The following is a 112888-nucleotide window of genomic DNA, read 5'->3' as shown; positions in this document are numbered from 1 at the left end:
GCAGGAGCAGGCCGGCCGGGTGATGGCCGCCGCGGAGTCCGGCGCCGCCCAGCACGATCCGATGGCGCTGCGAGATCGGCTGATCATCGAACTGCTCTATGCCACCGGAATCCGGGTCAGCGAACTGTGCGGACTCGATATCGACGACGTCGACCGGGAGCGTCGGCTTGTACGGGTCCTGGGCAAGGGCAACCGGGAGCGGTCCGCGCCGTTCGGCGTCCCCGCCGACCATGCGGTCGGTGAGTGGCTGCGCTACGGCCGACCGACCCTGGCCACCCCCGACTCCGGCCGCGCCCTGCTGCTGGGCCGCCGCGGCCGCCGGCTCGATCAACGCCAAGCCCGGACGGTGGTGCACGCGGTGGTGTCCGCTGTCCCGGGTACCGCGGATATGGGCCCGCACGGCCTCCGGCACACCGCGGCCACCCATCTCCTCGAGGGTGGCGCGGACCTGCGGGTGGTGCAGGAACTGCTGGGACATGCCAGCCTCGCGACCACCCAGCTCTACACCCACGTCTCCGTCGAGCGACTGAGGAAAGCCCATGATCAGGCGCATCCCAGAGCTTGAGACGCGGCGTGGAGCCGGGCCCGGGCCGCCTCGGAGACCGCACCGCACCGTGTTCCGCTCCGTGTGGAAAGCGACGAGGCACTGCAGCCGGTGATCGTGGCATGGCAGCGGGCGCGCGATCCGGTCGGCACGGACTCGCTCTCGCACCGGGTCGCGGGATGGCCTCGCCCTCCGTGCTCGCGGGGACACAGTCCGACCGTCGCCACCGTGCCGGGTCTCGGTATCGGTGTCCGTGGCATGCCGAACCGAGTTGAGCGAGCGGTGGTCGTTCCTGGCCCGACCACAGTTTTCGATGGTCGTCTGCGGATCCGGGCGCGGGTCGGGATACGCGATCCGGCGGGAGCCTTCCTGCGCAGGGTTGCTCTCGAGGCGCTCGATTCGCGTAGCGGGCCGCACGTATCGGCGCAGCCGTAGGGTCGGCCGATCCGCACCGGCCGACTCGATGACCAGGGTCGGTGACCGATGCGGCGGGCACGGCGTTGCCGAGTCCGTAAAACGGAGGCGCGCCGAGCAGGGCGGGGGCACGAGTGGATCGGTGGTCGGGCGGTCGTATCGTGGTGTTCACGCTGTTCAGCGGATTCGTCCAGGGTGGCCGGTGCATCGGGAGGTAAGCGTGCAGACCAGGACCAGCGCGATGGCCGGATGAGTCCGGCGCCCGAGGATCCTTCGGAGCCGATCGGCGGCACAGCCCGGACGGATGAGCCGACGCCGATCGACTACCGGTTCACGCTCGCCAACGAACGCACCTTCCTGTCCTGGATTCGTACCGCGCTCGGGTTGCTGGCCGGTGGAGTGGCGGTGCATGCCGTGGTGCAGGAGCAGTGGAATACGGATTTCCGGACTGCGCTGGCCGTCAGCTGTCTGCTGCTGTCGTTGGTGGTCGCCGCGGGTGCGTACTGGCATTGGCGGCGTATCCGCGCGGCGATGGATCAGGGCCGGCCGCTGCCCGGCACCGTGCTCGTTCCGGTGCTGTCCGCCGGGACCGCGTTCGTGGCGATTCTCGCCTGCGTCGCCGTGCTGCTGCACTGAAGGCGCCGTGACCGACACCACCGAGATGAGACTGGCCGCGGAACGGACGGCGTTGTCCTGGCGGCGCACCTGCCTGGGGTGCGTTGCCATCGCCCTGTTGCTGCTTCGTACCGTGATGGAAGAAGGCTGGGATGCGGCCGCTCTGATTCCAGGTGTCGCGTGTCTGGTGCTGCTGACGGTGGCTGCGCTGGGATACCGCCGCAATCTCCTGCTGCACCGCGGCGCGGTCGGTTCGGCGACCACCACCATCCGCTGCGTGACGGCTGCCGTGGTGCTCACGGCCCTCGTCACCACCGGATACGTGGTGGCGCGGCCCGGACCGCCGGGTGCGGAATCTCGGTGGACAGCTCCGGAAACCGGCGTCTATGTTGCGGCCATGCCGACCGGAAAGCCCGAAATGGACGACGTGTCGCCCGTCCGAGACCGGCTCCGCGCCGCACTCACCACCGCGATGAAGGCCCGCGACCGGCAGACGACCGCGCTGCTCCGCGCGACGCTGGCAGCTGTCGACAACGCCGAAGCCGTCGGTATCGGTGCGCAACGCGCCGGGGCCGTCGAGGCCGCGTCGATCGGGCCGGGTTCCGCCGAGGTGCCGCGCAGGGAACTCGGCGAGGCCGAGATCATCGAGATCGTGCGCTCCGAGATCGCCGACCGGTTGTCCGCCGCCGGTGCGTACGAGGCCGCGGGCCGTTCCGATCGAGCCGGCACCCTGCACGCCGAGGCCGCGATCCTCGCGACCTTCGTCTGATCGCGATCCGGCAGCCGCTTCCGCGGTTCGTTCGGTCCGCTTACCGGGGCGTACCTGCTGCTACCGGTTTCAGCCTGATCGGTGTCATTCGCAGCAGGCCCAGCGGGTCGAGATATTCGCGTCCCGCATGGGCGGTCGTCTCACGGCGCAGACCCCAGTGCAGGCAGGCCGGGGCGGCGCATCCGGCGTGGCCGGTGCTCAGTTCGCCGATCTCGGTGTCCCGGGAAACCCGGCTGCCGACCCGGACCGTCGCCACCACCGGTTCATAGGTGGTTCGGAGCCCCCCTTCGTGGACGATCGCCACCACCGGCTTGCCGGCGACTGTTCCCGCGAAGACGACCGTCCCCGGCCCGGCAGCGTAGACGGGCTGTCCCGGTGTGCCGGTGAGGTCGACGCCGCGATGTCCCGGCAGCCAATCCTGTGCGGGCGGATCGAACGGTCGCCCGACGGCGGGACGTGGTCGCAGCGGCCAGCCGAACCGGTCGTGCGGGGCGGCGATCGCGGATGCGGGCGCGATGAGGGCGGCCGCCGCAAGGACCGCGACCACCGCCGTGCGCACCGCTCCGGGCGGGTTCTGCCGAAACGCATGCGTACGGCATTCGCGCTGAGCGGCCCGGCCTGCCGGGCCGCTCTGGTCGTATCCGAGCCGGGCGGATCCCCTCCGCCCGCCCGGCCCGGGAGCAGGCATCAGGAAGCACGGCCCGGGCACCCGCACGGCGGCACCGGCCGCGGTGCGAGCCGGATGAGCTCGCGGACCAGATCGCGCACCAGCGGGATCAGCCCGCACGCGGTCGCCGATCCGGTGCTTCCAGAATTCGATCCGGCGCCGCAGCCGCGTGCCCGGCTCGAACCGGCCGGGGGCCGCTCGGCCACGGCCGTCGATGAGTCCGTCGCGGGACTGTCGAGCGTTATCGGTCCGCGGGATACGGCCCGGGCGTGCCGGCCCGCGGTGGTTTCGGATCGGCCGGATCGGCTTGCCCTGAGCGCGGATCGAGCAGATGGTGCAGGGGTTCGCGACCCGCTCGGCGCGGCCCCCGCCGGACGCTGTGCGCTGTTGTTCCCGGTAGCCCGGGCGGTCTGCAGGGCGATGTCCACAGCGATGGCGGACGGCCCAGTGGATACCGGCTCTGCTCCGGCCCTCGGCCGTGCGTGGATCGGGTCGCCGGGAGCGTCATGTCCGGCAGCCCGGCCGACGCCCGTGATCACGGTGGGCTCGCCGGTGTACGCGGCGGCCGTGGTGCCCGGGCCGAGGGGAAAGGCGATGAACACGGTGGTCAGTGCGGTACCGATCAGCATCTCCAGCCGACGATGGGCAACCGGGGCCTGTCGGCGTCCGGGTCGTAGCCGGTAGGCCCGGGCATGGTCGCACCGCCGGTGCTCGTCCAGGTGCGGCCGCCGGATCGGGTTCCGGGCGGGCGAGCGCCGGAGGGGTCGTTCGGGCGCGTGCCGTGCCGGCTCCGTCCCGGGTAGCGGTGTCGAGCCGGGACGGACGGTGGGAAACCGGGTGACCCGCGCAGGCCCCGGACGTTGTGTCCAACGCGCGGCATCGTGGTCGCTTGCCACCGGACCGGTATGGATGCCGCCCCGGGACGCCGCCGCCCGGTGGGTCATCCGGCGGTCGTATCGCCGAGCGCGGCGCCGAATATCGCTCGGGCCCGGGTCGCCCGAGGCCGCTTCCGGGCCCGGATGTGCGGCCGGTTCCACCGGAGTGGCCGCCCGCGCCGCTCGGTGTCGGCCCGTTGCCCGGTCCTCCGTTGCCGGGCCGGTGCCCGCGGATCCGGTGCCGGCGGTCGAGGGGCTCGCCGCCCGGGCTCCTGCCGCCTCGGGCCGGTGTCGCGCGACGGGGCACTGCCGGGTGCCACGGCCCTGATTCGTGCCCCGACGTTGCCGCGGCGGGTGTTCGCCGGTTTTCTCGGGCCAAGTGGGCCGAGGTCGTGTGCGGTGATCGCATCGCGGTCCCGCCGATCTGTCCCGGGTGGCGATATGGGGCCAGCTGCGGGGTGCCGGCGGGAGGACCGGTGGTGGCGGCGTGCTCGGATCGGTCCCGGTGCGGGGGGTGTCGCAGGTCATGGACTCAGCCTGCCTGCGCCGTCGTCGGACCGGAACCCGCGATTCCGGTGGCTGTGGATAACCGGACCTCTGTGAACAACCGGTGTTTCATCCGGCCCGCCGGAAGCGGTGTCGAGGGGTGATCCGACCGGGCGATTTCCAGTTCACGCAGCACACGCCGTAAACTGGCCGGGCGGTCCGTGTTCGCACCGACCGACTTCGCGCACCACCGTGCTTGTTCATCACGGCGCTGGTCCCATCGAGCTCCTGCGGAGCCGACGATCATCAGCGCATTCCGGAACAGGGGACGTCTCGGCTGGTCTCGATCCCAGGATCGGGTCCGAGCGTTCTGTGGTGCCAGGGCAGCAGGCCGCCGGCCCGCTGCGTCAACCGGCAACGAAAGAGAGATACGAGAGCCATGGCTGTCGTAACAATGAAGCAGCTGCTCGACAGCGGCGCGCATTTCGGGCACCAGACCCGTCGCTGGAACCCGAAGATGAAGCGGTTCATCTTCACCGACCGCAACGGCATCTACATCATCGATCTGCAGCAGACGCTGACCTACATCGACAAGGCCTACGAATTCGTCAAGGAGACCGTCGCCCACGGCGGTACGGTCCTGTTCGTCGGCACCAAGAAGCAGGCCCAGGAGTCCATCGCGGCCGAGGCCACCCGGGTCGGTATGCCGTATGTGAACCAGCGCTGGCTGGGTGGCATGCTCACCAACTTCTCCACCGTGCACAAGCGCCTGCAGCGCCTCAAGGAACTCGAGGCCATGGAGCAGACCGGTGGTTTCGAGGGTCGCACCAAGAAGGAAATCCTCATGCTCACGCGTGAGATGAACAAACTGGACCGCACCCTCGGTGGTATCCGGGATATGCAGAAGGTGCCTTCGGCCATCTGGGTCGTCGACACCAACAAGGAGCACATCGCCGTCGGCGAGGCGCGCAAGCTGAACATCCCGGTCATCGCGATCCTGGACACCAACTGCGATCCCGACCTGGTCGACTACCCGATTCCGGGCAACGACGACGCGATCCGCTCCGCCGCGCTGCTCACCAAGGTCGTGGCGTCCGCGGTCGCCGAGGGCGTGCAGGCCCGGGCCGGCCGCTCCGGCGGCGACGACAAGCCCGAGGCCGGCGCTGCGGAGCCGCTGCCGGAGTGGGAGCAGGAGCTGCTCGCACAGGCCGCGCCGAGCACCGAGGCTCCGGCAGAGGCTCCGGCCGAGGCAGCTGCAGAGGCTCCGGCCGAGGCCCCCGTCGAGGTTCCGGCGGAGACCCCGGCCGAGGCCTGAGTCGTCACCTCGCGTTCGGCGGGCGCGCACCGTGCAGTGCCATGGTGAGCGCCGCTGAGCGGAACTTTTCCACAGTGGTGGTCACGGCTCCCCGAGCCGTGACCACCACTGCCCGGTATCAGACTTTCTCGAAGGAGGCTCGCCCCCGATGGCGAACTACACCGCCGCTGACGTGAAGCGGCTGCGGGAGCTCACCGGCTCCGGAATGATGGACTGTAAGAACGCGCTGGTCGAGACCGAAGGCGATTTCGACAAGGCTGTGGAGCTGCTTCGCATCAAGGGCGCCAAGGATGTCGGCAAGCGGGCCGAGCGCACGACCGCGGAGGGCCTGGTCATCGCCAAGGACGGCGTGATGGTCGAGATCAACTCCGAAACCGACTTCGTCGCCAAGAACGCGGAGTTCCAGGCGCTGGCCGATAAGATCGCCGCCGCCGCCGCGGCCGCGAAACCGGCCGATGTGGACGCGCTCAAGGTGGTGGCCCTCGACGGTCAGACCGTCGACGAGGCGCTGCAGGCGCTGGCCGCCAAGATCGGCGAGAAGCTGGAACTGCGTCGTGTCGTCTCCCTCGACGGCCCGGTCGCGACCTACCTGCACAAGCGGGCGTCGGATCTGCCGCCGGCCGTCGGTGTGCTGGTCGAGTACACCGGTTCCGGTGACGCCGCCGCCGAGGCCGCCCGGGCCACCGCCATGCAGGTTGCCGCGCTCAAAGCGAAGTATGTCACCCGTGACGAGGTTCCCGCCGATATCGTCGAGAACGAGCGTCGTATCGCCGAGCAGACCGCTCGCGAGGAGGGCAAGCCGGAGGCCGCGCTCCCGAAGATCACCGAGGGCCGGGTCAACGGGTTCTTCAAGGACGTCGTCCTGCTGGAGCAGCCGTCGGTCACCGACAACAAGAAGACCGTGAAGGCGCTGCTGGACGAAGCCGGTGTCACCGTCACCAAGTTCGCCCGCTTCGAGGTCGGACAGGCCTGATCGGATTTTCACGAAAGCCCCCGTCGTCTCTGCCGCGACGGGGGTTTCGTTCTGAGATCGGCGTCCGAGCCGGTCCCGGAGCGGCCCCCTCGTCCCCGGGCGCCCGGGCGAGTAGGGCAGGATAGAGGCCGCTTTCTTTTCGCACGGTCCGTCGTGGAACTTCGCGCGCGGGCCCGGCCGGCGGAGGCAGCGGGTGACGCCGTTCGCGGCGGTCACCGTGCGCCCGCCGCCACCTCGAGTACGACCACCGTGAACACCGATCGCCGAAGGAGACGCCAGCCGATGACGCACCCGGGGACCGACCGCCCAGGATATCGCCGGGTACTGCTGAAGCTCGGCGGTGAGATGTTCGGCGGTGGCACGGTGGGCCTGGATCCCGATGTGGTGGAGACCGTGGCGGAGCAGATCGCCGAGGTGGTGGCCACCGGCGTGCAGGTCTCCGTGGTGATCGGCGGCGGGAACTTCTTCCGCGGCGCCGAACTCGAGGAGCGCGGTATGGAACGGGCCCGCTCCGATTACATGGGCATGCTCGGGACGGTCATGAACAGCCTCGCACTGCAGGATTTCCTGCAGAAGCAGGGCGTCGACACCCGGGTGCAGACCGCGATCACCATGGGGCAGGTGGCCGAACCCTATCTGCCGTTGCGGGCCAAGCGGCATCTGGAGAAGGGGCGTGTGGTGATCTTCGGCGCCGGGATGGGCATGCCGTACTTCTCGACCGACACCACCGCCGCGCAGCGGGCGCTCGAGATCGGCGCCGAAGTGGTGCTGATGGCCAAGGCCGTCGACGGTGTCTTCAACGCTGATCCGCGACTGGACCCCGACGCCACCATGTACCAGGAGATCACGCACAAAGAAGTGATCGAACGCGATCTGAAGGTCGCCGACGCGACGGCGTTCAGTTTGTGCATGGACAACCAGATGCCGATGCTGGTGTTCAATTTGTTGACCAAGGGCAATATCGCCCGGGCTGTGGCCGGTGAGAAGATCGGCACATTGGTTCGATCCTGATACCGCGGGCCCGCGGGTCATGACGATGACGACGCAGTGGAGGAAACGGTCGTGATTGAAGAAGCGCTCTTCGACGCCGAGGAGAAGATGGAGAAGGCCGTCTCGGTGGCGAAGGACGATCTCGGCAGAATCCGTACCGGGCGCGCGAATCCGGGGATGTTCTCCCGGGTCGTGGTCGACTACTACGGATCGCCGACCCCGATCACCCAGATGTCGAGTATCACCGTGCCGGAACCGCGGATGGTGGTGGTCAAGCCGTACGAGCAGGCGCAGCTGGGACCGATCGAGACCGCGATCCGCAACTCCGACCTGGGCGTGAACCCGACCAACAACGGCGACATCCTGCGGATCAGTATCCCGCAGCTCACCGAGGAGCGGCGCCGCGAACTGGTCAAACAGTCCAAGCAGAAGGGCGAGGACGCCAAAGTCGCCGTTCGCAACGTGCGCCGCAAGGCCATGGAGGAGCTGGGGCGTATCCAGAAGGACGGCGAAGCCGGCGAGGACGAGGTCGGGCGGGCCGAGAAGGAACTCGACAAGACCACCGCCAGATACGTCACCCAGATAGACGAACTGGTGAAGCACAAGGAATCCGAGCTGCTCGAGGTCTGATAGGTGGCCGGGCGAGGAAACCGCCGATTCGGCGGTGGTACCTTGCCAGGCGCGTCAGGTCTCGCGAACGCGCAGGATCGTCCGAGAGCGGCACGAGCGGTAGGTGGCGCGCGGAGCGCGGTGTCCGATATTTACTGACACCGGACCGGCAGTTCACCCGGCCCCCTGGTCGGCGAACTGCCGCACAATGGGTACAGCGGAGCGAGCTACGCCCGCTTCGGGTGGGAACGAACGGAACGACGACGAGTTGAGCGACGGGACAATCGTGGCCGAGAAAGCCGCCGCGACCGGTGCGGCCCGACCGCAGCCGCCGGCCGAGGGCATATCCGAACCGACACCGGCATCGACCGGCGCGCCCGAGGGCGCCGCGCCGCGGCGTTCCCGCGCCGGGCGGAACTTACCCGCGGCCCTGGCGGTCGGCCTGGCCCTCGGGGTGTCGCTGATCGCGATCCTGCTGTTCGTGCCCAAGGTGTTCATCGGCGTGGCCGGTGTGGCGGTGGGCATCGCCACCTGGGAGGTCGCCAAACGGCTGCGCGAGGCGGATGTCCTGGTACCCCGGACACCGCTGATCGTCGGCGGTCAGGCGGTGTTCTGGCTGGGCTGGCCGTTCGGGCCGGGCGGTGTGGCCGGTTCGTTCGCGGCGACGGCGCTGGTCTGCATGGTGTGGCGGCTGTTCGATCACGGCCTGCGTACTGCCCCGCGCAATTTCCTGCGCGATACCGCCATCGCTGTCTTCACGCTGGCGTGGATTCCGCTGCTGGCCTCGTTCGCGGTGCTGTTGCTGCTGGAGGATCCGGACGGCAACCTGCGGGTGCTGACCTTCATGATCCTGGTGGTGTGCTCCGATGTCGGCGGCTACGTCGCCGGGGTACTGTTCGGCCGCCATCCGATGGTGCCCTCGATCAGCCCGAAGAAGTCCTGGGAGGGCTTCTGCGGATCGCTGTTGTTCGCGATCATCGGCGGTCTGCTGACCGTCACCCTGCTGCTCGACGCCAATTCGATGATCGGTGTGGTCCTGGGTATCGGCCTGGTGGTCGTGGCGACCCTGGGCGATCTGATCGAATCGCAGATCAAACGCGAGTTGGGGATCAAGGATATGGGCACCATGCTGCCCGGCCACGGCGGGATCATGGACCGGCTCGATTCCATGCTGCCCTCGGCCTTCGTGTCCTGGCTGGTGCTCAGCACCCTGATCTGAGCCGAGCCCGGTGCGGTGAGCCGGTTCAGTCCCGGTGGACCGCGCGGCGCAGTTGGACGATCCGGACACCGCCTACCAGCGCCATCACCAGGGCTCCGGCGATCACCGACAGCAGGATCGTCACGCCCAACGGCAACGAGAACTTCCAGAACAGCATCTCGACCTCGGTGCTCTCGGAGTTCTGCAAGATGAAGATCAGCAGGATGATCCCGAGCAGCGCCGCCACGATCAGCGCGATCCATGTGTTGCCTACGCGGGACTTCCCGATTTCCTTGCGCCGACCGCGCCTGCCCGCTGGTTTGCGGCCGGGGGAGTCGGGGGCGGGTTCATTTCCGGCGGGCTCGCCCGGTACGCCCGGGGGAGGGCTGTTCTTCGGCAGTGCGCCCGTTTCGGGTGTTCGGTCATCGGAGGTCGCCATATGTCGATGATTGCCGACAGCTATCGGCTCCGCACGGATTTCCGGCCCGCCGGTCGGTCTCGATCCAGATGATGTATCCAGTGGTGGACGGCTCGGCACAGGTCACATTCGCCGAGATGCCACACTGGTAGCACTATGACCGTCTCCTTGCCCCTGGTTTTCGACGCTCCACGCCGTGGTATGCCGCCGCGCCATCTGGCCGACCTCGATGCCGACGGCCGTCGTGCCGCGATGGCCGAACTCGGACTGCCGAAATTCCGGGCCGACCAGATCGCCCGCCAGTACTACGCCAGGCTGCAGGCCGATCCGGCGGAGATGACCGATCTGCCCGCCGCGGTGCGGGAGAAGGTGGCCGAGTCGCTGTTCCCGCCGCTGCTCACCGCGCTGCGGCAGGTGGTCTGCGACAGCGGTGAGACGCGCAAGACGCTGTGGCGCGCCGGTGACGGCACCCTGCTGGAAAGCGTCCTCATGCGCTATCCCGACCGGGCCACCCTGTGCATCTCCAGCCAGGCCGGCTGCGGCATGGCCTGCCCGTTCTGCGCCACCGGACAGGGCGGCCTGAACCGCAATCTCTCCACCGCCGAGATAGTCGACCAGGTACGTGCCGCCGCCGCCGACCTCCGCGACGGGGCGGTATCCGGTGGACCCGGACGACTGTCGAATATCGTCTTCATGGGCATGGGGGAGCCGCTGGCGAACTACAAGCGGGTGGTGAACGCGGTCCGTCGTATCACCGCGCCTGCTCCGGACGGTCTCGGCATCTCCCAGCGCAACGTCGTGGTGTCCACCGTCGGCTTGGCACCGGCGATCCGCAAACTCGCCGACGAGGATCTCTCGGTGACGCTCGCGGTATCTCTGCACACCCCGGACGACGAACTGCGCGACACCCTGGTCCCGGTGAACAACCGCTGGCCGGTGGCCGAGGTCCTCGACGCCGCGCGGTACTACGCCGATAAATCCGGTCGCCGGGTGTCCATCGAATACGCGTTGATCCGCGATATCAACGATCAGCCGTGGCGGGCGGACATGCTGGGGGCGAAACTGCACAAGGCCCTCGGTGCCCGTGTGCACGTGAACGTGATTCCGCTCAACCCCACTCCGGGCAGTGAATGGGATGCCAGCCCGAAACCGGTCGAACGGGAGTTCGTCCGCCGGGTCGAGGCGCAGGGGGTGCCGTGCACGGTCCGCGATACCCGCGGCCAGGAGATCGCTGCGGCCTGTGGCCAGTTGGCGGCCGAGGGCTGAGCTGTACCTGTGGGCTCGTATCCGCACAGATGGATGTGGTGTGAGGAGAACGTCGTATGGCCGATCAGGTTGTCGCGATCGTCGGAGCCGGAATCGTGGGCCTGGCCATCGGCCGGGAGCTTGCCCACCGGCGCCCCGGAGACCGAATCGTGGTGCTGGAGAAGGAAGATCACGTCGCGGCACATCAGACCGGTCACAACTCTGGAGTGGTGCACGCCGGGATCTACTATCAGCCGGGAAGTCTGAAGGCCGTGCTGTGCGCACGGGGTCGGTCGTTGCTGCGGGACTACTGCACCGAGCGCGGGCTGCCCTACGAAGAATGCGGCAAACTCGTGGTCGCGGTGGACGACGAGGAAATACCGCGATTGAACGCGCTGGAGGCACGCGCGGGTGATAACGCCGTTCCGGAGCTGCGCAGGGTGAACCGGTCGGAGATCCGGGATATCGAGCCGTTCGCGGAGGGAATCGCCGCCCTGTATTCGCCGCGCACCGCCATCACCGATTTCCGCCGGGTGGCCGAGTCCTATGCCGCGGATCTGGTGGCGGCCGGTGGCGAGGTGTGGTTGTCGCGCAGCGTCGACGGGATCACGCGGACCGCGTCGGGGATCGAGGTCGTGATGGGCCAGGAGGTGCTGCGCGCGGACCGCGTGATCGTCTGTGCCGGACTGCACGCCGATACCGTCGCCGGTCTGGCGGGAGCCGAACCCGGTCCACGAATCGTCCCGTTCCGCGGCGAGTACATGAATGTGGTCGCCGCGAAAGCGGATATGGTGCGCGGCCTGGTGTATCCGGTGCCTGATCCGCGATACCCGTTCCTGGGCGTGCATTTCACGCGTCGTGTCTCCGGGGCGGTGGAAGTGGGGCCGAACGCGGTGCTGGCCTTCGCGCGGGAAGGCTATCGGCGCTCCCATCTCTCGGCGCGCGACTTCGCGGATACGCTGCGCTGGCCCGGGTTCCGGCGGATGGCGCGGCAGCACTGGCGCACCGGGGTCGAGGAGATATACGGCTCGCTGTCCGCGACGGCGTACATGCGCAAGGCGCAGCGCTACATTCCGGCGATCGGCGCCGCGGATGTGGTGCGCGGGGGCAGCGGCGTGCGGGCGCAGGCCCTCGACGCCGACGGCACTCTCGTGGACGATTTCCGGATCGACCGGCTCGGCGCGGTGACCGCCGTCCGCAACGCACCGTCGCCCGCGGCGACCTCCTCGCTCGCGATCGCCGAATACGTGGTCGATGTCATCGAGGACAAGGACACCACGGCCCGCTGACCAGCCGGGTGAGGAAGTGCGGGCTTATCCGCAGGGTGTTCGGTCTGCGCCGAGCAGGTACTCCGGATGGTCCAGGTTTTCGATCCGTCGGTCATGTCGGTCGATACTCGAATGGACGATTCGGCGCGACGGATTCCGGTCGCCGGTCAGGGAAAGAGCTCGATCGGATTCATGATGTCGGCCGCGAGGGTGAGCAGCATGTACGCGCCGCCGACGACCACCGCGACGTAGGTGAGTGGGAGCAGTTTCAGGTAGTCCACCGGGGCGCCCGGGGCCAGACCCTTCCAGCCGCGGATGGTGTTGCGGATCTTCTCGTACAGGACCACCGCGATATGGCCACCGTCCAGCGGTAGCAGCGGCAGGATGTTGAACGCGCCGAGGAAGAAGTTCAGGCTGGCCAAGACCAGGATGAACATATTCCAGTAGCCCCGTTCGGCGGTCTCGCCGCCGATCTTGCTGGCGCCGTACACGCTGACCGGGGTGTCCTGATCGCGCTCGCCCCCGGTCACCGCGTCCCACAGTGAGGCCACCTTCGCCGGCATCTGGGCCAGCGACTGGAAGGTTCGCACGAACATCTCGCCGGTGAACTCCGCCGAGGCGGGAATCGCGGCGAGTACGCCGTACTGGGTCGGTTCGTAGAACTCCTGGCCGACGCCGACGACGCTCACTTCGCGCCCGGGACCGCCGTCGCGGGGGTAACGCATCGTCCGCTCCGGGACGACCTCGACGTCCATCGTCTGCCCGTTGCGTTCGATGGTGTAGGTGAACGGGCCGTTCTGCTGCTGGGTCGAGGTCTGGAACTCGTCCCAGGTGTCGACTTCCTCGCCGTTGACTGCGGTCACCACATCGCCCCGCTGCAGGCCGGCGCGTTGCGCCGGGCCCTGACCGGTGCAGGGGCCGGTGGTGCGGTCGGGGTTCTGCGGTGCGATGCAGCTCATCGCGCCGAGCGTCGTCTCCGGCGGCTGGTTCAGGCTCGGCAGGCCCCACCCGACAGCCAGGACGGCGATCAGCAGGAAACCCAGCAGGAAGTTCATCGCGATCCCGCCGGACATCACCACCAGGCGTTTCCAGGCGGGCTGCCGATACATGGCGCGCTCGACCTCTTCGGGTTCGAGTTCATCGAGGGCGGTCATTCCGGCGATATCGCAGAAGCCGCCGAGCGGCAGCCATTTCACGCCGTACTCGGTTTCCCCGCGGCGGAACGAGAACATCTTGGGACCGAACCCGATGAAGTACCGGCGCACCTTCATCCCGGTGGCCTGGGCGGTCCACATATGCCCGCATTCGTGGAGCGCGATCGAAATCGTGATGCCGAGGGCGAACAGCACGAACCCCAACACGAACAGCATGTGGTCTACAGCCCTCCTGCGGTGCGCAGATCATTACTCCCGGCCCGCACGGAGACCGGAGCGGCCGCGAGCACGTGTCCACAGTAACCGCCCGCGTGCCGTGCCTCGACTATCCGCGACATGGATTACCGATGTACGAGGTTACGGGCACGGTCGCGCGCCCAAGCGTCGGCCGCGAGCACCTCGGCGAGTTCGCTGGGTTCGGCGCGCCACTGGTCGGCGTCGCGTACCGCCTGCGCCACCGTGCGCACGATCTCGGTGAAGCGGATCCGGCCGTCCAGGAAGGCCTGTACCGCGACCTCGTTGGCCGCGTTGTACACGGCGGTGACGCAGCCGCCCGCGACACCCGCCTCCCGGGCGAGTTCCACAGCGGGGAACACCGCATCGTCCACGGGCTCGAAGGTCCAGGTGGCGGCGGTGCCGAAATCGCACGCGGCGGCGGCTCCGGGGACCCGGTCCGGCCAGCCCAGCGCCAGCGCGATGGGCAATTTCATATCGGGCGGACTCGCCTGGGCCAGGGTGGAGCCGTCGGTGAAGGTCACCATGGAATGCACGATGGACTGCGGGTGCACGGTGACCTCGATGCGGTCGTAGGGGATGCCGAACAGCAGATGGGTCTCGATCAACTCGAGGCCCTTGTTCACCAGGGACGCCGAGTTCAGGGTGTTCATCGGCCCCATGGACCAGGTCGGATGTGTTTTCGCCTCGGCCGGGTTCACCCCGTCCAGCATCTCGGTGGTCCAGCCGCGGAACGGGCCGCCGGACGCGGTGAGAACGAGTTTGCCGACCTCCTCGGCCCGGCCGCCGCGCAGGCATTGCGCCAGCGCCGAATGCTCCGAATCGACCGGTACGAGCTGCCCCGGTCGTGCCGCGCGGGTGACCAGCGATCCGCCGGCCACCAGCGACTCCTTGTTCGCCAGCGCCAGGGTGGCTCCCGTTTCCAGGGCCGCCAGCGTCGGTTCCAGGCCCAGCGAGCCGACGAGTGCGTTGAGCACGACGTCGGCTTCGGTGCGACGGACCAATTCGGTCACCGCGCCGGCTCCCGTGAACGGCACGCCCAGTGCGGCCCCCGCGACCGGATCGGCGACGGCGACCCGGGTGGTGCCGGTGGCGGCCATCTGCGCGGCGAGCAGTTCGGTGTTCCCGCCGCCCGCGGCCAGGCCGACGACCTCGAATCTGTCCGGATTGGCAGCGATCACCTCGAGCGCCTGAGTGCCGATGGACCCGGTGCTGCCGAGTAGGAGGACTCTGCGGAGATCTGACACCCGCCCATTGTCGCCGACCGCGCCCCTGCTGGCTACGACGGGCGGTCGTATGCCACGATATCGGGCAGTATCCGTTCTCTCGAGGAGGAGCGATCGTGGCCGCCACGGAAGTCGAAACCACCAGCGACAAAGTCGTCACCAAGGTGGACCCCGCCGAGGTTCCGTCGGCGGCCTGGGGCTGGAGCGGCGAATCGCACACCACGTTCCGGGTCGCGGCGATCGTCGTTGCCCTGATCCTGTTGGGCATGCTCGTCGGCAACCACTCCGGCAAGGTGGAGGATCTCTACCTGATCGGATTCGCGGTGGCGCTCATCGGGATCGTGATCCGCGATGTGTTGCTGCGGCGCAAACCGCGGTAACCGGACCTTTCCGACAGCTGCCACGACGCCCGGTGAACGGCCGGGTTACGGCCCGGTGACGTGCCGGTGCCGGTCGCGACTGTTGCCGATGTCTCGACGGCGCCCCGGTCGGGCCGGACTAGACTCGGCACCGACCGGCCGGACCAGTACGAAAGTAGGCAGCCGAAAGTGACCAGCACAATCGGATTGGGGATGCCGACCGCACCCGCAGCGGTGCTCGCGCCGCGGCGCAGGACCCGTCAACTGATGGTGGGTGGTGTCGGTGTGGGCAGTGACCACCCGATCTCGGTGCAGTCGATGACGACGACCAGAACGCACGATGTGAACGCGACGTTGCAGCAGATCGCGGAGCTGACCGCGTCGGGCTGCGATATCGTCCGAGTGGCCTGCCCGCGGCAGGAGGACGCCGACGCGCTGCCGATTATTGCGAAGAAATCGCAGATCCCGGTGATCGCCGATATCCACTTCCAGCCCCGCTACATTTTCGCCGCGATCGACGCGGGCTGCGCGGCGGTCCGGGTGAACCCCGGCAATATCAAGGAATTCGACGGTCGGGTCGGCGAGGTCGCCAAGGCGGCCGGAGCCGCCGGCATCCCGATCCGCATCGGCGTGAACGCCGGCTCCCTGGACAAGCGGATGCTGGCCAAGTACGGGAAGGCGACCCCGGAGGCCCTCGTCGAATCGGCGCTGTGGGAGGCGAGCCTGTTCGAGGAGCACGGGTTCGGTGATATCAAGATCTCGGTCAAGCACAATGACCCGGTGGTCATGGTCGAGGCCTACCGGCAACTGGCCGCGCAGTCCGACTATCCGCTGCACCTCGGGGTCACCGAGGCGGGCCCGGCCTTCCAGGGCACCGTGAAATCCGCGGTCGCGTTCGGGGCGCTGCTGAGCGAGGGGATCGGCGACACCATCCGGGTATCGCTGTCCGCGCCGCCCGCCGAAGAGGTGAAGGTCGGCGATCAGATCCTGCAGTCGCTGAACCTGCGGCCCCGCAAACTCGAGATCGTGTCCTGTCCGTCGTGTGGCCGCGCCCAGGTTGACGTGTACACGCTCGCCAACGAGGTCACCGCCGGTCTGGACGGCCTGGAGGTGCCGCTGCGGGTCGCGGTCATGGGCTGCGTGGTCAACGGTCCGGGCGAGGCGCGGGAGGCCGATCTCGGCGTGGCGTCGGGCAACGGCAAGGGGCAGATCTTCGTCAAGGGCGAGGTCGTCAAAACAGTGCCCGAGGCGCAGATCGTGGAAACCCTCATCGAGGAGGCCATGCGGATCGCCGAGGAGATGGGTGCGGACGCCGGGACCGGGGAACCGGTCGTCAGCGTCGGCTGAGCGGCCCGCGCCACCGGCTCGCCGCCGCGGCGGGCCGGTGCGTGGTGGCCGGGGAACCAGGCGGTCGCGCACGCTTTCGGGATATCCATACCGCTTCGACGCGGTTCATGGCAGGCTGTTGTAGGTGCGGAGTCTGCTGGAGCCGACCCGGCGTGCGAAGTATGTTCCCGCGCGCCAGCTCGCCAAGCGGGACCTGGCGCAGGTACTCCGGGTGCTCGACGACGATCCGGTGGCCAGCTGCATGGTCGCCGCCCGGCTACAGGAATATGGTCTGGACAATCGGTTCGGCCAGGGTGAGCTGTGGAGTCGCGGCGGCCCGGCCGAATCGCTGTGCTTCTCCGGAGTGAATCTGATCCCGCTGCGCGGGGGCCGGGACGCGTTACGCGCGTTCGCGGACCGCGCCATCCGCTGGCCCCGTATGTGCTCCTCGGTGGTCGGCCGCCAAGAACTGGCGCTACCGCTGTGGGAGATGCTCGCCGACCACTGGGGCCCGGAACGGGAGCTGCGCGGCGCCCAGCCGCTGCTCGCCCTCACCGACACGGCTATTTCGGCGGCCGATCCCGAGGTGCGTCAGGTCCGGCCCGAGGAGCTGGACCGCTACCTCGCGGCGGCGATCGCGATGTTCATCGAAGAAGTCGGGATCGATCCCCGGGCCGGTGACGGGGGCCGCGGCTACCGGCGCCGGGTGTCCGGGCTGATCGAGGCGGGCCGGGCGTGGGCGCGGTTCGTCGACGGCGAGGTCGTGTTCAAGGCGGAGGTGGGCGCGATGTCCCGGCGAACGGGCCAGATCCAGGGCGTCTGGGTACGTCCGGAATACCGGGGACAAGGCTTCGGGACCACGGGAACCGCTGCCGTGGCGAACTCGGTGGTCGCCTCCGGTCGCACCGCGAGCCTGTACGTCAACGACTTCAACGAGATCGCCCGCAGCGCCTACCGCGCTGTCGGTTTCCAGCAGATCGCCACTTTCGCCACGATTCTGCTGGACTGACCCGGTCAGGATCCGGTGTGCCGCAGGTGATCACCGGGTCCGGTCGCCTACGATCAGGGCCGATGGCGATCCGTCCGGTACTCGTGATCGTGGTCGCGGCGCTGGTTTTCGCCGTGACCGGATGCGGCGCGGGCGCCGCCGGCCCGATCACCGCCGCGGACAGTTTTCTGAATGCCTTCACCGCCCGCGATATCGAGACGGCCGCCGGTCGGACGACCCGCCCCGAGAAGGCTTTCGCCGCACTCACTTCTGCGTGGGACGAATTGGACGCCGAGGAACTCCGCGCCGATACCGGCGCGGCGCGGATCAGCGGGGACACCGCCACCGTCGACTACACCTACGAATGGCGCCTGCACGGTGGTCGTATCTGGACCTACACCGGTCAGCTGCCGATGGTGCGCAGCGGTGGCGAGTGGACGGTGCGTTGGAGCGGTGCTGCTGTACACCCCCGGCTCGGTGATACCCAGACCATGTCGTTGTCGGTGCGGCCGGCCCCGCGGGCCCGGGTGAACGAACAATCCGGGAGCGACGTACTGGTCCCGGGGACCGTGTCGCGGGTGACCTTCGACGCCGCCGACAGTGGGGATCCGGAGCGGGTGGCGACCGCGGTATCGCGGGCGCTGACCGATATCGACGACCGGCTCACCCCGGAACGGATACTGGATTCCGCGCGCGCGGCCGACGGCGTGTACACGGTGACCGTGCTGACCGAGGCCGAGTTCGGCCGCGTGGGGGCCCTGCTCATCGGGCTACCCGGGGTCCGGGTGACCCAGGAATGGGATATGGCGCCCACCGACCGGAAGTTCGCCCCCGATCTGATGGCGCAGGTGCGGCAGACGGTGATCGACGAGGTCGACGGCCGGGCCGGCTGGCGGGTGGTGGCCCGCAACGCCAACGGTGCGGAAACCGGTGTCCTGCACGAGGTGGCGGCGCAGCCCGCACCGTCGTTCGCGCTGAGCGTGGATCGCCGGATCCAGAACGCGGCACAGCATGCGGTCGACGGCCGGCGGGAACAGACCATGATGGTGGCGATCCGGCCTTCGACCGGAGGGATTCTCGCCGTGGCGCAGAACGCCGCCGCGGATCGGGACGGACCGGTCGCGACCATCGGGCAGTACCCGCCCGGCTCGGTATTCAAAACGGTGACTGCGGCGGCCGCCCTGTCGTCGGGGATCGCGACACCGGACACAGTGATCGCCTGCCCCAGCGCGATCACCATCGGGGAGCGGATGATTCCGAATTACGACGGGTTCACCGTCGGCGATGTTCCCTTGACCACCGCGTACGCGCGGTCGTGCAATACATCGTTCGCTCAATTGGCCAGTACATTGCCGGATTCCGCGCTCTCGGACAGTGCGGCCGCATTCGGTATCGGACCGGACTACACGATTCCGGGCCTGCCGACCTTCTCCGGTTCGGTGCCGGCGGCGGAGGACCGTACTCAGCGCACCGAGGACGGGATCGGCCAGGGACGGGTGGTGGTGAGTGCGTTCGGTCTGGCGCTGATGGCCGCGACCGTGGCGTCCGGCCGCGCGCCGACGCCGTATCTGATCGCCGGGCGCGAGACGGTGGTCGACGGGCAGCGGCCCGCGGTGGACCCGGATGTGGTGCGCGGCCTGCGGATGATGATGCGGGCGGTGGTCGTCTCGGGCACGGCCGAGCGGATCGCCGATCAGGGGGAGGTGTTCGGCAAGACCGGCGAGGCCGAGGTGACGGGCGGCTCACATTCCTGGTTCGTCGGTTACCGGGGCGATATCGCCTTCGCGACGCTGTTGGTCGAAGGCGGTAGTTCCGATAATGCCGTGGCGGTGACCCGGGAAATGCTGGTGGCCCTGCCCGGCGGGTACTGATCCGCCCGGGCGGGCGCCGGTCACTGGCCGGCGGTGGCGGTGCCGGATCGAGTTGCGTAACGGTGACCGATCTCGGTGATATGGGTATCGGTTGTCACGGAATCGCTGACCCGGGCGGGCGCGACGACCGATACGGTGCGGTCGGTGACCGGAGCGGACGAGGCGGTGTCGGTTCCGAGGATCTCGACCACCCCGGTGCCGCCCAGAATCAATCCGGCGGTGATGAAAGCAACTGCGGAACGCTTCATTTCCGGCTCCCTCCGATTCAGAGGTTCGACAGATAGCGAGCTCGGACGGCTCCGGGGAGCCGGGCTCGACGGAAGAGTTGTCTGATGATTTGCTGCTCAGGTCAACCTAAGCCGGGAATGCGCGCCGAGACAAGATGGAAAGCTGGGGAAAATCGATGACGAGCAAATCGTGACCCGCGTCACCGCGATTCGTGATTATTTCGTTATGGCCCATTCAGATTTTGTGCAGGCTGGCAGCCAGATGATCCTGTAATGGCAGGCCGACGGCGCCCATCTGCAAGGTGTAGTCGATGACCCCGTTGTGCATGTGGATGGTGCGGCTCAGCGCCGTCACCGACTTGGCCGTCGTACTCAGGCCGATCGCGGTCGACTCCAATTCCAGCCGCAGTTCGTCGTCGCCGACGGTGAGTTTGCCCTCGCAGATCTCGGTGATCCCGGTGGCATGAGAGAGAATGAGCTCCACCCGGTCGGGGGCCGGGCAGCGCAGATAGCCGGTTTCCACGTGGAGCGGACGGTCGTCGTCGGCGTGCCGGGTGCGCTGCCGGTAGGTCAGGAAAGGCCGTCCGATATGCCCGAACGTGATCTCCTCGAGGTAGCCGAACGGCTCGATCGTGGGGTAATCGCCCTGCCCCGAGCCGCGCCAGGTGCCGAGCAATCCGGCCAGCGAGGCGATAGCGGGATGCGGGGCGGGTGTCTGCGGTTCGGCCACGGCCCACAAGAGTAGACCCTCGCACCGGGATCGGGTGTACCTCCCGGTCCGGCAGCGCGCCGATGTGGGGCTATTTGTTCTTGCGCCGGCCGAACGGCCAGAACGACCGGGTGCGGCGCCGGGGCAGTGCCGCGTAGACCATCGTCATCTCGGCGAACACCCCCGCTTCCCGTTCCCGGTCGGCGCCGAAATCGTCCCGGCCCAGGATCTGGGTTATCGACCCGGGCGCGATCGTCGCCAGCGCATCGAGCAGTGAGGCGTTGAGTGCGCCGAGCGAGATCCGGGTGGTGTCGGGGTCCTCGGCGCCCGGCCCGCCGTGTCCGAGCAACATATGGCCGATCGCGTGCAGCACGATGTGATCGGCATTGCGACCCGAGGCCGACGCGTCGTACACGACGATATCGTCGTGTTTGCGGGCGATCCAGAGACCGTTGCCGCTGCACCCCAGATCGGCGAGCGCCGACCGGTGGGCCGGCTGCAGAGAAATCGGCCGCTTCCGGTGCGCGGCCACCTCGGCGAGGTAGGCGTTGAGGTCCCACGGGCTGGGCAGGGGCACCGACCCAGCCGCATCGCCGAACCTGGCATCCATGCTTGTCATCGGCGGATACGTTACCGATCGCGCGACCGCTCGTCACTTCCGCGAATTCCGGCCCGCTGCTGGAGAACCGGACACGGCACGACGGGCCTGCTGGGCGGCTAGATATCGACCCCCGGGCCCAGGGGCCCGATATTGTGCTGTTTGTTCCACAACGCGGTGAGAGCCCACAGTACGACGCCGACGGCCAGCAGCACACCGGCGATGACGTACTGCGCCGGGTCGCGGTCGGTGAACGGTGTGGCCAGATAGCCGCACGACACCGCGCCCAGCACCGGTAGTGCCGTCGGGGTTCGGAAATGCTCGTGCCCGACCTCGTCGCGGCGTAACACCAGTACCGCGATATTGACGATGGTGAACACCACGAGCAGCAGGAGCGCGGTCGTGCCGCCCAGTTCGGGAACCTGGTCGACGAAGGTGAGCAGCCCGAAGGCCAGCAGGGTGCTGAACAGGATTGCGATATGCGGGGTGCGCCGGCTCTGGTTGACCCTGCCCAGGATCCGGGGGACCACCTTGTGCTTGGCCATCCCGTACAGCAGTCGGCTGGCCATGAGCATATTGATCAGCGCCGAGTTGGCGACGGCGAACATCGTGATGAAGGCGAAGATCTGCGTCGGGAAGCCGGGTGCGCCGATCTGCACTACCTGGAGCAGCGGGGTATCGCCTTCGGCGAGTTCGTCCGGGGGGACGAGCGCTACCGCCGTGATGGAGACCAGCACGTAGATGGCGCCGGTGACCAGCAGCCCGGTGAGCAGGATCTTCGGGAAGATACGGCTGGGCTCCTTGGTCTCCTCCGCCATGTTCACCGAGTCCTCGAAGCCGACCATGGCGAAGAAGGCCAGCGTCGTGGCCGCGATGACCCCGCCGAACGCGGTGCGGTCGCCGGTGTCGAATTCGACGATCCGCCCGAAATCGCCGTTACCGAAACCGAGTGCCCACAGGCCGATGCACACCACGATCAGCAGACCGGACAGTTCCACGCAGGTGAGCAGCACATTGGCCTTCACACTCTCCCCGACACCGCGCAGGTTGATCGCCGCCACCGCCGCCATGAAAGCCAGCGCCACGAGGGTGAGCAACAGTTCGCTGCCGTCGAATTCGAAGGCTTCGGCGAAATTCGCCGCGAACGCCTTGGCCGCGGTGGCGGCAGAGGTGATCCCGGAACTCATCACGGCGAACGTCACCATGAACGTGACGAAATGGATGCCGAACGCCTTGTGCGTGTAGAGCGCGGCCCCGGCGGCCTGCGGATACTTGGTGACGAGTTCCAGATAGCTGAGTCCGGTGATCATCGCCACCAGGAAAGCGACCAGGAACGGCACCCAGACCGCCCCGCCGACGTCGTCGGCGACGCGGCCGGTGAGCGCGTAGATCCCGGTGCCGAGGATATCGCCGATGATGAACAGCAACAGCAGCCACGGGCCCATGACCCGTTTCAGTTCGGGTTGCTGTGCCGGATCGGTGCGGTCGGTGACGTCTGCCAAGAGAACCCCTCATCTCCGCAGTGGCCGGACGAGCCGTGAATCGAACAGTCTCGCTCTATATACCCACTCGGTGGCGCCCGGACTCCTGGTTCACAGGCTGTTCACACGAAGTCAGCTCAGGGCTTCGGCGGCCTCGGCGATCACGACCGCGGAATCCCTGGGGCTCAGTGCCATTGCCCGGAGTTGGTCGAACATCACCCCGAAGCGTCTTATCTCGGAGTGCCCCTCCACGAGCGCGTCGCCGGAAATACCCTCGACGTAGACCAGTTCGGGATCGGTGGGGTCGGGGAAGTCGAGAATCGTGAAGGAGCCGGCCATCCCGGGGTGCGCGCCCGCGTCGAAAGGCAGGATCTGCAAGATCACGTTCTTGCGTTTGGTCGCCTCGCCGAGCCGGCGCAACTGGCCGCCCATCACCTCGGGGCCGCCGACCATCCGGCGGATGGCGGCCTCGTCGAGCACCACCCACAATTCCAGCGGCTCGTCCTTGCCCAGCACCGCGGCCCGGTCCATCCGCGCGCGGGCCCGGCGTTCCAGGTCGGAGGCTTCCAGTTTCGGCATGCACGTATCGATCACGGCGGTGGCGTACTGCTCGGTCTGCAGTAGCCCGGGAATGAAGGAGGTCTGATAGTGCCGGGCCGACAGGGCCACCGACTCGAAGTTGATGTACGCCGCGTACACCTCCGACAGGCTCGCCTCGTAGGGTCGCGACATGCCGGGTTTCTGCGCGTCGGAGAGGAGTTCGAGGGCCTCTTGCCGCCGGGTCTCCTCGACACCGTAGAGGTCCAGCATGGTCATCAGCGTGCGGCGCTGCGGCCGGGCCTGGGCCGTTTCGATCCGGTACAGCGTCGTCACGTTGATCCCGGTCCGGGCGCTGACGTCCTCTTTGCTCAGTCCGGCGTCCTCGCGCATCTCCAGCAGCAGCACCGAGAGCCGGCGCAGACCCGCCGTGAGGACGGTGCGTTTGCCTGCCATGTCATCCCTTTCGCTTCGCGCCCGGTACGGCCCGCCGACCACGGGTTCTCGTCCGCCACGCGTCCTGTCGAGCAACCATAGCCAGGAAGACTCGGGTGTGGCGAGCAGTGTCACCTGCCCGGGTTGTCAGGGGGCGATGTCGCGGCGCAGGACCTTCCCGGTCGCGTTGCGGGGCAACGGATGCGCGGTGATCGTCCAGCGTTCGGGGACTTTGAAGTACGCGAGCCGTTCGGCGGCGAAAGCGCGCAGTTCGTCGGCGCCGAGCGCGGCAGGGTCGTCGGTGACCACCACCGCCGCGACCCGCTGCCCGAGATCGTCGTCGGGAATACCGAGTACTGCCGCTTCCCGCACCGCGGGATGTTCGTCCAGCACGTTCTCTATCTCGGTGGGGTACACGTTCTCTCCACCGCGCAGGATGAGATCGGTACGGCGCCCGGCCATCCGGAGCCGTCCATCGGACAGCGCTCCGAAATCGCCGGTACGCAACCAGCGTTCGGCGTCGATGGCGGCCGCGGTGGCGGCCGCATCCTGCCAGTAGCCGAGCATGACGTACGAGCTGCGCACCCAGATCTCGCCTTCGGTCCCGTCGGGTACCGGGACGCCGTCGGGGTCGCGGATCTCGACCGATACGCCCAGGATCGGGCGTCCGACGGTGTCCGGGTCGGCCGCGAGTTCCGCGGGGGTCGCGACCGTTGCCGCAGTGCCACTTTCGGTGAGGCCGTAACTCGTGGTCAAGGCGACTCCGGCACCGGGCAGCCGAGTGCGCAGACGCTGTTGGAATGCCGGCGAGGACGGGGCGGCGTTCAGCGAGAGCGAGGTGAGCGACGACAGGTCATAGCCGGTCGGATCGTGCTCCAGGAGACGGGCGGCCAGTGTCGGCACCGCGCCCCAGTTGGTGACCCGTTCGTGCGCCATCAGCGCCAGCACCTGCTCGGCGTCGAACGCGCCGGTGTGCAGGACCACGGCCGCGCCGGTGGCCAGCCGGGGGATCACGAGATTGTGCAGGCTGGCGATATGGAAGAGGGGGGAGGTGAGCAGGAAGCGTTTATCGCTCGGCTCACGGTGCGGCCGACCGGCCAGGCCGGCGCCGAGCGCGTCGGTGTAGCGGTGGTAGTCGGTGACGGCGATCAGGTTCCGGTGGGTGTGCACCACACCTTTGGGACGGCCGGTGGTGCCGCTGGTGTAGAGGACGACGGCCGGATCGTCTTCGGAGACCGGTATCACCGGGGCGGTGCCGTGGTGGTCGGCGATCAGGCGCGGCAGGTCTTCGGTGGTGAGCACCGGCACTCCGGTCCCGGCCGCCAGGGCGGCTCGCTTCGCGTCGGCGATCACGACGACAGGCCCGGTGTCCCGGACGCCGTACTCGACCTCCGGTGCGGCCCACCAGGCGTTGTAGGCGACTGCCACCGCGCCCAGGCATTGCGCGGCCCAGAAGGCGATCACCCATTCGGGGCTGTTGGCGGCGAGGATGCCGATCCGGTCGCCGGCGCCGACTCCGTACCGGTCGGCCAGTGCCCGCGCCAGGGCCTGGGCGGCGGCCGCGTGCTCGGTGAACGAGATCCGCCGCTGCGCGGTGACGAGGTAGTCGCGCTCACCCCAGGCTCGTGAGGTGTCGAGCAGTTCGCGCAGCGAGTGGAGTCGGTGGCGCCGGACCGGGATCGGGGCGCCGAGCACGTCCTCGACCGACAGCTCGAACGGCCCGCCCGGGCCGGTGAGCTCGGAGGCCAGGCGGGCGGCGGTGGCCCGGGGGTCGGCAGTATCGCTCATGAGGTCCACATCCTTGTCGGCAGCTGTCCACAGAATCCTTACCGCATCGGTGGGGCGGTATCTCGGCCGCCGGGTCGGAGGGAACGACATGTGATGCGCCCCTGGCACGTCCGGGTGACTCGTCCGCGACGGGAAATGGACGGCGGTCCAGCAGCTCCGAGCTGCTGAGCAAACATATAGCAACCGACACTGTGGAATTGAGCGTGCATCTCGGGCCGAGGGTCTGTTCACGGTTCGGAGTTCGGCGCGGCCATCCGCCGGGCGGCGATACGGCGCCGTGACGGCGGGCGATGTGGCCGGGTCGGTTGTGTCGCAAGACCATAGGGCTGAGTATGGTGCCCGGAATGCGGTGCGGGAACATCTCGGCACGGTTGCGATGTGGTCGCGCAGGGTGCCGTCGGGCCTGGTCCGAGCGGTGCTGCGGGTATGGTTCGGGGCGGCGGAGATTCGGCCCGCCGACGGGAACGATCATGGCGGGTACGCGTTTTCGGCGGGACTGCGTTCAGTTCCGCGAAAAGGATCGTTAGGCTCGCGCACGACGCTGTTCGCAACATTGCGTACCGAAGTCTTGTGTTCTTGCATATGTAAGAGCATGATCCAGCTAGCCTTGTTGTGAACAACGATCCGATGTCCGGGATTACCGAATCGAGAGCCGATCATGTTGGTACAGAGTGTGATGGTGCCGGGTGAGTTCGAGGGGTGCAGATGAGCGCACCCACTCTGGGAGCCCTGCCGACTGCGCCACAACTGCTGTGCGCGTTCCAGGGGCGGCGGGTGGAGGAGCGTGTGCTCCTGCGTTTCGCGCACGCGCTCGTCGAGCTCCACAAGCGCCGCGCGCATCTGCGCGATATGGCGGCGATAGCGGAAATCGACAGTCGCAGAAGCGAACTCGTGGACGATATCAACGACTGGATCACTCGTAAGATGCCGCAGCACCGCAACGGCGCCTCCCTGCACACTGAAAGTCTCGGCGCGGTGATCGACCGGATGGCGCTCAGCTGGGTCGCGGCGAACCAGGCCATCGAGGCGGACGGCGTTCGTAGCGACCGGACGCATCGGCATTGGTATCACCTGGCCGAACTGGTCGACGGCTATACGGATTTGATCGCCGAGGTCGCAGTCGGCCGCCGGCGGCTACCGGTGCAGTAGGAGCGCGGCGGGTCGCCGCCGCGTTCAGTCCGCTGGACGGAAAACCCCCGGATGGGGGACAGGAAAGACCGCAGAATGTCGAATGGACTGGACCGAATCGGAACACCGCGGCGAATGCTCGGTTACCCAACGGTACGGGCCAATTGGAGGTAGTTTCTGCCATGAGGCAGGCGAATGGTTTCGGAGGCGCGGTGCAGACGCGCGACGACTTCGACGCGGAGGAGACACCGGTGCCGGGTATCGCCGCGCTGTCGAAGGTATACCGCGTGCGTGCCGAACTCGATACGATGCTCGGCGAGCTACGCCCCGGCGACCGAGTGCCCGCGGAACGCGAACTGGCGGGACGATTCGGCGTCGCCCGGGAGACGGTCCGCCACGCGCTACGGGATCTCGCGGTCGAGGGCCGTATCCGGCGGCAGGGCCGGGGTACCGTGCTGGCCCGCCCGAAAGTAGTCCGCCCACTGGCGCCCGAGCCCTCCGGCGAGGAAGGTTCCGGGGTGGTGCGCAGTCTGCTGTCCTGGGAGGACGGGGTAGCCGATACCGAGATCGCGCGTGATCTGGAACTGCCGCCGCATACCCCGATCATGACCCTGGAGCGGCTGCTGCACGCCGACGGCGAGCCCATCGCGCTGGAACGCATCGATCTGTCGCTGGACCGGTTCGGCTGGCTCCGGGCCGGTTTCGACCCGCTCGGCTCGCTATCGGCCACGATCGGTGATTCCGGTGTCGAATACAGCCATGCCACCGAGCGGATCGAAACCGTGCTCGCCGCACCCCGCGAGGCCGGGCTACTCCGTTGCCGGCCCGCGGTCCCGCTGTTCCGGGTGGTCCGCCGAGGTATGGACACCCAGGGCCGCCCGATCGAACGGGTCGCCGCCCTGTACCGCGGCGACCGGGTCGCCTTCGAGGTCAGCACCGGCGGCCGCGGTCGCTGAGCGTTCGCCGCGCGGCGAATGCCGAGACCCGTTCCCGGCGACCTCCCCGCCTGCGCCGACTACTCTGTACCCATGTCCGTGCGTACCCGTCAGCCGTTGCTCCCCGGAACTCCTACCCCGATCCGCGAGGTCCCTCGCGAGATAGAGCGGCCGGAGTACGTCTGGAAGAAAACGGCCCGGGAAGGCTCCGAACCGTGGGTGCAGACCCCGGAGACCATCGAGAAGATGCGGATCGCCGGGCGGATCGCCGCGCAGGCGCTGGCCGAGGCCGGTAAAGCGGTGGCGCCCGGCGTCACCACCGACGAACTCGACCGGATCGCCCACGAATACATGTGCGACCACGGCGCCTATCCCTCGACGCTGGGGTACAAGGGCTTCTCCAAATCCTGCTGCACCTCGCTCAACGAGGTGATCTGCCACGGCATCCCCGACAGCACCGTGGTCGAGGACGGTGACATCGTCAATATCGACGTCACCGCCTTCATCCACGGTGTGCACGGCGACACCAACGCCACCTTCCTGGCCGGTGCGGTCGACGAGGAGGTGAAGCTGCTCGTGGAACGCACCGAGGAAGCCACCAGGCGCGCCATCAAGGCCGTGCGCCCGGGGCGCGCGCTCAATGTGATCGGCCGGGTGATCGAGTCCTACGCGAACCGATTCGGCTACGGCGTGGTCCGTGATTTCACCGGCCACGGGGTCGGACCGACCTTCCACAGCGGCCTGGTGATCCTGCACTACGACCAGCCCGCGGTCGATTCGATCATCGAACCGGGGATGACGTTCACCATCGAACCCATGATCAACCTGGGCGGTATCGACTACGAGATCTGGGACGACGGCTGGACCGTGGTCACCAAGGACCGCAAATGGACGGCCCAGTTCGAACACACGCTGGTGGTCACCGAAACCGGGGCCGAGATCCTCACCCTGCCGTGAACCGGCCCGGCGGGGCGTTGCTTGTCGCCGGTACCACCTCCGATGCCGGTAAGAGCGTGCTGGTCGCCGGGATCTGCCGGATGCTGCGCCGGCGTGGGGTGCGGGTGGCGCCGTTCAAGGCGCAGAACATGTCGAACAACTCGGTGGTGACCCTGGACGGCGGCGAGATCGGCCGCGCTCAGGCCCTGCAGGCACAGGCCTGCGGGCTGGAGCCGAGCGTGCGCTTCAACCCGATTCTGCTGAAACCCGGCAGTGACCGGCGCTCCCAGCTGCTCGTGCGCGGCCGCGTCACCGACACCGTCGGCGCCGCAGACTATTTCACCCACCGCACCCGGCTGCGCGAGGTGGTGGCCACCGAGTTGGCCGCGCTGCGCGCCGAGTTCGACGTGGTGATCTGTGAGGGTGCGGGATCGCCGGCCGAGATCAACCTGCGCGCCACCGATCTGGCGAATATGGGATTGGCCCGGGCGGCCGAGCTACCGGTCCTGGTGGTCGGCGACATCGACCGGGGCGGGGTGCTCGCGCATCTGTTCGGCACCCTCGCCGTGCTCGAGCCCGCGGATCAGCGGCTGATCGCCGGATTCGTGATCAACAAGTTCCGCGGCGACGTCGCGCTGCTGCGTCCCGGTCTGGACCAGCTCAGCGCGCTCACCGGACGCCCCACCCTCGGTGTGCTCCCGTACCGCGACGATCTGTGGATCGACGCCGAGGATTCCCTGGGGACCGTCGCCGGCGCCCCGGTCGGGCGCCCGGCCGCGCCCGTCGGCGGCGAATGGCTCACCGTCGCCGCCGTGCGGCTGCCCCGCGTCTCCAATTCGACCGATGTGGAAGCGCTCGCCTGTGAACCCGGAGTCGCGGTGCGCTGGGCGGACGACCCGTCCGGGCTCGCGGACGCCGATCTGGTCGTCCTGCCCGGGAGCAAGGCCACCGTGGACGATCTGGGTTGGCTGCGCCGTACCGGCATCGCCGAGGCGCTGCATCGGCGGGCGGCGGCGGGCCGACCCGTGCTGGGGATCTGCGGCGGCTACCAGATGCTCGGCCGCCGCATCACCGATACCGTCGAATCCGGGGCCGGGGAGGTGGCGGGGCTCGGGCTGCTCGATATGGATATCGAGTTCGGGCGACAGAAGGTGCTGCGCCGGAGCACCGCGGTGGCCACGTCGGGCGCCGCGGGCCGCACCGCCGCCGGATACGAGATCCATCACGGACAGGTCCGCCGCACCGCCGAGACTCCGTGGCTGCATCTCACCGGGTGGACCGACGCGACGCCGGGAGCCGAGCCCGTCGTCGGTGCGCACGTGGCGGAGGGCGGCGTGCGGGACGCGATCTGGGGCACCCATCTGCACGGGCTCCTGGAATCGGATGAATTCCGCCGGTCCTGGCTCACCGAGGTCGCGCGGCAGGCCGGTCGCACCGGCTTCCTCGTCGCTCCGGGCACCCGGGTGGCCGCCGTGCGCGCCGCTCAACTCGATCTGCTCGCGGATCTCGTCGCCGAGCACCTCGATATCGCCGGGCTGGAGCGATTGCTCGCGACCGGCGTTCCCGCCGGGCTGCCGGTTGTTGCGTCCAGTCTCGAGGCACTGTCGGGCGCCGGCCGACCGGGTGACAGGTGAGGCGAGATCGCGGCGCGATGAACCGTGACGATCACCCCGGAGTTGCCGGGACGGCTCCCCGGCCGGTGGACACGCGGTGTAGCGTCAACCGGCATGGAATCTCGGCGCATCGCGGTCGGTGACCGGGACTGGACGGTGCGGGTGGACGGGCCGGTGAGCCAGCACACCGTGTTACTGCTACCCGATTCCGGTGATCCACCGGAGGTCTACGACCGGGTCTGCGCCCGGCTGCACAGTTCCGATCTGCGGACCATCGTGTTCGAAACGACCGACGGACTCGACACCCCGGGCGTGTACGCGGCCCTCGACGAGATCGGGGTGTCCTGGGCGAACGTGGCCGGACACGGCGCGGGCGCCAGCGTGGCGTGGCAGGTGTGCGCGACCGGCTTCGGCCGGTTCGTCAGCCTGGTCGTCGCCGATCGCGGGCATCCGGCGGTGCCCGACAGCGCCGGCGAGGTCCTGGACGCCGGCTGTCCGGCCGTGGAGCTGCCGACCACCGTGCTGGTGACCAAACGGCTGGCCCGCCCGATCGCCGACAGTTCCGGGCGGCACGTCTACGGCGAGTTCCGGGTGGTGGAGGTCGACGTCGACAATGTCGCCGCCGAGGCCGACCAGGAGTTCGCCACCGAGATCGTGCTGCGCACCAGTATGTGGTGAATCAGGATGCGGTGAATCGGGCCGACCGGCCCGCCAGCCAGTCCAGCCAGCTGTCCAATTCGTCGAATGCCTCGGTGCGCGGCGCCTCGGCCGACAGGAACACGTCGTGGCGGGCGCCGTCGATCGGCACGATGGTCGTGCGGTCGCCCAGGCAGCCCGCCCAGCGTTGGATCTGCGCGACATCGAGTACCGCGTCCGCGACATCCACGGCCGGTCCGTATTCGCGGGCGAATTTCGTGAGCTTGGACCGCAGCAGCAGGGCGGGCACCCCGATGTCCAGGCCCCGGTGCAGTCGCGCCTGACCCATCCTGATCGCGCGCAGCCAGCCCGCCCGCACCGGGAATCCGTCCCGCGGTTTCCAGTCCAGGTCGTAGTCCCATTCCCCGGACGCGCTGTGGTGCAGACTGTCGCCGTAGGCGCTGGATTTGCCGAGCGGCAGCGCCGACTTCGCCCGGAAACGGCCCACGGTGTTGATGAGCTGGGTGCCGACGGTGCGCACATACGGCGGACCCTGCAGATCGAACCAGGGACTGTTCAGGATCAGTCCGCTGATACCGGCCGCCGCCGCGCCCCCGGCGCGCTGTAGGCGGTCCAGCCACAGCGAGGTCACCAGACCGCCGGTCGAATGGCCCGCGACCAGCACGTTCGCGTCTGTGTCCGCGCCGATGGCGCGCAGCGACGCGTTCAGTTCCGCGTCGTAGAACGCCAGATCGCTGATGAAATGCGGGGTCTGCCCCGGCCGCAGCGAACGGCCGCATTTCCGCAGATCCAAGGCGTAGAAGCGGTGCCCGCGCGCGGCGAAGTGCTCGGCCAGGTGCTGCTGGAAGAAGTAGTCGGTGAATCCGTGCACATACAGCACCGCGTCGGCGGTGGATACCACGTCGGGATCGGGCAGGTGGCGGACCAGGGTGGCGGCGATATCGCCCTCGCCGTCGGGATCGCGGCCGAGTTCCAGCGTGCGGTATTCGTAGCCGCTACCGAGCACGTCCGGCTGCCAGGTAGCCGCATGTCCCAGCGCGCTGGTGCCGGCCGGGGATTCGTTCGTCACGAGGTCCAATCTAGGCGACCGCTGGTCCCGAACGGTACGGTCCGCGGGGGTACGGGAGAGGAAATTTACGTCACAATCGCCGCCCGGGCTGCGGTTTCCGCGCGTGTCGAGGTGCACAATTGGCAATAGTGAACGACGGGTAACCTACATTCGGCCGAGCCTGCCGGCTCGGCATCGTCACCCGTACAACAACTGCACACGCGCCCCGTGCCCCAGCGGGCGGCGTCCCCACCGGATGTACGCCCCGCGGATCAGGACAAGGAAGTCGAACACCCGTGCCGAACGCTGCCCAGACTGAAAAGACCGATGTAGTCCTCATCGGTGCCGGCATCATGAGCGCCACCCTCGGCGCGCTGCTGCGTCAGCTGCAGCCGGACTGGTCGATCTCGGTGTTCGAACGGCTGGACGCCGCCGCGGCCGAGAGCAGTGACCCGTGGAACAACGCCGGTACCGGGCATTCGGCGCTGTGTGAGCTCAACTACAGTCCGCGGAAACCGGACGGTTCGGTCGATATCGGCAAGGCCGTCGATATCAATGAGCGCTTCCAGGTGTCGCGCCAGTTCTGGGCCTACGCCGCGGAGAACGGGATCCTGGGCGATCCGTCCCGATTCGTCAACCCCATCCCGCACGTGAGCTTCGTGCACGGCGCCGACGATGTGGAATACCTGCGTAAACGGTACGAGGCGCTGTCGCGGCACCCGCTGTTCGCCGGGATGGAGTACATCGACAGCCCCGACGAATTCGCCCGGCGCCTGCCGCTGATGGCCCGCGGCCGTGATTTCTCCGATCCGATCGCGCTCAACTGGAGCGAAGGCGGCACGGATATCGATTTCGGTTCGCTGACCAAGGAACTGCTCGCCTATATCGGCGCCACCGGCGGTGAGATCGGCTTCGGCAACGAGGTCCGCAATCTGGCCAAACAGCGTGACGGGAGCTGGAAGGTCACGGTGCGTAATACGCGGACCGGCCGCAGTCGCACGCTGATCAGCAAATTCGTCTTCGTCGGCGCCGGGGGCGGGGCACTGCCGCTGTTGCAGAAGGCGGGGATCAAGGAGATCCGCGGTTTCGCCGGGTTCCCGGTGTCGGGTCAGTTCCTGCGGTGTACCAACCCCGGACTGATCGGCAAGCACGAGGCCAAGGTGTACGGCAAGGCCGCCGTCGGCGCGCCGCCGATGTCGGTGCCGCATCTGGACACCCGCGTCATCAAGGGCAAACCGGGTCTGCTGTTCGGCCCGTACGCCGGATGGACCCCGAAGTTCCTCAAGGACGGCAGCAACGCCGATCTGTTCAAGTCGATCAAACCGGGGAACCTGGTGCCGATGCTGGGCGTCGGCGTCACCGAGTTGAGCCTCGTCAAATACCTGGTCACCGAGCTGATGAAATCGCAGTCCGGCCGGGTCTACACCATGGAGGAGTTCATCCCGCGCGCCGAGGGCCGCGACTGGGAGCTCATCACCGCCGGGCAGCGGGTGCAGGTGATCCGCCGCAAGGGTGCGGGTGGTGTGCTCGAACTGGGTACTGCCGTCATCACCGCGCAGGACGGATCCATCGCGGGGTTGCTGGGCGCCTCGCCGGGCGCGTCCACCTGTGTGACCGCCATGCTGGACGTTCTGGAACGCTGCTTCCCGACCGAGTACGCGCAGTGGTCGCCCAAGCTGAAGGAAATGGTGCCGTCGCTGGGCGTCAAGCTGTCGGAGAACCAGCGGCTGTTCGCCGAGGTGTGGGACTGGACGGGTAAAGCGCTGCAGCTCAACCGGTCCGGTGCGCGCGCCGAGGTCGCCGCCGGGGTCTGAACGCGACCGTTGCGTCGACAACGGCCCGCGGGAACAGGATTCCCGCGGGCCGCGTCGCGTTGTCCGGCCGGAGACCGGCGGCTTCGGGCTTTCACGTGCATCCGGCGCCGAGGTGTGATAGCAAGGCGCGATGATGTCAACGGTTCTTCTCCGCCGGTCATGGGCGCAGGATCTCGATACCCCCACCCTGTACGAGTTGCTGAAACTTCGGGTCGAAGTATTCGTGGTCGAGCAGAAATGCGCGTACCCGGAATTGGACGGGCAGGACCTGCTGGCCGAGACCCGGCACCTGTGGCTGGACGACGAAGGCGAGGTCATCGCGACCCTGCGGCTGCTCGAGGAGCACGAGGACGGGGTGAAATCCTTCCGGATCGGCCGGTTGTGTACCGCGGTCGAGGCCCGCGGCCACGGATACACCACCCGGTTACTGCAGGCCGCCCTGGCCGAGACGGGTTCGCATACGGTCCGCTTGAACGCCCAGACCTATCTCATCGACCTGTACACCAAGCACGGATTCGAAGTCGCGGGCGAGGAGTTCATCGAGGACGGGGTCGCGCACGTACCCATGCGCCGGGGCTGACCGGTCGATCGCCCGGGCCGGTCGGCCGCGTGCGGCCGGTCCGGGCCGCCGGTAGGGGTGGCCGGGCCGGCTCGGGGCACGATTTAGAGTGGGTGCGTGTCCTCCACCGAGATCGCCCGGCCCGCGTCCCGCACGTTCCTCGCCGCCGAGGGCGGTGAGGCGGGATTCCCGTTCTCCGCGGTCGTCGGACAGGAGCGGCTGCAGCTGGCCCTGATCCTGTGCGCGGTCCATCCCGGAATCGGCGGGGTCCTGGTACGGGGCGAGAAGGGGACCGCGAAATCGACGGTGGTGCGGGCACTGGCCCGATTGCTGCCGCCGGTGGTGGACGAATCGGGGGCGCGCCCGGCCCGGCTGGTGGAGTTGCCGGTCGGCGCCACCGAAGACCGCGTGGTCGGCTCGCTGGATCTGGAGCGGGTGCTGCGCGACGGCGAACAAGCGTTCCGGCCCGGTCTCCTCGCGGCGGCGCATCACGGTGTCCTGTACGTGGACGAGGTGAACCTGCTGCACGACCATCTGGTGGACGTGCTGCTGGACGCGGCGGCGATGGGCCGGGTCCATATCGAACGTGACGGGGTCTCGCATTCGCATCCGGCCAAATTCGTCCTGGTCGGCACCATGAACCCGGAGGAGGGGGAGCTGCGGCCCCAGCTGCTCGACCGGTTCGGCCTGACCGTCGACGTGGCGGCCTCCCGTGAGGTGGACGTGCGGATGGCTGTCGTGCGCCGCCGTCTCGACTACGAGGCCGACCCGAACGGTTTCGCGGCCTCCTACGCCGGCGCGGACGCCGAGATCGCCGACCAAATCCTCACCGCGCGCGATCGGCTGCCCGGTGTCGCCCTCGACGATGTGGAACTGCGGCGTATCGCCGCGGTCTGCGCCTCCTTCGACGTGGACGGTATGCGCGCGGATCTGGTGGTCGCCCGGACCGCCACCGCGCACGCCGCCTGGTCCGGGCGTACCGCTGTCACCGAGGAGGACGTGCGGATCGCCGCCGAGCTGGCGCTGCCGCACCGTCGCCGTCGCGATCCGTTCGACGAACCCGGGATCACCTCCGAACAGCTCGACGACGCCATGCGCGACGCGGCCGATCAGGCCGACCGGCCGGAAGATCCGCGACCGGAGGACGATGGGCGCGACGACCCGGGTAGCGGAGCGGGCCCGGAACAACCGGACGACGATCCGGACGGCCCGGGTGGCGGCGCCGGCGCGCCGGAGTCCGACGACCCGGCCGCGGAGGGCGCTCCGAACCCCGAGGCGCCCGCGCCCAGCGGGCAGACGACGGCACCGTCCGCGGCGGCGGTCCGCCCGCCGCGCTGGGAGGTTCCGGGGGTGGGCGAAGGTGCGCCGGGTCGTCGTTCCCGGGCGCGGACCCGGCAGGGGCGGGTCGTGAGTGCGACCCGTGAACTCACCGGCGGACTGCATCTGCTCGGCACGCTGCGCGCCGCCGCGCCGCATCAGCACGCCCGCGGCCGCCGGGCCGGCGGACTGTTGCTCGCCCCGGACGATCTGCGCGGGGCGTATCGCGAAGGCCGCGAAGGCAACCTGGTGGTATTCGTAGTGGACACCTCCGGCTCCATGGCCGCCCGCGACCGGCTGTCCGCGGTGACCGGCGCGGTTCTCACCCTGCTGCGCGACGCCTACCAGCGACGGGACAAGGTCGCGGTGATCTCGGTGCGCGGGAGCGAGGCCGAACTGGTGCTGCCGCCCACTTCCTCGACCGATATCGCGGTCCGCCGTCTGGCGGGTCTGCGGACCGGTGGCAAGACTCCGCTCGCGGCGGGTCTGCACAAGGCGCGCGAGGTCGTGCGGCGGGAGCGGGTGCGCGACCCGCGGCGGCGGCCGATGCTGGTGCTGCTCACCGACGGCCGCGCCACCGGCGGCACCGACCCGGTCCTGCGCGCCCGGTCGAGTGCCGCTCAGCTCGCCCGGGAGGCGGTCACCTCGATCGTCGTCGACTGCGAGCGCGGCATGATCCGCCTCGGCTTGGCCGCCGAACTCGCCGGGGCGCTGCGCGGCACGGTCGTCCGGCTCACCGAGTTGACCGGATCCTCGGTGGCCGATCTGGTCCGCACCGGAACCACCGGGGGCAGCGCCCGGGCTGCCTGACCCGCACCCGAACGATCGCGAAACCCGAACGACACCGAGGAGATTCCATGCCCAAAGGGGTGCCCGACCATGTGCCGGCGGACGGTCTCACCACGCGGCAGCGGCGTAACCAGCCGGTGCTCGCCGTGCACACCGGCGCGGGCAAAGGCAAGTCCACCGCCGCGTTCGGGATGGCGTTGCGGGCCTGGAACCAGGGCTTCGACCTCGCGGTCTTCCAGTTCGTGAAAAGCGCCAAATGGAAGGTCGGGGAGGAAGCCGTGTTCCGCGAGCTCGGCCGCCTGCACGCCGAGACCGGCGCGGGCGCGCCGGTGCAGTGGCACAAGATGGGCGAAGGCTGGTCGTGGAGCCGGAAATCGGGCACCGAGACAGATCACGCCGAAGCCGCGCTGGCCGGATGGCGTGAGATCGCGCGCCGGCTGCGGGACGAGGAGCACCGGTTCTATGTGCTCGACGAGTTCACCTACCCGCTGAAATGGGGTTGGGTCGATGTGGACGAGGTTGTCGAAACCCTGCGTGACCGGCCCGGCAATCAGCATGTCGTGATCACCGGCCGGGACGCGCCCGCGGCCCTGATCGACACAGCCGATCTGGTCACCGAGATGACCAAGGTCCGGCACCCGATGGATGCCGGCCGCAAGGGACAGCGGGGTATCGAATGGTGAACCGCGCCAACAGCGGGCCGGGGCACACCGATTTCCCACACAGGGCCGCCAGCGACCCGGACACCGCGCGATGAGTACCGGCGTCCCGGGGGTGGTGCTCGCCGCACCGGCTTCCGGCAGCGGGAAGACCACAGTGGCGACCGGGCTGATCGGCGCGCTGCGCCGGGTGGGGCATCGAGTCACCCCGTTCAAGGTGGGGCCCGACTACATCGACCCGGGATACCACGGGCTCGCCGCCGGGCTCCCCGGCCGCAATCTCGATCCGGTACTGGTGGGCCGGGATCGGATCGCCCCGCTGTATCGGCACGGTTCTCGTGGCGGTGATATCGCGGTGGTCGAAGGGGTCATGGGCCTGTTCGACGGCCGCATCGACGAGCAGTCCGCGGATCCGGTCGCCGAAGGTTCCACCGCGCAGGTCGCGCACCTGCTCGGGCTCCCGGTGATCCTGGTCGTGGACGCACGCGGGCACAGCCAGAGCCTGGCCGCGCTGCTGCACGGATTCGCCACCTTCGACAGCGGAGTCCGGCTCGGCGGTGTGGTCCTGAACCGGGTCGGTAGCGCGCGGCACGAACAGGTGTTGCGCGCCGCCTGCGACCGGGTGGGGCTGCCGGTGCTCGGCGCCCTGCCCCGCCTGGCCGAACTCGAGGTCCCGTCCCGGCATCTGGGGCTGATCCCGGCGGTCGAGCACGGTGTCGCGGCCGTGCGCGCAGTGGAGGCTATGACCGAGCTGGCCGCACGCCATATCGACCTCCCCGCCGTCGCGGCGCTGGCGGCCGCGCCGCAGTCGGGGCCGCTGTGGGACGCGGACTCGGAGGTAGCCGTGGGCGAAGCGGTTCCGGACGGCCCGCCCCCGCTGATCGCGGTCGCGGGCGGGCCGGCTTTCACCTTCGGCTACGCCGAGCATCGGGAGCTGCTGACCGCGGCCGGCGCCCGCGTCGTCGTCGTCGATCCGCTGCACGACACCCTGCCCGCGGATACCGCCGGATTGGTCCTGCCGGGCGGCTTCCCCGAGGAACACGCGGACGCCTTGGCCGCCAATACCGCGTTGCGCGCCGCGGTCGCCGAACAGGCGCGACAGGGGCTGCCGGTGCACGCCGAATGCGCCGGACTGCTGTACCTCACCAGATCGCTGGACGGGCGCCCGATGGCGGGTGTGCTCGACGCGTCCGCCGAGTTCGGGCCGCGCCTGACGCTGGGCTACCGGGAGGCGGTCGCGCTGGCGGATTCGGTGCTCTGGCGGGCCGGGGAGCGCGTGTACGGTCACGAGTTCCACCGGACCCGGCTGTCCGAACCCGGTACCCACCCGGCCGCCTGGGGGTGGCGGTCGGACGGGGGACAGGTTCGTGAAGGAGCGTTGGCGCACAATGTGCACGCTTCCTATCTGCACACCCATCCCGCCGGAAACCCGGCCGCCGTGAGCCGTTTCGTCGCCGCGGCGCGCGCTCATCAGCGCAGCCGCGCCGCGGCACCGGTCCGGTGACCGGGTGGCGCCACCCGACTCCGGGCCGGTCCGTGCCACGGCCGCACCGCTGGTGACGGGTCGCCCGGACATGCTGGCCGTAGGCTTGGGCCTGCGCCCGGACCTGCCCGCCGACCGCATCCTCGCGGCCCTGGCTCAGGCCCTCCCCGGGCTGCGGATCGCCTGCCTGGCGACGCTCGACCGGCGGGCCGGAGAACCGGGCGCACAGCGCGCCGCCGTACTACTCGGGGTGCCGCTGCACGGTTTCGCCGCCGACCGGCTGGCGCAGATGCCGGTCCCGAATCCGTCGGACCGTGTGGTCGCGGCACTGGGGATTCCGGGCGTGGCCGAGGCCGCGGCGCTGCTGGCGGGAACCGGGCCGTTGATCGTGCCGCGGCGGGTGGTCGGGGGAGTGGTGATCGCCGCGGCGGCGGCCTGAGAGTCGCGGTCCGCTAGGGCGCCACCGACAGCAGATCCGCGAAACCCGTGGGGTCGTGGCGGCCGACGCTGGCGTGTTCGAACAGTCCCCAGCCTTCGGCGTCACCGCAGCGTGCGTGCGCGATATGGTCGGTGACGCCCCAGGGGGCGCGGCCTGCGACGGCCGGGTCGGTGAGGTCGTAGCGGTTGGCCCACGACCAGTCGCGGCCCTTCCACTGACCGTGCTGCCAATCGGGATCACCGCCGTATCCGCAGCCGATGTGCAGCGGTATCCCCGTGACGGTGCGGATATCGATCGTCAGTGGTTTGCCGTCGGAGGTACGCAGTTCCAGGCTCGCGGTTTCGGGATGCCGGGTGCCGGATCGGTAGCCGATGGTGATCCGCGGCCAGCCCAGTTGCTCCACCGAGCCGTCCGGGAACACTCGGACCGCGTCGTTGAGGGTGCGGTAACCGTCGGGGTTCTCCTGGATGATCACCACGACCGCGAAATCGTCGAAACGCAGCGGGACGTACAGCCACCAGAACCCGCCCGGTCCCTCGGTGGCGGACCGGCCGGCGGGTTCGGCCTCGCCGACCGGGCGGATTCCCCAGGACCGGTCCCGTGTCCCCGTCCAGACCTCCGGGTCGACCGTGATGTCCGTGCCGTCCACCGCGATCGTGCCCGCCCAGGAACCGACCTGCGCGAAGCGCGAGGCGTCGAGGGTCGGGCGGTTGCCGGCGAGCATGACATGCGGCTGCTCCTGAACCGCGGGGAAGGCGCCGGTCCAAGTGAGGTCGAGGCCCAGGTCGTCGTGGTCGCAGACGAGCCTGATCCGGCGGAGCGGTTCCACCACTTCGATCCGGTAGCCGCCGACCGCCATGTCCAGGCTCCGGTCGGCGAGCGCGTCGGAGAACCGCACCGAAGTGATCTCGTCGTCGCGGCGCAGCGCCGCATAGGCGTCGACGACCCCGAGGTTGGGATACACCCCGAATCCGGTGACGATCATGAGGGCGCCGTCGCGGTTGTGGGCATTGAAATAGCTGCGATCGTAGAAGTTGCGATCACTGGTCGCGGCTCGGGCGATGGGCAGCGGCGTCTGGTGGATCGGGTACTCGTCCAGCGGTCCCGGGGCCGACCCCGGTGTGTGGGCGGTGTTCTCGCTCATCTCAGTCCCATCCGTAGGTGCCGTCGAGCAGGGCCTCCAGGGTGGCGCGGTGCATGATGTAGTCGTCGCGCTCCGCCGGGGCGGTGTCCTCGCCCATATGGATCATGCGGCGCTTGATCCGGGCCATCACGATCGCGTGCCGCAGCGCGGCATAGGTCAGGTGGAAGTCCAGGTCCCGGACGGTGTGACCGCTGGCCTGCTCGTACTGGGCGACGACCTCGTCGCGGCGCAGGAAATCCGGGAGGCCCGGCATGCCGAATCCGGTGGCGATGTCCTGGAAGAACCGGTGTAGGAAGATCATCCAGGCCAGATCGAGCTCGCGCGGGCCCAACGCGGCCATCTCCCAGTCCAATACGGCGATCGGGGTGAATCCGTCGTAGATGATGTTGCCGGGCCGGGCATCACCCCAACTCAGCACATCGGGCCCCGGATCGTCGGGGAAGTTGCGGTCCAGCCAGTCGAAAGCGCGCTCGATCAGCGGGATCTCGAATCCATCGTCGGCCAGCGCCCATCGGTACCAGGCGCGGTTGGCGTCGATATGCCGGCGCAGCGCCGGCCCTGGACCGTCGAGTTCCGGAAACCGTTGCGCAGGTTCGGCGATGGTGTGGATTCGGGCGAGGATATCGAGGCTGTTGCGGGTGAGCTCGGCCCGCTCGGCGATCGTCGCGTCGTACAGCCAGCCGGCGAACACATAGGGTGGATTGTCGCCGGGGATCCGCCCGTCCACCCGGTCCATCACGAAGAACGGGGCACCGCAGGCCGCGCTCCCGGTTTCCAGCCAGCGCAGGCCGGGCACCGGGACATCGGTGCCGGTCGCGACCTCGGACATGATGCGGTACTGGAGCGGCAGATCGTAGTTCTCGAATACCGGGAACGCGCCCTCTTCCGGGATCATCCGCGCCACGAACGACCCTTCGGCCGGCTCTCCACCGGATTTCCAGTGCGCGTCGAACAAGACCGACGCGCTGGACAGTCCACCGGATTGGGGCCGGTGCAGTGCGGTGATCACCGGCTGTTCGTCGGCGCCGACTCGCGCCGCCAGCCAGTGGGTGAGCTGCCCGGCGAGGGCGTCCAGATCGCGCTCGCTCGTGGTGAGCTGCATATGTTCGGTGGGGTTCACTTCGTCGGGCATCATCGTCCTCCTGACGCCATCCGGCCTCGGCGCGGATCCGGCCCGTGCACCGCCCGGGCAGCGGTGGCGCGGCGCCCGGGCCGCCCGCGTGCCGGGAACTGTAACGCGTTTCAATACGGGGTGGAGGCGATTCGGCTGATCACCGCGCGGCCGGAAACCCGGTATCGCCACGCGGGCGCGGTGGGCCGACCATAATCCCCTGCGACGGCCGGTCCGCGGTGCGGCCGGGTCGGTGTCAGGAGGTGGGAAATGAGCGCGATACCGCGCCGACGGGACCTGGACAAGGCGGCAGGGGGCGCCGGAATTCCGGTCGGTGGCACCGGGGGCCGCTGGTGAACCACCTGCGTAATGGGATCGCCTGTGTGGTGGCGGCGGGCGTGCTACTGGTGCTGGGCGCGGCGATCCGGCCGCTGTTCGTCGACGACCCCGTGGCACCGGCCATCCTGTCCGCCACCGAAACGGGCTTCGTTCAGGATATGTCCGCCCACCACCATCAGGCGCTGGTCATGGTGCAGCGACTCGACCCCGGCGCCGACCCCGCGGTCCTGGGCGTGGCCCGCCAGATCGAGGACACTCAACTCTCCGAGATCGGCATGATGCTCGGCTGGTTGCGGATGGCGGGTGCGCCGGCGGCCGGTCCCGAGCCGATGCGCTGGATGCCCGAGCAGACCCACGAGCACCACGCCGCGCACGACCCGCACGCCGCGAGCATGCCGGGAATGGCCACCCAGGGCGACCTCGACGCGTTGTCGGCCGCCCGCGGTCGCGCCGCGGCCGTCCTGTTCCTCCGGCTCATGCAACGCCATCACGAGGGCGGGATCGCCATGGCCCGAGCTGCCGACGCGCTGCTCACGGGGGGCGTGGTGAAACAGGCGGCCCGGGAGATGATCAGCGAGCAGACGCAGGAGGCCGGGCTGATGGCGCTGCTACTGGCGCAACTGGAATCGAGTCCGCCCGGCTGAGTCGGAATGATCGTGACCCGGGCGCGGTTACTGGTGATCATGAGCGCTATCTCGTTGCCCGACTCGGTCAAGAAATACATCGACGAATCCCGGCTGTTCGTCACCGTCGCCACCATCGGATCGGACGGACATCCGCATCTGACCGTCACCTGGATCGACCGCGACGGCGACGAGTTGCTGTACTCCACCACCACCGACCGGGTCCAGGGCAAGAACCTGGCCCTCGATCCCCGTATCACGGTGATGATCAACCCGCCGGACAACCCGTACGCCTACGCGTCGATCCGGGGCACCGCCACCCTCACCCCGGACCCCGAAATGCTGGTCGGGAACCGGATGTCGCGCAAGTACACCGGCCAGGACTACGCCGACTTCAATCCGGCCTCCGTCGACGACGGTCCCCGGGTGGCCGTGCGGATCACGCCGACGAAGGTCTCCGGGCATTTGTGAACCCTCCATCATTCAGCGGAGTGCGGTTGCGGAGCTAACTGCGCAACCGCTTCTGTACGGTGTCCAGAAAATCTCTCAACGAATCGGTGCGAGTTTCGATCCGACCGTCTGTGCGCTCCAATTTGGCAATGAATCTTCTCATCAGTTCATCCATCGCTGATTCGAGGTCTTTCATGAGATCGCGCTGCGCCCGCGAGAAATTCGCTCGGTAGAGAACCGTACCGGCGGGGTAACGACTGTTGTGCTCGTCGGCCGTGACTTCATCCACATAATTTTCTATCCGAATGCTGCCCAGCTTCACCCACCGAATCGGCGATGGTAGACGAGGTAATGGTGGCAATCCGGTCCCGAGAACCCTGGAGAGTTGATCGTGGATACGAGAAATTTCGTTGCGGTAATCGCGTACGGAGTCCGTCGATATTCCGCTGAGTTGGTTTACCGACTCGTCCAGTAGCTTCTGTAGTTCGCGCTGGGTTTCACCTATTCTCTCGGTCGCGGTTCGAACCGCCTGCCTCCGATCCGGGCTTCGGTAGCCTCTCGTGAGGGGCGTCAATGCATTCTCGCCCCGCCGTAAGAAGTCTCGGCGTGCCTGCTGGCCGGCAGTATTCGCACGGTTCAACGATGTGGTGGCATTCGATCGGGCACTTGCCGTGGTTCTGTCGAGAATTCGAATATCCTTGATCATCGCGCGCCGACCATCGGGCTTCGGATTGGTGATATTTATATCATGCATAGCGAGGTAGGCGTCTTCGCCCGCCTTCACGTTGACCTTCGCCTTCTTACTCATCTTCGTACCCCCGTGCCTTTAACCCGACCAGCTGGATCTCGCCGATCCATCAGGAATGTTCCCCCAGATTCTGGTTGAATGTCATATCCCCGCCGGATGTATAAGCATCCCGGTCGGCCTTCACCTGGATCCGACCGGTTCCTGTGCTGGACTGAAACTTTCGAGCCCAAGTGATCAGATCCTCCGAGAAATCGGCATCCAGTGCGGCGACTTCGTCGATCGCGCGAGTGAACTCTCGAATCGAGCGGGAATCATGCGCGTTGTCGATGGCTTCGTCCAAGGCGGCGGTTTCCCGTCGATGCGATTCGAAAACGGCACGAATGCGTTGCCGGACCCGCGTCACCGCGGACCGCGCCGCATCCTCACTCAATCCGGCGATTACACCGGTGGCGGCCGTTGCCGCCACTATTTCCGCAGCCTGACCGATATCCATGCCTGTCCTTCCGCTGCTGTGCCGCAGGGTGATCCGCCACTCCCGTCGCCATGCCGAGGAGACTTCTTCTCGGGATCGACGGCAACGATCCAGATTTCGGATCCTCCCGATCGTGGTGACAACGATAGAGTCGGCGCCGCACGGCCTGCTATCCCGATTGCGCGGCGAACAGCCGAATTGCGCAGGTCGCATCACCGGAGGTGACTGTCGGACTAGCTGCCGGACAGCAGGGTTCGGGAAGGCGGAACTCCGTACCTCTGGCGGTAGGCTCTGGCGAAGCGCCCCAGATGAGTGAATCCCCACCGATATGCCACCTCGGTGACGCTGGCGCCGGACGGGTCGGCGGCGATGAGTTCCGCGTGCACCCGCTCCAGACGCACGTTGCGCAGGTACGCCATCGGCGATATGTCGAGGTGGGCCCGGAATGCTGCCTGCAAGGTGCGAATACCGACACCGGCTATTTCGGCGAGATCCGCTGCTGTGAACGGGGTCTGCGGTGCGGCCCGCATCGCCTCGACGACACGGTCGAGCACCGGAGGCCGACACGGCGGACCCGGGGCGAGCAGCTCGTCGTGGTAATTGTGATCCGCTGCCGCCAGCAGGTGGGTGATCATGCTGTGCCAGAGCGGCGTGCCGATGAGTTCTTGCCGCGTCAGCGGCTCCTCGTGCCCGATCTGCCCGGCGAGCATGCATGCCAGCTCCCGCAGAATTCGGCCGTAGCCCTGGGTCAAGTCCAGCGAGGGGGCGAGATCGATCGGCGAGCGAACGGGTCTTTGCAGGAGGCGCTCCAGTTCCCCCTCCAGTGCGTCGCGCCTTATCTTGATGCACAGGATGCGGCTGCGGGCACGCCAATGGCTCAGCCGCACATCGCCGGTCGGTCCGTACAACACGGCCTGCTGAGGAGTGGCGGTGACCTCGTTCCCCAGATTCTTGGAGGTCAGGTGGCCCGACAGCGGAATGTTGAGATGGTAGAACTTGTGAAGTTCGGCGAAGTCCATCGTGATATCTGCGTCGAACCGGCAGTTCCCCACCAGGATCGGCCCGAGCTGCATGGCGTCGATCGACATCATGAATTGCTCGGCTCCGCGAAGGACGCCCAGGCGCAGCGGATAGTACGTCCGGGCGCCCTGTTCGCCTGCCTCATCGAGGTCCAGCGTGCGGGTGCTGAATCTCCAAGGAAGTGACGGCGTGGCCGTCCCAGGTGAATATTCCATCCGACCGCCAGCATGCTGTTGGGGTTGTGCTGCGCTCCCCGCGCCGACGACTATTCTGCCACGACAACCGGCCTTGCCCGGAAGGCCTCCAATGACTGGAACAGGCCGTCGCACCGGATGATCCGGCCCAGTCGGTACCGAGATCGACCGTGACTCAGGCGGCCTGGGCTTCGTCCTGGGCGTGCTGGGCGCGGGCCACTTCCTGGGCGGTGTAGCGCAGCGTCAGCGCGATGAGCCCGACGAGCAGCCCGCCGATCGCCGCTACCAGCAGCGCAAGGGTGTAACCGTCGCCGAGAGCGGTGATCTCCGCGGCAGTCATATCGGCGGGTTTGCCGTCGGTCCCGCCCTCGGACAGGGTTCGGGAGGCGGCCAGCGGGGTGAGCACGCCGATGGCGATGGGCGTCCCCAGGTTCAAGAACATCTGGCCGATCGCCGACAGCGGGCCGATCTCGTCCGGTGGCACGCCGACCAGTACGCACAGCGGGATCAGCACCATCGCGATACCGATCCCGAAACCGATGACCAGGAACAACGGCAGCAGCGTGCTCCAGTAACCGACGTCGGCGTCCAGCGTCGAACCGTAACCCAGCCCGGCCACCAGCACCACCGCCGCGCCCACCAGCAGCCATCGGGGCGCGATGTGCAGAGCCAGCCGGGTCGCGACAGCACTGCCGACACCGACGCCGACGGTGAACGGAATGAACGACACCCCGGCCACCAGCGGGCTGTAGCCGACCACGTTCTGCACGAACAGGCCCGCGAAATAGGTGGTGGCGCCCAATATGCCGCTGGCGAGCAGGATCACCACGAAAGTGGAGACGCGGTCGCGGCTGTCGAACAGCGTCCACGGCAGCAGTGGGTTGTCCACCGAACGCTCCGCGAGAACGAAGACCGGCAGCAGCACCGCGCCTGCGATCAGCGTGCCGTAGACCAGCGGATCGCCCCAGCCGAGTTCCGGTCCCTCGGTGGCGCCCCACACGATCAGGGCGCAGGCCAGGGTTCCGAGGAACGCGCCGCGTATATCGAGCGTGAGACGGTGATGGTGGGTATCGCGGAGCGCGAACAGCGCGCCGACCACGATGAGCACGCCGATCGGCACATTGATCAGGAAGATCCACCGCCAGCTGGCCTCGGTGAGCGCTCCGCCGATCACCAGCCCGCCGACCGAGCCCAGCGCGACCATCGATCCGAAGATGGCGAAGGCCTGGTTGCGTACCTTCCCCGGGGCGAAGGTGCTGGCGACCAGGGCGAACGCGGTGGGGGCGGCGAGTGCGGCGCCGGTGCCCTGGAAGGCGCGCGCGGCGACGAGCATGCCCTCGCTCTGCGCCAGGCCGCACAGCATGGAGGCCAGCGTGAACAGGCCGACCCCGAGTACGAACATGCGGCGCCGCCCGAACGAATCGCCGATCCGCCCACCGAGCAGCATCAGGCCCGCGAACGGAAGTCCGTAGGCGGTGATGGTCCAGGCGCTGCCCGAACTGGACAGGCCCATTTCCTCCTGCAGCTTCGGCAGGGCCAGGATCACCACCGTGCCGTCCAGCACCACCATCAGCTGTAACCCGCTCAAAACGAGGATGGCGAGTCCGAAGGCCCGTTTCGTCACCGGATACTGCGTCGCTGGGGGGTTATCGAGCACAGTGGGTCACTGTAACCGACCCTCGCCGGCCGTCGCCGGTGCGGCGGTGAACCCGGCTGTGGGTCCGATCACTACGATCGCGGGCGGCCGGATACCTTCGGCCCGGACCCGTTCGGCGACGTCCGCGAGTGTCGCCCGCAGTACCCGCTGGGTGCGCAGGGTTCCTTCCTGGATCACGGTGGCCGGGGTGTCGGCGGCGCGGCCGCCCGCACGCAGCACCGCGGCGAACTGCTCGATCCGCTCCACCGCCATCATCAGCACCAGGGTTCCGCGCAACCGGGCCAGGGCGGGCCAATCGACCAGTGAATCCGGATGATCCGGCGGGATATGTCCGCTCACCACCACGAATTCGTGGGTGACACCCCGATGGGTGACCGGTATCCCCGCGGCCGCCGGCACGGAGATGGGGCTGGTGATGCCGGGCACGACGGTCACCGGGACCCCGGCGTCGACGCATGCCTCGAGTTCCTCGTAGCCGCGCCCGAACACATAGGGGTCGCCCCCTTTGAGGCGGACCACGAACTTCCCCGCGCGCGCTCCCTCGACGAGCGCCGTATTGATCGCGTCCTGCGCCATCGCCCGCCCGTAGGGGATCTTGGCGGCGTCCACGACCTCCACATCCGGGCCCAGCTCGGCCAGCAGTTCGGGCGGGGCCAGCCGGTCGGCGACCACCAGATCGGCCCGGGCCAGCAACCGCCGGCCGCGCACGGTGATCAGATCCGGATCGCCCGGGCCGCCGCCCACCAGGGCTACTCCGGGCGTCATGTGGGTCGCGTCGTCGGTCACCACACCGGATTGCAGTGCCTCCAGCAGCGCGGTGCGCACCGCGGCGGACCGCCGGTGCCGGCCGCCCGCCAGTACACCCAGGCTCATCCCGTCGTAGCGGGCGGTCGCCGGAGTGACCGCGGTCCCGGACTGCGCGTGGTCGGCGCGAACGCAGAAGATCCGGCGGCGGGTGGCCTCCGCGACGACGGCGGCATTGGTGTCCGGCCGGTCGGTGCAGGCGATCGCGTACCAGGCGCCGTCGAGATCCCCGTCGGCGTAGTCGCGCAGTGTGAGCGTGAGCTGTCCGGCGGTCGCCATCCCCTCGACCGCGGGGGTCGCCTCCCGGGTGATCACCTCGACGTCGGCGCCCGAAGCGATGAGCAGGCCCAATCGGCGCTGCGCCACGGTGCCGCCACCGATGACGACGACCCGTCGTCCGTTCAGATCGAGTCCCACCAGGTAGTTCGAGTCCCCGGCGGACAGGTTTTCGGTATCGGATGACGTGTTCGGCACAAGGCTCGAGCCTACGTTCCGGGGCGGCGGTGCGCGCAGCGGCCCGGTCTCGGCGGCGTCGCCGCCGGGCGGTGCGGGCTAGGTGAGGACCACCAGTTCGGTGTCCGAGGAGATCTCGGTCCGCAGGCCCGCCTGGCGGGCGACCCGGGCGACCGCGCGGATATCGGTGGGCTCGGCCCGGGTGAGCACCAGGGCGCGGGCCAGCAGACCCTTGTGATGCTTGTTGAAGTGACTGACCACGGTGCGCGATCCGTCGGCGTGCTCGGTGAGCACCGTCGCGGTGATCGCGCCCGGTACCCGGCCCAACTGTTGATAGGTACCCGAGCGCAGGTCGACGACCAGTTCATCGTCTGCCGCGTCGCGCAGGGCCGGGCCCAGGTGGTCGCGCCAGCGGGCCGCCAGCGTCGGGCGGCCCGGCAGTTTCGATCCGCCCGAGAGCCGGTAGGCGGGAATCGGGTCGCCGGCCCGGATCGCGCCGAACAGTGCCGATCCGACCGCGAGCCGGGCGTAGGCCTTGGCGCGCTGCACCCTGGTGAACGACGCCGCGCCCAGCGCGTCGTACAGAACACCGGTGTAGCGCTCGAGCGCCGGCCGGGTGGGGGAGGTGCGGACGGCGGCGTTGCGGGCCAGCTCCGGCTCCGAGTTCTTGCCGAGGCCGAGCGCCGACCGGGACGCGTCCGGATCGGCGGCCAGCGCGACCAGGTCACCGACGAGCTGTTCGCGGATCTCGGTGAGCGAGTCGAACGCCAGCGCGGAGAGGTCGAGCGGGCCGCCGGCGCCGCCGTCGGATTTCGTCTCGGAAGGAGGGAGCAGCACCAGCACGAGCGGTTACGGTACCGGTCGCGGCCCGGCGCGGTCGCGCAACCCGGTCAGCGCACGGCTTCCAGGAATTCCCGGGTCCGCTCGTGGCGGGGCGCGGTGAAGATCTGCTCGGGTGCGCCTTCTTCGATGATCCGCCCGTGGTCGAACATCAGGACGCGGTCGGAGACATTGCGGGCGAAACCCATCTCGTGCGTGACGATGAGCATGGTGATGTCGGTGGTCTCGGCGAGTTCGCGCAGGACGTCGAGCACCCCGCCGACCAGCTCCGGGTCCAGTGCGGAGGTCACCTCGTCGAGCAGCATGATCTTCGGGTCCATGGCCAGGCAGCGCGCGATCGCGACCCGCTGCTGCTGTCCGCCCGACAGCTGTGTCGGGTGTGCCGTCGCTTTGTCGGAAAGGCCGACCATGTCGAGCAGATCCCGGGCCCGGGTGTTCGCCTCGGCCCGGGAGCGTCCCAACACATGGATCGGCGCCTCGGTGATGTTCTCCAGCACGTTCATATTGGGGAAGAGATTGAACTGCTGGAACACCATCCCGATCTGTTTGCGCATCTCCCGCAGATATTTCTCCCGGGCGGGCACCAGTTTCGCGCCGCGTTGTTCGTGGGTCAGCGTGTCGCCGTCGACCCGGATGGTTCCGCTGCTCACCGACTCCAGCGTCATCAGCAGGCGCAGGATCGTGGTCTTACCGGAACCGGACGGACCGATCAGTGTCACCTTCTCGCCGCGCCGGACGGTGAAATCGAGTTCGTCGAGCACTACCAGCTGCCCGAAGCGTTTGACCACGCCGTCGAATTCGATCATCGGCGCGGCACTGCCCGACGCGGGCTCGGCATCGTCGGCACCGGACTGCGGGTCAGTAGTAGGCAAGTCGCTTCTCCAGTCTTCTGATCAGCACCGAGGTCGGGTAACTGGCCAGCAGGAAGAAGACCCCCGCCAGCGTCATGGCCTCGAGATACGCGTAGTGGCGCGCCCCGAACTGCTGCGCCGCGGTCACCAGTTCGACCACGGTGATGGCGAACAGAAACGGGGTGTCCTTGAACATCGAGACGACATTGGTGCCGAGCGCGGGCAGGCTGGCCCGGATCGCCTGCGGTAGCACCACCGCCCGCCAGGTGCGGCCGACCGGCAGCGATAGCGCGCGGGCGGCTTCCCACTGACCCGGCGGCACCGATTCGATTCCGGCCCGGTACACCTCGGCCAGATATCCGGCGTAGTGGATGCCGAGGACCACGACACCGATCTGCAGTGCCGTGAACTGGGGCAGCAGGCTGTAGGCGAACAACAATTGCACCACCAGCGGGGTGAGCCGGACGAACTCGCTCACCGCGTGCACCGGTACGGCGATCCACCTGGGCAGCGAGCGCCGGGTGATCGCGACCATCAGCCCGAGCACCGCGGCGATGGCGAACCCCAGCACGGTGGCCAGCAGGGTGATCCGGAAGCCCTCCCACAACACCGGAAGCGCCTCCCCCGCGCGTTCCCAACTCCATTCCACTGCTAACCAGCCTCCTTCGCGGCGGGTTCGTGCGGTCCGCGGCGGCGGAGGTCTCGCATCATCGGGCCGCCTTCCGCCGAGCCGACGCCGTATCGGCGACCGTTTCCACTGCCTGGTCCGGTGCGAGTCGCAGCACCTCGCGGAGCGCGGGACCCCGGCCCAGCTTGTGTTTGGCCCGTGCCTCGAGCAGGTTCATGCCGAGGGTGAGCACGTAGGCGATCACGAAGTAGATCAGCAGACCCACTCCGAAGGAGAACAGCGTGTCACCGGTGCTCTGCCGCAGCTTGCCGATCTCGAAGGTCAAGTCCTGCAATGTGATGTAGGAGGCGAGCGCGGAGCCTTTCAGCAGGTGTACCAGCAGATTGGTCAGCGGCGGCAGCATCAGGGCCCAGGCTTGCGGGAACAGGATGCGGCGCAGTCGCTGCCACCCGCTGAACCCGAGCGCCACCGCCGCTTCCGATTGCGCCGCGGGTACCGAGTTCAGCGCCCCGCGCACCACTTCCGCTCCGTACGCGCCGTAGTTGAGACCGAGTGCCAGGATTCCGCAGAACACCGGGTCGAGCTGATACCCCAGCAGCGGCAAAACATAGAACAGCCAGAAGATCTGCACCAGCAGCGAGGTACCGCGGAAGAATTCGATCAGCACCCGGGCCGGACCGCGCACCAGCAGACTGCGGGTGCGCACGGTCGTACCCAGCGTCAGTGCGAGGACGAAGGCCAGCAGCGCCCCGCCCGCGGTGAGCTCGAGGGTGACCAGAATGCCGTCGCGGATACGCGGCAACGCTTCGGTGAGCGCATCGAGATCACTCACCGGGACGGCCGCTGTTCGTGCTGTCGCGGCGACCCGGGTGCGGCGCCGCCGGCTGTGCGTGGTCGAGCACGATCAGATATCGCCCGCGCACAGTTTCGCGGTGCTCAGATTCGGATCGGGCAGTTCCGCCTCGGTGAAACCGAACTCACCGACGAGCGACAGGTACTTGTCCTTGTCCGAGGTGCTCTTGCGCAGTTCGGTGTTGTAGGCGGCGAGCAGATCCGGGTCGTCCGTGCGGAACACGGTGCCGCCCGCACCGACCTGCGGTTCGCCGTCGATATCGGCCACGAAGGATGTGGTGACGTCCACGCCCGCGTCGGGGTTGTGGTCGGCGAGCCAGTTCAGCGAGATCGCGGTGAGCGCGAAGACGTCGGAGCGCCCCGAGGTCACCGCGTCCATCCCGTCCTGGGGTGTCGCGACCTGGGTGGCGCCGATGCCCAGGGAGGTGGCGTAATCGGATTCGATGGCGCCGGTCATCGACGCCATCTTCGCCCCCTTGTCCTTGATGGACTGCATATCGGTGAGCCCGAGAGGATTGCCCTTCTTCACCATCAGCGCCGTGGTGTACATGAACTCGGGTTCACTGAACGCCGCCTGCTCGCAGCGTTCCGGCAGGATCGACATGCCGGCGCTCACCGCGTCGAAGCGCTGCGCCTGCAGACCCGGAATCAGCGCGCCGAAATCGGTCTGCACCCCCTCGACCGTGTCGATGCCGAGATTGCGGAAGATCTCGCGGTGCAGGGCGACGGTCGCGCCGGTGAGCTGTCCGTTGTCCTCGAACGAATAGGGCGCTTCGCCGGCGAATCCCACGGTGATGGTCCCTTTGTCTTTCAAGGACTGCAGGAGTTCACCGCTGGCGGTCGTATCGGTTTTGGTGCATCCGGCCGAGGCCGCCGCGGCGAGTACTGCTGCCGCGACGAGTGCGATACCGCGCGCCCTGACATTCTTGGTTCCCATCACGGGCCGACCTTTCGAAGAGGGCGCTGACGTAGCTGACGGACCTATTGCCCGTATCGATTTCCCACACAATATAGGCAGGTCAGCGGCCTTTTTCAGTTTTCACAGGAAATCCCGTTGAACCGACCCTAGCGTCGGCGGGCCGCATATGTCGGCGTCGCAACGAATCCGCAAAGAGAATTCAATATTCGGGTGCGGGATGGGCACGACTGCACCTCCCGGTGTGCTCGAAGGGCGCCGCCGGGAGGTCCGCCGACCAGTGCCGACCGGTTCGGGAGTGTGGTGTTCGCGCCATCGGTGATCGGATGCGGCCGGTGAACCGGCAGGGGCTACGCTGGTCAACCGTGATCACCCGCCTCTCCCGACTGTTCCTCCGTACGTTGCGCGACGATCCCGCCGACGCCGAGGTGCCCAGCCACAAGCTGCTGGTGCGCGCCGGCTATGTGCGCCGGATCGCGCCGGGTGTGTACTCGTGGCTGCCGCTGGGCCTGCGGGTGCTGCACAAGGTGGAGGAGGTGGTGCGCGAGGAGATGAACGCCATCGGCGGGCAGGAGATCTCACTTCCGGCGCTGCTGCCGCGCGAACCGTACGAGGCCACCAACCGCTGGACCGAATACGGCGACAGCCTGTTCCGGCTGCAGGACCGCAAGGGCGCGGACTATCTGCTCGGCCCCACTCACGAGGAATTGTTCACGCTCACCGTGAAGGGTGAGTACAACTCCTACAAGGATCTGCCGGTCACCCTCTATCAGATCCAGGCGAAGTTCCGCGACGAGGAGCGTCCCCGTGCGGGCATCCTGCGCGGCCGCGAGTTCATCATGAAGGATTCGTACTCCTTCGATCTGGACGAGGCCGGGCTGAAGGCCAGCTACAACGCGCACCGCGAGGCCTACCAGCGCATTTTCGACCGGCTCGGGGTCAAGTACGTGATCGTCGCCGCCACCTCCGGCGCCATGGGCGGCAGCGCCTCCGAGGAGTTCCTGGCCGACAGCCCGGTCGGCGAGGACACCTACGTCGTCTGCCGGGAATCCGGGTACGCGGCCAATGTGGAGGCCGTGGTCACCGCCGCCCCCGACCCGCTGCCGGTCGAGGGGCAGCCCGAAGCCGAGGTGCGCGACACCCCGGACACCCCGACCATCGCCACTCTTGTGGACTGGGCCAACGCGGCGGGGGTCGCCGAACGGTACGGCCGTCCGGTCACCGCGGCGGACACCTTGAAGAACGTCATGGTGAAACTGCGCCACCCCGACGGGAAGACCGAGATCGTCGGGATCGGCGTTCCCGGCGATCGCGAGGTCGACGACAAACGTCTCGGCGCCTCGGTGGAGCCGGCCGAGGTCGAATTGCTCACCGACGCGGATTTCACCGCCAACCCGTTCCTGGTCAAGGGCTATATCGGCCCGAAGGGACTGCAGGCCAACGGTATCCGTTACCTGGTGGACCCCCGGGTGGTCACCGGGACCTCGTGGATCACCGGCGCGGACGCACCCGGCAAACATGTCGTGGGCTCGGTGGCCGGCCGTGATTTCACCCCGGACGGCACCATCGAGGCCGCGCAGGTGCGCGACGGGGATATGTCGCCCGACGGCCGCGGACCGCTGGTCTCGGCCCGCGGGATCGAGATCGGTCATATCTTCCAGCTCGGCTATAAATACACCGACGCGTTCGAGGTCGATGTGCTGGGGGAGAACGGCAAGCCGGTGCGGCTCGTCATGGGTTCCTACGGTGTCGGCGTCTCGCGGATGGTCGCCGTCGTCGCCGAACAGCAGCACGACGAGAAGGGCCTGCGCTGGCCCTCCGAGATCGCGCCCTACGACGTCCACGTGGTCATCGCCAACAAGGACGAGGCCGCACGGGCCGGTGCCGAACAGGTGGTGTCGGCGTTGAGCGCCCAGGGGCTGGATATCCTCTTCGACGACCGCACCGCCTCGCCCGGGGTGAAGTTCAAGGACGCCGAGCTGCTCGGTATGCCGTACGTGCTGGTGATCGGCCGCGGCTGGGCCGAGGGCAAGGTCGAGTTGCGCGACCGGTTCACCGGTGAGGCCCAGGACGTTCCCGCGGATTCCGCGGTCGAAGCGGTGCTCGCCCGGGTTCGCGGCTGAGCCCGGCTTCGCTCGCCGAGCGGCCGGTCAGCGTGTCGTGGCCAGCTCGGCGAGCTGCTCCGCGGCCGCGCGCACCGCGGCCGGAGCGTCGTGCTCGCCGGTCATGGAATAGCTGACGATCGCGCCTTCGTGCAGGCTCAGCAGTTGCACCGCGAGCCGATCCGGTGCCGCTGCCCCCGCCGCGGCGGCGTGATCCCGGAAGAAGTCGCGCAGCCAGGTCTTCTCCGCGACGATCACCTGCCGGCCCGGATGATCCGGTTCGGGTAGTTCGGCGAACGCGTTGATGAAACTGCATCCCCTGCTGCTGTCCGGCAGCCATTCGGGCAGGACGTCGAAGGGCGTCAACAGTCGCCGGAGGGGATCGGTCTCGGCGGCGAGGTGCGCGTCGATGCGCGCGCGCCAACGGCGGTCGCGCTCTTCGAGATAGGTCACCAGCAGGCCGTCCTTGGAACCGAAGCGGTCGTACAGAGTTCGCTTCGTGACGCCGGATTCGGCGGCGATGGTGTCGACGCCGACGGCGTGGATCCCACGCGAGTAGAAGAGTTCGGCGGCGGTGTCCAGGATGCGCCGAGCCGCCGGTGTCAGATTCGTTTCCTCGTTGTTCGCGATACCGGGCATGCCGACTCCTTGTCTTCACAGACCTGTGTACCTATCGTAGTGGAATCAGGACTTTACAGATCTGTGTAGTGGAGGTCGGTATGCAGGGCATGATGCGGGCACTGGTCCGGTTCGCGCGCGATTTTGCGGTCGGAGTGCACGTCGGACACGGAATACGGCACGGCGTGCCGGCCGCGCCCCGGCCCCGGAACGGTCGCGCGGCGGACGCTGTCGTGCCGAACCGGGACGTCGAGCCCGTGACGCCGGCGGGGCCCCGGTGCCGTCAGCGGCCGGCGGCCGCGGGCGGTTTTCCCTTATGAGCCGTGGGGCGGTGCGAGTCGGCGCGACCGGATTCCGGGTAGGGCTGTGGCATATCGTCGGCGTGCGCTTGCGGCGCGGGTAGGGCGACCGCGGCTTCGGGGTCGGCGGTCATGGGAGTTACCTCCGAGCCGAGGCCGCGCGTACTGTTCAGCCGCCCTCGGCCCGTGTCCGTGGGCCCCACTCGGGAGTCGCCGGATGCCCTCAGGCGCGGCCGAACCCGGCTTCCTCGAGCAGCTCTCTGGTGTACACGGCGAGTCTCTCGGCGGCGGCGGGGTCGAACGGTTCGCCTGCCGTGTCGACCGGAGTGTCCTGCATGAATGCCGACAGCGGCGCCGTCGGGGGTGCGTCGAGATGTCGCATGATCCGGGCGACGGCGGCGGCGACCGGTTGCCCGCGGCGCCGCATCCCCGCCACGATCTCCGCGTCCGCGGCGGAATAGGAGCCGCTGAATCCGGTGGCGGTCAGTCCCGGGTGCAGTAGGAGGTAGCGGATACGGCTGTCCGGGTGATCTCGGGTGAAGGCGACCGCGAGCAGGTCGCTGAGCTTGCCGCACTGGTGCATGACCGCGTCCGGATCGTAAGAGTCCGTGAACTGTAGATCGTCCCAGTTGATCCGGGAGAGGTCGCCGCCCGGGCCGGACAGGTCCAGCACCACCGGCGCGGTGGCCCGTGCCAGGTGTTCGGCCAGGCCGTGGCTCAGCAGATAGCGGCTCAGATAGAAGAGGGCGAAGGATGCCTCGAATCCCTCCGGGGTCACCGCCCGCGCCGACCGGTAGTGGCGCGCCCCGAGGACGAGGGTGTCGATATGCGGGTAAGTGGTGGTCAACCGGTCGAGTGCCCGGAAGTTCTCGGTGACCAGGCTCAGGTCGGCGCGGAGGAACTCGAGGCGATCGGCCGCGCCCAACCCGGCCGCCGCGGCGCGGACAGCGTCGCCTTTTTCGGTGCTCCGGCCGATGGCTACGACTCGGTCGCCGCGTTCCAGGTGGGTGAGCGCCAGTGCTCTGCCGATGCCATCGGTGCCGCCTGTGATCGCCACGGTTTTCATTCGGACTCCATTCGTGTCGAATGCATACCCAAGGGAACGCATTTCTAGACTAGTGAGTCTAGCTCGAGAAGTGTGCTCAGCTATATCCACGAGTCCAGAAATCTCGCCCGCTGGGTCTAGAATGCCGAGATGACTCCGGCCCGCACTCCCGCCCGCCCCCGCGGCCGCGTCGATAAGCGGCAGGCGATATTGGTCGCCGCCTTCACGGTTTTCGCGACCGCCGGCTACGCGCAGGCTCGGGTGGACCAGATCGCCGCCGAAGCCGGGGTGGCCAAAGCCACTGTGTACAGCCACTTCGGCGATAAGGAGCAGGTCTTCCGCGCGGCGGTACAGGCGCTGTCGGAGGCCGCGCTGGCGGCGAATCTGGCTGTGGTCGAGGAACTGGCCGAACCGGCCGGAGATCTGACGGCCGCGCTGCGGACCGTCGGCAAAGAGCTGGTCCGGTGCTACTGCTCGCCGGAATCGCGCGCGCTGCGGCGGCTCGTGTGCGCCGAATCCGGGCAGTTCCCCGACCTGCCCGGAATCGTCGACGGGGTGGCCCGGCAGGTCGGCCGGGCCCTGGCCGATCGGCTCGCCCGCCTAGCGCTGTCCGGTGCGCTGCGCATCGACGACCCGGATATGGCCGCCGCGCAGTGGGCCGCACTGCTCACGGGCCCGCTCGGGGCCGGCTACCAGTTCGGGATCGAATCGCCGCCCGAATCCGAAATCGACGCGGTGACCGACGCTGCGGTGACGACGTTCTTGGCCGCCTTCGGGCCCTGATCGCTCGCTGATGCCGGTCCACGGCACGGCTGCCGCATCGGGTCGGCGATAGTCCGGGAACGGCGTCCTCGGCGGGTGCCGGATATACGGCGGGCGGAGTCGGCGGGCCGGGTCTGCGCCTATCGTCCGGGTGCTCGCTATTTGTGCGGGACTCCGGTGACCAGGCCGCCGTCGACCACGAACTCGCTGCCGGTGGCGTAGGAGGATTCGTCGCTGGCCAGGAAGAGGATGAAGGTGGCGACCTCCGCCGATTCGGCGGGGCGGCCCAGCGGAATCGTCACCAGATCGTCGGGGATGCCCGCGGTCATCGGGGTGCGGATGAGTCCGGGGTGTACGGAGTTCACCCGGATGCCGTGCGGGGCCAACTCGAGTGCCGCGGATTTGGCCAGGCCGCGCACGCCCCATTTGGACGCCACGTAACCGTGCGCGAACGGCGCCCCGCGCAGGCCTTCGACGGAGGAGACGTTGATGATCGACCCGCCGCCGGCGGCGATCATGGGTTCGACGGCGGCGCGCATGCCCAGGAACGTGCCGACCAGGTTCACGTCGAGGACGGCCCGGAACTTCTCCAGCGAGAGCTTCTGCAGGGGTGCGCCGTTGACGATTCCGGCATTGTTCACCAGCACGTCGAGCTTGCCGAACTCGGTGACAGCCGTGGCGACGGCGGTCTCCCATTGCTCGGGTTCGGTGACGTCCAGCGGCACGTAGCGCGCGGCGGCCCCGATCTCGTCGGCCAGGGCTTTGCCCTCATCGTGGAGAACATCGCCGAGGACGACCCGCGCGCCCTCGGCTACCAGCAGTTTCGCGTGGGCCGCGCCCATACCGCGGGCGCCGCCACTGATCAGGGCAACTTTGCCGTCTACACGTCCCATGGCGGTGACGCTACCATGAAACTGGAACACGTTCTAGACACTGGTCCGGAACAGTGCTCGGAGCCGGAATGCGGCGCTGGAACAGTGTTTTCGCCGCCGCGCTCCCCGTATCTAGGAGAATCAATGACTCTTCGCGTCGTCCTCGTCGGCACCGGCAACGCCGGCCGGATCGCCTTGACGCAGCTCATCACCGACCCCCGCTTCGACCTCGTCGGTGTCTGCGTATCCAGCCCGGAGAAAGTGGGGATCGACGCGGGCGAACTGGCCGGCCTCGGGACGAAGACCGGAATCACGGCGGTCGACGACCTCGACCAGTTGCTGGCCGCCGGTCCCGACTGCGCGGTCTACTGCGCAATGGGCGATACCCGGTTGGTCGAGGCGATGGGCGATGTCCGCCGGATCCTGGCCGCCGGGGTGAACGTGGTGGGGACCTCGCCCGGCCTGCTCATGTATCCGTGGGGAACACTGCCGCCGAAATTCTTCGCCGAGGTCGAAGCCGCCGCGGCGGCCGGTAACACGAGCCTGTTCGTCAACGGCGTGGATCCCGGGTTCGTCAACGATCTGATCCCGTTCGCGCTGGCCTCCACCTGCCGCGAGATCGAACAGGTGCGGTGCTTGGAACTCGCGGACTACGCCACCTACGACGGCTCCACGGTCATGTTCGACGTCATGGGATTCGGAACATCGCTCGACGAGACCCCGATGTTGCTGCAGCCGGGCGTGCTGGGAATCGCCTGGGGGGCGGGAATGCGTGCGCTGGCGGCCGGGCTCGGCGTGGAGATCGACGAGATCACCGAGACCTATGAACGTGAGCCCGCGCCGGACAGCTTCGAGGTCGCGGTGGGAGAGGTCCCCAAGGGCAGTCAGGCGGCACTGCGGTTCGAGATCACCGGGCATGTGGGCGGCCGACCGGCGATCGTGGTCGAACACATCACCCGGTTGCGTGATGATCTGCGGCCCGACTGGGCGCGGCCCGCGCAGCCGGGCGGTTCCTACCGGGTGGAGATCACCGGCGAACCCTCCTACGCGGTCGACATCTGCCCGACCAGCCGTCACGGCGACCACAACTACGCCGCGATACTGGCCGGCGTCGGCCGGGTGGTGAATGCCATACCGGCTGTCGTGGCCGCCGAACCCGGTATCCGCACCACCGGTGACCTGCCGTTGTACACCGGACCCGGTCTCACTGCCTCCGCGTGACGGGGTGCGGCTGCCGGGGGATTCGGCGGCGATCCGACAACCCCCCTAAGCTCGGACAGCGGAGCGTGCGAGCCGGTGGCTCGCCGCCGAAACTCCAGGGAAGGTGCGCTGTATGTATGAGCCCGAACGGTCCGGCCCGCGCGAGCCGAACCTCACCGAGCTGCGCGAACGGGCCGCGCACGGCGATTCCGACGCTGTCGCGCAGCTGCTCGATATCGGAGACGAACGCACCGATGCCGTGGACCTGAGCGAATACGATCTCGGCGTGGAAACCGAGGCGAGTGCCGAGGCCGACACGTAGCCGTCGGCGCTGTGGGCCGGTTGCCGCGCCGATCGGCCGGTGATCCGTCCGGCTCACTTGTAGGGTGGGTCGACATGGGAACCGCTCCGGCTGTCGCACCGGAGCGCACGTCTATCCGGAACCCCGCGGTGCCCCCCACCCGGGCCGCGGGGGCCCGGGACGCGCTGCGGCACTGGTTCAGCGTTCCCGGGCGCGCTATCGTCGGGGCCGCGATCTGCCTGATCGTGCTGCAACTCGGCGTTCGCGGTTGGGTGACCGCGAGCAGTTACTTCTATTGGGACGATCTGATCCTCTCCGGCCGGGCCGGCGCCTTGCCGCTGCTGTCCGGCGAGCTGCTGCTGCACGATCACGACGGGCATTTCATGCCGCTGGCCTTCGCCGTTTCCTGGCTGGTCACCGCCGTAGCACCGCTGAACTGGAGTGTGACCGCGGCGGTCATGCTGCTCGGCCAGCTGGTGGTGTCCCTTGCGGTCCTGCGGATGCTGCTGGTGCTGCTCGGGCGGCGCCGGGCGATACTCGTGCCACTGGCCTTCTATCTGTTCTGTCCGCTGACCCTGCCCGCGTTCGCTTGGTGGTCGGCCGCTCTCAACGCGCTGCCCCTGCAATTCGCCCTCGCCTGGGTGATCGCCGACGCGGTGCTGCTGGACCGTACCGGCCGCCGCCGGTATGCGGTCTCCGGGATCGTGGTGACGGCGGTGGGGCTGCTGTTCTTCGAGAAGGCGGTCGTGGTGCCGTTCGTGGCGTTCGCGGTGGTACTGCTGCGCCGCTACGTGGCGGGTCGGCGCCCGGCCCCGCGGGAGGTACTGCGGCGCGGACAGGAACTCTGGGCCGGCGCCGTCGCGGTGCTGGCCCTGTGGACCGTGTTCTACCTGGCGGCGGCCGGAATATCGGCGGGCGAGGGCGGATCCGCCGATCTCGCGCATATGCTGCCCCGCGCGGCCTGGGCCGGCGTGGTGACGGCGCTACTGGGCGGCCCCTGGGGCTGGGAGCGCTGGGTGCCCTCGGCGCCGTGGGCCGTGGCGCCGGACTGGGCGGTGTGGGCAGCCTGGGGACTGCTCGCGGTTGTCGTGGTGCTGACGATCCGGGCCCGGCGGGTGGTGTGGCCCGTCTGGGCCGCGGCGGTGGTGTACATACCGGCGGTGCAGATCCCCGTGGTGCTGATGCGCGCCGGACCCAACACCGTCGACGAACTCATGATGTCGCTGCGCTATCTGGCCGATGCCGCGGTCGTGCTCACCGCCGCGGGCGCGCTGATACTGCTCGCATTCGCCCGCGGGGGCGCGGCGGGTGCGGGTCGCGGTGGCCGCGGCATCCGGTGGCGTGGGCCGATCCCGGCCACCGTCGTGGTGGCGCTGTTCGCGGTGAGCAGTCTGTGGTCGACCTACACCTTCACCCGCACCTGGTCCGAGGGCCCGACGAGAACCTACGTGACGACGGTGGAATCCGGTTTCGCGCACTGGGACGGGTCACCGCTGCTGGAACAAGAGGTGCCGTGGAGTGTGCTGAATCCGACGGCATACCCGGAGAACGAGGCGAGCCGGGTCCTGTCCTCGGTGGCCCCGCCGGGCGCGTTCGCCGCGGCCACCGACCGGCTGCGGATGATCACCGACTCGGGTGAATTCGTCGACGCCCGGGTCTGGTGGAACCGCGGTATCAGCCCGGGCCCGGAACCGGGCTGTGGTCACCGGATCGTGGGCGATCTCCCGATCCGCGTCGCCCTCGACGGCCCGATGATCGCCCACGAATGGACCGCACAGCTGAACTATTTCGCCGACCGAGATGCCACGATCACCGTGAGCTTCGAACGCGGTGCGAAGGCCGAGGTTCCGGTGCGGGCCGGATTGAACACGGCCTACGTCCGGGTCGTCGGCAGCGGGTCGGCGCTGATCGTCCGGAACCGGACCCCGGGATCGCTGGTCTGCCTCGGAACCGGGCCGGTGGGCGTCGCGTCCTACAGATAGCGCCCGGGTTCGGCCGCGCCGCGCACGCGGGTCCGGTTCGGCTGCAGCGTACCGCCCGGTATTCCCACTGGCGGTGGTATCGGTCGACACTTCCGGTGGTTTCGTGTGACGGTGTCGCAATGGTGTCGGGCTACGGTTTCGCGGGGTAACCGTAGCCACACCACGCGGTTCGCGTCCGCGTTGCCCGACCGCCCCGTGGGAGCTGTTGTGCGCACGGCGAGATGGTTGAGGCGGTGGTGCCGATGACCGAAGATGACGGGTCCGCATCCAGCGGCCCGAGCGTGGATGCGGTCACCGGACAGCTGGCCACCAGACTCGGTGCGGTCGGGGAGTCCGCGGGCGAGGTCATGCGCCGCAATGTGCGGGGGGCGGCCGGCGGCGCCGAAACGATCGCGTTGCTCGTACAGGCCGATATCGCGGGTGCGCATCGCGTGACGTCGGAACATCCCGATGCGCCGGTGGCGGCGCCGGCAGCTGAGCACGCTCGGCCGGCCGGAACAGGCGCGCCCGAGCCCCGGCTCGCCACCGGTGACCCTCCCACCCCAGATGTGTCTGCACCGGATCCCACCGGACTCGGCGCGATCGGCGACGTCACCGGGCACCGGCCCGCTCTCGACTCGGCCGCGGCTCCACCTGCGGGCAGCGAAGGGCAGGCGGGAATCCTCCCGGACCCCGGGCCGCAACCACTCGAAACGGGTGCCGCCGACCTGCCGCCGGTCCCCGCTGATCCGTCGCCGACCCCCATCGATCCGCCGCCGAAACCTGCCGACCCGCCACCGGATCTCGCCGATCCGCCACCGAAACCTGCCGTCCCGTCGATGGAACCCGCGCGGATCGTGGGCGAAGACCTACCGGTACCGGGGACCGACCTGGCGGCCGGGCACACTCCGTGGACTGCCGGGGCGCACGGGGCGGAGCCGAGTTCGGGTCAGCCGCCCGGATCCACGCCCTGGTCCTCAGGGTCGGGCAGCTCAGGGTCGGGCTCCTCGATGCCCTACCTACCCGGGATGCCGGGCGGGATGGGTTCGCTGACCCCGCAGGAACGGCCACCGCGCGGCAGCGCGCCCTGGTCCCGGTCCCGTGCGGGCAAGGACGCGAACCGGGAGGGCACGGTGTTCCCCCGTCCCGAATCGGACGGGTCGAGTTCGGACCGGTCGAGCTCGACCGCCTACCCCTTCGGCCGGCCGCGGGACTGACCGTCCACCCGAACCGGCGGTGCGGGTCAGGGCCGACCGGGAAACGCCGTGGTCGCCGGTTCGGCGCCGGCGGCGAACTGCCAGAGCGCGCAGCGGCCGGCCGCCTCGGTGAGTGCTTCCACCCCGGTGCGGCGGGTCGTCTCGGTGCCTGCTCGTTCGACGACCGCTCGCCAGGCCACCGCGGTATCGGTCTCGACCACGACCGCCAGCCGGGCGGCCGACGCCGGATCGGTCACCTCCCCGGGCACGGTGTAGGCGGGCTCGGGCGGCGGCACCGCCACCCCGGACCCCGAACCGGTGAGGAGGTCGACGGTCGCGTCGCGTCGCGCACGATGGGCGGCGGTGTGCTGATCGACGGTGCGGCGCTGGTCGGGGCTGGTATGGGCCGCGATCAGTCCGTAGGCGTAGACGGCCGCGTATTCGGCGTCCAGCGCATCGCGCAACGCCTGCTGTTCGGCGCCGCTCATACCAGCAGCACCCCCACCTGAACCGCGCACGCGGCGCTGATCGAGGCGAGTAGTCCGGCGCGGTACCCGGACTGGGTGACCGCCAGATCGGTGGCGGCCCGCTGCGAGGCGTTGAGCTGGTCGCGCAGCGCACCGATACTCGGCGGCGCGTCCGGGGCGGGGGTCGTGGTGGGGGCGGGAGTGCGCACGGCCGGTGTCGTTCCGTCGCCGTAGACGCCGATCGCCCGATCGATTTCGGTGCGCAGCGCGTCGGCGTGCGCGGTGCGTTCCGCGGCGATCGTGGTGAGCGCGGCCGTGCGCTGCGGGTCTATGGCGATCGCGGCGGTGGCGGCCGCGGCGTCACTGCGCGCCGAGAACTCGTGCGCGACCAGTACATCCGGTTCGGTGATGGGTTCCTCGGCGCAGGCGACCAGGGCCGGTAGGGCGAGCAGTGCGGCCGTGCCGCCGCCCGCGACCCGTAGCGCCGTACGGCGATTCACAGGGCGTGCGCCGCCGTACCGGTCGGACGAGGGGCCGCGGGGACACCCGGCCGCGGGCCGGTCGGTAACGCGCTCGGTCACCGGACCATCGTGCCAGACCCGGGGCATCACCCGCGTACGGGCACCATCCGGCGGAACTTACCGCCGACCGCTGGTCCTTTACCTTCTCGGGGCGCGTTACGCTAGATCACCGGCACAGAATATTTCCGTCCGCGTAACAACTGAACCAGGAGCTGCCCATATGCCGATGCCGACCGAGGAGAGGGTGAGCCGGCTCGTAGCCGGATTAGTCGCCGGTCGAGGATTCGATCTCGAGGGTGTCGAGGTGTCGACCGCGGCGGGGCAGACCCGGGTCCGGGTGATCGTGGACAGCGACCGGACCGCGGACCTCGACACCATCGCCGAACTCAGCGCACAGGTGTCGGCATGCCTGGACGACGCGGACGACGAATTCGAGGCCGCCCGGTACCTGCTCGAGGTGACCACCCCGGGTATCGACCGGCCGCTCACCGAGCCCCGCCACTGGCGCCGGGCGCGTGGGCGCAAGGTCGAGATCAGCCTGAAACCGGGCGTCGCGCCGCTGGAACCCGGGCTGTCGCCGGGGTTCCGGGCGCGGGTCGGCGCCTTGGACGGCGACCGGATCGCGTTGGTGCTCGGTGGGGGACGTGCACCGCGTCTGGTCACCGTGGACCTCGCCGATATCGACCGCGCTGTGGTGGAGGTGGAGTTCTCCCCGCCCAACGCACGCGAACTCGAACTCGCCGGGGGCGTCGCCTCCGGCCGCCCACCCGCGGGAGCGGATGCCGCGGAGCTCACCGGAACTACCGTCGACGCGTCCGATTCGACCGAAGGGACCATGGAATGAACATCGAAATCGAAGCCCTGCGCGCTATCGTCGCGGACAAGGGGATCTCGATCGAGACCGTGATCTCCGCGATCGAGTCCGCCTTGCTCACCGCCTACAAGCACACCGAGGGACACCAGCCCAACGCCCGGGTCGAGATCAATCAGCGCACTGGACTCGTGCGGGTGCTGGCCACCGAACTCGACGCCGACGGCAATGTGATCTCCGAATGGGACGACACCCCTGAAGGTTTCGGCCGGATCGCCGCCACCACCGCCCGGCAGGTCGTACTCCAGCGGCTGCGTGATGCCGAGAACGAGAAATCCTTCGGCGAGTTCTCGACCCATGAGGGCGATATCGTCGGCGGTGTCGTGCAACGCGACGCGCGCGCCAATGCCCGCGGCACCGTGGTGGTGCGGATCGGCAGCGAAGTGACCGGCGCCGAAGGGCTGATCCCGTCCGCGGAGCAGGTGCCGGGGGAGAGCTACGAGCACGGCGATCGGATCAAGTGCTACGTGGTGGGGGTGTCGCGCGGCCCGCGTGGCCCGCAGATCACCTTGTCGCGAACCCACCCGAATCTGGTCCGCCGGCTGTTCGCGCTGGAGGTGCCGGAGATCGCGGACGGTTCGGTGGAGATCGTGGCGGTCGCGCGTGAGGCGGGGCATCGCTCCAAGATCGCGGTGCGGTCCACCGTGTCCGGGGTCAATGCCAAGGGCGCCTGTATCGGGCCCATGGGTCAGCGGGTGCGCAACGTGATGAGCGAGCTGGCCGGGGAGAAGATCGACATCATCGACTACGCCGAGGATCCGGCGACCTTCGTGGGTAATGCGCTGTCCCCCTCGAAAGTGGTATCGGTCACTGTCGTGGATCCGGACGCGCGGGCGGCGCGCGTGGTCGTCCCCGATTTCCAGCTCTCGCTGGCGATCGGCAAAGAGGGGCAGAACGCCCGGCTCGCGGCCCGGCTCACCGGCTGGCGGATCGATATCCGCAGTGATGCCGCGCCCGATGCCGGCGGCACGGTGCGGACGGAGGCGCATCGCCGTTGATCCGTCACCACGAATCCGCGGACGCCGCATTGCCGCCGTCCTCCGACCAGCAAACACGCCGTGCCGACTCGCCCCGGGTGACGTCATCGGGGGCGGGATTGGAGGTCGGGGTGCGGTCAGCGGTAGAGTGGTGTGAGGTTCGGTCCGAGTCTTCGGTTACCGGGCACGATCGCGATGGTGAGTCTGCGGCGCTTCGGCGCCGGGCGGTGCCGGTGCGGACGTGTATCGGTTGCCGAAAACGCGAACCGGCCCCCGAACTGCTGCGGATCGTGGCGTGCGGGCGTTCGACCGGTAACGGCGCGGACGCTGTCACGATCGTTCCCGATCCACAGCACAGACTTTCCGGACGGGGTGCGTGGCTGCACCCCTTTTCGGCCTGTCTGAGCACAGCGGTTCGGCGCCGAGCGATCGGCAGAGCACTACGAGTGTCCGGATATCTGGATATCTCAGCCCTGGAGCAACACCTCGAGAACAGGCACGAGCACTCATGAGCACACCGTGAAGTACCAACGATGAACGTCCGTCGGAGTTAACCCGAGGTCGTGCGGGGCCCCGCCAGCAGGCGGGTGGCGCTGCTCGACCTCTCAGTGAGGAGAGCAGTGGCAGGCAAGGCCCGCGTGCACGAGTTGGCAAAAGAACTCGGTGTCACGAGTAAAGAACTACTCGCGAAGCTCAAGGAGCAAGGCGAGTTCGTGAAGTCGGCATCGTCGACGGTGGAGGCACCCGTCGCGCGTCGGCTCCGCGAATCGATCGCGCCGAAATCCGCACCGGCTAAATCCCAGTCGAACGGAAAGAGCGCTGTGCGTCCCGGTCCGTCGAACGGGGCGAAACCCGCGGCGCCCGGGCCACGTCCCGGCCCGCGTCCGCCCGCGGCGACACCCGGTCCCGTCGAAGCGGCGCCGGCTGCCGAGTCCACCGCGGCTCCGGCTACCGGCAACGCCCCGAAACCCGCTGGTCCGCGTCCCGGACCCGCGGTGAAACCGGCCCCGGCTCCCGCCCAGGAACCGGCCCAACCGCAGGCGCCCGAGGCCACACCGGCTCCGGCCCAGGGCGGTCCGCGTCCGGGTCAGCCGCGTGCGGCCGCGCCCGGCCAGAGCCCGGCCCGTCCCGGACCCAAACCGGGTCCGAAGACCCCGCGGGTCGGCAACAACCCCTATTCCTCGGCTCCCGAGCGTGAGCGCCCGACCCCGCGTCCGCAGCCCGGTCAGGGCGGACCCCGTCCGGCTCCGGGCCAGGGCGGTCCGCGTCCGGGCCCGGCGCAGGGTGGCCCGCGTCCGCAGGGCGGGCCCCGTCCCGGCCAGAACGCACCGCGTCCCGGTCCCGGTGGTCCGCGTCCCGCAGCCGCGCAGGGTGGTGGCCCCCGTCCCGGTGGCCCGCGTCCGAGCCCGTCCTCCATGCCGCCGCGTCCGACACCCGGTGCGATGCCGCAGCGTTCGGCCCGTCCCGGCCCGGCGGCCGGTGGTCGTCCCGGTGGCGGCGGTGGCCGTCCGGGTGGTCCCGGTGGTCGTCCCGGTGGCGGTGGCGGTGGTGGTGGTTACCGCGGTGGCGGCGGCGCACCCGCCGGTACCGGTGCTCCCGCCGGTGGTGGCGGCGGTTTCCGCGGTCGTCCCGGTGGCGGCGGTGGTCGCCCGGGTGGTCCCGGTGGTCGCGGCGGTGCGGCCGGCGCGTTCGGCCGTCCCGGTGGCGCGCCCCGGCGTGGTCGCAAGTCGAAGCGGCAGAAGCGCCAGGAATACGATTCGATGCAGGCCCCGTCGGTCGGCGGTGTGCGGCTGCCCCGCGGCAACGGCGAGGTGATCCGTCTCGCTCGCGGCGCGTCGCTGTCCGATTTCGCGGAGAAGATCGACGCCAATCCGGCCGCCTTGGTCCAGGCGTTGTTCAACCTCGGTGAGATGGTCACGGCGACCCAGTCGGTCAACGACGAGACGCTCGAACTGCTCGGCGGCGAGATGAACTACGTCGTGCACGTGGTCAGCCCGGAGGACGAGGACCGCGAACTGCTGGAATCGTTCGACCTGACCTACGGTGAGGACGAGGGCGGCGAGGAAGACCTCGAACAGCGCCCGCCGGTGGTGACCGTCATGGGTCACGTCGACCACGGTAAGACCCGACTGCTGGACACCATCCGTAAGGCCAACGTCCGCGAGGGCGAGGCCGGTGGTATCACCCAGCACATCGGCGCCTACCAGGTGCCGACCCACCTCGGCGACGACGAGCGGCTCATCACCTTCATCGACACCCCGGGTCACGAGGCGTTCACCGCCATGCGTGCCCGTGGCGCCAAGGCCACCGATATCGCGATCCTGGTGGTCGCCGCCGACGACGGCGTGATGCCGCAGACGGTGGAGGCGATCAACCACGCGCAGGCCGCCGATGTGCCGATCGTGGTGGCGGTCAACAAGATCGACAAGGAAGGCGCGAACCCGGAGAAGATCCGGCAGCAGCTGACCGAGTACAACCTCGTGGCCGAGGAGTACGGCGGCGAGACCATGTTCGTCGACATCTCCGCCAAACAGGGCACCAATATCGAAGCCCTGCTCGAGGCGGTGCTGCTCACCGCGGACGCGGCCCTCGATCTGCGGGCCAACCCGGAGCAGGACGCCCAGGGTGTGGCCATCGAGGCGCACCTGGACCGTGGTCGCGGTCCGGTAGCCACGGTGCTGATCCAGCGCGGCACGCTGCGGGTCGGCGACTCCATCGTGGCGGGCGACGCCTACGGCCGGGTCCGCCGCATGGTCGACGAACACGGCGCGGACGTCGAAGCGGCGCTGCCGTCTCGTCCGGTGCAGGTCATCGGTTTCACCTCGGTACCGGGAGCCGGCGACAACCTGCTCGTCGTCGACGAGGACCGGATCGCCCGTCAGATCGCCGACCGGCGCAATGCGCGTAAGCGCAACGCACTGGCCGCGCGCAGCCGGAAGCGGATCAGCCTGGAGGATCTGGATGCCGCGCTGAAGGAGACCAGCGAGCTGAACCTCATCCTCAAGGGCGACAACTCCGGTACCGTCGAGGCCCTCGAAGAGGCCCTGCTCGGGATCCAGATCGACGACGAGGTGCGACTGCGGGTCATCGACCGCGGTGTCGGTGGCGTCACCGAGACCAACGTCAACCTGGCGTCGGCGTCGAACGCGATCATCATCGGGTTCAATGTCCGGGCCGAGGGCAAGGCGACCGAACTCGCCAACCGCGAAGGCGTGGACATCCGGTACTACTCGGTGATCTACCAGGCGATCGACGAGATCGAGAGCGCGCTCAAGGGCATGCTCAAGCCCGTCTACGAAGAGGTGGAACTGGGTCGGGCCGAGATCCGGGCCATCTTCCGCTCCTCGAAGATCGGTCTCATCGCCGGCTGCATGGTCACCTCGGGCAGCGTCAAGCGCAATGCCAAGGCCCGTCTGCTCCGCGATAACGTGGTGGTCGCCGAATCCACGACGATCAGCTCGCTGCGCCGGGAGAAGGACGATGCCACCGAGGTCCGCGAGGGCTTCGAATGCGGTATGACGCTGACCTACTCCGATATCAAGGAAGGCGACATCATCGAGGCCTACGAGTTGCGCGAGAAGCCGCGCGACTGATCGTGATGCGGGCCGGGCGGAATCCACCGCCCGGCCCGGTTCGCCCGATTCGGCACGACAGAAGCGGACTCCACCGGCCGGTGGGGTTCCGCCGGTTCGTGTTGTCGCTATAACTGGGAGGCCGTGTGTACCTGGGTGCACTCGAATTCGACATCCTGCTGGGTGATGTGCACTCGTTGAAGGAGAAGCGCTCGGTGATCCGGCCGATCCTGGCCGAACTCCAGCGCTTCGGGGTGAGCACCGCCGAAGCCGGTGAACACGACCGCTACCGGCGCACCCTGCTCGGGGTGGCGATGGTGTCGGCCGATATGGACCATCTGACGACCGTGCTCGACCGATGCGAACGCCATGTCGCGGCACGGCCGGAGTTACAGTTGCTGGCAGTACGCCGCCGTGTCTTCGGACCCGAGGACTAGCGGCCGCGAGTGATATCAGCGGTGGCTTCGGGCCGCGCGACAGTGCTGTCCGCGCGACCGTCCCACCGTCGCTGAACAGGGAAAGGAGCGGCCATGGTGGATCAAGCCAGGGCACGCCGGCTCGCCAAGCGGATCTCCGCGATCGTGGCCACGGCAATCGAATACGAGATCAAGGATCCGCGGCTGCGGTTCGTCACCGTCACCGACGCACGGGTAACCGGGGATCTGCACGACGCGACCATCTTCTACACGGTGATGGGTGAAACCGTCGAGGCCGAACCCGATTACACCGAGGCGGCCGCCGGGCTGGAGAAGGCCAAGGGCGTGTTGCGCTCGAAGGTGGGCGCGGGTACCGGGGTGAAGTTCACGCCCACGTTGAGCTTCGTACTCGACACGGTGCCCGACGCGGCCAAACAGATGGAGGATCTGCTGGCCCGGGCGCGTGCGGCCGACGACGAGGTCGCACGGGTGGCCGCCGAGGCCACACCCGCGGGGGAGGCGGACCCGTACAAGACACCCCGCGACGACGACTGAGTCGCGGGCCGATATGACCACAGCCGGTGCTGCCGTCGATTTCACCGCGGCCGTCGGGGCGCTGGAGTGCGCGCGTTCGGTGACTGTTGTCTGCCATATTCAGCCCGATGCCGACACGCTCGGCAGCGGGCTGGCGCTGGCGCTGGTATTGGATCGGCGGGGCGTGCCGGTGCGGGTGTCCTTCGCCGAGCCCGCCGAACCGGCCGCCGGTTTGCGCACCCTGCCGGGGTCGCGGTTGCTGGTATCGCCCGCCGATGTGCCGTCCGAGGTCGATCTGCTGGTCACGGTGGACTGCGGGAGCGAGGGCCGGCTGGGCGCGCTCGCCGACCGGCTGGCGGGAGCGTCGAACACGTTGGTGATCGACCATCATCGGTCCAACACTCGATTCGGCGCGATCAATCTGATCGATCCGGACGCGGTGTCGACCGCCAGTGTGCTCACCGCGTTGCTGGATGCCTGGCAGGAGCCGATCGACGCCGAGATCGCGCACTGCCTGTTCGCCGGCCTGGCCACGGACAGCGGATCGTTCCGCTGGGTCACCCCCGGGACGCACGCCTTGGCGGAGCGACTGCTGGCCACCGGTATCGACGGCGCCGCCATCACCCGGACCCTGATGGACACGCATCCGTTCGCTTGGTTGCCGATGCTCTCGACGGTGCTCGCTTCGGCGCGGCTGGATCGGGCGGCGCACGGCGGCACCGGACTGGTCTCCGCGTTCGTGCTGGCCGCCGATCTGACGGGAGTACGTCAGGAGGAGGCCGAGAGCGTGGTCGATATCGTGCGGGCGACCGCGGAGGCCGGGATCGCCGCGGTCTTCAAAGAGGCCCGGCCCATCGACGAACGGCGGCGCTGGACGGTCTCGCTGCGATCCAAGGACAGGGGTCCGGGTAGCGGCGACGGCGCCGATGTCGCCGCCGTCGCCACCGGTCTGGGCGGTGGCGGCCACCGCTACGCCGCCGGCTACACCACTTATGGGGAGCCGGAGGAAATCCTCGCTCAGCTGCGCGCCGCACTGGGCTAGAGTCCGTGCGGCGGCCGCGGGGCGCGACTGCCTCGTCGTCGTACAGGCTCTGCGGAACGCCACGTCGGCCGTCCGGCAGCGCGCCGGTGTGGCTACGAACAGGAAGCGAACGATGCACACGGAGGTCACCGGGGCGGCCGGGTCCGAGGTGGACGCGGGGCCCCGGCGGATCCTGGGGCTGGCGTTGCCGACCTTGGGCGTCCTGGTCGCCGAACCGATCTATCTGCTGTTCGATCTCGCCGTCGTGGGTCGGCTGGGTGCGCTGGCCCTGGCCGGGCTGGCGGTCGGCGGCCTGATCCTCGCGCAGGTCAGTTCGCAGCTGACCTTCCTCGCCTATGGCACCACGGCCCGGTCCGCGCGCCGGCACGGTGCGGGGGACGAGCCAGGGGCGGTCGAGGAAGGCGTGCAGGCGAGCTGGCTCGCCGGCGGGATCGGGCTGCTGATCCTGGTGGTGGTGCAGATCGTGGCGGTGCCGGTCGCCGGGGCGATCTCCGGCGACGCCGAGATCGCCGCCGCGGCGCTGGCGTGGCTGCGGATCGCGCTGTTCGGGGTGCCGTTGATCCTGCTGTCGATGGCCGGGAACGGCTGGATGCGCGGGGTGCAGCAGACGCGGCGTCCGCTCACCTACGTGGTGCTGGGTCTCGGGCTTTCCGCGGTGCTGTGCCCGTTGCTCGTCCACGGGCCGGCGGGCCTGCCGCGGCTCGGGTTGCCGGGGTCGGCGGTGGCCAATGTGGTGGGGCAGACGGTGACGGCCGGTCTGTTCGTGGGGGCGCTCGTGCGCGCCCGGGTTCCCCTGGCGCCACGTCTCGCGGTGATGCGGGCGCAGTTGGTGCTCGGCCGGGACCTGATCGTGCGCAGTCTCGCCTTCCAGGCCTGTTTCGTATCGGCGGCCGCGGTGGCGTCCAGGTTCGGTGCGGCGTCGGTGGCGGCACACCAGCTGGTCCTGCAATTGTGGAATTTCCTCGCACTCACGCTCGATTCGCTGGCCATCGCGGCGCAGACGCTGGTCGGTTCGGCGCTGGGCGCCCGCAACGCGGGGAGCGCGCGTGCGGTGGCCCGCCGGGTGACGGGCTGGTCGGAGATATTCGCGCTCGGACTGGCCGCGGTGTTCGCGGCGGGCGCCGCGCTGATTCCTCCACTGTTCACCGAGGACCCCGCGGTCCTGGACCGGACCGGCGTCGTGTGGTGGTACTTCGTGGCGCTGATCCCGGTGGCCGGGGTGGTGTTCGCGCTGGACGGGGTGTTGCTCGGCGCCGGGGACGCGGCGTACCTGCGTACCACGACACTGGGCGCCGCCCTGCTCGGTTTCCTCCCGGCGATCTGGCTGTCCCTGGCCTTCGACTGGGGCATCGGCGGAATCTGGTGCGGTCTGATCGCGTTCATGCTGTTGCGGCTGGTGGCGGTGAGCGGACGGGCGCTATCGGGCCGTTGGATTCGTGTGGGCGCCGAAATTCCGTCGTGATCGGCGTCCCCGGCAGGTGGTCCGGTACGTGCGTGCCGGAGGGAGCAGGCGATATGCGAAGGTGGATGTGGTGATACCCAAGTTGATGGCGGTGAGCGATATTCATGTCGGTCACCAGGGCAACAAACCGGTGGTCGAGGATATCCGTCCCGACTCCCCGGAGGACTGGCTCATCGTCGCCGGAGACGTCGCCGAGCGCAGTGACGATATCCGCTGGGCGCTGAAGCTGCTTCGTGAGCGGTTCGCCCGAGTGATCTGGGTGCCCGGAAATCACGAACTGTGGACGACGTCCAAAGATCCCGTGCAGATGCACGGGGCGGCCCGCTACGACTACCTGGTCTCGCTGTGCCGCGATCTGGATGTACTCACTCCGGAGGATCCGTTCCCGGTGTGGACGGGCGCCGGTGCCGAGGCGCACGGGGGTGCGGTGACGCTCGCCCCGCTGTTCCTGCTCTACGACTACTCGTTCCTGCCCGCGGGAGCGCGCACCAAGGCCGAAGGTCTGGCCATTGCCCGGGAACGCAATGTCGTGGCCACCGACGAATTCCTGCTGTCGCCGGATCCGTATCTCACCCGCGACGCCTGGTGCGATGCCCGGGTGCGCGCCACCCAGCGCAAACTCGACGCCCTTCCCGACGGCACCCCGCTGGTCCTGATCAACCATTTCCCGCTGGTCCGCCGGCCCACGGATATGCTGTGGTACCCGGAATTCGCGCTGTGGTGCGGGACCGAACACACCGCCGACTGGCACACCCGCTACAACGTGCTCTGCGCCGTCTACGGTCATCTGCACATTCCGCGGACCACCTTCTACGACGGCGTCCGCTTCGAGGAGGTCTCGCTGGGTTATCCGCGGGAATGGCAGAAACGCGGTAAACCCGACAAACTGCTCCGTCAGATCCTGCCCGACCCCGAATACGGCCCGGACGACCTGAACGAATGGGGTGGTCATTTCAAGGTGACCCCGGAGATGGCCGCGGCGGCCGCCGAGATGCGGGCGAAGGCGCAGCGCCGGCGTGGCCTCGACTAGATCGGGGAACGGACAGCGGGCGATGTCCGCACCCGCGCACCCAGTAGGCTCACCGACGATGATCGAGACAATCCTGCCCGCCGATGTCGCCTCCTCCGAGTTGCTGGACTACCCGGAGGATCTGGCACCGCATCCCGCCGAGGAACACCTCATCGCGAAGTCGGTGGACAAGCGGCGGCGTGATTTCATCGGTGCGCGGCACTGCGCCCGGCTGGCCTTGGCCGAACTGGGAGAACCGCCGGTGGCGATCGGCAAGGGCGAGCGAGGTGCGCCGGTCTGGCCGCGCGGTATCGTCGGCAGCCTCACCCACTGCGACGGTTTCCGCGGGGCGGCGCTGGCGCACAAGATGCGCTACCGGTCGATCGGGATCGACGCCGAACCCCACGACACCCTCCCGGAGGGCGTGCTGGATTCGGTGAGCCTGCCCGCTGAGCGGGAGTGGTTGCACGCCACGGATTCCGCGCTGCACCTGGACCGGCTGCTGTTCTGCGCGAAGGAGGCCACCTACAAGGCGTGGTTCCCGCTCACTGCGCGCTGGCTGGGGTTCGAGGACGCGCACATCACCTTCACCGTCGATCGGGTCGCCGACGGTACCGGGGCGGGCGCCTTCCGGTCGCAGTTGCTGGTACCCGGGCAGACGAACGACGGCGGTATGCCGCTCACCTCGTTCGACGGCCGTTGGCAGATCACCGACGGTTTCATCCTGACCGCGATCGCGTACAGCTGATGGCCGATCTGCTGGGCGGTCTGCTGATCGTCGACAAACCCACCGGCCCGACCAGCCACGATATCGTGGCCAGGGCGCGGAAACTGTTGCATACCAAGAAGGTCGGGCATGCGGGCACACTCGACCCGATGGCGACCGGGGTGCTGGTGCTCGGTGTGGAGCGTGCCACCAAACTGCTGGGGTTGCTCACGCTCACCACGAAGAGCTATACGGCGACCATCAGGCTCGGACTGTCCACCACCACCGATGACGCCGAGGGCGAGGTGCTCACCAGCACGTCGGCAGCCGGGGTGACCGACGCCGAGATCGCTCGTGTGATCGGCACGCTCACCGGTGAGATCCAGCAGGTTCCGGCCACCGTGAGCGCGATCAAGATCGACGGTGAGCGCGCCTACGCCCGGCACCGGGCCGGTGAAGAGGTGAAACTGGCGGCACGGCCGGTCACCGTCTCCCGCTTCGAGGTGCTGGATCGGCGCGACCTCGCCGACGAGGGCCTGGTCGATCTGGATGTCGTGGTGGACTGCTCGTCGGGAACCTATGTGCGTGCCCTGGCGCGCGATCTGGGCGCCGCGCTCGGCGTGGGCGGCCATCTCACCGCGTTGCGGCGTACCCGGGTCGGGCCGTTCACCTTGGAACATGCCCGGACGTTGGAGGAGCTGGCCGACGATCCGGCGCCCAGCCTCGATATCGACGCCGCGGTGCGGCTGTCCTTCCCGCATCGGATGATCGACGACTCCGAAGCCGCGAAGTTGCGGGACGGGCGCTGGTTGGAGCCGGTCGGGATATCGGGTGTGCACGCCGCGGTCACGGCGGACGAGAAGGTGATCGCCCTGCTCCAGGAGAAGGGGAATCGCGCGGCCCCCGTGCTGGTGGTGCGTCCGCGTGGTCTGGTCGACTGATCCGCCACGTCCGTGCACCGCGGGGCCGGGTTCGCGCGGGCGGTGACGGCGCCCGGTCTCAGCCGGGAATCGGTTCCTCGGTGTACTGCGCGCGCAGCCGCGTGACCGCGTCGTCCATATGGTCACGCAGCAGACTGCGCACCCGCGCCGGCGCGGCGGCCCCGATGGCCTCACGCAACGCCACATGCTCCTGGGCCTGCTCACGCAGATCCGGATAGGTGGTCTGCAGGGCTCCCAGGCACATCCGGGTCTCGATCAACAGCGTCCGCGCCGCCCGGACCAGGCGCGGGCTACCGGCAGCCGCCACCAATGCCTCGTGGAACTGCCGATCGGCGTCGGAGACGCCCGCGGGGTCGTCGGCCGCGGCCCGGTCCAGCATGACCGCGACGCTGGGCGCCAGCGCCTGGTACGCGATATCCCGGCGCCCGTCGAGGATCAGTGTCAGTGCGCCGCCTTCGATCGCGGTGCGGGACCGGTAGATATCGACGACGTCGGCGAGGGTCAGTTCGATCACGAAGATCCCGCGATTTCGGATGCTGTGCAGCAGCCCCTCCGACACCAGTCGCTGCATGGCCTCCCGAACCGGTCCCCGGGAGACACCGAACTGCGCCGCCAGGTCGGCCTCACCCAGCTGCACGCCCGGTTCCAGTCCGCCGCGCACGATCGCCTCGCGGAGCTTGTCGGCGATCACCTCGGCGGTGGACCGCTGCTCGACCGGTTCGAAATCAACCACCGACATGGACAGACCTTTCCGCGAACAATGCGCCGAGCGATGACGATATCGGCTCCTGGCCCGCGAGCCGTAATCCTTCCCAGATGGTGACCTGGTTCGCCGTGAGCACCGGTTTGCCCAGCTCGGCCTCCAGCCGGGGGAGTACCTCCAGGGTGTGCATTGCGGTATCGGGAATGAGCAGCGCCTCGGCCTCGGGATGGTCGTTGGCGATCGCCAGCTCCAGCACCTGTTCGGTGGTCAACGTGCCCACCTCCGCGGCGGTATCTATCCCCGCGCTCCGGAAGGCGACGACCGTGATCCCGGCATCGGCGAGGAAATCGGCGAACAGCCGCGCGACATCATCGGGGTAACTCGCCGCGACCGCCACCCGCCGCACGCCGAGCGCCCGGGCGGCCGCCACGAACGCGAAACTGGTACTGGAGGCGGGCACGCCCGCCGCCTCGGCCAGCGCCCGGACCTGTTCGCGCGCCCCGTCCGTCCCGCGGACGAAGCTACCGGAGGTGCAGGCCCAGACCACCGCGTCCGGCTCGTGCGGGGCCAGCTGTTCGGCCCCGTGCCGGAGCTTGTCCGGGCTGCCCAGGTCCAGCAGTTCCGGGACGGCGTGCAGATCGGTGCCGTAGATATGGGCCACCGGCAGCTGTGCGCCGAGTTCGGCCGCCGCCCGGGGGTAGTCGTCCTCGGCGGCGTGGTCGGGGTAGATGAAACCGATCGTCGGTACCGGCATGCTCGCTCCGTTCCTGGGCTGGGTGTTGTTCGGGGACAAGATCTTTCAAAAGACTTCCAGGAGCCACCGCCCGGGCCCCATCATCGGTAGTTTCATCCGCCCGAGGCAGGCCCACATGGTGAGCTGATTGGCCGTCAGGATCGGTTTGCCCAGCATCTTCTCCAGCGGTTCGATGATGTCGTAGGTGGGCAGGTTGGTGCAGCTGACGAAGATCGCCTCGGCGCGGGGATCATCGGCGCCCAGGATGCGTTCGGCGATGGTGCGGTAGTTGACCTTCCAGATACCGCCGCCCAGCCCCAGATGCTCGGACCGGACCACCTGGCAGCCTGCCTCGTCGAGGAAGTCGCGCAGTTTGCCGGTGAGCAGTTCGTCGTAGGGGGTCATGATGGAGATTCGCTCGATATTGAGATGCTGTACGGCCTCGAGCAGGGCTCCGGAGGTCGTGATCGCGTTCGCGGCGCCGGCCCGGCAGATCGTGTCGCGTAGGGATCGTTCGTAGTCGATACCCTTGATGAAACTGCCGGAGTTGCACAGATAAGCGACGACCTCGGGTTCCACGTGCAGCACATTGCGGGTGGCGGCGGTGAGGTGGACGGCATCGGAGACCAGTTCGGCCATGGCCAGCGATACCGGCACCGGCTCGTACGGTGTCCGCGCCAGGTGCAGGCTCACCTCCAGCGGCACCCAGCGCCAGAGCTCGCGCTCCAATGCCAGGTCGAACGGTGCGATGACACCGATGCCGCGTTGCGCGACCGGGCCCTCCATATCGGGAAAATCGAACTCCACTGCGGCCCCTCTCGCACTCAGCCGGGAAGACCTCCGAGAACGATCGGATTGTTGACAATCATACGATGTGATCATACTGTGTCAATATGGAATCGGGCCCCATTGTCACCATTGTGCACAGTGACCAGCCGCCCGATCCGGCCCTGCTGGCGCCGGTGAGTGCGCGGGCCACGGTGCGGTACACCGACTCCGCCGGATTGGCGGCCGCGCTGCCCGGCACGGAGGTGCTGTTCGTCTACGACTTCCAGAGCCGCGCGCTCCCCGCGGCGTGGTCCGCGGCCGACCGGCTGCGCTGGCTGCACGTCGGCGCTACAGGCGTCGATACGGTGTTGTTCCCCGAGCTGCGCGACAGCGACGTGGTCGTCACCAATACCCGCGGGATCTTCGACACCGCGATCGCGGAATACGTGCTCGGTCAGATCCTCGGCTTCGCCAAAGACCTGACCGAGTCGAATCGACTACAGCAGCAGCAGATCTGGCGGCATCGCGAATCGGAGCGCATCGCCGGAGCCACCGCCCTGATCGTCGGCACCGGCGCCATCGGCCGGGCCATCGCCGGGCTGCTGCGCGCCGCCGGAATGAATGTGCGCGCGATCGGCCGCCGGGCCCGCAGCGCCGATCCGGACTTCGGTGTCGTCGGCACCGATCTACACGCCGAACTCCCCTGCGCCGACTATGTGGTCGCCATCGCCCCGCTCACCGATCGAACCCGGCACATGTTCGACGCCCGGGCGTTCGGCGCCATGAAACCGCACGCCCGATTCATCAACGTCGGGCGCGGGGAACTCGTGGTCACCGGCGATCTCGTCGCGGCGTTGCGTTCCGGCGCGATCGCGGGCGCCGCGCTCGACGTAGTCGATCCCGAACCGCTGCCGCCGGGCCATCCGCTGTGGAGCCTGCCCAACGCGCACATCACCCCGCACAATTCGGGTGATTTCATCGGTTGGCGTTCCGAAATCGTCGCCGCGTTCACCACCAATTTCGACCATTGGTCGGCCGGCCGTCCACTGGACAATGTCGTCGACAAAACGCTGGGGTACGTGCCCGGCTGAAGGAGGGCCGCAGATGAGCCACGCCGAGAACCCGCGACCGACGGATCCCGTCGACATGACCGCGGTCGAATTGGTGTCGGCCTATGCCGCCGGGACCCTGTCCCCGGTCGAAGCGACCGAGGCCGTGCTCGCCGCCATCGCCGCCCGGGACAACGAGATCAACGCCTTCTGCCTCGTCGACCCCGATCGGGCGCTCGTACAGGCCAAGGACTCCGAAGCTCGCTGGCAATCCGGGCACGTCCGCGGGCTGCTCGACGGCGTGCCGATCTCCATCAAGGACATCTTCCTCACCGAGGACTGGCCGACCCGCCGCGGTTCGCTGAGCATCGGCCCGGAGGGGCCGTGGCCGGTGGACAGTCCGGTGGCCGCCCGCGTCCGCGAGGACGGCATGGTGATGGTCGGCAAGACCACCACGCCCGAGATCGCCTGGAAGGGAGTGACCGACAGTCCGCTCACCGGGATCACCCGCAACCCCGTCGACCCCACCCGCACCGCGGGCGGATCCTCCGGCGGTAGCGCCGCGGCGGTCGCCGCAGGAATGGGCCCGATATCGGTCGGCACCGACGGCGGCGGCAGCGTCCGCATTCCCGCCGCGTTCTGCGGGATCGTCGGGTTCAAACCCACCCACGGCCGTATCCCGCTCTACCCGGCCAGTCCGTTCGGCCAACTGGCGCATGCCGGTCCGTTGACCCGCACCGTCGAGGACGCCGCCCTGTTACTGGACATCCTCGCGCTGCCGGACCCGCGTGACCCCACCGCGCTCGCGTCCGCCCCGACCACCTTCCGCGGCCAGATCCAGCGCGACGTCCGCGGCGTGACCGCCGCCTACTCCCCGACACTCGGTTACGTGGTACCCGACCCCGAGATCGAGGCGATCGTCGCCGCGGCGGTAGACGCCCTGGACGCCGCGGGCCTGCGGGTCTCCCTCGCCGATCCCGGTTTCCCCGACCCGCGGGCCGCATTCGACATGTTGTGGGCCGCGGGAGCCGCCGCCATGCTGGCGACCTTCCCGGAGGGCGCCCGCGACAACGCCGACCCCGGTCTGCGCAGTGTCTGGGAGTACGGCGAAACCCTCACCGCGGTCGACTACCTCGAGGCCCGCAACGTCGCCGCTCAGGTGGGAATCACCATGGGCACCTTCCACACCGCCTACGACATCCTCATCACGCCGACGGTCCCGATCACCGCGTTCGCGGCGGGTCACGATGTGCCGCCCGGAAGCGGAATGTCGGGCTGGCCGGAATGGACGCCCTACACCTACCCGTTCAACCTCACCCAGCAACCGGCGCTCAGCATCCCGGCCGGGCATACGAGCGACGGAATGCCGGTGGGGTTGCAGATCATCGGACCCCGGCACTCCGACGACCTCGTACTGGCGGTCGGGCGGTACGCGGAGGCGGTGTTGTCGGCTGGCTGACCGCGGAGCGAGAGCGGGCTGGAACCGGTCCGAATAGTTGTACGGTCCGGTGCGTTCGTGAAGATCGGGGTCGCTCTCGAGCTGAGAACCGGACGGTGCCGAGTCCTGCTGGGCCCGAACCTCACTCGCGAAGGCGAGGGGTGGGGTTGCTCGCGAAGGTCTGTGTTTATTGGCGCCGCCTGCGGCGTCGCGGGTTGCGGCCCCAGCGGGCCCGCGTTTCAGCGCCCGAGACTCGCGCCTGCGGCGCATGCGCTTCGGGCGCTGAAACGCGGGCCGGGCCGCAACCTTCGAGGGCCTCGCTTGACTCGGCGCAGGGTGGGTGCGACGGGTCGCGGAGAGGAAACGACGGAGGGTTACCTCGGCGGACTGTTGAGCCGAGGGGTTGCGCGTGCAGCGTGATCCGGCCTCGGTAGGTCATGGGAGGCTCGGTGCGGCGTGGTGTGGTGGTTCGCGGGCGGAGACCATCGCGTAGTGCCTCGGCGGACTGTCGAGCAGGGGGCGCGGGTTCAGTGTGACGTGGCCTGAGCAGGCGGTGGGAGGCTCGGTGGACTGTGGCGCGGCGGTTCCTGGAGGGAAGTGTTCGGGAGTTTGCCGGTGCGGACTGGTGTGTTGTGGGTCGTGAGTTCGGTGTGCGACGCGACCGTCGGCGTCGAGTTCAGCGAGACACTTAAAGGGTTGAGGCCCGTCCGGGACCAAGGGGGCCTCAACCCCGCGACGCCGCAGGCGGCGCCAAAAGCCCACTCAGGCGCGGGCGAAGGCGAGGGTTTCGCCGGCCACCCCGTGCAGCCAGAGGGTGTTGCAGGCGGTGGCGAGCTCGTCCAGGCCGTCCTCGATGGTGGCGAAGACATTGCCGGGAACCCAGCCGAGGTCGCCGTTGATGAGCAGGTTGTTGCGGCCGTAGAAGAGCGCGAGGTCGGTGGCGCCCTGATCGTGGTGGGCGGTCGAACCCGGTTCGTAGCCGTAGGCGGGGTTGCCGATTTCCCACGGCTCGAAATCGAAGAGGCACACATCGCCGGGTATCGGGGTGACGGTGGGGTTCTCCCGATGCGGTGCCCCCGAGATCCGGGGCACCAGGGTGTACACCTCGTTGCGGGCGTATTTGGCGTGGAAGGCGTCGCCTTCCTGCGGTAGGGAGTCCCAGACCGCCGCGCAGGTGCGCGGCGCCTCGGTGTCGAGCAGCCGGGCCCGGCAGGTGATGCCGGCCTTGGTGAGGGTGATCGTCATATAGCGCGCCATCGATCCGTCCTGGGGGTCGTGCGGGCGAAACCGGCAGTTGTGCCGGGAAGTTCGCGGGGGTGGGTTCAGCGGCCCAGGTCGGCGAGCACCTCGGACCAGATGGTCAGGGCGTCGGCGATCTGGTCGTCGGAGACGATGAGCGGCGGGATCATCCGCACCACATTCATATGGGCGCCGCAGGTCAGCAGCAGCAGACCCTTCTGGGCGGCGAGTTGCTGGGCGGCCGTGGCCGTCTCGCGGTCGGGTGTGCCGTCGGGGGTGGTGAATTCGGCGCCGACGAGCAGGCCGAGTCCGCGAATATCGCCGATGGCTTTGGATTCGGCCGCCCGCACACCCGCCAGCAGTTGCTCCCCGCGCACCGCGGCGTTCTCGACGAGGCCTTCCGATTCGATCACGTCGAGGGTGGCCAGTGCGGCGGCGCAGGCTACGGCGTTACCGCCGTAGGTGCCGCCCTGCGATCCCGGCCAGGCGGCGCTCATCAGTTCGGCCGACGCGGCGATCCCGGAGATCGGGAAGCCGCTGGCCAGTCCTTTCGCCATGGTGATCACATCGGGCCGGACGTCGAAATGCTGATGACCGAAGAACTTTCCGGTGCGTCCGAACCCGGTCTGGATCTCGTCGAAGATCAGCACGATGCCGTACTGGTCGGCGCGTTCGCGCAGTCCCTGGAAGAACTCGCGGTTACCGGGAATGTAACCGCCCTCGCCGAGCACGGGTTCCACGATGAAAGCGGCCGTTTCCGCGGGTGAGGTGAGGGTGGCGAAGATGTAGTCGAGCTCGCGCAGCGCGAAGGCGGTGGCCTCGGCCTCGGTCCAGCCGTACCGGAAGGCGGTGGGGAAGGGGGCCACGTGCACACCGGACATCAGCGGGCTGAAACCGGCTGAGAACCGGGTTCCGGAGGTGGTCATGGTCGCGGCGGCGACGGTGCGGCCGTGGAATCCGCCGTGGAAGACGATCACATTGGGCCGGCCGGTCGCCTGCCGGGCCAGCCGCAGGGCCGCTTCCACGGCTTCACTACCGGAATTGGCGTAGAAGACCGAGTCGAGCCCTTCGGGCAGCACTGTGCCCAGACGTTCGGTGAGTTCCAGCATCGGGCGATGCATCACGGTCGTGTACTGGCCGTGGATCAGCTTGCCGACCTGCTCCTGCGCCGCGGCGACCACCCGGGGATGGCAGTGACCGGTACTGGTGACTCCGATACCGGCGGTGAAGTCGAGAAATCGACGGCCGTCGATGTCGTAGAGATAGCAGCCGGCACCGTGATCGACGGTGACCGGTGTGGCCTGCTTCAGGATCGGGGAAAGTTCGGCCATGGTGTTCCGCCTCCCGGGACAGTCGGCGCGGCGTGCCGCACCGACGGGTGTGCGAGGCCGAGTGGTAACCACTCGGAAATTGTCGGATTGTTGACAATATGAATAGCACGTCGAGTAGATCCACGGCAATGGTTTCGCCAGGTTGCCCGTGAGTCCCCGGCGCGCCGGCGCGCCCGGCGTGATCCGTCGTGGTCCGGTCGCCGGATGCCGAGGTCCGGTCTCAGCCGGCGCAGTGGGAGCTCCGCGGGGGCGGTACCGCGGGTGGATCGGTCCCGGTTGCGGCGGTCTGTCCGTGCGACCGCCTCCCGATGGCGCGGGTCAGTCCCGGAGCCAGATGGCCTCGGCGGCGATACTGCCGAGGTCGGTGAGGGTTTCCTCGCGCCCGATCCGCACCGCGATGGTGCCCGCGAAATCCCGCCGCTCCACCACCACGATCACGGTGTCCAAGGCGATGCCCACCGAATCGAAGTACCGCAGCATTTCCGGATCGGAATCGGAGATCCGGGCGACCCGGCCCGTTTCACCGGCCTCGAAATCGATCAGCCGGCGGGCCGGCGGGGTGGGTACCGCGCCGTCCACCGAGGGAATCGGGTCGCCGTGCGGATCCCGGTCCGGGAAACCGAGTTTCGCGTCGATCCGCGCCATCAGCAGATCCGAAACCGCATGCTCGAGGATCTCCGCCTCGTCGTGCACCTCGTCCCAGCCGTAACCGAGTTCGCTCACCAGGAAGGTTTCGATCAACCGGTGCCGGCGCACCATCGCGATAGCGGCCCGCCGCCCCTCCTCGGTCAACGTGATCGAACCGTACCGGGCGTGTTCCACCAGGCCCTGATCCGAAAGTTTGCGCACCGCTTCCGAGACCGTGGACGCGGACACGCCGATCCGCTCGGCGAGCAGTTTGGTGCTCACCCGCTCCTGCGACCACTCCTGGGCCGTCCAGATCACTTTCAGATAGTCCTGGGCCACCGACGACAGTCCCGGAGCGACCGATTCCCCGGCGTCGGCGAGGTCCCGTCGGGTGGCGATATCTCGTTTTCCGGGCACAACCACGAGCTTAAGCATTTCCGGGGCGATCCACCTAGATGGCGCTGTCGGGCGTCGCGCATCCGCGGCCCGCGCGGGGCCGGAGCGGATGCGGAGGTCCACCGAGGTCCGCGGGAAGGGAGTTGTGGTCGGGGCGTCGGCATTTTGATGTACGGGGCCGACGCGGACGCGGAGGTGCACCTGATCCCGCCTTCTCCGGTAAACCGCGTGTTCGCCGCGCCGACGCGTAGTCGAACACCGGTCACACCCGAATACGGTACGGCCGCGTGTTTGCGTAGGCTTGGCGTCTGTGCAGAGGTGGCGAAGTCTCGACGACGTACCCGCGGACTGGGGGCGGTGCGTTCTCACGATCGGCGTGTTCGACGGTGTTCATCGCGGGCACGCGCAGTTGATCAGCCGGGCGGTGAAGTCCGCTGCCGCGCGTGATGTCCCAGCGGTGCTGATGACATTCGATCCGCATCCCATGGAGGTGATCCGGCCCGGTTCGCATCCCGCGCAGCTCACCACCCTCACCCGCCGCGCCGAACTCGCCGAGGAATTGGGTGTGGACGTTTTCTGCGTGATGCCCTTCACGCACGAGTTCATGAAGCTCACGCCGGGTGAATACGTACACGATCTGCTGGTGGAACGGTTGCACGTGACCGAGGTGGTGGTCGGCGACAATTTCACCTTCGGTAAGAAAGCCGCGGGCACCGTCGCCACCATGAGCGAATTCGGCGCCCGGTTCGGGTTCGAGGTCGACGCGGTCACGCTGCTGGGCGAACACGCCGTCACCTTCTCCTCCACCTATATCCGTGCCTGTGTGGACGCCGGCGATATGGCGGCCGCCGCCGATGCGCTGGGCCGCCCGCATCGGGTCGAGGGCGTGGTGGTGCGCGGTGACGGGCGCGGTCGCACCCTGGGATTCCCCACCGCCAATGTCGCCCCGCCCATGCATGCCGCGATCCCGGCGGACGGGGTGTACGCGGGGTGGTTCACCGTGCTGGGACCCGGACCGACCATCGGGACGGTGACCCCGGGCGAGCCGGTCATGGCGGCGATCTCGGTCGGGACCAATCCCACCTTCTCCGGCCGGGCGCGCACCGTCGAGGCCTATGTCCTGGATCGCGAGGCCGATCTGTACGGCCAGCACGTCGCCGTGGACTTCGTCGATCATCTGCGCGGGATGCGCAAGTTCGATTCCGTCGACGAGCTCGTCGCCGTGATGGGACGGGATGTGGACACCACCCGCAAGATTCTCGGCGCCGGGAGCTGACGGCCCGACCCCGCCGGGGTGGAGTGCGGCGGCTCGGGTAAAGTGCCCCGTCGGGTCTGCTGCGGTCCGCGGCGGCGCCCATCCCGGACCATTCCGCACCATCTGGAGTACCCGCCCTCGGCGAATACGCGATGGTACGGCCACCGGGCACTTTGCGCGCGGAACTGAGAAACAGGAGTGGATGCCCCATGGCGCTGACCACCGAGCAGAAGAAGACGATTCTCGCGGAGTACGGTCTGCACGAGACGGACACCGGTTCGCCGGAGGCGCAGATCGCGATGCTGTCCAAGCGGATCTCCGAGATCACCGAGCACCTCAAGGTGCACAAGCACGATCATCACACCCGCCACGGCCTGATGGCGCTGATCGGCCGCCGCAAGCGGCTGTCGAAGTACCTCGCCAACAAGGACATCAACCGCTACCGCAGCCTGATCGAACGCCTGGGCCTGCGGCGCTGATCGATCTTGAACACGCCCGGTTCCACGAGCCGGGCGTCGCGTATGCCGACGGGGCGCATACAATCGCCTCGTCGGCATTTTCGCGTACCGGGGATCTCCCGGGCGTGATACGACAGAACCAGCCGTGCACACCCGCGCTCGTGGCGTCGGTCTTCGGTAGTGGCTTTTCGGGCCCGCACGTGGTGCGCCGGAGAGCTTCGATCGATGACCGCCTCCGCGTCGCCGGCTCCAAGGGGAGCCCGGCCGGGTGTACGCGCCGCAGCCCGAATACGGCGACCGCTGACTTCGATTGTCACCGCGGTTCCGCCGTCGCGCCGCGTTCGAACCTGGTACGGCTGACACAGCCGGATCGCGCCACCGGGCGCTGTATCCGGCGAGACGAGAGGTTGAGAACAGAGAAATGCCAGAAACCACCGAACGCTCGAAGAGCTCGGCCATCGAGGTCGAACCGGGTGTTTTCGAATCCGTCGCGCTGATCGACAACGGCGCCTTCGGCACCCGCACCATCCGTTTCGAAACGGGCCGGCTCGCGAAACAAGCCGCGGGATCGGTCGTCGCCTACCTGGACGACGAGACCATGCTGCTGTCGGCGACCAGCGCCGGCAAGCACCCCAAGGATCAGTTCGATTTCTTCCCGCTGACCGTCGACGTCGAAGAGCGGATGTACGCGGCGGGCCGGATCCCCGGTTCGTTCTTCCGGCGCGAGGGCCGTCCCTCGACCGACGCCATCCTCACCTGCCGCCTGATCGACCGGCCGCTGCGGCCCTCGTTCGTCGACGGGCTGCGCAACGAGATCCAGGTCGTGGTGACGATCCTCAGCCTGGATCCCAAAGATCTCTACGACGTGGTCGCCATCAACGCGGCTTCGGCGTCCACCCAGATCGCGGGCCTGCCGTTCTCCGGTCCGGTCGGCGGCGTCCGGGTCGCGCTGATCAACGATCCGGCGGTCGGCACCCCCGCCGGCGGCCAGTGGGTCGCCTTCCCGACCAATGAGCAGCTGGAAAAGGCTGTTTTCGATATGGTCGTGGCCGGCCGGGTCACCGAGACCGGCGACGTCGCGATCATGATGGTCGAGGCCGAAGCCACCGACAACGTGATCGAACTGATCGACGCCGGCGCGCAGGCGCCGACCGAAGCCGTGGTCGCCGAGGGACTGGAAGCGGCCAAGCCGTTCATCGCGCGCCTGTGCCGGGCGCAGCAGGACCTGGCCGAACTGTCGGCCAAGCCCACCGAGGACTTCCCGCTGTTCCCGCCGTACGCCGAGGACACCTACGCGGCCGTCGAGGACGCCGCCAAGGCACCGCTGTCGGAGGCGCTGAGCATCGCCGGCAAACAGGAGCGCGACGAGAAGATCGACGCGATCAAGCTCGACGTGCTGTCGCGGCTCGGCGCCTCGTTCGAGGGCCGGGAGAAGGAACTCGGCGCCGCGTTCCGTTCGGTCACCAAGAAGCTGGTCCGGCAGCGCATCCTCACCGACGGATTCCGGATCGACGGCCGCGGTCTCGCCGATATCCGGGCGTTGTCCGCCGAGGTCGCCGTGGTGCCGCGGGCGCACGGTTCGGCGCTGTTCGAGCGGGGCGAGACCCAGATCATGGGTGTGACCACCCTGGATATGGTCAAGATGGCGCAGCAGGTCGATTCGCTCGGCCCGGAAACCTCCAAGCGCTATATGCACCATTACAACTTCCCGCCGTACTCCACCGGTGAGACCGGTCGCGTCGGGTCGCCCAAGCGCCGGGAGATCGGGCACGGTGCGCTGGCCGAGCGGGCGCTGATCCCGGTGCTGCCGAGCCAGGAAGAGTTCCCCTACGCCATCCGGCAGGTATCCGAGGCGCTGAGCTCCAACGGCTCCACGTCGATGGGTTCGGTCTGCGCGTCGACGCTGTCGCTGCTGAACGCCGGTGTGCCGCTGAAGGCGCCGGTCGCCGGTATCGCGATGGGCCTGGTGTCGGACACCGTCACCAACGACGCCGGTGCGCAGGAAGTCCGCTATGTGGCGCTGACCGATATCCTCGGCGCCGAGGACGCGTTCGGCGATATGGACTTCAAGGTCGCCGGTACCCGCGGTTTCGTCACCGCCCTGCAGCTCGACACCAAGCTCGACGGTATTCCCTCGCAGGTGCTGGCCGGTGCGCTGAGCCAGGCGCACGACGCCCGCACCACCATCCTGGACGTGATGGCCGAGGCCATCACCACCCCGGACGAGATGAGCCCGTACGCCCCGCGGGTCACCGCGATCAAGATCCCGGTCGACAAGATCGGCGAGGTGATCGGGCCCAAGGGCAAGATGATCAACCAGATCACCGAGGACACCGGCGCCAACATCTCCATCGAGGACGACGGCACGGTGTTCGTCGGCGCGACCGACGGCCCGTCGGCGCAGGCCGCGATCGACGCGATCAACGCCATCGCCAACCCGCAGCTGCCCAAGGTGGGCGAGCGATTCCTCGGCACCGTGGTCAAGACCACGGCGTTCGGTGCGTTCGTCTCGCTGCTGCCGGGGCGCGACGGTCTGGTGCACATCTCCAAGCTCGGCAACGGCAAGCGCGTCGCCAAGGTGGAGGACGTGGTGAACGTGGGCGACAAACTGCGCGTGGAGATCGCCGATATCGACAACCGCGGCAAGATCTCGCTGGTTCCCGTCGACGAGAACGCCGACGAGGTCCCCGCCGATGCGGACGCGGCCGCGACCGAGTAGTACTGGTCGTGTGACGGAGCAGAAATCGACGGCCCCCCTGCGCCCGAGTGGCCAGGGGGGTTCGTCATCGACGTGGCGGATCGGCGAAACCGTCGATATCGACAACGGAGTGCGGCGTACCGTCCTGCCGGGTGGTCTGCGGGTGGTGACCGAGCAGGTGCCCGGCGTACGTTCGGCGTCCATCGGAGTCTGGGTGGGAGTCGGCTCGCGCGACGAGGGCCCGACCGTCGCCGGCGCGGCGCATTTTCTGGAACATCTGCTGTTCAAGGCCACGCCGACACGGTCGGCGCTGGATATCGCCGAGGCCATGGACGGCGTAGGCGGGGAGCTCAACGCCTTCACCGCCAAGGAGCAGACCTGCTACTACGCCCACGTGGTGGACGAGGATCTGCCGTTGGCGGTGGACCTGGTCACCGATGTGGTGCTCAACGGTCTGTGCCGGGCCGCGGACGTCGACGTGGAGCGGCAGGTCGTGCTGGAGGAGATCGCGATGCGCGACGACGATCCGGAGGATCTCGTCGGCGATGCCTTCCTCACCGCGCTGTTCGGTGATCACCCCATCGGGCGGCCGATCATCGGGTCCGTCGAATCCATCGAGGGGATGCGGGCGAGTCAGCTGCGTTCCTTCCATCAACGTCGCTACACCCCCGACCGGATGGTCGTCGCGGTCGCGGGCAATATCGAACACGAGCACACGGTGGAACTGGTGCACCGTGCGGTCGCCGACCGGCTGGCCGCCGACGCGCTGCCGGCGCCGCGGCGGGAGGGCCGTTTCCGCACTCGCGAGGAACCGACCCTGACCTGGAGCAACCGGGACAGCGAACAGGCACATCTGGTGTTCGGTGTGCGGGCCTACGGCCGCCACGAGGGACAGCTGCGCTGGCCGCTGTCGGTGCTCAACACGGTGATCGGCGGCGGTCTGAGTTCCCGGTTGTTCCAGCGGATCCGAGAGGAACGGGGACTGGCGTATTCGGTGTACTCGAGTGTGGACACCTTCGCCGACACCGGTGCGTTCTCGGTGTATCTGGGTTGTCAGCCGGAGAATCTCGGCGAGGTCGCCGGGCTTGCTCGCGGGGTGCTCGAAGAGGTCGCCGCCGACGGCATCACCGATGCCGAATGTGCCCGGGCGAAGGGGTCGCTGCGCGGCGGACTGGTACTGGGGCTGGAGGATTCGGCGTCGCGGATGAACCGGATCGGCCGCAGCGAACTGAGCTACGGTAACCATCGCAGCGTCTCGGAGACCCTGGCCCGTATCGACGCGGTCACCACCGAGGAGGTCGGCGAGATCGCCGCCGCGCTGCTGTCGCGCCCGTTCGCGGCCTCGGTCGCCGGGCCCTACCACCGGGTGCGTGATCTACCGGCATCGGTACGACGACTGACCGCGAGCTGATCCGCGAATACCGGGTGCGTGTGGGCCGCCCGGCCGACCGTGTCGATCACGATCCGCCGGGCGTTCGGCATTCGCGGGCATGCGCCGGAGCGGGCGCAGGCATTCAGTCCTGGACCGCTCGGTTGGCGGCGTCGACCACCGAGTCCAGTAGGCCGGGCAGGGCCCGGTCGAGATCGGCGTTGCGCAGGCGCTGCTGCGTCTGTCCGTCGACGACCAGCCGTTCGATCACCCCGGCTTCACGCAGCACCTTGAAATGGTGGGTGGCCGTCGATTTGTTGATCACGTCGTAGAGAGCCGCGCAGCGTACGGCGCCGTCGGCGTTGCTGAGCCGACGGACCATCTCGAGGCGTACCGGGTCCTGGAGCGCGGCCAGGACCACGGGCAGCGCGGCGACCGGTGGGGTCGCGGAGTCTGTGGTGGGTGTGGTCTGCGTCATGATCTGCTCACTAAAGTTTGATGATCATCGAACTCTGGAATAAGGTCGATACAGTTGGATCAACGTCAAACTTACCTGTTCGGGGATCTCATGGCAGCGACAAGTTCGGTATCGACCGACGGCAGAACCATTCAATCGTGGGCCTACGGGCTGGTCCTGAGCGCGACCGGGGTCGCGCTCGGCGTCTCCGGAGTGCCCGCGCCGCTCTACGGCCTCTATGAGCAGCAGTGGCATCTGTCCCCGCTGACCACCACGGTGGTCTTCGCGGTCTACGCGTTCGCCGCCCTCGGCGCCGTTCTGGTCTCGGGCCGGATCTCCGATGTGATCGGCCGCAAACCTGTCCTACTCGGCGCGTTCGGCCTGATGATCGCCGGGCTCGTAGTGTTCGTACTCGCCGATACCGTGCCCATGCTGCTCGTCGCGCGCGCCCTGCACGGGATGGCCGTGGGCGCGACCGTGGTCGCGGGCGCGGCGGCCCTGCTCGATCTGCGGCCGCACCGCGGCGCGCGTTCGGGCCAGCTCACCGGCGTCGCCTTCAACATCGGAATGGCCGTCGCCATCATGGGGTCGGCCCTGCTGGCTCAGTACGCGCCGCATCCGCTGCGCACGCCGTATGTGGTGATCAGCGTGATCTGCCTGCTGGTCACCGCGGGGGTCCTGGCATTGCGCGAACCGCACGCCGCCCGGGTCGCGGGACGGATCCGCATCTCCCGCCCCGCCGTCCCCCGGGAGATCCGGGCCGATTTCTGGTTCGCGGCCATGGGTGTGATGGCCGCGTGGTCGGTGCTCGGTGTCCTGCTGTCGTTGTATCCGTCGCTGGCCGCGCAGCAGACCGGTATCCACAACCTCGTCTTCGGCGGTGTCGTGGTCGCGGCGACCGCCACCGCGGCCGCGCTGGTCCAGCTGTTCGCCACCGCGATTCCGGCCCGGCGCGCGGCCGTCGCCGGCGATATCGGCATGGCTGTGGCGCTGGTCCTGACGGTGCCGGCGCTGGGTACGCACAACTGGGTCGCGGTGCTGGCGGCGGGTGTCCTGCTCGGTTCCACTTTCGGCCTGGGATTCGGCGGTTCGTTGCGCCACCTGTCCCATGTGGTGCCCGAGCACCGACGCGGCGAGACGATGTCGGCGTACTACTTGCTCGCCTACACATCGATGGCGCTGCCGACCGTGCTCGCCGGCTGGGCCGCGACCACCTGGGGCCTGCACACGGTGTTCCCCTGGTTCGTCGGCATCGTCGCAGTGGCCTGCCTGACCGCCGCGACGCTGGGATTGCGCCGCGGCGGTCGATAGGCGGACGGACTACGCCGGCCATCCCCCGTAGGGAACGGTGATCAACTCCAGGTAGTGACCACTGGGGTCCAGGAAGTACACGCCGCGCCCGCCGTCGTTGCGGTTGATCTCACCCGCGGCGCGCTGGTGCGGATCGGCCCAGTGCGCGAGACCGTAGCGCTGGATCTTGGCGTAGGCGGCGTCGAATTCCTGCTCCGAGATCAGGAACGCGTAGTGCTGGCCCTGGATCTCGGTGATATGGCCGGGGACGTTCGCGAAATCGAACGTGACCCCGTTGCCGGTGGCCAGCGGAATGAACGGACCCCACTGGGCGCCCGGCTCCAGGCCGAGGATATCGGCCCAGAACTCGGCCGATTCCCGGTTGTCACGACATCCGACAATGGTGTGGTTGAACTGAACGGACAAAGGAAGATCTCCTCGAATCGTGATGGCCCCGACCCCGGGCTCGGTACAAGGCGGCCAACGGGAGCACCATCACGGCAATCGAGGATAGTCCGATCCGGATCATGATCAAGTGCACGGCGCGGCCTACCGTGGTGACCATGAGAATTCGTGGGGCAGTCCTGGAACGGATCGGCGCGACCGTGCCGTACGCCGATTCGGCGCCGATCACCATCAGCGAACTCGAACTTTCCGAACCCGGTCCCGGCGAACTCCTGGTGCGTATCGAAGCCGCCGGACTGTGCCATTCGGACCTGTCGGTGGTGGACGGGAATCGGGTGCGGCCGGTACCGATGCTGCTCGGCCACGAAGCCGCGGGCAAGGTCGTGCAGGCCGGTCCGGGCACCGATATCGCCGTCGGGCAGCGGGTCGTGATGACCTTCCTGCCGCGCTGCGGCGAATGCGCCGGCTGCGCCTCGGACGGCCGGACACCGTGTATCCCCGGCAGTGCCGCCAACAACGCGGGGGAACTACTCGGCGGCGGCCGCCGGCTGCGCCGCGACGACTCGGAAGTACACCACCACCTCGGGGTGTCCGGGTTCGCGACGCACGCGGTCGTGGACGAGCGGTCGGTGGTGCCCGTGGACGAGGATGTGCCGCCGGAGATCGCCGCAGTCCTGGGCTGCGCGGTACTGACCGGTGGCGGCGCCTTGCTGAACTCGGCGAAACCGGCCGCCGCCGACCGCGTCATGGTGGTCGGACTCGGCGGTGTGGGTATGGCGGCGGTCCTGGTCGCGGTATCGCTGGGCGTACGGGAAGTGATCGCTGTCGATACGGTGCCGGAGAAACTCGCGCTGGCGCGCGAACTCGGCGCTACGGCTGCGCATACACCGGCGGACCTGGCCGAGCGGGGAATCCGCGCCGAGGTGGTCGTCGAAGCGGTCGGCTCGGCACGAGCGTTCGAAAGTGCCGTCGAGGCGACGGCGCCGGGCGGTGTCACGGTGACGGTGGGCCTGCCCGCGCCGGATGCGCGGGCCAGTATCTCGCCGCTGGGGCTCGTCGCGCAGGGGCGGTCGATCATCGGCAGCTACTTGGGCTCGGCGGTGCCGTCGCGCGATATACCGGAGTACGTCCGGATGTGGCGGGAAGGGCGGCTGCCGGTGGAGAAGCTGATCTCCGCGCGGATCGGGCTGGCCGATATCAACGAGGCCATGGACGAGCTGGCGGCGGGGCACGCATTGCGACAGGTGATCATCTTCTGAGCTGCGGGACCCGGCAGGTAAGGGCTCCAGGCCCACATGATCGGCATCCCCGGTCGGGGCCCGCCCCGGTTCTGGAGCGACAGAGCGAAGGAGCGCAGCGACTGAGCGGCGGAGTGAAGAACCGGGGTTGACAAGGGCCCCGACCCGCCCCACCGAAGGCGGGGCAAATAAACACAGCAGTAGGCTCGATCCGGCAGTCCGACGACAGGTAGGGAGTGACGAGGTGACGGCACCGATTCGGGTTGGCGTTCTGGGGGCGCGGGGCAAGGTCGGTCAGGCCGTCTGCGCGGCGGTCGAGGCGGCCGCCGATCTCGAACTGGTCGCCGCTGTGGACAAGGACGATGCGCTGACCCGGTTCAACGAGACGGGGGCTCAGGTGGTCGTGGACTTCACCCACCCCGATGTCGTGATGAACAATCTCCAGTTCCTGGTGGAGAACGGGATCCACGCTGTCGTCGGCACCACCGGATTCGACAATGCCCGGCTCGAGCGGGTGCGCGGCTGGCTGGCCGGCCGGCCGGAGGTCGGGGTGCTGATCGCGCCGAACTTCGCGATCGGCGCGGTGCTGTCCATGCGTTTCGCCGAACAGGCCGCCCGGTTCTTCGAATCGGTCGAGGTGATCGAACTGCATCATCCGAACAAGGCCGACGCCCCGTCGGGCACCGCTTACCGCACGGCCGGGATCATCGCCGAAGCCCGTAAACAGGCGGGGGCGGCGCCTGTCCCGGACGCGACGACCACCGAACTCGACGGGGCACGCGGCGCCGAGGTCGACGGGGTGCGGGTGCATTCGGTGCGCCTGGCGGGGTTGGTCGCCCATCAGGAAGTGCTGTTCGGCACCCAGGGGGAGACGCTCACCATCCGGCACGATTCGATCGACCGCTCGTCGTTCGCGCCCGGCGTCCTGCTCGGTGTGCGCCAGATCGGCCGCCGGCCCGGTCTCACCGTCGGGCTCGATCCGTTCCTCGACCTGTGAACGACTCCGCCGGACGGTCCGGTGAATCCGGCCCCGACCGTGACGTTCTCAAAATCGTTGCGCTGGTGGCGGCGCTGGTCCTGGCGTTGATCTTCTACTTCGTGTGGCTGGGCCGGATCGCGGTGGGGCTGCTGACCTCCGGGAAGGTCGCGGGTGTCGCGCTCGGCGTCGGGGTGTTGATCCTGCCGTTGCTGGGGGTGTGGATGGTCGTGTCCACCATTCGATCCGCGCTGGACCATCAGCGGCTGGCCCGCCGGATCCACGACGAGGGGCTGGAATTGGACGTCGCGGATCTACCGCGCCGGCCCTCCGGCCGGATCGACCGCGCGGCCGCCGACGAGCTGTTCCTTTCGATTCAGCGGGAGTGGGAAGCCGATCCCGACAACTGGCGGGTTTCCTACCGTTTGGCTCGCGCCTACGACTACGCCGGCGATCGTTCCCGCGCCCGTGACACCATGCGCCGCGCGGTCGACCTGGAGAAGCGCGAGCGCGAAACCGGGGCCTGACCCGAGAAACCCGGATCGCGGCCGGGTGTCCGGGCCGGGCCACTGGGCGGCGCAGCCGTTAGGCTCGGCAGGTGCCGAGGTTGCTGATCGTCCATCACACGCCGTCCCCGCATATGCAGGCGATGTTCGAAGCGGTCCTGGCCGGGGCGACCGACCCGGAGATCGAAGGCGTGGAGGTGGTGCGCCGGGCGGCACTTGCCCTCACACCGGACGAGATGCTGGCCGCCGACGGTTATCTGCTGGGAACCCCTGCCAACCTGGGTTATATGTCCGGTGCGTTGAAGCATGCGTTCGACACCTGCTATTACCCGTGCCTGGACAGCACCCGCGGCAGGCCGTACGGGCTGTATGTCCACGGAAACGAGGGTACCGAGGGTGCCGAGCGGAGCGTGGAATCGGTGACCGCCGGACTGGGCTGGGTCAAGGCCGCGGGTTCGGTTGTGGTGATGGGCAAACCGGCGAAGGACGATCTCGAGCAGTGCTGGGAACTGGGCGCTACGGTCGCTGCCCAGCTGATGGGCTGACCTTTCTCCCGAAAGTCGCGCGCTCCCCTGAAATCTGGGGCTGACCCTGCAGTGTTCGGACCGCCATACTGCTTGGACAACGTGTTGTGCGTGAGGGGAGTTGGTGGTGACCGAGAGTGTCGCGGAATTGAGCGTGCCACGCCGGATCGGACTGGTGGAAGACCACGAATCGGTGGCGATCGGATTGTCTGCGATGCTCGGGCCGCAACCGGATCTGATGCTGGTCGCGACCGTCGGCACGGTCGCCGAACTGCTGAAGCATCCGGAATGCCGCCTGGGCGATACGTGGTCGTTGGATCTGGTGGTGCTGGACCTGCGGCTCGCCGACGATTCCACGCCCGAGGACAATGTTCGGACGCTGCGGGAGAACGGTGTGGAAGTGCTGGTGTTCACCGGTGCCGAGAATCCGTACCTGGTGCGTTCGGCTGCACAAGCCGGGGTGCTGGGTGTACTCCGTAAATCGGAGGGTGAGGCCGCGGTGGTCGCCGCGGTGCGGCGCGCCGCCTCCGGGGAGCAGGTGGTGACGACCGACTGGGCAGCCGCTCTCGACGGGGATCCGCAGCTGTCGAGGGTCGGGTTGAGTCCCAGGCAGGAGGAGGTGCTCACCCTGTACGCGTCCGGGGAGAAAGCCTCCCGGGTGGCCCGGCTGACGGGGCTGTCGGAGCAGACCGTGAACGACTATCTGGGCCGGATCCGGCAGAAGTACGCCGACGCGGGACGTCCCGCGCCCACCAAGACCGAGCTGTACAAGCGGGCGGTGGAGGACGGGTGGCTGCCGGTGCCCGAGCATCGTCGGCCATGAACACGGCGTCCGTGCCTGCCGCGCCGTCTTCCCGGCCGGGCCTGTTGCGGATACCGCACGCGGTGCGCTCCGGTGGCCGTGCCGCTGGACCGGAACACGCCGTCGACCGGCTGGAGCGCCGGTTCGGTCTGGTGATCGGGCTTGTCGGAACCATTGCCTGCGTGATGGAGTTGCCCGAGATCATCGTGCAGCACCGCTCGGTCCCACTGGTGTGGACCCTTGTCACGGTGCCGGTGGCCTTCGGCATGCTGCCGGTGCTCGTGGTGGTGTCGATGGTCGCCGGGCCGCGCCTGATCAGGCAGGTGGCGGGTGCCGCCGCGCTCGGCTATCTCACGGCGATGATGCTGGTGCAGGCGCACTACTCCGAGATCGTGGAGGCGCCTGGACCGATCTGGGCGCACCGGCTGATCGCCGTCGGGGTGCTGGCGGCCGCGCTGGCCTGGCGACCGCTGCTCGCCGGCGCCTATCTCGTGGCCGCGTCGGCGATCCCGGGCACCGCGCTGTACGTGATGTTCGACGACATCACGCCGCTGAACGTGGTCGAGAATTTCGTGCGGCAGGCCGGGTTGTGCGGGCTGTTCCTGTGGTGTGTGATGTACGCCCGGGCGGCGGGCGCCCGGGTGGACCGGGAATCGGCGATCGCGAGCGAGCGGGCGGCGGCAATCGCGGGTACCGCCGCCCGGGAACGAGAACGGGCCCGGTTCGCCGCCCTCATCCACGATGGTGTGCTGTCGACACTGCTGGACGCCTCCCGTACCGGCGGCGCCTCTCCGATTCTGCGGGCACAGGCCGAACGCACCCTCGACCAGCTCGACGCCACCCGCGTCTCCGATATCGACCCCGACTATCTGGACGCCGATTCGGCCGTCGGTTTCCTGCGCGCGGCGGTGCACGACGTGAACGCCGGGGTTGCGTTCACGGCCTGTCGCGGGGGCCGCGCGGGTTACCTGCGGATGCCCGTGGAGGCTGCGGGCACCCTGGCGGCGGCGCTGGCGGAAGCCACCCGCAACAGCCTGCGTCATGCCGGCGTCCCCGACCGTCCTGTCCGGCGCACGGTGACGGTGACGGTCGGCGCGGGTGGGCTGCGGGTGGTGATGCGGGACAACGGCCTCGGCTTCGACAGGGAGGCAGTAGCGGTCGACCGGCTCGGCCTGTCGGTCAGTATCTTGGGCCGCATGCGGCAGCTGCCCGGCGGCGCGGGTTTCGTGGAATCGGAACCGGGGGAAGGGACAGTGGTGACCCTGATGTGGGGTAGCGCCGGGGGAGGTGACGATGTCGGATCAGGGCAGTGATATCGAACTGCGCGCTCTGCTCGGTATGCGCGGCCGGGCCGGCGGGGTCTTCCTGGCGGGTCTCACCGCCACGATCACGCTGTACATGCTGCCGCCGTTCCACGATATCCCGTCGGCGCAGGCGGCCCCCGCGTTCGCCGTGATGCTGGGTGCCGCGTTCGTCCTGGTGTTGATCCCCGGCGATCCGCTCCCATGGCCGGCCACCGTCTTCGTGCTGGTGAGCGGGCTGCTGGCCGTAGTGGCGACCCGTCTGAATTTCTACGAGGACTCGCAGCGTCAGCCCTGGGCTGTCTTCGCCTTCTCGTATGTGCTGGGTGTGCTGGTGTTACGCGGAAGGATCGGTGCCGCCTGGGCGGGTGCGGCCGCCGTGACGGCGACCGTCGTGGCAGCCGATCTCGTCCCGGGGATCGAGTTCGGTTCCCTGGTAGTCCTTCTCATCGCGCTCTCCACCCTGCCCGGGGCGACGGTATGTGTCCTGATCATGCGGCCTACCCAGCGTTCGCTGCGGCTGCTGCACGAGGATGCTGCCATGCGTGCGGCCGCCGAGGCGACCATGGACGCCGAGCATGCCGAGCGGGTGCGGCAGTTGGGCCGGTTGGACGAAATCGCCCGACCGATACTCGAACGGATCGCCCGCGGCGGTGAACTCGATGCTCGTGAACGTGTGGAATGCCGGTTGTTGGAGGCGGAACTGCGCGACGGCCTGCGCGCACCGCGGCTTGTCACCGACCAGCTGAACAGTGCCGCGCGCGGTGCCCGGTCCCGAGGCGTAGAGGTGTTGCTGCTCGACGATGGCGGTTTCGCGAGCGTTCCCGGCACGGTGCGCCGGCAAGTGGTGGCTCTCGCGGTCCGGGAGCTGGACGCGGCGAACGCGGGGTCGGTCACGGTCCGGGTGTTGCCCTCCGGGCGGCGCAACATCGCGACCGTCCTGGCCAGCGCGCCCGGTGTAGACCGCCGTACCGAGATCGCCACCTCCGGTCAGGTTCTCGTCTCCACCTGACGGGCGCCCGTTTGGGTCCGGATCAGGGCGTTTCGTCGCGTTTGGAGGCTCCGTAGCCGCCGCGCATCTGGTCGCGCAGGGCACCGGAGACGACTCCGGACATCCAGGAGTTCAACGACTGGCCGCTCTGCGCGGCGGCCTCCTCCGCCCGGGATTTCATCTGTTCGACCAGGCGCAGGGTCACCCGGCTGATATCACCTGTCATCTCCTCGAAGCTGGGGTTGTCGTTCGTGTGGGCGCGCCGGACCTCGATGTCTGCCTCAGTGCCGTGCAGTGAGACGTGCACGCTGCGGTCGCCGAGTTCGGCAGTGACGGTATCGGCGAGTTCGGTGAGTGCCGAGAGCAGCGCCAGCCGGGCGGAGTTCTCCACGGTGTTGGCGAGGGCAGTGGCCGTGGCCTGCGTTTTCTCGTCGCCCAGCGCGGCCGCGGCCACCAGGTCGTCGCGAATGCGGGCGGTGTAGCGGGTCAGATCCATGACACCAGTGTGACGCCATATTCGATGTCGTCAAGGAGCGAATTGGCATCATGCTGACTTTGGGGTGATGTCGCTGTTGCCTGCGCGGCGGCCGGGAACACAGACGAGGGTGTCGAGGCCGATCAGGTGACCGGGTAGCCTTTCTGACCATGACGAACGGTGAATCGACGCCCCCGGTGTTGAGCGCGTCCGGCACAGTAGGTGTCGCGATGGTGTCCCCCTTCAGTGCCGAGGGAAAGCTCGACATAGACACCGGCGTCTCCCTGGCACATCGTCTGGTCGAACGGGGCGTCGACCTGCTCGCGATCTCGGGTACCACCGGCGAATCGCCGACCACCACCGAATCGGAGAAGGCGGACCTGCTGCGCGCGGTCGTCGACGCGGTCGGCAACCAGGCCACCGTGATCGCCGGGGCCGGCACCTACGACACCGCGCATTCGATCGAGTTGGCGCGCAACGCCCAGCGCGCGGGCGCGCACGGACTGCTGGTGGTGACCCCCTACTACTCGAGACCCACCCAGGAAGGCCTGTTCGCGCATTTCACCGCCGTCGCCGACGCCACCGATCTACCGGTCACGCTGTACGACATTCCGCCGCGGTCGGTGGTCCCGATCGCCTCCGACACGATTCGCCGGCTGGCCGAACACCCACGCATCGTCGCAGTCAAGGACGCCAAGGGCGATCTGAACGCGGGTGCCGCGCTGATCGCGGAAACCGATCTGGCCTTCTACTCCGGTGACGACATGTTGAACCTGCCGTGGCTGGCGATGGGCGCGGTCGGCTTCATCAGCGTCATCGGCCACCTGGTGCCGGAACGATTGCGCGAAATGGTCGACGCCTTCACCGCGGGAGATGTGGTTCGCGCCCGTGACATCAACACGAGCCTGCTGTGGCTCAACGCCGCGATGGCCCGGCTCGGGGGTGTGGCGATGACGAAGGGCGGGCTCCGGTTGCTCGGTGTGGACGCGGGCGAACCGCGGCTGCCGCAGATCATGCCCAGCCCCGAACAGCTCGAGGATCTCGCCGCAGATCTGCGCGCGGCAGGGGTGCTCGAATGACCGAACCCGCTGCCCGCCGTCCCCGCCGCACCGCGCGCCGCGGTGCGGGTCCCGCCGCTCCGGCACCGGAGCCGCAGGCCGAACCCGCGCACACCCCTCCGGTTGCGGAATCCGCCGGATCCACTGCCGAAAGGGAATCCGAAACCGTGCCAAGGGAAGCCGAGACCGTCGCCGAGGCCACTGCCCCGGAAGCCCGACCGCAACGGGAACGATCGCGGCGCGGGGGCCGGGCCAAACAGACCGGGCGTGGGCGCGGCGACTCCGCCCGCCCGGCGCCCGCCGCCCCTCCGGAGGCGGCCGCCCAGGACCGTCTGTCGCTGCCCCCCAAGCTTCCGCGTCAGGGTCTGCGGGTGTTCGCGCTCGGGGGTATCGGCGAAATCGGCCGTAACATGACCGTCTTCGAATACGGCGGCAAGCTGCTCATCGTCGACTGCGGAGTGCTGTTCCCCGAGGACCAGCAGCCCGGTGTGGACCTGATCCTGCCCGATTTCCGGCCGATCGAGGACCGGATCGACGATGTGGTGGCCGTAGTGCTGACCCACGGGCACGAGGACCATATCGGCGCAGTGCCGTTCCTGCTGCGCCTGCGCCCCGATATCCCGGTGATCGGGTCGAAGTTCACCCTCGCCCTGGTCGCGGCCAAATGCCGCGAGCACCGACTGCATCCGGCGCTGCTGGAGGTCACCGAGGGGCAGCGCACCGAGCACGGGCCCTTCGAATGCGAATACTTCGCGGTCAACCACTCCATCCCGGATGCCCTGGCGGTGGCCATCCGCACGCCGGCCGGCACGGTCCTGCACACCGGCGACATCAAACTCGATCAGCTGCCGCTGGACGGCCGATTGACCGATCTCGCGGGATTCTCCCGCCTCGGCGACGAGGGCGTGGATCTGTTCCTCGTCGATTCCACCAATGCCGAGGTGCCCGGCTTCGTCACGCCCGAACGGGAGATCGGCGGTGTGCTGGACACGGTGATCGGCAAGGCCCGCCACCGGGTGATCGTGGCGTCCTTCGCCAGCCATGTGCACCGCATCCAGCAGGTGGTGGACGTGGCGCAGAAGTACGGGCGGCGCGTCTGCTTCGTCGGCCGGTCCATGGTCCGCAATATGCAGATCGCCCAGGATCTGGGTTATCTCACGGTTCCGGACGGGATCGTGGTCGATCTGGATCAGGCCGCGACGCTGCCCGGCGACAAGCTGGTTCTCATCTCCACCGGCTCGCAGGGCGAGCCGCTGTCCGCGCTGTCCCGGATGGCCCGGGGCGAACACCGGCAGATTCATATCCGGGCCGACGATCTGGTCGTGCTGGCATCCTCGCTCATCCCGGGCAACGAGAACTCGGTGTTCACCGTCGTCAACGGTCTGGCGCGGCTCGGCGCCACGGTGATCACACAGCAGAACGCGAAAGTGCATGTTTCCGGACACGCTTCGGCCGGGGAACTGCTCTACCTGTACAACGCCGTCCGGCCGACCAACGCCATGCCCGTGCACGGCGAATGGCGGCATCTCCGGGCCAATGCCGCACTCGCGGTGGCCACCGGTGTGCCCGAGGACCGGGTGGTGCTGGCCGAGGACGGGGTGGTGGTGGATCTGGTCGACGGTATCGCCTCGATCGTCGGCCGAGTGCCGGTCGGGCATGTCTATGTCGACGGCCTGTCGGTCGGCGATGTCGGCGAATCCACGCTGTCGGACCGGCTGGTACTCGGAGAGGGCGGTTTCATCGCCATCACCGTCGCGGTCGACGCGACGACCGGTAAGGCGGTGAGCACGCCGGAGGTCAGCGGCCGCGGCTTCTCCGACGATCCCACCGCGCTGTCGGGTGCGGCCGAGCTGGTGGAGGCCGAACTCCTGCGATTGGCCGGTGAGGGTGTCACCGATACCCACCGCATCGCGCAGGCCGTACGGCGGATCGTAGGCCGCTGGGTCGCCGATACCTATCGGCGGCGCCCGATGATCGTGCCCACCGTGCTCGGCGTCTGAGGCCCGGACACACGAAACCGCCGGAGGGTCCAGCCCTCCGGCGGTTTCTCGTTCAGGTCCCGATCGTGGGGTGGATCAGGAGTCGGGCTGGCAGGCCGCCGAATCCAGCTGCGCGGATTTGACGATATTGCACGCGAACCCGTGCGCGATCTTCCACTGATCGCCTTCGGCCACGAAGTCGACGGTCGCGTTCTCCACCGGGCTACCGCCGATGGTGACATCGGCGTCGGCGGTCACCTTGCCGCCGACCGGTTCGCCGACATTGGTGATCTTGACCGTGACCTCGTTCTTCTTGGCGGCCTCGACGAGCTTGTCCACCAGCTGCGGATCCTGCTCGGCGTCCTCGATCCAGACCAGTTTCTCTTTCTCGCCGACCGAGCCGTCGAGCGCGCGGTTGATCTTGTCGTTCAGCTCTTCGGCCGTGGGCTTGGGCAGGTTCGGCGCGGGCGTGGTGGTCGGCGCCTTACCCTCCTCCCGGCCGTCCTGGGTTTTACCCGATTCGAATTCGGCGGCGGCCTCGGTGCTCGTGGCGGCCGCGTCGGTCGAGGTGTCCTCGGTGGATGAGCACGCGGTGAATGTCAGGGCGGCGGCGGCCATTGTCGCGGCGGCCACAACCCGGATCGGACGGATTTTCACAGTTCTGATTCCCCTACGAAGTAGTCGGCGAATTCGGCGCCGGCCGGAAAATTTGGTCGGTACGAACTCACAGGTCGTAGCCGGAGGTGCAGTTCCAGTGTTCGATCACGGCGCTGCCGGGGTTGTTGGCCAGCGCCTCGGAGCGGGCCGCGGCCCGGGTGGCGCCGGAGCCGTAGCTCAGCCAGCTGTCCGAAACCGCGAGCGCGCCGCATCCGTTGCGCCAGGAGATCTTGGCGACGCAATCGGCGGCGCCGCAGCTGCTCTCGGCGGCCTGCTCGGCTTCGGAGTAGCTGTCGTAGTCATAGGACCAGCCGTAGTTGCCGGTGGACAGGGATACCGCGATGGCCCCGTAGTAACTACTGGACTGCGCGTGCGCCGGAGTCACCGAAGCGGCGAGCAATGAACCGATGGTCGCCACCAGAACGGCGGCAACGGTGAGAAACTTCTTCAAGGTGTTCCCATCTGTGCGTTTCGGTCCACGACCCTTATGGACCGAATGACAAAGTACAGAGCATCTCTGCCGCGGAGCAACCGGTTCGGTTTCGCATTCCCTCCCCGATCACTGGGTCTCGGCTAGATTCATCGTGTGAACATGGCTCAGCGTGAACGCCGTGCATTGGTCGAAACGATGAAGGGCACCGGCCCGGACGCGCCCACATTATGCGGTGAGTGGTCCGTGCGCGAACTCGCGGCGCACCTGGTGGTGCGGGAACGACGACCCGATGCCGCGCCGGGAATCATGTTGCGTCCCTTCGCCGGCTATCTGCAGCGAGTCCAGGACAAGGCGGCCGGCCGGCCGTTCGACGCTCTCCTGGAGCAGGTCCGTACCGGCCCGCCCTGGTGGTCGCCGCTGCGGCCGGTGGACGCGTTCGCGAATCTGAGCGAGATGTTCGTCCATCACGAGGATGTTCGCCGTGCGCGTCCCGGATGGGAGCCGCGGGACCTGCCCGCCGAGGATCAGCAGCGGCTGTGGTCGATGCTGCGCCGAATGGGCAAGATGGCGTACCGGAAATCGCCGGTGCCGGTGGAATTCTCGATACCCGGCGGAGACCGGATCCGGATCGTGGACGGTGCCGGGCCCGCGGTGACGCTGACCGGCACGCCCGCCGAACTGCTCCTGCACGCCTTCGGGCGCGATCAGGTCCGGATCGATACCGAGGGGGAACCGGACGCCGTCCGTCAGGTGCTGGCACTCGATCGTTCGATCTGAGCGCCCGCCGCGCGAGCGGTGTCCGGCATTGCGCTGGTTGCCGGCGGCACCGCCGCCGGGAGCGAATTCCGGGCCGTGACCACGGGAACGTAGGCGGACGAGAGCCGCCCGCGGAGCGATTTTCCCGCCGTCGTAGCGGGGGTGACCAGTGTTGCGGATGGTCCGGATGGGGTTGTTGCGGCTAGCCTGAGGCCATGGCAGGTAAGTCCCGCGGCACAACCACACCTGGTACGCGGGCGGGATCGGCTCGGGGGCGGACCACCGCGGCGCGTTCTCGTTCGGGCAATTCGCGTCAGGCGGCCGGCGCAGCGAAAGCGCAGAGCCCGGCGCGGAAAACCACCCGGCGGGCGGCGCGCCCGGGCACCGGAACCCGTCCCGCCCGGGGCGCGGCCCGCCGCACCGCGGCGTCGCGCCGATCCGATACGGCGCCCCTGGCGGTGTTCAGCCGGATGGTCAGCGGCGGCTGGACCGTCGCGGCACGGGGGCTCGGCGCCACCACCCGGGCCATCAGCCGGGCCGGGGAGATCGAACACGGCCATCGCCGTGACGGGGTCGCGCTCGGATTGATCGCGCTCAGTGCGGTGATCGCGGCCGCTGTCTGGCTGTCGGCGGGCGGTCCGATCGGACGCGCGGTGGAGGCCGTCATCCGCGCGATCAGCGGTTCGGCGGCAGCGCTCCTGCCGTTCGTGGCCGCCGCTGTCGCGGTGGTGTTGATGCGCACCGAGCCGCGGCCGGATATCCGCCCGCGCCTGGTGCTGGGCGGGCTGCTGATCGGGCTGCCGTTGCTGGGGTTGTGGCATATCGCCGACGGTGCCCCGGCGGACGCCGCGGGCCGTGCCGACGCCGCCGGATTCGTCGGATTCGTCATCGGCGGGCCGGTCACCGACGGGCTCACGGCTTGGCTGTCGGTGCCCATACTGCTGCTGGCCGTCGTATTCGGCGTACTCCTGGTTACCGGCACGACAATGCGGGAAGCGCCCCAGCGGCTGCGGGAGTTCTTCGGTGCGCCCGGTTACGGCGACGACGCCGACTATCGCGACGGTTACGACCCGGTGGACGAATACGACGCCGACTCCGGCGAGGCGCCCGCGAAGTCGCGGCGCCGCCGGCGCACCCCGGTCGAGAACTATCCCGCCGACGAGTTCGTGGGTCCCACGGCGGGCGGTGCGGGCGAGCCGCCGCTGCGCGATGCCAAGCCGATCGCCACCGGCTCCGACGGCGAACAGCCCGCGGGCCGCCGCACACGCAAACCCGCCGCGCCCGCCGCGGTCGATCAGACCCCGCCGCCGCTCCCGGAACCGGAATTCGTCACCGACCGGGTCACCGAGGGTGATTACACGCTGCCGCCGATGAGCCTGCTCATCGAGGGCGATCCGCCCCGCAAACGCAGCGCCGCCAATGAATCGATGATCGAGGCCATCACCGAGGTGCTGGTGCAGTTCAAGATCGACGCGGCGGTGACCGGATTCGTCCGGGGCCCGACCGTGACCCGGTACGAGGTGGAACTCGGCCCCGGGGTGAAGGTCGAGAAGATCACCGCGCTCACCCGCAATATCGCGTACGCGGTGGCCACCGAGAACGTGCGTCTGCTCGCCCCGATCCCGGGTAAGTCCGCGGTCGGTATCGAGGTGCCCAACGCCGACCGGGAACTGGTCCGGCTCGCCGATGTGCTCACCGCGCCCTCCACGCGCAACGACCACCATCCGCTGGTGATCGGGCTGGGTAAGAACATCGAGGGCGAGTTCGTCTCGGCGAATCTGGCCAAAACGCCCCATCTGCTGGTCGCCGGTTCCACCGGCTCCGGTAAGTCGAGTTTCGTGAACTCGATGCTGGTATCGCTGTTGCAGCGGGCCACGCCGGACGAGGTCCGGATGATCCTGGTCGACCCGAAGATGGTGGAACTCACCCCCTACGAGGGCATCCCGCATCTGATCACGCCCATCATCACCCAGCCGAAGAAAGCCGCCGCGGCGCTGGCCTGGCTGGTGGAGGAGATGGAACAGCGGTACCAGGACATGCAGGCCAGCAAGGTCCGGCATATCGACGATTTCAACCGGAAGGTGAAATCCGGGGCCATCACGACGCCGCTGGGCAGTGAGCGGGTGTACCGGCCGTACCCCTACATCCTGGCGATCGTCGACGAACTCGCCGACCTGATGATGACCGCGCCCCGCGATGTCGAGGACGCCATCGTCCGGATCACGCAGAAGGCGCGCGCGGCCGGTATCCATCTGGTGCTGGCCACCCAGCGGCCGTCGGTGGATGTGGTGACCGGCCTGATCAAGACCAATGTGCCGTCCCGGCTGGCCTTCGCGACATCGTCACTCACCGATTCGCGCGTTATCCTCGACCAGCCCGGCGCCGAGAAGCTCATCGGTATGGGTGACGGACTCTTCCTGCCGATGGGCGCGGGTAAACCGACCCGGTTGCAGGGCGCCTTCATCAGCGATGAGGAGATCCACGCGGTCGTCGAGTTCACCAAGAACCAGGCCGAGCCCGAATACACCGAAGGCGTCACCGCGGCCAAGGCCGGGGAGAAGAAGGACGTCGATCCCGATATCGGTGACGATCTCGATGTGTTCCTGCAGGCGGTAGAGCTGGTCGTGACCTCGCAGTTCGGATCCACCTCCATGTTGCAGCGCAAACTCCGGGTCGGATTCGCGAAGGCGGGCCGGTTGATGGATCTCATGGAGACCCGGGGTGTGGTGGGGCCGAGTGAGGGGTCCAAGGCGCGTGACGTGCTGATCAAACCGGATGAGCTGGACGGCCTGCTCTGGTCGATCCGCGGCGGCGGTGCCGATGAGGAGCCGGAACCGGACGACGAGTGACGCGCGCGGACGTCGCGTGGTCGGGCCGGACGCGGCCGGTCGTATGAGACGATTGCCGGCGACGACCCCGCAAGCCGGGTGAATCGGGCATATCGGGCATGATTGAGACCATGACTCGTACCGCTGAACGGATCGCCGCATGCAGGTAACCGCTCTCATCTGGGGAATCACCATCGCGGTGATCCTCGGCCTGTTCGTTTTCGATTTCTTCGCACATGTGCGCACTCCGCACGAACCGACCTTCCGTGAGTCCGGGTTCTGGTCCGCGGTGTACATCGGTCTGGCCCTCGCCTTCGGCGGTGTGATCGCCTGGAAGTGGGGCGGGACCTTCGCCGGCGAGTACTACGCCGGCTTCGTCACCGAGAAGGCGCTCTCGGTGGACAACCTGTTCATCTTCCTGATCATCATGTCCACCTTCGCGGTACCGCGGATCTATCAGCAGAAGGTGCTGCTCATCGGCATCGTGGTGGCCCTGGGTATGCGCGGTGTCTTCATCGCGGTCGGCGCCGCGGCGATCAGCGCGTTCAGCTGGGTCTTCTACCTTTTCGGCCTGTTCCTGGTCTACACCGCGGTGAAACTGCTGAAGGACAGCGGTCACGAGGTCGCGGAGGAGCAGAAACGCGACAGCCGGATCGTCGCGCTGACCAAGCGACTGGTGCCGACCACCGACACCTACGACGGCGACAAACTGGTGACCCGGATCGACGGCCGCCGCGTGGTGACCCCGATGCTGCTCGCGCTGCTGGCCATCGGGTTCGCCGATCTGCTGTTCGCGCTCGACTCGATTCCGGCCATCTACGGCCTGACCGAGGAGCCCTACATCGTGTTCACCGCGAACGCTTTCGCGCTGATGGGCCTGCGCCAGCTGTACTTCCTGATCGGTGGCCTGCTCGACCGGTTGGTCTATCTGTCCTACGGCCTGGCGGCCATCCTGGCCTTCATCGGTATCAAACTGGTGCTGCACGCCCTGCACGAGAACACGCTGCCGTTCATCAACGGCGGCGAGCACGTGAGCGTGCCGGAGATCTCCACCGCGCTGTCGCTCTCGGTGATCCTCGGCATCCTGGTGGTGGCCACAGTCGCCAGCCTGCTGCGCACCCGCGGGCGCGCCCGGCCGCAATCGGCCGCGGGGTCCGGCGACTAGTTCCGGTGTGTCCCGGCCGGCACGATTCCCGGCCGGGACGTCCGGCGTCTCAGTCGGCCAGCACGCCGAAAACGGGTTGCCATTCGACGGCGCGGACTTCGTCGATCAGCTTCTCCTGCGCGAAGGGGTCCTGCGGCAGCACTTCGCCGAGTGTCGCGCTGTCGGCCGCCCGGAACAGCAGCAGCGCACCGGAACCGTCCGGATACGGTCCGCTGGTGACCAGCGTGCCCTCGGCGAGCAGGCCGGCCAGCCACGCTCGGTGGCGCGGACGATGGGTATCGCGGTCGGCGGAAGTGGCGTCGGAATAGGTGTAGTGAACAGCGAAGATCGGCACGATACGACTCTAGTGCGCGGCTCGATCGCGCCAGTTGCCCCGGGCGGGAGGGCTGTTGACCGCTCCCACCGGATCTCACAGGGTGAGCAGCATCCGGGTGTTGCCGAGAGTGTTCGGTTTCACATAACTCAGATCCAGGAACTCCGCGACACCGGTGTCGTAGGACCGGCACATCTCCGCGTACACCTCCGCGGTCACCGGGGTGCCGTCGATCTCCGCGAAGCCGTGGTGAGCGAAGAACTCGACCTCGAAGGTCAGTACGAACAACCGGCTCAGCTCCAGCTCCCGGGCCACCTCGACCAGATGCTCCACGATGAGTTTGCCCACACCGTGGCCTTTCACATCCGGAAGGACCGCCACGGTGCGCACTTCGCCGAGATCGGCCCACAGTACGTGCAGCGCACCGCAGCCCACGACTCGATCACCGAGCTCGGCGACCCAGAACTCCTGCACCGATTCGTAGAGGTTGACGAGATTCTTCTCCAGCAGGATGCGCCCCGCGTACACATCGACGAGCCCCTTGATCGCCGGGACATCCGAGGTGCGGGCGCGCCGCACCCGTACGGTGGCGGTCCGCGTCCCGGGCGCGTCGCTGGTCGAACCACCCAGTGGTCCCCGTGAGGTCATGGGGTGCACAGTAGTCGGCCGGGCTACCGATAGTCTGGGTGTGTGCCGCAGATCCCGCCCTCCCGCTCGACCCCGCGCGCCTGTCCCGGCGCGGCGGCCGATGGGCGGCCATGAGCGTGCACCCCGAGGAGATCGACCGGCGGCTCACCGCGCCCGGACCGCCGCGCGGCGGACTCGTCCCCGCGCCCGCCGAATCCGCGGTCCCGCTGCTGAATATCGCGAACATCCTCACCATGATCCGGATCGCGCTGGTCCCGCTGTTCGTCCTGGCGCTGTTCGCCGACGGTGGCCACCAGAGCGGATGGCGGATCACCGCGACCGCGCTGTTCGCGCTCGCCGCGGTCACCGATCGGTTCGACGGCCAGCTGGCCCGCAAGTACGGACTCGTCACCGATTTCGGAAAACTGGCCGACCCCATCGCCGACAAGGCGCTCATCGGTTCCGCGCTCATCGGGCTGTCGGTCCTGGGTGATCTGGCGTGGTGGATGACCGTCGTCATCTGCGCCCGTGAAATCGGGGTCACGCTGTTGCGGCTGGCGGTGGTGCGCCGCGGGGTCATCCCGGCCGGTCGCGGCGGGAAGCTCAAAACCCTGGTCCAGTCGGTGGCCATCGGCGTGCTGCTACTGCCGCTGTCCGGTGGTTTCGCGACCGCGGGAATGGCCTTGATGTGGATCGCGTTGGTGCTGACAGTGGTAACAGGGCTGGATTATGTCGGTCAGGCCGCCAGGCTGTGGCTGGCCGGACCCCACCGCACCCGCGCATGACCGTGGAGCAGGCCGGTCCGCTGACCGCCGGCACCGTCGCCGCGGATCTCGTCACCGCCCTCCGGCTCCGGGGGCAGACGATGGCGACCGCCGAATCGCTCACCGCGGGTCTGGTGGCCGCCACGATCGCCGGAGTACCCGGCGCGAGCGTTGTCCTGCGTGGCGGCCTGGTGGTGTACGCGACCGATCTCAAACACCGTCTCGCCGGGGTCGACGAGCAGGTCCTCGCCACTGAGGGGCCAGTGGCGGCGAGCACCGCGCAACAGCTCGCCGTCGGCGCGCGGACCTGCTGCGGCGCCGATTGGGGAGTAGCACTCACCGGGGTCGCCGGCCCCGACCCACAGGACGGTATCGACGTCGGCACCGTCTTCCTCGGTCTCGCTGGTCCCCGGCATACCGAGGTGATGCGGTTGAAACTCACCGGCGACCGGTGGAATATCAGGTTCACAGCGACACAGACCGCGGTCCAGGAACTGCTGCGGTGTGTGCGGAGCGAATCACCTACCCGGTGAGCAGTTCCGCGGCCGGCCCGGGAACCCACGGGGTCGGTTCGGACGTTGTGCGAAGAGAGAACCGCGTGCGTGCCGTGGGCTACGCCTACCGGGAGAAGGAGAACTCGATGACGCTGCTGCGAGAAGCGATCGGGGACAGTCTGCGGCGTGCGCGCCTCGCCCAGAGCCGGACCCTGCGTGAAGTGTCCACCTCGGCGCGGGTGAGCCTGGGGTACCTCTCCGAAGTCGAGCGGGGACGCAAGGAGGCCTCCAGCGAGCTGCTGGCCGCGATCTGCGAGGCCCTCGACGTTCCCCTTTCCCGGGTGCTCTGGGATGTCAGCACGGCCATCGCCGGTGAGGATCTCCCCGTCGCCGCCGGCGCTGCGGGCCGCCGACCCGCCGAAATGGCGGGTACCCCGGCCGCCGCGGAACCGGTCTCCGATACCCCGGCCGCCGAACCCGCCGCCCCGGCCGCTTCGGCGGCGGCCGGTGTCCGGGCACATGTCGACGGGGACACCCGGATCGTCATACCCGCACCCACGAACGGTCCGCTGGTCCTGGTCGAAGCCGCCTGACCGGTTATAGCGGCGGTATACCCGATCGTGACAATGCGCGTGGCGCGCAGGACCGGATAGATTCGTAGTATGCGTCGGCGCGGCCGCTCTCGGCGAGACGCGGCGTCGTTCGGTAGCCGGTACCCGGTGCCGGATGGTGGAGGATAGGCATATACGAGTGCGTGACGGTCGCGCACTCCGAGTCGCCCAGGCGGCACAGTAGATGGAGGCGGGATCAACCGATGGCTAATCCGTTCACGAAGGCCTGGAAATACCTGATGGCCCTCTTCGACTCCAAGATCGAGGAGCACGCGGATCCGAAGGTCCAGATTCAGCAGGCTATCGAAGAGGCTCAACGTCAGCACCAGGCCCTGTCGCAGCAGGCAGCCTCGGTGATCGGAAACCAGCGGCAGCTGGAGATGAAACTGAACCGGCAACTCGACGAGGTCGAGAAGCTCAACGCCAATGCGCGGCAGGCGGTCGTGCTCGCCGACCAGGCCAACGGCGCCGGCGATGCCGAGAAGGCGATCCAGTACACCAACGCCGCCGAGGCATTCGCCGCGCAGCTGGTCACGGCCGAACAATCGGTCGAAGATCTGAAGGTCCTGCACGACCAGTCACTGCAGGCGGCCGCCCAGGCCAAGAAGGCGGTCGAGCAGAACGCCATGTTGCTGCAGCAGAAGGTCGCCGAGCGCACCAAACTGCTCAGCCAGCTCGAACAGGCCAAGATGCAGGAGCAGGTCAGTGCTTCCCTGCAGCAGATGGACAGCACCCTGTCCGCCCCCGGCAGCGTCCCCAGCCTGGACGCGGTGCGGGAGAAGATCGAACGGCGCTACGCCACCGCGCTCGGCTCGGCCGAACTCGCCCAGAACACCGTCCAGGGGCGCATGATGGAGGTCCAGCAGGCCAGCGTCCAGATGGCCGGGCACAGCCGGCTCGAGCAGATCCGCGCCTCCATGCGTGGAGACGCGCTCCCCTCCGGCAACACCAACTCGGCGATCGACGCCGGCAAGTCCGCGACGGAGCCGGCGCAACCACAGCCCCAGATGAACAAAGGCCAGACCGCACAGCAGTAGCGGATCTCAGAGTCGGCGAGGAACAGCAGCATGCCATCGGAACGGTCCCGATTCCGGGCCGGGACCCGGGACCTCACCCGCGCCTGGCCCGAACTGCAGCCGCAGGCCGCATACGTCGCCGACACGCTGCGCACAGCCGGAGAGAATGCGTTCGTCGCAGTCCGCCGCTGGGCGGATCCGCGCGAACGCGAACTCCGTAGACGCCGCCGGGCCCGGCGGCGCAGTATCGGCCTGGGTACCGTTTCCGGTCTCACCACCGCCGGAGCGGTCGGATTGGTGATCCTGTCCGCTCCCGCCTGGGCCGTGGTGGTACTCGGTGGCGGCGCTGTCGTGCTGGTCACCGGTGCGGCGCTCAGCACTCGCCGCTATCTGCGGCTGCGACGTGCTCCGCTGCCACTGGCCGGGTACGTGCCGCGCAGACTTCCCGCCGCCCGGTCCACCACCCGACCCGCGATGGCCCGGCTGGCCCGCGCCGAACAAGTCCTGCACGATGTGGCCGGCCAGATCGCCCGCTCTCGCCGCCTCCCGTCGGACGAACTCGAGGATATGGTGGCCACCGCGGCTTCCGGCGCGGCCGCGCTCACCGCGCTGGCCGCCGATATCGCCACCATGGAAGACGCGGTCCGCGCGCTCGGCGGCAACGCGGCCGAACTCGCCGGCGCGGCCGATGCCCGCCGGCTCGAGGAAACGGTGCAGTCGATGCTCGCCCGGCTCGATACCGGGGTCGTCGAGTACGAACACGTCGTGGCCGCGGCTACTCGGGTGCTCGCGGTGGACGAGACGGGTGCCTTGCGCTACGCGTTCGACGGTATCGTCGCCGACCTCCGCCAGGCCGCCGACCGGATGGACGGCTGGGCGCAGGCCCTCACCGAACTCGCCGACCGGGCGCCGGAGACGCTGTTGCCGCCGGCGGCCGCCGCGGCACCCCGGCAGCAGCCTGTCGCTGAGGCGGCCCGGCGCCGGGATCGTTCCTGAGCCCTCAGGGACAACCCTGATCTTCCCCGGATATTGCTTCTCACCTGGTGATTTCCCGACTCCGCGGTGCCATGCTCGAAGCAGGAGACAACCGCTGGGAGGCACTTATGCTCTGGAAGATCATCGGCGTGGTCGCCGTCGTCTGGATCGCGCTGGCGGTGATCGGCGCATTGATCAAAGGCCTTTTCCCGATCCTGGTGATCGGCGCGGTGGTGTTCGGCCTGTATCTGCTCTACAAGGCGATCTCGGGCTCGAACGACAACTCGGTCACCAAAGTCTGATCCGAATCGCGTAGCGCCGGGCCGGATGTTCCGCCACCAGGCGGGATATCCGGCTTTCCCTGTCGCGGGCAGCGCGGCGGTGTTTGAATGGGGTGGTGCAGCACTTTCCGGAGGATTGGCAGCGCGCCCTGGTCATCGTGGCCCACCCCGACGATATCGAGTACGGGGTCGCCGCGGCGGTGGCCCGCTGGACCGGCCAGGGCAAAGACGTCCGGTACCTGTTGGTGACCTCGGGCGAAGCGGGGATCGCCGGGGTGCCGCCCGCGGAGTCCGGACCGCTGCGCGAAGCCGAGGAGCGCGCCTCGGCGGCGGTCGTCGGGGTGCGCGAGGTCGAGTTCCTCGGCCATCCGGACGGCCGGATAGAGGCGAATCCCGCACTGCGGCGTGATCTGGCCGCCGCGATCCGCAGGCACCGGCCGGAGGTGGTGGTACTCGGCCATTTCGGCCCGACCTGGGCGCCGGGCATCGTCAACAGTGCCGACCACCGTGCCGTCGGCCGAGCCGGTCTGGACGCGGTATCCGACGCCGGCAACGAATGGATATTCCCCGACCTCACCGAATCCGCGCCGTGGTCCGTGCGATGGGCGGCCGTGGCGGTCCCCGCGGGGGCCACCCACGCGGTGGACGTCACCGCGACCGTCGGTGTCGCCGAGCGATCACTGGCCGAACACCGCCGGTACCTCGAGGTCCTGAGTCCGGAACCGGTGGCCGACCAGGTGCGCGCGGTCGTGAACATGACGACGGGCCCGCTCACCGGGTTCGACGCCGAACGCGCCGTCGGATTCGAACTGTTCACCTTCGCTGGTTGAGTCGGCGGCGGCGCCGGAGTCCCGAAGGGAACCGGCCCGGGGGTTCGCTGTGGCGGACGTGTCGAACCGATGCCGAAAAGCACAGCTCAACCCCGCGCGCGCCGGTACGCAAAAGACATGGCAGGGTGGGCGGATGCGAGTAGCCGTCGTCGCCGGTCCCGATCCGGGCCATGCGTTTCCCGCTATCGCGTTGTGCCTGCGTTTCCGCGATGCGGGTGATGAGCCCGTCCTTTTCACCGGCCCCCGGTGGTTCGACGCCGCGCGCGCCGCCGGTATCGGTGTTCGGCGGTTGAAGGGGCTGGCGCCCCGTCCTATCGACGACGACGCGGATGCCGGCGCGCGGATTCATCAACGGGCCGCCTATATCTCGACCGAGATCCTGCCCGAACTCGGCGCCATG

113 protein-coding genes (2 of these 113 running past the window's edge) are annotated in these 112888 nt (G+C 68.7%); 71 read left to right on the top strand and 42 right to left on the bottom strand.

Annotated features, from left to right (window positions below; genetic code table 11):
- The 3 genes from OG804_RS14035 to OG804_RS14025 form a co-directional block, all read left to right on the top strand.
- Window positions 1-565, top strand: partial view of a tyrosine recombinase XerC gene (locus OG804_RS14035; protein WP_328397606.1) — the 3' portion only. 359 nt of this gene lie to the left of the window's left edge; the window shows 565 of its 924 coding nt (coding positions 360-924); its start codon lies beyond the left edge, outside the window; it ends in the stop codon at window positions 563-565.
- A 642-nt stretch (window positions 566-1207) separates the two neighbouring features.
- Window positions 1208-1594, top strand: a complete 387-nt coding sequence (locus OG804_RS14030) for a YidH family protein (protein WP_328397604.1) — start codon at window positions 1208-1210, stop codon at window positions 1592-1594.
- Between the two features lie 7 nt (window positions 1595-1601).
- Window positions 1602-2342 carry a GatB/YqeY domain-containing protein gene (locus tag OG804_RS14025; RefSeq protein ID WP_328397602.1) on the top strand — a complete coding sequence of 247 codons (741 nt, stop codon included), beginning with the start codon at window positions 1602-1604 and terminating at the stop codon, window positions 2340-2342.
- Between the two features lie 40 nt (window positions 2343-2382).
- Here OG804_RS14025 and OG804_RS14020 read toward each other — a convergent pair whose 3' ends face one another.
- Entirely contained in the window at window positions 2383-2901 is a 519-nt protein-coding gene (locus tag OG804_RS14020; protein ID WP_328397600.1) for a M23 family metallopeptidase, read from the bottom strand.
- 1908 nt (window positions 2902-4809) lie between these two features.
- On the opposite strand from OG804_RS14020, the gene rpsB reads away from it, so the two are divergent.
- From rpsB to OG804_RS13995, 5 genes are all read left to right on the top strand, one after another.
- A complete protein-coding gene (rpsB, locus tag OG804_RS14015; RefSeq protein WP_328397598.1) occupies window positions 4810-5685 on the top strand; it encodes a 30S ribosomal protein S2 in 876 nt (291 codons plus the stop codon).
- A gap of 148 nt (window positions 5686-5833) precedes the next feature.
- Window positions 5834-6658 (top strand): translation elongation factor Ts, encoded by an 825-nt coding sequence (gene tsf / locus OG804_RS14010; protein ID WP_328397596.1) that lies wholly within the window; start codon window positions 5834-5836, stop codon window positions 6656-6658.
- Between the two features lie 282 nt (window positions 6659-6940).
- The gene (gene pyrH / locus OG804_RS14005; RefSeq protein WP_328397595.1) at window positions 6941-7669 is read left to right on the top strand and encodes a UMP kinase; all 729 of its coding nucleotides are present in this window, start codon (window positions 6941-6943) and stop codon (window positions 7667-7669) included.
- 51 nt (window positions 7670-7720) lie between these two features.
- Window positions 7721-8278, top strand: coding sequence for a ribosome recycling factor (frr, locus tag OG804_RS14000; RefSeq protein ID WP_328397594.1), 558 nt, complete (start codon window positions 7721-7723; stop codon window positions 8276-8278).
- 247 nt (window positions 8279-8525) lie between these two features.
- Window positions 8526-9476 carry a phosphatidate cytidylyltransferase gene (locus tag OG804_RS13995; protein WP_442941825.1) on the top strand — a complete coding sequence of 317 codons (951 nt, stop codon included), beginning with the start codon at window positions 8526-8528 and terminating at the stop codon, window positions 9474-9476.
- Window positions 9477-9501: 25 nt separating this feature from the next.
- Here the strand turns inward: OG804_RS13995 and OG804_RS13990 are convergent, their stop codons facing one another.
- A complete protein-coding gene (locus tag OG804_RS13990) occupies window positions 9502-9894 on the bottom strand; it encodes a LapA family protein (RefSeq protein ID WP_328397593.1) in 393 nt (130 codons plus the stop codon).
- Window positions 9895-10029: 135 nt separating this feature from the next.
- Between OG804_RS13990 and rlmN the strand changes: the two genes are divergently transcribed.
- Both rlmN and lhgO read left to right on the top strand, forming a co-directional pair.
- Entirely contained in the window at window positions 10030-11139 is a 1110-nt protein-coding gene (gene rlmN, locus OG804_RS13985; RefSeq protein WP_328397592.1) for a 23S rRNA (adenine(2503)-C(2))-methyltransferase RlmN, read from the top strand.
- A 56-nt stretch (window positions 11140-11195) separates the two neighbouring features.
- A complete protein-coding gene (gene lhgO, locus OG804_RS13980) occupies window positions 11196-12407 on the top strand; it encodes an L-2-hydroxyglutarate oxidase (protein WP_328397591.1) in 1212 nt (403 codons plus the stop codon).
- A 146-nt stretch (window positions 12408-12553) separates the two neighbouring features.
- Here the strand turns inward: lhgO and OG804_RS13975 are convergent, their stop codons facing one another.
- Together OG804_RS13975 and dxr are read right to left on the bottom strand one after the other, a co-directional pair.
- The gene (locus tag OG804_RS13975; protein ID WP_328397590.1) at window positions 12554-13756 is read right to left on the bottom strand and encodes a M50 family metallopeptidase; all 1203 of its coding nucleotides are present in this window, start codon (window positions 13754-13756) and stop codon (window positions 12554-12556) included.
- Window positions 13757-13881: 125 nt separating this feature from the next.
- Window positions 13882-15021 (bottom strand): 1-deoxy-D-xylulose-5-phosphate reductoisomerase, encoded by a 1140-nt coding sequence (dxr, locus tag OG804_RS13970; protein ID WP_328397589.1) that lies wholly within the window; start codon window positions 15019-15021, stop codon window positions 13882-13884.
- A gap of 95 nt (window positions 15022-15116) precedes the next feature.
- Between dxr and OG804_RS13965 the strand changes: the two genes are divergently transcribed.
- The 4 genes from OG804_RS13965 to OG804_RS13950 all read left to right on the top strand — a co-directional run bounded on the left by OG804_RS13965 (window position 15117) and on the right by OG804_RS13950 (window position 19544).
- Window positions 15117-15380 carry a DUF2631 domain-containing protein gene (locus tag OG804_RS13965; protein ID WP_328397588.1) on the top strand — a complete coding sequence of 88 codons (264 nt, stop codon included), beginning with the start codon at window positions 15117-15119 and terminating at the stop codon, window positions 15378-15380.
- Window positions 15381-15548: 168 nt separating this feature from the next.
- Window positions 15549-16706: a flavodoxin-dependent (E)-4-hydroxy-3-methylbut-2-enyl-diphosphate synthase gene (gene ispG / locus OG804_RS13960; protein WP_328397587.1), complete on the top strand. Its 1158-nt coding sequence runs from the start codon at window positions 15549-15551 to the stop codon at window positions 16704-16706.
- Window positions 16707-16830: 124 nt separating this feature from the next.
- The gene (locus tag OG804_RS13955) at window positions 16831-17694 is read left to right on the top strand and encodes a GNAT family N-acetyltransferase (RefSeq protein WP_328397585.1); all 864 of its coding nucleotides are present in this window, start codon (window positions 16831-16833) and stop codon (window positions 17692-17694) included.
- A gap of 62 nt (window positions 17695-17756) precedes the next feature.
- Window positions 17757-19544, top strand: coding sequence for a penicillin-binding transpeptidase domain-containing protein (locus OG804_RS13950; RefSeq protein WP_328397584.1), 1788 nt, complete (start codon window positions 17757-17759; stop codon window positions 19542-19544).
- 20 nt (window positions 19545-19564) lie between these two features.
- On the opposite strand, the gene OG804_RS13945 is transcribed toward OG804_RS13950, so the two are convergent.
- The 6 genes from OG804_RS13945 to OG804_RS13920 form a co-directional block, all read right to left on the bottom strand.
- A complete protein-coding gene (locus OG804_RS13945; protein ID WP_328397583.1) occupies window positions 19565-19792 on the bottom strand; it encodes a hypothetical protein in 228 nt (75 codons plus the stop codon).
- 214 nt (window positions 19793-20006) lie between these two features.
- Window positions 20007-20501 (bottom strand): peroxynitrite isomerase, encoded by a 495-nt coding sequence (locus tag OG804_RS13940; protein ID WP_328397582.1) that lies wholly within the window; start codon window positions 20499-20501, stop codon window positions 20007-20009.
- Between the two features lie 70 nt (window positions 20502-20571).
- Window positions 20572-21099: a hypothetical protein gene (locus OG804_RS13935; protein ID WP_328397580.1), complete on the bottom strand. Its 528-nt coding sequence runs from the start codon at window positions 21097-21099 to the stop codon at window positions 20572-20574.
- 98 nt (window positions 21100-21197) lie between these two features.
- Window positions 21198-22523, bottom strand: a complete 1326-nt coding sequence (locus OG804_RS13930) for an APC family permease (RefSeq protein ID WP_328398386.1) — start codon at window positions 22521-22523, stop codon at window positions 21198-21200.
- Window positions 22524-22691: 168 nt separating this feature from the next.
- The gene (locus OG804_RS13925) at window positions 22692-23552 is read right to left on the bottom strand and encodes a helix-turn-helix domain-containing protein (protein WP_328397578.1); all 861 of its coding nucleotides are present in this window, start codon (window positions 23550-23552) and stop codon (window positions 22692-22694) included.
- Window positions 23553-23678: 126 nt separating this feature from the next.
- Window positions 23679-25319, bottom strand: a complete 1641-nt coding sequence (locus OG804_RS13920) for a class I adenylate-forming enzyme family protein (RefSeq protein ID WP_328397577.1) — start codon at window positions 25317-25319, stop codon at window positions 23679-23681.
- Window positions 25320-26024: 705 nt separating this feature from the next.
- Between OG804_RS13920 and OG804_RS13915 the strand changes: the two genes are divergently transcribed.
- The 5 genes from OG804_RS13915 to OG804_RS13895 all read left to right on the top strand — a co-directional run bounded on the left by OG804_RS13915 (window position 26025) and on the right by OG804_RS13895 (window position 30609).
- The gene (locus OG804_RS13915) at window positions 26025-26468 is read left to right on the top strand and encodes a DUF4254 domain-containing protein (RefSeq protein WP_328397576.1); all 444 of its coding nucleotides are present in this window, start codon (window positions 26025-26027) and stop codon (window positions 26466-26468) included.
- Window positions 26469-26629: 161 nt separating this feature from the next.
- Window positions 26630-27403 (top strand): GntR family transcriptional regulator, encoded by a 774-nt coding sequence (locus OG804_RS13910; RefSeq protein ID WP_328397575.1) that lies wholly within the window; start codon window positions 26630-26632, stop codon window positions 27401-27403.
- A gap of 72 nt (window positions 27404-27475) precedes the next feature.
- On the top strand, window positions 27476-28339 hold the full coding sequence (gene map, locus OG804_RS13905; protein WP_328397574.1) for a type I methionyl aminopeptidase: 864 nt from the start codon (window positions 27476-27478) through the stop codon (window positions 28337-28339).
- Window positions 28336-29952, top strand: coding sequence for a cobyric acid synthase (locus OG804_RS13900; protein WP_328397572.1), 1617 nt, complete (start codon window positions 28336-28338; stop codon window positions 29950-29952). Before map ends, OG804_RS13900 begins: the two co-directional genes overlap by 4 nt.
- A gap of 93 nt (window positions 29953-30045) precedes the next feature.
- Entirely contained in the window at window positions 30046-30609 is a 564-nt protein-coding gene (locus OG804_RS13895; RefSeq protein ID WP_328397570.1) for an alpha/beta hydrolase, read from the top strand.
- Window position 30610: 1 nt separating this feature from the next.
- Here OG804_RS13895 and OG804_RS13890 read toward each other — a convergent pair whose 3' ends face one another.
- Window positions 30611-31657 (bottom strand): alpha/beta hydrolase, encoded by a 1047-nt coding sequence (locus OG804_RS13890; RefSeq protein WP_328397568.1) that lies wholly within the window; start codon window positions 31655-31657, stop codon window positions 30611-30613.
- A gap of 332 nt (window positions 31658-31989) precedes the next feature.
- On the opposite strand from OG804_RS13890, the gene mqo reads away from it, so the two are divergent.
- The 6 genes from mqo (at window position 31990) to OG804_RS13860 (ending at window position 38696) form a co-directional block, all read left to right on the top strand.
- Window positions 31990-33450: a malate dehydrogenase (quinone) gene (mqo, locus tag OG804_RS13885; RefSeq protein WP_442941824.1), complete on the top strand. Its 1461-nt coding sequence runs from the start codon at window positions 31990-31992 to the stop codon at window positions 33448-33450.
- Window positions 33451-33580: 130 nt separating this feature from the next.
- Window positions 33581-34030: a GNAT family N-acetyltransferase gene (locus tag OG804_RS13880; RefSeq protein WP_328397564.1), complete on the top strand. Its 450-nt coding sequence runs from the start codon at window positions 33581-33583 to the stop codon at window positions 34028-34030.
- Between the two features lie 111 nt (window positions 34031-34141).
- Window positions 34142-36136, top strand: coding sequence for a magnesium chelatase subunit D family protein (locus tag OG804_RS13875; protein WP_328398384.1), 1995 nt, complete (start codon window positions 34142-34144; stop codon window positions 36134-36136).
- Window positions 36137-36183: 47 nt separating this feature from the next.
- Window positions 36184-36798, top strand: coding sequence for a cob(I)yrinic acid a,c-diamide adenosyltransferase (gene cobO / locus OG804_RS13870; protein WP_328397562.1), 615 nt, complete (start codon window positions 36184-36186; stop codon window positions 36796-36798).
- 70 nt (window positions 36799-36868) lie between these two features.
- Window positions 36869-38278, top strand: a complete 1410-nt coding sequence (locus OG804_RS13865) for a cobyrinate a,c-diamide synthase (protein ID WP_328397560.1) — start codon at window positions 36869-36871, stop codon at window positions 38276-38278.
- A gap of 4 nt (window positions 38279-38282) precedes the next feature.
- Window positions 38283-38696 carry a cobalamin biosynthesis protein gene (locus tag OG804_RS13860; protein WP_328397558.1) on the top strand — a complete coding sequence of 138 codons (414 nt, stop codon included), beginning with the start codon at window positions 38283-38285 and terminating at the stop codon, window positions 38694-38696.
- A 13-nt stretch (window positions 38697-38709) separates the two neighbouring features.
- Here OG804_RS13860 and OG804_RS13855 read toward each other — a convergent pair whose 3' ends face one another.
- The gene (locus OG804_RS13855) at window positions 38710-39840 is read right to left on the bottom strand and encodes a hypothetical protein (protein ID WP_328397556.1); all 1131 of its coding nucleotides are present in this window, start codon (window positions 39838-39840) and stop codon (window positions 38710-38712) included.
- Between the two features lies 1 nt (window position 39841).
- Entirely contained in the window at window positions 39842-40975 is a 1134-nt protein-coding gene (locus OG804_RS13850) for a phosphotransferase family protein (protein ID WP_328397554.1), read from the bottom strand.
- A 329-nt stretch (window positions 40976-41304) separates the two neighbouring features.
- Between OG804_RS13850 and OG804_RS13845 the strand changes: the two genes are divergently transcribed.
- Window positions 41305-41934 (top strand): DUF305 domain-containing protein, encoded by a 630-nt coding sequence (locus OG804_RS13845; protein WP_328397552.1) that lies wholly within the window; start codon window positions 41305-41307, stop codon window positions 41932-41934.
- A 39-nt stretch (window positions 41935-41973) separates the two neighbouring features.
- Window positions 41974-42384, top strand: coding sequence for a PPOX class F420-dependent oxidoreductase (locus OG804_RS13840; protein ID WP_328397550.1), 411 nt, complete (start codon window positions 41974-41976; stop codon window positions 42382-42384).
- A gap of 34 nt (window positions 42385-42418) precedes the next feature.
- On the opposite strand, the gene OG804_RS13835 is transcribed toward OG804_RS13840, so the two are convergent.
- The 10 genes from OG804_RS13835 to ehuB all read right to left on the bottom strand — a co-directional run bounded on the left by OG804_RS13835 (window position 42419) and on the right by ehuB (window position 51819).
- Window positions 42419-43171 carry a hypothetical protein gene (locus tag OG804_RS13835; RefSeq protein ID WP_328397548.1) on the bottom strand — a complete coding sequence of 251 codons (753 nt, stop codon included), beginning with the start codon at window positions 43169-43171 and terminating at the stop codon, window positions 42419-42421.
- Window positions 43172-43220: 49 nt separating this feature from the next.
- Window positions 43221-43604, bottom strand: a complete 384-nt coding sequence (locus OG804_RS13830; RefSeq protein ID WP_328397546.1) for a hypothetical protein — start codon at window positions 43602-43604, stop codon at window positions 43221-43223.
- 212 nt (window positions 43605-43816) lie between these two features.
- Window positions 43817-44818: an AraC family transcriptional regulator gene (locus tag OG804_RS13825; protein WP_328397544.1), complete on the bottom strand. Its 1002-nt coding sequence runs from the start codon at window positions 44816-44818 to the stop codon at window positions 43817-43819.
- A 154-nt stretch (window positions 44819-44972) separates the two neighbouring features.
- Window positions 44973-46454: an MFS transporter gene (locus tag OG804_RS13820; RefSeq protein ID WP_328397542.1), complete on the bottom strand. Its 1482-nt coding sequence runs from the start codon at window positions 46452-46454 to the stop codon at window positions 44973-44975.
- Between the two features lie 6 nt (window positions 46455-46460).
- Window positions 46461-47732: a uroporphyrinogen-III C-methyltransferase gene (gene cobA / locus OG804_RS13815; protein WP_328397540.1), complete on the bottom strand. Its 1272-nt coding sequence runs from the start codon at window positions 47730-47732 to the stop codon at window positions 46461-46463.
- Between the two features lie 78 nt (window positions 47733-47810).
- Window positions 47811-48554: a peroxide stress protein YaaA gene (gene yaaA, locus OG804_RS13810; RefSeq protein ID WP_328397538.1), complete on the bottom strand. Its 744-nt coding sequence runs from the start codon at window positions 48552-48554 to the stop codon at window positions 47811-47813.
- Window positions 48555-48601: 47 nt separating this feature from the next.
- Window positions 48602-49357, bottom strand: coding sequence for an ectoine/hydroxyectoine ABC transporter ATP-binding protein EhuA (gene ehuA, locus OG804_RS13805; protein WP_328398382.1), 756 nt, complete (start codon window positions 49355-49357; stop codon window positions 48602-48604).
- Window positions 49358-49409: 52 nt separating this feature from the next.
- A complete protein-coding gene (gene ehuD, locus OG804_RS13800; protein WP_328397536.1) occupies window positions 49410-50051 on the bottom strand; it encodes an ectoine/hydroxyectoine ABC transporter permease subunit EhuD in 642 nt (213 codons plus the stop codon).
- 58 nt (window positions 50052-50109) lie between these two features.
- Window positions 50110-50862: an ectoine/hydroxyectoine ABC transporter permease subunit EhuC gene (ehuC, locus tag OG804_RS13795; RefSeq protein ID WP_328397534.1), complete on the bottom strand. Its 753-nt coding sequence runs from the start codon at window positions 50860-50862 to the stop codon at window positions 50110-50112.
- 72 nt (window positions 50863-50934) lie between these two features.
- On the bottom strand, window positions 50935-51819 hold the full coding sequence (ehuB, locus tag OG804_RS13790; protein WP_328397532.1) for an ectoine/hydroxyectoine ABC transporter substrate-binding protein EhuB: 885 nt from the start codon (window positions 51817-51819) through the stop codon (window positions 50935-50937).
- Between the two features lie 344 nt (window positions 51820-52163).
- On the opposite strand from ehuB, the gene OG804_RS13785 reads away from it, so the two are divergent.
- Window positions 52164-53921: a proline--tRNA ligase gene (locus OG804_RS13785; RefSeq protein WP_328397530.1), complete on the top strand. Its 1758-nt coding sequence runs from the start codon at window positions 52164-52166 to the stop codon at window positions 53919-53921.
- Window positions 53922-53948: 27 nt separating this feature from the next.
- Here OG804_RS13785 and OG804_RS13780 read toward each other — a convergent pair whose 3' ends face one another.
- The 3 genes from OG804_RS13780 to OG804_RS13770 form a co-directional block, all read right to left on the bottom strand.
- Entirely contained in the window at window positions 53949-54539 is a 591-nt protein-coding gene (locus OG804_RS13780; protein ID WP_328397528.1) for a TetR/AcrR family transcriptional regulator, read from the bottom strand.
- A gap of 262 nt (window positions 54540-54801) precedes the next feature.
- Window positions 54802-54951 (bottom strand): hypothetical protein, encoded by a 150-nt coding sequence (locus OG804_RS13775; protein WP_328397526.1) that lies wholly within the window; start codon window positions 54949-54951, stop codon window positions 54802-54804.
- Between the two features lie 89 nt (window positions 54952-55040).
- Window positions 55041-55883, bottom strand: a complete 843-nt coding sequence (locus OG804_RS13770) for an SDR family NAD(P)-dependent oxidoreductase (protein WP_328397524.1) — start codon at window positions 55881-55883, stop codon at window positions 55041-55043.
- A 129-nt stretch (window positions 55884-56012) separates the two neighbouring features.
- On the opposite strand from OG804_RS13770, the gene OG804_RS13765 reads away from it, so the two are divergent.
- Complete coding sequence (locus tag OG804_RS13765; RefSeq protein WP_328397522.1) at window positions 56013-56645, top strand: TetR/AcrR family transcriptional regulator; 633 nt, start codon at window positions 56013-56015, stop codon at window positions 56643-56645.
- Between the two features lie 137 nt (window positions 56646-56782).
- Here OG804_RS13765 and OG804_RS13760 read toward each other — a convergent pair whose 3' ends face one another.
- Window positions 56783-57517 carry a glucose 1-dehydrogenase gene (locus OG804_RS13760; RefSeq protein ID WP_328397520.1) on the bottom strand — a complete coding sequence of 245 codons (735 nt, stop codon included), beginning with the start codon at window positions 57515-57517 and terminating at the stop codon, window positions 56783-56785.
- Window positions 57518-57640: 123 nt separating this feature from the next.
- Between OG804_RS13760 and OG804_RS13755 the strand changes: the two genes are divergently transcribed.
- From OG804_RS13755 to OG804_RS13740, 4 genes are all read left to right on the top strand, one after another.
- Window positions 57641-58717 (top strand): NAD(P)H-dependent amine dehydrogenase family protein, encoded by a 1077-nt coding sequence (locus OG804_RS13755; protein ID WP_328397518.1) that lies wholly within the window; start codon window positions 57641-57643, stop codon window positions 58715-58717.
- 112 nt (window positions 58718-58829) lie between these two features.
- Window positions 58830-59018: a hypothetical protein gene (locus tag OG804_RS13750; protein WP_328397516.1), complete on the top strand. Its 189-nt coding sequence runs from the start codon at window positions 58830-58832 to the stop codon at window positions 59016-59018.
- Between the two features lie 128 nt (window positions 59019-59146).
- Window positions 59147-60979, top strand: coding sequence for a hypothetical protein (locus OG804_RS13745; RefSeq protein WP_328397514.1), 1833 nt, complete (start codon window positions 59147-59149; stop codon window positions 60977-60979).
- Between the two features lie 242 nt (window positions 60980-61221).
- The gene (locus OG804_RS13740) at window positions 61222-62175 is read left to right on the top strand and encodes a hypothetical protein (RefSeq protein ID WP_328397512.1); all 954 of its coding nucleotides are present in this window, start codon (window positions 61222-61224) and stop codon (window positions 62173-62175) included.
- Between the two features lie 26 nt (window positions 62176-62201).
- Here OG804_RS13740 and OG804_RS13735 read toward each other — a convergent pair whose 3' ends face one another.
- Together OG804_RS13735 and OG804_RS13730 are read right to left on the bottom strand one after the other, a co-directional pair.
- Window positions 62202-62642, bottom strand: coding sequence for a ferritin-like domain-containing protein (locus OG804_RS13735; protein WP_328397510.1), 441 nt, complete (start codon window positions 62640-62642; stop codon window positions 62202-62204).
- Window positions 62639-63202, bottom strand: a complete 564-nt coding sequence (locus tag OG804_RS13730; RefSeq protein ID WP_328397508.1) for a hypothetical protein — start codon at window positions 63200-63202, stop codon at window positions 62639-62641. Before OG804_RS13730 ends, OG804_RS13735 begins: the two co-directional genes overlap by 4 nt.
- Before the next feature lie 160 nt (window positions 63203-63362).
- Here OG804_RS13730 and rimP point away from each other — a divergent pair, with 160 nt between their 5' ends.
- The 11 genes from rimP to truB all read left to right on the top strand — a co-directional run bounded on the left by rimP (window position 63363) and on the right by truB (window position 74672).
- Window positions 63363-63986, top strand: coding sequence for a ribosome maturation factor RimP (gene rimP, locus OG804_RS13725; RefSeq protein WP_328397506.1), 624 nt, complete (start codon window positions 63363-63365; stop codon window positions 63984-63986).
- Window positions 63983-65011 (top strand): transcription termination factor NusA, encoded by a 1029-nt coding sequence (gene nusA / locus OG804_RS13720; protein ID WP_328397504.1) that lies wholly within the window; start codon window positions 63983-63985, stop codon window positions 65009-65011. The genes rimP and nusA overlap by 4 nt, the downstream gene beginning before the upstream one ends.
- Before the next feature lie 77 nt (window positions 65012-65088).
- Window positions 65089-65502, top strand: coding sequence for a YlxR family protein (locus OG804_RS13715; protein WP_442941822.1), 414 nt, complete (start codon window positions 65089-65091; stop codon window positions 65500-65502).
- A 108-nt stretch (window positions 65503-65610) separates the two neighbouring features.
- Window positions 65611-68583, top strand: a complete 2973-nt coding sequence (infB, locus tag OG804_RS13710) for a translation initiation factor IF-2 (protein WP_328397500.1) — start codon at window positions 65611-65613, stop codon at window positions 68581-68583.
- Window positions 68584-68708: 125 nt separating this feature from the next.
- Window positions 68709-68999 (top strand): DUF503 domain-containing protein, encoded by a 291-nt coding sequence (locus OG804_RS13705; protein ID WP_328397498.1) that lies wholly within the window; start codon window positions 68709-68711, stop codon window positions 68997-68999.
- A gap of 93 nt (window positions 69000-69092) precedes the next feature.
- The gene (gene rbfA, locus OG804_RS13700; protein WP_328397496.1) at window positions 69093-69533 is read left to right on the top strand and encodes a 30S ribosome-binding factor RbfA; all 441 of its coding nucleotides are present in this window, start codon (window positions 69093-69095) and stop codon (window positions 69531-69533) included.
- Window positions 69534-69546: 13 nt separating this feature from the next.
- On the top strand, window positions 69547-70554 hold the full coding sequence (locus tag OG804_RS13695) for a DHH family phosphoesterase (RefSeq protein WP_328397494.1): 1008 nt from the start codon (window positions 69547-69549) through the stop codon (window positions 70552-70554).
- Between the two features lie 112 nt (window positions 70555-70666).
- Window positions 70667-72016, top strand: coding sequence for an MATE family efflux transporter (locus OG804_RS13690; RefSeq protein ID WP_328397492.1), 1350 nt, complete (start codon window positions 70667-70669; stop codon window positions 72014-72016).
- Between the two features lie 70 nt (window positions 72017-72086).
- On the top strand, window positions 72087-73046 hold the full coding sequence (locus OG804_RS13685; RefSeq protein ID WP_328397490.1) for a metallophosphoesterase family protein: 960 nt from the start codon (window positions 72087-72089) through the stop codon (window positions 73044-73046).
- Between the two features lie 58 nt (window positions 73047-73104).
- Window positions 73105-73773 (top strand): 4'-phosphopantetheinyl transferase Npt, encoded by a 669-nt coding sequence (gene npt, locus OG804_RS13680; RefSeq protein WP_328397488.1) that lies wholly within the window; start codon window positions 73105-73107, stop codon window positions 73771-73773.
- Window positions 73773-74672: a tRNA pseudouridine(55) synthase TruB gene (truB, locus tag OG804_RS13675; RefSeq protein WP_328397486.1), complete on the top strand. Its 900-nt coding sequence runs from the start codon at window positions 73773-73775 to the stop codon at window positions 74670-74672. The genes npt and truB overlap by 1 nt, the downstream gene beginning before the upstream one ends.
- 58 nt (window positions 74673-74730) lie before the next feature.
- Here truB and OG804_RS13670 read toward each other — a convergent pair whose 3' ends face one another.
- The 3 genes from OG804_RS13670 to OG804_RS13660 are packed head-to-tail and all read right to left on the bottom strand — an operon-like array spanning window position 74731 to window position 76894.
- Window positions 74731-75411: a GntR family transcriptional regulator gene (locus OG804_RS13670; RefSeq protein ID WP_328397484.1), complete on the bottom strand. Its 681-nt coding sequence runs from the start codon at window positions 75409-75411 to the stop codon at window positions 74731-74733.
- A complete protein-coding gene (locus OG804_RS13665; protein ID WP_328397482.1) occupies window positions 75398-76129 on the bottom strand; it encodes a maleate cis-trans isomerase family protein in 732 nt (243 codons plus the stop codon). The genes OG804_RS13670 and OG804_RS13665 overlap by 14 nt, the downstream gene beginning before the upstream one ends.
- A gap of 45 nt (window positions 76130-76174) precedes the next feature.
- The gene (locus OG804_RS13660; protein WP_328398380.1) at window positions 76175-76894 is read right to left on the bottom strand and encodes a maleate cis-trans isomerase family protein; all 720 of its coding nucleotides are present in this window, start codon (window positions 76892-76894) and stop codon (window positions 76175-76177) included.
- Window positions 76895-77001: 107 nt separating this feature from the next.
- Between OG804_RS13660 and OG804_RS13655 the strand changes: the two genes are divergently transcribed.
- Together OG804_RS13655 and OG804_RS13650 are read left to right on the top strand one after the other, a co-directional pair.
- The gene (locus OG804_RS13655) at window positions 77002-77967 is read left to right on the top strand and encodes a D-2-hydroxyacid dehydrogenase (RefSeq protein WP_328397480.1); all 966 of its coding nucleotides are present in this window, start codon (window positions 77002-77004) and stop codon (window positions 77965-77967) included.
- 13 nt (window positions 77968-77980) lie between these two features.
- On the top strand, window positions 77981-79384 hold the full coding sequence (locus tag OG804_RS13650) for an amidase (protein WP_328397478.1): 1404 nt from the start codon (window positions 77981-77983) through the stop codon (window positions 79382-79384).
- A gap of 741 nt (window positions 79385-80125) precedes the next feature.
- Here the strand turns inward: OG804_RS13650 and OG804_RS13645 are convergent.
- The 3 genes from OG804_RS13645 to OG804_RS13635 all read right to left on the bottom strand — a co-directional run bounded on the left by OG804_RS13645 (window position 80126) and on the right by OG804_RS13635 (window position 82995).
- The gene (locus OG804_RS13645) at window positions 80126-80620 is read right to left on the bottom strand and encodes a DUF3830 family protein (RefSeq protein WP_328397476.1); all 495 of its coding nucleotides are present in this window, start codon (window positions 80618-80620) and stop codon (window positions 80126-80128) included.
- A 65-nt stretch (window positions 80621-80685) separates the two neighbouring features.
- Window positions 80686-81933 (bottom strand): aspartate aminotransferase family protein, encoded by a 1248-nt coding sequence (locus OG804_RS13640; protein ID WP_328397474.1) that lies wholly within the window; start codon window positions 81931-81933, stop codon window positions 80686-80688.
- Window positions 81934-82251: 318 nt separating this feature from the next.
- Window positions 82252-82995 carry a metal-dependent transcriptional regulator gene (locus tag OG804_RS13635; RefSeq protein ID WP_328397472.1) on the bottom strand — a complete coding sequence of 248 codons (744 nt, stop codon included), beginning with the start codon at window positions 82993-82995 and terminating at the stop codon, window positions 82252-82254.
- Between the two features lie 271 nt (window positions 82996-83266).
- Here OG804_RS13635 and OG804_RS13630 point away from each other — a divergent pair, with 271 nt between their 5' ends.
- The 4 genes from OG804_RS13630 (at window position 83267) to OG804_RS13615 (ending at window position 88778) form a co-directional block, all read left to right on the top strand.
- Window positions 83267-84232, top strand: coding sequence for a bifunctional riboflavin kinase/FAD synthetase (locus tag OG804_RS13630; protein ID WP_328397470.1), 966 nt, complete (start codon window positions 83267-83269; stop codon window positions 84230-84232).
- 188 nt (window positions 84233-84420) lie between these two features.
- Window positions 84421-84690, top strand: a complete 270-nt coding sequence (rpsO, locus tag OG804_RS13625; protein WP_328397467.1) for a 30S ribosomal protein S15 — start codon at window positions 84421-84423, stop codon at window positions 84688-84690.
- Between the two features lie 400 nt (window positions 84691-85090).
- Window positions 85091-87388, top strand: coding sequence for a polyribonucleotide nucleotidyltransferase (locus OG804_RS13620; RefSeq protein WP_328397465.1), 2298 nt, complete (start codon window positions 85091-85093; stop codon window positions 87386-87388).
- Window positions 87363-88778: a M16 family metallopeptidase gene (locus OG804_RS13615; RefSeq protein ID WP_442941820.1), complete on the top strand. Its 1416-nt coding sequence runs from the start codon at window positions 87363-87365 to the stop codon at window positions 88776-88778. Before OG804_RS13620 ends, OG804_RS13615 begins: the two co-directional genes overlap by 26 nt.
- A 103-nt stretch (window positions 88779-88881) precedes the next feature.
- Here OG804_RS13615 and OG804_RS13610 read toward each other — a convergent pair whose 3' ends face one another.
- Window positions 88882-89214 carry an ArsR/SmtB family transcription factor gene (locus tag OG804_RS13610; protein ID WP_328397463.1) on the bottom strand — a complete coding sequence of 111 codons (333 nt, stop codon included), beginning with the start codon at window positions 89212-89214 and terminating at the stop codon, window positions 88882-88884.
- 90 nt (window positions 89215-89304) lie between these two features.
- Between OG804_RS13610 and OG804_RS13605 the strand changes: the two genes are divergently transcribed.
- Window positions 89305-90504, top strand: a complete 1200-nt coding sequence (locus tag OG804_RS13605; protein ID WP_328397461.1) for an MFS transporter — start codon at window positions 89305-89307, stop codon at window positions 90502-90504.
- Window positions 90505-90513: 9 nt separating this feature from the next.
- Here the strand turns inward: OG804_RS13605 and OG804_RS13600 are convergent, their stop codons facing one another.
- Window positions 90514-90909, bottom strand: coding sequence for a VOC family protein (locus OG804_RS13600; RefSeq protein WP_328397459.1), 396 nt, complete (start codon window positions 90907-90909; stop codon window positions 90514-90516).
- A gap of 137 nt (window positions 90910-91046) precedes the next feature.
- On the opposite strand from OG804_RS13600, the gene OG804_RS13595 reads away from it, so the two are divergent.
- The 7 genes from OG804_RS13595 to OG804_RS13565 all read left to right on the top strand — a co-directional run bounded on the left by OG804_RS13595 (window position 91047) and on the right by OG804_RS13565 (window position 97247).
- Window positions 91047-92147: an alcohol dehydrogenase catalytic domain-containing protein gene (locus tag OG804_RS13595; protein ID WP_328397457.1), complete on the top strand. Its 1101-nt coding sequence runs from the start codon at window positions 91047-91049 to the stop codon at window positions 92145-92147.
- A gap of 223 nt (window positions 92148-92370) precedes the next feature.
- Complete coding sequence (dapB, locus tag OG804_RS13590; RefSeq protein ID WP_328397455.1) at window positions 92371-93123, top strand: 4-hydroxy-tetrahydrodipicolinate reductase; 753 nt, start codon at window positions 92371-92373, stop codon at window positions 93121-93123.
- Complete coding sequence (locus tag OG804_RS13585; protein WP_328397453.1) at window positions 93120-93629, top strand: hypothetical protein; 510 nt, start codon at window positions 93120-93122, stop codon at window positions 93627-93629. Before dapB ends, OG804_RS13585 begins: the two co-directional genes overlap by 4 nt.
- A 71-nt stretch (window positions 93630-93700) precedes the next feature.
- Complete coding sequence (locus OG804_RS13580) at window positions 93701-94153, top strand: flavodoxin family protein (protein WP_328397451.1); 453 nt, start codon at window positions 93701-93703, stop codon at window positions 94151-94153.
- A gap of 106 nt (window positions 94154-94259) precedes the next feature.
- A complete protein-coding gene (locus OG804_RS13575) occupies window positions 94260-94955 on the top strand; it encodes a response regulator transcription factor (protein WP_328397449.1) in 696 nt (231 codons plus the stop codon).
- Entirely contained in the window at window positions 94952-96247 is a 1296-nt protein-coding gene (locus OG804_RS13570; RefSeq protein WP_328397447.1) for a sensor histidine kinase, read from the top strand. Before OG804_RS13575 ends, OG804_RS13570 begins: the two co-directional genes overlap by 4 nt.
- Window positions 96228-97247, top strand: coding sequence for a hypothetical protein (locus OG804_RS13565; RefSeq protein ID WP_328397445.1), 1020 nt, complete (start codon window positions 96228-96230; stop codon window positions 97245-97247). Before OG804_RS13570 ends, OG804_RS13565 begins: the two co-directional genes overlap by 20 nt.
- Before the next feature lie 22 nt (window positions 97248-97269).
- Here the strand turns inward: OG804_RS13565 and OG804_RS13560 are convergent, their stop codons facing one another.
- Window positions 97270-97722: a hypothetical protein gene (locus tag OG804_RS13560; RefSeq protein ID WP_328397443.1), complete on the bottom strand. Its 453-nt coding sequence runs from the start codon at window positions 97720-97722 to the stop codon at window positions 97270-97272.
- A 149-nt stretch (window positions 97723-97871) separates the two neighbouring features.
- On the opposite strand from OG804_RS13560, the gene dapA reads away from it, so the two are divergent.
- Together dapA and OG804_RS13550 are read left to right on the top strand one after the other, a co-directional pair.
- Window positions 97872-98780, top strand: a complete 909-nt coding sequence (gene dapA, locus OG804_RS13555) for a 4-hydroxy-tetrahydrodipicolinate synthase (RefSeq protein ID WP_328397441.1) — start codon at window positions 97872-97874, stop codon at window positions 98778-98780.
- Window positions 98777-100759: a ribonuclease J gene (locus tag OG804_RS13550; protein ID WP_328397439.1), complete on the top strand. Its 1983-nt coding sequence runs from the start codon at window positions 98777-98779 to the stop codon at window positions 100757-100759. The genes dapA and OG804_RS13550 overlap by 4 nt, the downstream gene beginning before the upstream one ends.
- 75 nt (window positions 100760-100834) lie before the next feature.
- Here the strand turns inward: OG804_RS13550 and OG804_RS13545 are convergent, their stop codons facing one another.
- Window positions 100835-101371, bottom strand: coding sequence for a hypothetical protein (locus OG804_RS13545; RefSeq protein ID WP_328397437.1), 537 nt, complete (start codon window positions 101369-101371; stop codon window positions 100835-100837).
- 91 nt (window positions 101372-101462) lie between these two features.
- Entirely contained in the window at window positions 101463-101846 is a 384-nt protein-coding gene (locus tag OG804_RS13540; protein WP_328397435.1) for a DUF4189 domain-containing protein, read from the bottom strand.
- Window positions 101847-101981: 135 nt separating this feature from the next.
- Here OG804_RS13540 and OG804_RS13535 point away from each other — a divergent pair, with 135 nt between their 5' ends.
- The 3 genes from OG804_RS13535 (at window position 101982) to OG804_RS13525 (ending at window position 106577) form a co-directional block, all read left to right on the top strand.
- On the top strand, window positions 101982-102605 hold the full coding sequence (locus OG804_RS13535; protein WP_328397433.1) for a TIGR03085 family metal-binding protein: 624 nt from the start codon (window positions 101982-101984) through the stop codon (window positions 102603-102605).
- Between the two features lie 194 nt (window positions 102606-102799).
- Window positions 102800-105433, top strand: coding sequence for a DNA translocase FtsK (locus tag OG804_RS13530; RefSeq protein ID WP_328397431.1), 2634 nt, complete (start codon window positions 102800-102802; stop codon window positions 105431-105433).
- A 139-nt stretch (window positions 105434-105572) separates the two neighbouring features.
- Window positions 105573-106577 (top strand): TerC family protein, encoded by a 1005-nt coding sequence (locus OG804_RS13525; RefSeq protein WP_328397429.1) that lies wholly within the window; start codon window positions 105573-105575, stop codon window positions 106575-106577.
- Window positions 106578-106626: 49 nt separating this feature from the next.
- Here OG804_RS13525 and OG804_RS13520 read toward each other — a convergent pair whose 3' ends face one another.
- Together OG804_RS13520 and OG804_RS13515 are read right to left on the bottom strand one after the other, a co-directional pair.
- On the bottom strand, window positions 106627-106911 hold the full coding sequence (locus tag OG804_RS13520) for a YciI family protein (RefSeq protein ID WP_328397425.1): 285 nt from the start codon (window positions 106909-106911) through the stop codon (window positions 106627-106629).
- A gap of 75 nt (window positions 106912-106986) precedes the next feature.
- A complete protein-coding gene (locus OG804_RS13515; RefSeq protein WP_328397423.1) occupies window positions 106987-107538 on the bottom strand; it encodes an amino-acid N-acetyltransferase in 552 nt (183 codons plus the stop codon).
- Window positions 107539-107648: 110 nt separating this feature from the next.
- On the opposite strand from OG804_RS13515, the gene pgsA reads away from it, so the two are divergent.
- From pgsA to OG804_RS13475, 8 genes are all read left to right on the top strand, one after another.
- The gene (gene pgsA / locus OG804_RS13510) at window positions 107649-108302 is read left to right on the top strand and encodes a CDP-diacylglycerol--glycerol-3-phosphate 3-phosphatidyltransferase (RefSeq protein WP_328397422.1); all 654 of its coding nucleotides are present in this window, start codon (window positions 107649-107651) and stop codon (window positions 108300-108302) included.
- Window positions 108299-108814, top strand: coding sequence for a CinA family protein (locus OG804_RS13505; RefSeq protein ID WP_328397421.1), 516 nt, complete (start codon window positions 108299-108301; stop codon window positions 108812-108814). The genes pgsA and OG804_RS13505 overlap by 4 nt, the downstream gene beginning before the upstream one ends.
- A 107-nt stretch (window positions 108815-108921) precedes the next feature.
- Window positions 108922-109368: a helix-turn-helix domain-containing protein gene (locus OG804_RS13500; protein ID WP_328398376.1), complete on the top strand. Its 447-nt coding sequence runs from the start codon at window positions 108922-108924 to the stop codon at window positions 109366-109368.
- A gap of 221 nt (window positions 109369-109589) precedes the next feature.
- Entirely contained in the window at window positions 109590-110423 is an 834-nt protein-coding gene (locus tag OG804_RS13495; RefSeq protein WP_328397420.1) for a PspA/IM30 family protein, read from the top strand.
- Between the two features lie 30 nt (window positions 110424-110453).
- Window positions 110454-111398, top strand: a complete 945-nt coding sequence (pspM, locus tag OG804_RS13490; RefSeq protein ID WP_328397419.1) for a phage shock envelope stress response protein PspM — start codon at window positions 110454-110456, stop codon at window positions 111396-111398.
- A gap of 71 nt (window positions 111399-111469) precedes the next feature.
- On the top strand, window positions 111470-111679 hold the full coding sequence (locus OG804_RS13485; RefSeq protein ID WP_328398913.1) for a hypothetical protein: 210 nt from the start codon (window positions 111470-111472) through the stop codon (window positions 111677-111679).
- Between the two features lie 95 nt (window positions 111680-111774).
- A complete protein-coding gene (locus tag OG804_RS13480) occupies window positions 111775-112488 on the top strand; it encodes a PIG-L deacetylase family protein (protein ID WP_328397418.1) in 714 nt (237 codons plus the stop codon).
- Between the two features lie 133 nt (window positions 112489-112621).
- Window positions 112622-112888, top strand: the start of a protein-coding gene (locus tag OG804_RS13475) for a glycosyltransferase (RefSeq protein WP_328397417.1). The gene runs 897 nt beyond the window's last position; only the first 267 of its 1164 coding nucleotides appear in the window; the start codon lies at window positions 112622-112624; its stop codon lies off the right edge, out of view.

This window comes from Nocardia sp. NBC_00416 (genome assembly GCF_036032445.1).
Classification (GTDB): Bacteria; Actinomycetota; Actinomycetes; order Mycobacteriales; family Mycobacteriaceae; genus Nocardia.
Note: the sequence above shows the minus strand (reverse complement) of the source record. Positions and strands in the feature narration are given on the sequence as shown.

What these genes read in the sequence shown, in the direction of transcription:
- truB (WP_328397486.1), top strand. Translation starts at nt 73,773, where the DNA reads ATGGCCGATCTGCTGGGCGGTCTGCTGATCGTCGACAAACCCACCGGC.
- OG804_RS13500 (WP_328398376.1), top strand. Translation starts at nt 108,922, where the DNA reads ATGACGCTGCTGCGAGAAGCGATCGGGGACAGTCTGCGGCGTGCGCGC.
- OG804_RS13665 (WP_328397482.1), bottom strand. Translation starts at nt 76,129, where the DNA reads ATGCCGGTACCGACGATCGGTTTCATCTACCCCGACCACGCCGCCGAG.
- OG804_RS13495 (WP_328397420.1), top strand. Translation starts at nt 109,590, where the DNA reads ATGGCTAATCCGTTCACGAAGGCCTGGAAATACCTGATGGCCCTCTTC.
- OG804_RS13930 (WP_328398386.1), bottom strand. Translation starts at nt 22,523, where the DNA reads ATGGGCCCGTGGCTGCTGTTGCTGTTCATCATCGGCGATATCCTCGGC.
- OG804_RS13505 (WP_328397421.1), top strand. Translation starts at nt 108,299, where the DNA reads ATGACCGTGGAGCAGGCCGGTCCGCTGACCGCCGGCACCGTCGCCGCG.
- lhgO (WP_328397591.1), top strand. Translation starts at nt 11,196, where the DNA reads ATGGCCGATCAGGTTGTCGCGATCGTCGGAGCCGGAATCGTGGGCCTG.
- OG804_RS13735 (WP_328397510.1), bottom strand. Translation starts at nt 62,642, where the DNA reads ATGAGCGGCGCCGAACAGCAGGCGTTGCGCGATGCGCTGGACGCCGAA.
- OG804_RS13880 (WP_328397564.1), top strand. Translation starts at nt 33,581, where the DNA reads ATGATGTCAACGGTTCTTCTCCGCCGGTCATGGGCGCAGGATCTCGAT.
- OG804_RS13485 (WP_328398913.1), top strand. Translation starts at nt 111,470, where the DNA reads ATGCTCGAAGCAGGAGACAACCGCTGGGAGGCACTTATGCTCTGGAAG.
- OG804_RS13825 (WP_328397544.1), bottom strand. Translation starts at nt 44,818, where the DNA reads ATGGAATATTCACCTGGGACGGCCACGCCGTCACTTCCTTGGAGATTC.
- OG804_RS13570 (WP_328397447.1), top strand. Translation starts at nt 94,952, where the DNA reads ATGAACACGGCGTCCGTGCCTGCCGCGCCGTCTTCCCGGCCGGGCCTG.
- OG804_RS13515 (WP_328397423.1), bottom strand. Translation starts at nt 107,538, where the DNA reads ATGACCTCACGGGGACCACTGGGTGGTTCGACCAGCGACGCGCCCGGG.
- OG804_RS13755 (WP_328397518.1), top strand. Translation starts at nt 57,641, where the DNA reads ATGACTCTTCGCGTCGTCCTCGTCGGCACCGGCAACGCCGGCCGGATC.
- OG804_RS13660 (WP_328398380.1), bottom strand. Translation starts at nt 76,894, where the DNA reads ATGGAGGGCCCGGTCGCGCAACGCGGCATCGGTGTCATCGCACCGTTC.
- OG804_RS13550 (WP_328397439.1), top strand. Translation starts at nt 98,777, where the DNA reads ATGACCGAACCCGCTGCCCGCCGTCCCCGCCGCACCGCGCGCCGCGGT.
- OG804_RS13605 (WP_328397461.1), top strand. Translation starts at nt 89,305, where the DNA reads ATGGCAGCGACAAGTTCGGTATCGACCGACGGCAGAACCATTCAATCG.
- OG804_RS13780 (WP_328397528.1), bottom strand. Translation starts at nt 54,539, where the DNA reads ATGCCCGGTATCGCGAACAACGAGGAAACGAATCTGACACCGGCGGCT.
- OG804_RS13855 (WP_328397556.1), bottom strand. Translation starts at nt 39,840, where the DNA reads ATGAGCGAGAACACCGCCCACACACCGGGGTCGGCCCCGGGACCGCTG.
- tsf (WP_328397596.1), top strand. Translation starts at nt 5,834, where the DNA reads ATGGCGAACTACACCGCCGCTGACGTGAAGCGGCTGCGGGAGCTCACC.
- OG804_RS13835 (WP_328397548.1), bottom strand. Translation starts at nt 43,171, where the DNA reads ATGAGTAAGAAGGCGAAGGTCAACGTGAAGGCGGGCGAAGACGCCTAC.
- OG804_RS13645 (WP_328397476.1), bottom strand. Translation starts at nt 80,620, where the DNA reads ATGGCGCGCTATATGACGATCACCCTCACCAAGGCCGGCATCACCTGC.
- OG804_RS13635 (WP_328397472.1), bottom strand. Translation starts at nt 82,995, where the DNA reads ATGCTTAAGCTCGTGGTTGTGCCCGGAAAACGAGATATCGCCACCCGA.
- OG804_RS13935 (WP_328397580.1), bottom strand. Translation starts at nt 21,099, where the DNA reads ATGACAAGCATGGATGCCAGGTTCGGCGATGCGGCTGGGTCGGTGCCC.
- pgsA (WP_328397422.1), top strand. Translation starts at nt 107,649, where the DNA reads ATGAGCGTGCACCCCGAGGAGATCGACCGGCGGCTCACCGCGCCCGGA.
- cobO (WP_328397562.1), top strand. Translation starts at nt 36,184, where the DNA reads ATGCCCAAAGGGGTGCCCGACCATGTGCCGGCGGACGGTCTCACCACG.
- mqo (WP_442941824.1), top strand. Translation starts at nt 31,990, where the DNA reads ATGAGCGCCACCCTCGGCGCGCTGCTGCGTCAGCTGCAGCCGGACTGG.
- OG804_RS13620 (WP_328397465.1), top strand. Translation starts at nt 85,091, where the DNA reads ATGCCAGAAACCACCGAACGCTCGAAGAGCTCGGCCATCGAGGTCGAA.
- OG804_RS13990 (WP_328397593.1), bottom strand. Translation starts at nt 9,894, where the DNA reads ATGGCGACCTCCGATGACCGAACACCCGAAACGGGCGCACTGCCGAAG.
- rpsO (WP_328397467.1), top strand. Translation starts at nt 84,421, where the DNA reads ATGGCGCTGACCACCGAGCAGAAGAAGACGATTCTCGCGGAGTACGGT.
- OG804_RS13640 (WP_328397474.1), bottom strand. Translation starts at nt 81,933, where the DNA reads ATGGCCGAACTTTCCCCGATCCTGAAGCAGGCCACACCGGTCACCGTC.
- OG804_RS13525 (WP_328397429.1), top strand. Translation starts at nt 105,573, where the DNA reads ATGCAGGTAACCGCTCTCATCTGGGGAATCACCATCGCGGTGATCCTC.
- OG804_RS13840 (WP_328397550.1), top strand. Translation starts at nt 41,974, where the DNA reads ATGAGCGCTATCTCGTTGCCCGACTCGGTCAAGAAATACATCGACGAA.
- OG804_RS13670 (WP_328397484.1), bottom strand. Translation starts at nt 75,411, where the DNA reads ATGTCGGTGGTTGATTTCGAACCGGTCGAGCAGCGGTCCACCGCCGAG.
- OG804_RS13650 (WP_328397478.1), top strand. Translation starts at nt 77,981, where the DNA reads ATGAGCCACGCCGAGAACCCGCGACCGACGGATCCCGTCGACATGACC.
- rpsB (WP_328397598.1), top strand. Translation starts at nt 4,810, where the DNA reads ATGGCTGTCGTAACAATGAAGCAGCTGCTCGACAGCGGCGCGCATTTC.
- OG804_RS13695 (WP_328397494.1), top strand. Translation starts at nt 69,547, where the DNA reads ATGACCACAGCCGGTGCTGCCGTCGATTTCACCGCGGCCGTCGGGGCG.
- map (WP_328397574.1), top strand. Translation starts at nt 27,476, where the DNA reads ATGTCCGTGCGTACCCGTCAGCCGTTGCTCCCCGGAACTCCTACCCCG.
- ehuB (WP_328397532.1), bottom strand. Translation starts at nt 51,819, where the DNA reads ATGGGAACCAAGAATGTCAGGGCGCGCGGTATCGCACTCGTCGCGGCA.
- pyrH (WP_328397595.1), top strand. Translation starts at nt 6,941, where the DNA reads ATGACGCACCCGGGGACCGACCGCCCAGGATATCGCCGGGTACTGCTG.
- OG804_RS13910 (WP_328397575.1), top strand. Translation starts at nt 26,630, where the DNA reads ATGAGGCAGGCGAATGGTTTCGGAGGCGCGGTGCAGACGCGCGACGAC.
- OG804_RS13740 (WP_328397512.1), top strand. Translation starts at nt 61,222, where the DNA reads ATGACCGAAGATGACGGGTCCGCATCCAGCGGCCCGAGCGTGGATGCG.
- nusA (WP_328397504.1), top strand. Translation starts at nt 63,983, where the DNA reads ATGAACATCGAAATCGAAGCCCTGCGCGCTATCGTCGCGGACAAGGGG.
- OG804_RS13830 (WP_328397546.1), bottom strand. Translation starts at nt 43,604, where the DNA reads ATGGATATCGGTCAGGCTGCGGAAATAGTGGCGGCAACGGCCGCCACC.
- OG804_RS13850 (WP_328397554.1), bottom strand. Translation starts at nt 40,975, where the DNA reads ATGATGCCCGACGAAGTGAACCCCACCGAACATATGCAGCTCACCACG.
- pspM (WP_328397419.1), top strand. Translation starts at nt 110,454, where the DNA reads ATGCCATCGGAACGGTCCCGATTCCGGGCCGGGACCCGGGACCTCACC.
- OG804_RS13920 (WP_328397577.1), bottom strand. Translation starts at nt 25,319, where the DNA reads ATGAGCGATACTGCCGACCCCCGGGCCACCGCCGCCCGCCTGGCCTCC.
- OG804_RS13690 (WP_328397492.1), top strand. Translation starts at nt 70,667, where the DNA reads ATGCACACGGAGGTCACCGGGGCGGCCGGGTCCGAGGTGGACGCGGGG.
- OG804_RS13915 (WP_328397576.1), top strand. Translation starts at nt 26,025, where the DNA reads ATGAGCGCACCCACTCTGGGAGCCCTGCCGACTGCGCCACAACTGCTG.
- OG804_RS13610 (WP_328397463.1), bottom strand. Translation starts at nt 89,214, where the DNA reads ATGACGCAGACCACACCCACCACAGACTCCGCGACCCCACCGGTCGCC.
- OG804_RS13895 (WP_328397570.1), top strand. Translation starts at nt 30,046, where the DNA reads ATGGAATCTCGGCGCATCGCGGTCGGTGACCGGGACTGGACGGTGCGG.
- OG804_RS13865 (WP_328397560.1), top strand. Translation starts at nt 36,869, where the DNA reads ATGAGTACCGGCGTCCCGGGGGTGGTGCTCGCCGCACCGGCTTCCGGC.
- rlmN (WP_328397592.1), top strand. Translation starts at nt 10,030, where the DNA reads ATGACCGTCTCCTTGCCCCTGGTTTTCGACGCTCCACGCCGTGGTATG.
- OG804_RS13950 (WP_328397584.1), top strand. Translation starts at nt 17,757, where the DNA reads ATGGCGATCCGTCCGGTACTCGTGATCGTGGTCGCGGCGCTGGTTTTC.
- OG804_RS13655 (WP_328397480.1), top strand. Translation starts at nt 77,002, where the DNA reads ATGGAATCGGGCCCCATTGTCACCATTGTGCACAGTGACCAGCCGCCC.
- OG804_RS13615 (WP_442941820.1), top strand. Translation starts at nt 87,363, where the DNA reads ATGCGGACGCGGCCGCGACCGAGTAGTACTGGTCGTGTGACGGAGCAG.
- OG804_RS13975 (WP_328397590.1), bottom strand. Translation starts at nt 13,756, where the DNA reads ATGCTGTTCGTGTTGGGGTTCGTGCTGTTCGCCCTCGGCATCACGATT.
- OG804_RS13595 (WP_328397457.1), top strand. Translation starts at nt 91,047, where the DNA reads ATGAGAATTCGTGGGGCAGTCCTGGAACGGATCGGCGCGACCGTGCCG.
- OG804_RS13765 (WP_328397522.1), top strand. Translation starts at nt 56,013, where the DNA reads ATGACTCCGGCCCGCACTCCCGCCCGCCCCCGCGGCCGCGTCGATAAG.
- OG804_RS13750 (WP_328397516.1), top strand. Translation starts at nt 58,830, where the DNA reads ATGTATGAGCCCGAACGGTCCGGCCCGCGCGAGCCGAACCTCACCGAG.
- rimP (WP_328397506.1), top strand. Translation starts at nt 63,363, where the DNA reads ATGCCGATGCCGACCGAGGAGAGGGTGAGCCGGCTCGTAGCCGGATTA.
- OG804_RS13945 (WP_328397583.1), bottom strand. Translation starts at nt 19,792, where the DNA reads ATGAAGCGTTCCGCAGTTGCTTTCATCACCGCCGGATTGATTCTGGGC.
- dapA (WP_328397441.1), top strand. Translation starts at nt 97,872, where the DNA reads ATGACGAACGGTGAATCGACGCCCCCGGTGTTGAGCGCGTCCGGCACA.
- OG804_RS13530 (WP_328397431.1), top strand. Translation starts at nt 102,800, where the DNA reads ATGGCAGGTAAGTCCCGCGGCACAACCACACCTGGTACGCGGGCGGGA.
- ehuA (WP_328398382.1), bottom strand. Translation starts at nt 49,357, where the DNA reads ATGATCGAATTCGACGGCGTGGTCAAACGCTTCGGGCAGCTGGTAGTG.
- OG804_RS13560 (WP_328397443.1), bottom strand. Translation starts at nt 97,722, where the DNA reads ATGGATCTGACCCGCTACACCGCCCGCATTCGCGACGACCTGGTGGCC.
- OG804_RS14030 (WP_328397604.1), top strand. Translation starts at nt 1,208, where the DNA reads ATGAGTCCGGCGCCCGAGGATCCTTCGGAGCCGATCGGCGGCACAGCC.
- rbfA (WP_328397496.1), top strand. Translation starts at nt 69,093, where the DNA reads ATGGTGGATCAAGCCAGGGCACGCCGGCTCGCCAAGCGGATCTCCGCG.
- OG804_RS13760 (WP_328397520.1), bottom strand. Translation starts at nt 57,517, where the DNA reads ATGGGACGTGTAGACGGCAAAGTTGCCCTGATCAGTGGCGGCGCCCGC.
- npt (WP_328397488.1), top strand. Translation starts at nt 73,105, where the DNA reads ATGATCGAGACAATCCTGCCCGCCGATGTCGCCTCCTCCGAGTTGCTG.
- OG804_RS13565 (WP_328397445.1), top strand. Translation starts at nt 96,228, where the DNA reads ATGTCGGATCAGGGCAGTGATATCGAACTGCGCGCTCTGCTCGGTATG.
- OG804_RS13775 (WP_328397526.1), bottom strand. Translation starts at nt 54,951, where the DNA reads ATGACCGCCGACCCCGAAGCCGCGGTCGCCCTACCCGCGCCGCAAGCG.
- OG804_RS13770 (WP_328397524.1), bottom strand. Translation starts at nt 55,883, where the DNA reads ATGAAAACCGTGGCGATCACAGGCGGCACCGATGGCATCGGCAGAGCA.
- OG804_RS13925 (WP_328397578.1), bottom strand. Translation starts at nt 23,552, where the DNA reads ATGGCAGGCAAACGCACCGTCCTCACGGCGGGTCTGCGCCGGCTCTCG.